Origin of the sequence: Pantoea sp. Cy-640 (assembly GCF_011752635.1) — a bacterium.
In the GTDB taxonomy this organism is placed as follows: domain Bacteria; phylum Pseudomonadota; class Gammaproteobacteria; order Enterobacterales; family Enterobacteriaceae; genus Pantoea; species Pantoea dispersa.
The window spans coordinates 515,234-626,555 of the sequence record NZ_VWXB01000001.1; the positions used below are offsets into that span (position 1 = coordinate 515,234).

At 48.6% G+C, this 111,322-nt stretch carries 137 protein-coding genes (2 of these 137 cut by a window edge); 97 read left to right on the forward strand and 40 right to left on the reverse strand.

Annotated features, from left to right (window positions below; genetic code table 11):
* The 10 genes in view from xopG to F3J36_RS02585 are tightly spaced (at most 60 nt apart) and all read left to right on the forward strand, a layout consistent with a single transcriptional unit that may run on beyond the window.
* Positions 1-192 carry the 3' portion of a XopG/HopH/AvrPtoH family type III secretion system effector gene (gene xopG / locus F3J36_RS02540; protein ID WP_166718785.1) on the forward strand. 438 nt of this gene lie to the left of the window's left edge, so the window shows 192 of its 630 coding nt (coding positions 439-630); its start codon lies beyond the left edge, outside the window; the stop codon is at positions 190-192.
* Between the two features lie 2 nt (positions 193-194).
* On the forward strand, positions 195-872 hold the full coding sequence (locus F3J36_RS02545) for a M91 family zinc metallopeptidase (protein ID WP_166718786.1): 678 nt from the start codon (positions 195-197) through the stop codon (positions 870-872).
* An 11-nt stretch (positions 873-883) separates the two neighbouring features.
* On the forward strand, positions 884-1,558 hold the full coding sequence (locus F3J36_RS02550; protein WP_166718787.1) for a M91 family zinc metallopeptidase: 675 nt from the start codon (positions 884-886) through the stop codon (positions 1,556-1,558).
* A gap of 9 nt (positions 1,559-1,567) precedes the next feature.
* On the forward strand, positions 1,568-2,212 hold the full coding sequence (locus F3J36_RS02555; protein ID WP_166718788.1) for a M91 family zinc metallopeptidase: 645 nt from the start codon (positions 1,568-1,570) through the stop codon (positions 2,210-2,212).
* A gap of 22 nt (positions 2,213-2,234) precedes the next feature.
* On the forward strand, positions 2,235-2,936 hold the full coding sequence (locus tag F3J36_RS02560; protein WP_166718789.1) for a M91 family zinc metallopeptidase: 702 nt from the start codon (positions 2,235-2,237) through the stop codon (positions 2,934-2,936).
* On the forward strand, positions 2,926-3,597 hold the full coding sequence (locus F3J36_RS02565; RefSeq protein WP_166718790.1) for a M91 family zinc metallopeptidase: 672 nt from the start codon (positions 2,926-2,928) through the stop codon (positions 3,595-3,597). The genes F3J36_RS02560 and F3J36_RS02565 overlap by 11 nt, the downstream gene beginning before the upstream one ends.
* Before the next feature lie 9 nt (positions 3,598-3,606).
* Positions 3,607-4,236 (forward strand): M91 family zinc metallopeptidase, encoded by a 630-nt coding sequence (locus F3J36_RS02570; RefSeq protein WP_166718791.1) that lies wholly within the window; start codon positions 3,607-3,609, stop codon positions 4,234-4,236.
* A 10-nt stretch (positions 4,237-4,246) separates the two neighbouring features.
* Positions 4,247-4,894 (forward strand): M91 family zinc metallopeptidase, encoded by a 648-nt coding sequence (locus F3J36_RS02575; protein WP_166718792.1) that lies wholly within the window; start codon positions 4,247-4,249, stop codon positions 4,892-4,894.
* 11 nt (positions 4,895-4,905) lie between these two features.
* A complete protein-coding gene (locus F3J36_RS02580; protein ID WP_166718793.1) occupies positions 4,906-5,577 on the forward strand; it encodes a M91 family zinc metallopeptidase in 672 nt (223 codons plus the stop codon).
* A gap of 60 nt (positions 5,578-5,637) precedes the next feature.
* Positions 5,638-7,170, forward strand: a complete 1,533-nt coding sequence (locus tag F3J36_RS02585; RefSeq protein ID WP_166718794.1) for an HrpF/NolX family T3SS translocon protein — start codon at positions 5,638-5,640, stop codon at positions 7,168-7,170.
* Positions 7,171-7,239: 69 nt separating this feature from the next.
* Here the strand turns inward: F3J36_RS02585 and F3J36_RS02590 are convergent, their stop codons facing one another.
* A complete protein-coding gene (locus tag F3J36_RS02590) occupies positions 7,240-7,776 on the reverse strand; it encodes an RNA polymerase sigma factor (protein WP_166718795.1) in 537 nt (178 codons plus the stop codon).
* Between the two features lie 224 nt (positions 7,777-8,000).
* Between F3J36_RS02590 and sctW the strand changes: the two genes are divergently transcribed.
* From sctW to sctU, 11 genes are read left to right on the forward strand one after another with little or no spacing between them, the layout of a single operon-like run.
* Positions 8,001-9,155 carry a type III secretion system gatekeeper subunit SctW gene (sctW, locus tag F3J36_RS02595; RefSeq protein WP_166718796.1) on the forward strand — a complete coding sequence of 385 codons (1,155 nt, stop codon included), beginning with the start codon at positions 8,001-8,003 and terminating at the stop codon, positions 9,153-9,155.
* A complete protein-coding gene (sctV, locus tag F3J36_RS02600; RefSeq protein WP_166718797.1) occupies positions 9,152-11,275 on the forward strand; it encodes a type III secretion system export apparatus subunit SctV in 2,124 nt (707 codons plus the stop codon). The genes sctW and sctV overlap by 4 nt, the downstream gene beginning before the upstream one ends.
* Complete coding sequence (locus F3J36_RS02605) at positions 11,268-12,155, forward strand: FHA domain-containing protein (RefSeq protein WP_166718798.1); 888 nt, start codon at positions 11,268-11,270, stop codon at positions 12,153-12,155. The genes sctV and F3J36_RS02605 overlap by 8 nt, the downstream gene beginning before the upstream one ends.
* Positions 12,155-13,501 (forward strand): FliI/YscN family ATPase, encoded by a 1,347-nt coding sequence (locus F3J36_RS02610; RefSeq protein ID WP_240154045.1) that lies wholly within the window; start codon positions 12,155-12,157, stop codon positions 13,499-13,501. The genes F3J36_RS02605 and F3J36_RS02610 overlap by 1 nt, the downstream gene beginning before the upstream one ends.
* Positions 13,485-13,934, forward strand: coding sequence for a hypothetical protein (locus F3J36_RS02615; protein WP_166718800.1), 450 nt, complete (start codon positions 13,485-13,487; stop codon positions 13,932-13,934). Before F3J36_RS02610 ends, F3J36_RS02615 begins: the two co-directional genes overlap by 17 nt.
* Positions 13,931-14,464, forward strand: coding sequence for a hypothetical protein (locus F3J36_RS02620; protein WP_166718801.1), 534 nt, complete (start codon positions 13,931-13,933; stop codon positions 14,462-14,464). The genes F3J36_RS02615 and F3J36_RS02620 overlap by 4 nt, the downstream gene beginning before the upstream one ends.
* On the forward strand, positions 14,461-15,471 hold the full coding sequence (locus F3J36_RS02625) for a FliM/FliN family flagellar motor switch protein (protein ID WP_166718802.1): 1,011 nt from the start codon (positions 14,461-14,463) through the stop codon (positions 15,469-15,471). Before F3J36_RS02620 ends, F3J36_RS02625 begins: the two co-directional genes overlap by 4 nt.
* A 6-nt stretch (positions 15,472-15,477) precedes the next feature.
* Positions 15,478-16,143: a type III secretion system export apparatus subunit SctR gene (gene sctR, locus F3J36_RS02630; RefSeq protein ID WP_166718803.1), complete on the forward strand. Its 666-nt coding sequence runs from the start codon at positions 15,478-15,480 to the stop codon at positions 16,141-16,143.
* A 10-nt stretch (positions 16,144-16,153) separates the two neighbouring features.
* On the forward strand, positions 16,154-16,417 hold the full coding sequence (gene sctS, locus F3J36_RS02635; protein ID WP_166718804.1) for a type III secretion system export apparatus subunit SctS: 264 nt from the start codon (positions 16,154-16,156) through the stop codon (positions 16,415-16,417).
* Complete coding sequence (gene sctT / locus F3J36_RS02640; protein WP_166718805.1) at positions 16,417-17,220, forward strand: type III secretion system export apparatus subunit SctT; 804 nt, start codon at positions 16,417-16,419, stop codon at positions 17,218-17,220. Before sctS ends, sctT begins: the two co-directional genes overlap by 1 nt.
* Positions 17,217-18,305, forward strand: a complete 1,089-nt coding sequence (gene sctU / locus F3J36_RS02645; RefSeq protein ID WP_166718806.1) for a type III secretion system export apparatus subunit SctU — start codon at positions 17,217-17,219, stop codon at positions 18,303-18,305. Before sctT ends, sctU begins: the two co-directional genes overlap by 4 nt.
* Before the next feature lie 9 nt (positions 18,306-18,314).
* Here the strand turns inward: sctU and F3J36_RS02650 are convergent, their stop codons facing one another.
* Entirely contained in the window at positions 18,315-18,602 is a 288-nt protein-coding gene (locus F3J36_RS02650) for a hypothetical protein (protein ID WP_166718807.1), read from the reverse strand.
* Between the two features lie 98 nt (positions 18,603-18,700).
* On the opposite strand from F3J36_RS02650, the gene F3J36_RS02655 reads away from it, so the two are divergent.
* From F3J36_RS02655 to F3J36_RS02675, 5 genes are all read left to right on the forward strand, one after another.
* A complete protein-coding gene (locus tag F3J36_RS02655; protein ID WP_166718808.1) occupies positions 18,701-18,976 on the forward strand; it encodes an AbrB/MazE/SpoVT family DNA-binding domain-containing protein in 276 nt (91 codons plus the stop codon).
* Complete coding sequence (locus F3J36_RS02660; RefSeq protein ID WP_166718809.1) at positions 18,970-19,338, forward strand: type II toxin-antitoxin system PemK/MazF family toxin; 369 nt, start codon at positions 18,970-18,972, stop codon at positions 19,336-19,338. Before F3J36_RS02655 ends, F3J36_RS02660 begins: the two co-directional genes overlap by 7 nt.
* Positions 19,339-19,369: 31 nt before the next feature.
* Positions 19,370-19,753 carry a HigA family addiction module antitoxin gene (locus tag F3J36_RS02665; protein ID WP_166718810.1) on the forward strand — a complete coding sequence of 128 codons (384 nt, stop codon included), beginning with the start codon at positions 19,370-19,372 and terminating at the stop codon, positions 19,751-19,753.
* 151 nt (positions 19,754-19,904) lie between these two features.
* A complete protein-coding gene (locus tag F3J36_RS02670; protein ID WP_166718811.1) occupies positions 19,905-20,159 on the forward strand; it encodes a type II toxin-antitoxin system Phd/YefM family antitoxin in 255 nt (84 codons plus the stop codon).
* 10 nt (positions 20,160-20,169) lie between these two features.
* Positions 20,170-20,439: a Txe/YoeB family addiction module toxin gene (locus F3J36_RS02675; RefSeq protein WP_166718812.1), complete on the forward strand. Its 270-nt coding sequence runs from the start codon at positions 20,170-20,172 to the stop codon at positions 20,437-20,439.
* 53 nt (positions 20,440-20,492) lie between these two features.
* Here the strand turns inward: F3J36_RS02675 and F3J36_RS02680 are convergent, their stop codons facing one another.
* The 11 genes from F3J36_RS02680 to F3J36_RS02725 all read right to left on the reverse strand — a co-directional run bounded on the left by F3J36_RS02680 (position 20,493) and on the right by F3J36_RS02725 (position 29,169).
* Positions 20,493-21,449 carry a hypothetical protein gene (locus F3J36_RS02680; protein ID WP_166718813.1) on the reverse strand — a complete coding sequence of 319 codons (957 nt, stop codon included), beginning with the start codon at positions 21,447-21,449 and terminating at the stop codon, positions 20,493-20,495.
* A 144-nt stretch (positions 21,450-21,593) separates the two neighbouring features.
* Positions 21,594-21,776, reverse strand: coding sequence for an HrpT family type III secretion system protein (hrpT, locus tag F3J36_RS24345; protein ID WP_371741990.1), 183 nt, complete (start codon positions 21,774-21,776; stop codon positions 21,594-21,596).
* A gap of 2 nt (positions 21,777-21,778) precedes the next feature.
* On the reverse strand, positions 21,779-23,842 hold the full coding sequence (sctC, locus tag F3J36_RS02685; RefSeq protein WP_166718814.1) for a type III secretion system outer membrane ring subunit SctC: 2,064 nt from the start codon (positions 23,840-23,842) through the stop codon (positions 21,779-21,781).
* Between the two features lie 43 nt (positions 23,843-23,885).
* On the reverse strand, positions 23,886-24,113 hold the full coding sequence (locus F3J36_RS02690; protein WP_166718815.1) for a type III secretion protein HrpF: 228 nt from the start codon (positions 24,111-24,113) through the stop codon (positions 23,886-23,888).
* A 9-nt stretch (positions 24,114-24,122) separates the two neighbouring features.
* A complete protein-coding gene (locus F3J36_RS02695; RefSeq protein ID WP_166718816.1) occupies positions 24,123-24,743 on the reverse strand; it encodes an HrpE/YscL family type III secretion apparatus protein in 621 nt (206 codons plus the stop codon).
* Positions 24,740-25,294, reverse strand: a complete 555-nt coding sequence (locus F3J36_RS02700; RefSeq protein WP_166718817.1) for a hypothetical protein — start codon at positions 25,292-25,294, stop codon at positions 24,740-24,742. Before F3J36_RS02700 ends, F3J36_RS02695 begins: the two co-directional genes overlap by 4 nt.
* Positions 25,287-26,051, reverse strand: a complete 765-nt coding sequence (gene sctJ / locus F3J36_RS02705) for a type III secretion system inner membrane ring lipoprotein SctJ (RefSeq protein ID WP_166718818.1) — start codon at positions 26,049-26,051, stop codon at positions 25,287-25,289. The genes F3J36_RS02700 and sctJ overlap by 8 nt, the downstream gene beginning before the upstream one ends.
* Before the next feature lie 4 nt (positions 26,052-26,055).
* On the reverse strand, positions 26,056-26,412 hold the full coding sequence (locus F3J36_RS02710) for an EscI/YscI/HrpB family type III secretion system inner rod protein (RefSeq protein WP_166718819.1): 357 nt from the start codon (positions 26,410-26,412) through the stop codon (positions 26,056-26,058).
* Positions 26,413-26,453: 41 nt separating this feature from the next.
* Positions 26,454-26,663 carry a hypothetical protein gene (locus F3J36_RS02715; protein WP_166718820.1) on the reverse strand — a complete coding sequence of 70 codons (210 nt, stop codon included), beginning with the start codon at positions 26,661-26,663 and terminating at the stop codon, positions 26,454-26,456.
* 95 nt (positions 26,664-26,758) lie between these two features.
* A complete protein-coding gene (locus F3J36_RS02720; RefSeq protein ID WP_371741991.1) occupies positions 26,759-27,688 on the reverse strand; it encodes a sigma 54-interacting transcriptional regulator in 930 nt (309 codons plus the stop codon).
* Between the two features lie 518 nt (positions 27,689-28,206).
* The gene (locus tag F3J36_RS02725) at positions 28,207-29,169 is read right to left on the reverse strand and encodes a lytic transglycosylase domain-containing protein (protein ID WP_166718821.1); all 963 of its coding nucleotides are present in this window, start codon (positions 29,167-29,169) and stop codon (positions 28,207-28,209) included.
* Between the two features lie 151 nt (positions 29,170-29,320).
* On the opposite strand from F3J36_RS02725, the gene F3J36_RS02730 reads away from it, so the two are divergent.
* Complete coding sequence (locus tag F3J36_RS02730; RefSeq protein ID WP_166718822.1) at positions 29,321-29,797, forward strand: lytic transglycosylase domain-containing protein; 477 nt, start codon at positions 29,321-29,323, stop codon at positions 29,795-29,797.
* Here the strand turns inward: F3J36_RS02730 and F3J36_RS02735 are convergent.
* The 12 genes from F3J36_RS02735 to F3J36_RS02790 all read right to left on the reverse strand — a co-directional run bounded on the left by F3J36_RS02735 (position 29,794) and on the right by F3J36_RS02790 (position 42,760).
* Positions 29,794-34,626 (reverse strand): AvrE-family type 3 secretion system effector, encoded by a 4,833-nt coding sequence (locus F3J36_RS02735; protein WP_166718823.1) that lies wholly within the window; start codon positions 34,624-34,626, stop codon positions 29,794-29,796. The genes F3J36_RS02730 and F3J36_RS02735 overlap by 4 nt on opposite strands.
* Before the next feature lie 158 nt (positions 34,627-34,784).
* Entirely contained in the window at positions 34,785-35,060 is a 276-nt protein-coding gene (locus F3J36_RS02740) for a DNA-binding transcriptional regulator (RefSeq protein ID WP_166718824.1), read from the reverse strand.
* A 15-nt stretch (positions 35,061-35,075) separates the two neighbouring features.
* The gene (locus F3J36_RS02745) at positions 35,076-35,399 is read right to left on the reverse strand and encodes a hypothetical protein (RefSeq protein ID WP_166718825.1); all 324 of its coding nucleotides are present in this window, start codon (positions 35,397-35,399) and stop codon (positions 35,076-35,078) included.
* Positions 35,375-35,722: a hypothetical protein gene (locus F3J36_RS02750; RefSeq protein WP_166718826.1), complete on the reverse strand. Its 348-nt coding sequence runs from the start codon at positions 35,720-35,722 to the stop codon at positions 35,375-35,377. Before F3J36_RS02750 ends, F3J36_RS02745 begins: the two co-directional genes overlap by 25 nt.
* Before the next feature lie 120 nt (positions 35,723-35,842).
* Complete coding sequence (locus F3J36_RS02755) at positions 35,843-36,079, reverse strand: excisionase (protein ID WP_166718827.1); 237 nt, start codon at positions 36,077-36,079, stop codon at positions 35,843-35,845.
* Between the two features lie 203 nt (positions 36,080-36,282).
* Positions 36,283-36,948, reverse strand: coding sequence for an isochorismatase family protein (locus F3J36_RS02760; protein ID WP_166718828.1), 666 nt, complete (start codon positions 36,946-36,948; stop codon positions 36,283-36,285).
* Positions 36,949-37,497: 549 nt separating this feature from the next.
* Positions 37,498-38,403 (reverse strand): LysR family transcriptional regulator, encoded by a 906-nt coding sequence (locus tag F3J36_RS02765; RefSeq protein WP_166718829.1) that lies wholly within the window; start codon positions 38,401-38,403, stop codon positions 37,498-37,500.
* A 134-nt stretch (positions 38,404-38,537) separates the two neighbouring features.
* Positions 38,538-39,395, reverse strand: a complete 858-nt coding sequence (locus F3J36_RS02770) for a RecT family recombinase (protein ID WP_166718830.1) — start codon at positions 39,393-39,395, stop codon at positions 38,538-38,540.
* Positions 39,392-40,210, reverse strand: coding sequence for a PD-(D/E)XK nuclease-like domain-containing protein (locus tag F3J36_RS02775; RefSeq protein ID WP_166718831.1), 819 nt, complete (start codon positions 40,208-40,210; stop codon positions 39,392-39,394). Before F3J36_RS02775 ends, F3J36_RS02770 begins: the two co-directional genes overlap by 4 nt.
* Positions 40,210-40,518: a hypothetical protein gene (locus tag F3J36_RS02780; RefSeq protein ID WP_166718832.1), complete on the reverse strand. Its 309-nt coding sequence runs from the start codon at positions 40,516-40,518 to the stop codon at positions 40,210-40,212. Before F3J36_RS02780 ends, F3J36_RS02775 begins: the two co-directional genes overlap by 1 nt.
* Positions 40,519-40,773: 255 nt before the next feature.
* Entirely contained in the window at positions 40,774-41,511 is a 738-nt protein-coding gene (locus F3J36_RS02785; protein ID WP_166718833.1) for a hypothetical protein, read from the reverse strand.
* Between the two features lie 526 nt (positions 41,512-42,037).
* On the reverse strand, positions 42,038-42,760 hold the full coding sequence (locus F3J36_RS02790) for a helix-turn-helix domain-containing protein (protein WP_166718834.1): 723 nt from the start codon (positions 42,758-42,760) through the stop codon (positions 42,038-42,040).
* Positions 42,761-42,855: 95 nt separating this feature from the next.
* Here F3J36_RS02790 and F3J36_RS02795 point away from each other — a divergent pair, with 95 nt between their 5' ends.
* The 14 genes from F3J36_RS02795 (at position 42,856) to F3J36_RS02860 (ending at position 52,700) form a co-directional block, all read left to right on the forward strand.
* Positions 42,856-43,071 (forward strand): helix-turn-helix domain-containing protein, encoded by a 216-nt coding sequence (locus F3J36_RS02795; RefSeq protein WP_166718835.1) that lies wholly within the window; start codon positions 42,856-42,858, stop codon positions 43,069-43,071.
* A 245-nt stretch (positions 43,072-43,316) separates the two neighbouring features.
* Entirely contained in the window at positions 43,317-43,601 is a 285-nt protein-coding gene (locus F3J36_RS02800; protein WP_166718836.1) for a CII family transcriptional regulator, read from the forward strand.
* A 293-nt stretch (positions 43,602-43,894) separates the two neighbouring features.
* A complete protein-coding gene (locus F3J36_RS02805; RefSeq protein ID WP_166718837.1) occupies positions 43,895-44,926 on the forward strand; it encodes a replication protein in 1,032 nt (343 codons plus the stop codon).
* Positions 44,923-45,612 carry a replication protein P gene (locus F3J36_RS02810; protein WP_166718838.1) on the forward strand — a complete coding sequence of 230 codons (690 nt, stop codon included), beginning with the start codon at positions 44,923-44,925 and terminating at the stop codon, positions 45,610-45,612. Before F3J36_RS02805 ends, F3J36_RS02810 begins: the two co-directional genes overlap by 4 nt.
* Positions 45,613-45,655: 43 nt before the next feature.
* Positions 45,656-46,645, forward strand: coding sequence for a DNA cytosine methyltransferase (locus F3J36_RS02815; RefSeq protein WP_205298838.1), 990 nt, complete (start codon positions 45,656-45,658; stop codon positions 46,643-46,645).
* A gap of 7 nt (positions 46,646-46,652) precedes the next feature.
* The gene (locus F3J36_RS02820; RefSeq protein WP_166718839.1) at positions 46,653-47,855 is read left to right on the forward strand and encodes a DNA methyltransferase; all 1,203 of its coding nucleotides are present in this window, start codon (positions 46,653-46,655) and stop codon (positions 47,853-47,855) included.
* Positions 47,852-48,310: a recombination protein NinB gene (locus F3J36_RS02825; RefSeq protein WP_166718840.1), complete on the forward strand. Its 459-nt coding sequence runs from the start codon at positions 47,852-47,854 to the stop codon at positions 48,308-48,310. The genes F3J36_RS02820 and F3J36_RS02825 overlap by 4 nt, the downstream gene beginning before the upstream one ends.
* Positions 48,311-48,312: 2 nt before the next feature.
* Complete coding sequence (locus tag F3J36_RS02830; protein ID WP_205298837.1) at positions 48,313-48,741, forward strand: hypothetical protein; 429 nt, start codon at positions 48,313-48,315, stop codon at positions 48,739-48,741.
* Positions 48,722-49,093, forward strand: coding sequence for a hypothetical protein (locus tag F3J36_RS02835; RefSeq protein WP_166718842.1), 372 nt, complete (start codon positions 48,722-48,724; stop codon positions 49,091-49,093). The genes F3J36_RS02830 and F3J36_RS02835 overlap by 20 nt, the downstream gene beginning before the upstream one ends.
* A 280-nt stretch (positions 49,094-49,373) precedes the next feature.
* On the forward strand, positions 49,374-49,976 hold the full coding sequence (locus F3J36_RS02840; protein ID WP_166718843.1) for a recombination protein NinG: 603 nt from the start codon (positions 49,374-49,376) through the stop codon (positions 49,974-49,976).
* The gene (locus F3J36_RS02845; RefSeq protein ID WP_166718844.1) at positions 49,973-50,596 is read left to right on the forward strand and encodes an antitermination protein; all 624 of its coding nucleotides are present in this window, start codon (positions 49,973-49,975) and stop codon (positions 50,594-50,596) included. Before F3J36_RS02840 ends, F3J36_RS02845 begins: the two co-directional genes overlap by 4 nt.
* Before the next feature lie 541 nt (positions 50,597-51,137).
* Complete coding sequence (locus F3J36_RS02850) at positions 51,138-51,527, forward strand: hypothetical protein (protein WP_166718845.1); 390 nt, start codon at positions 51,138-51,140, stop codon at positions 51,525-51,527.
* A gap of 149 nt (positions 51,528-51,676) precedes the next feature.
* Positions 51,677-52,084 (forward strand): type II toxin-antitoxin system HicB family antitoxin, encoded by a 408-nt coding sequence (locus tag F3J36_RS02855; protein ID WP_166718846.1) that lies wholly within the window; start codon positions 51,677-51,679, stop codon positions 52,082-52,084.
* A gap of 181 nt (positions 52,085-52,265) precedes the next feature.
* Entirely contained in the window at positions 52,266-52,700 is a 435-nt protein-coding gene (locus F3J36_RS02860; protein WP_166718847.1) for a tellurite resistance TerB family protein, read from the forward strand.
* 154 nt (positions 52,701-52,854) lie between these two features.
* Here the strand turns inward: F3J36_RS02860 and F3J36_RS02865 are convergent, their stop codons facing one another.
* Together F3J36_RS02865 and F3J36_RS02870 are read right to left on the reverse strand one after the other, a co-directional pair.
* Positions 52,855-53,187, reverse strand: a complete 333-nt coding sequence (locus tag F3J36_RS02865) for a type II toxin-antitoxin system PemK/MazF family toxin (protein WP_166718848.1) — start codon at positions 53,185-53,187, stop codon at positions 52,855-52,857.
* Positions 53,184-53,396, reverse strand: coding sequence for an antitoxin MazE family protein (locus tag F3J36_RS02870; protein ID WP_166718849.1), 213 nt, complete (start codon positions 53,394-53,396; stop codon positions 53,184-53,186). Before F3J36_RS02870 ends, F3J36_RS02865 begins: the two co-directional genes overlap by 4 nt.
* A gap of 77 nt (positions 53,397-53,473) precedes the next feature.
* Here F3J36_RS02870 and F3J36_RS02875 point away from each other — a divergent pair, with 77 nt between their 5' ends.
* From F3J36_RS02875 to F3J36_RS02885, 3 genes are all read left to right on the forward strand, one after another.
* Entirely contained in the window at positions 53,474-53,881 is a 408-nt protein-coding gene (locus F3J36_RS02875) for a TerB family tellurite resistance protein (RefSeq protein WP_166718850.1), read from the forward strand.
* Between the two features lie 76 nt (positions 53,882-53,957).
* Entirely contained in the window at positions 53,958-54,350 is a 393-nt protein-coding gene (locus F3J36_RS02880) for a hypothetical protein (RefSeq protein ID WP_166718851.1), read from the forward strand.
* A gap of 12 nt (positions 54,351-54,362) precedes the next feature.
* Positions 54,363-54,548 (forward strand): hypothetical protein, encoded by a 186-nt coding sequence (locus tag F3J36_RS02885; RefSeq protein WP_166718852.1) that lies wholly within the window; start codon positions 54,363-54,365, stop codon positions 54,546-54,548.
* On the opposite strand, the gene F3J36_RS02890 is transcribed toward F3J36_RS02885, so the two are convergent.
* Positions 54,528-54,839, reverse strand: coding sequence for a hypothetical protein (locus F3J36_RS02890; protein ID WP_166718853.1), 312 nt, complete (start codon positions 54,837-54,839; stop codon positions 54,528-54,530). The two genes, F3J36_RS02885 and F3J36_RS02890, sit on opposite strands and share 21 nt — an antisense overlap.
* A 62-nt stretch (positions 54,840-54,901) precedes the next feature.
* On the reverse strand, positions 54,902-55,210 hold the full coding sequence (locus F3J36_RS02895) for a HigA family addiction module antitoxin (RefSeq protein ID WP_166718854.1): 309 nt from the start codon (positions 55,208-55,210) through the stop codon (positions 54,902-54,904).
* A 137-nt stretch (positions 55,211-55,347) separates the two neighbouring features.
* On the opposite strand from F3J36_RS02895, the gene F3J36_RS02900 reads away from it, so the two are divergent.
* Genes F3J36_RS02900 through F3J36_RS02935 form a run of 8 tightly spaced genes read left to right on the forward strand, consistent with a single transcriptional unit; the run spans position 55,348 to position 59,788 of the window.
* Positions 55,348-55,839 carry a hypothetical protein gene (locus F3J36_RS02900; RefSeq protein WP_166718855.1) on the forward strand — a complete coding sequence of 164 codons (492 nt, stop codon included), beginning with the start codon at positions 55,348-55,350 and terminating at the stop codon, positions 55,837-55,839.
* Between the two features lie 14 nt (positions 55,840-55,853).
* On the forward strand, positions 55,854-57,311 hold the full coding sequence (locus tag F3J36_RS02905) for a glycosyltransferase family 2 protein (protein WP_166718856.1): 1,458 nt from the start codon (positions 55,854-55,856) through the stop codon (positions 57,309-57,311).
* Entirely contained in the window at positions 57,293-57,907 is a 615-nt protein-coding gene (locus F3J36_RS02910; RefSeq protein ID WP_166719120.1) for a hypothetical protein, read from the forward strand. Before F3J36_RS02905 ends, F3J36_RS02910 begins: the two co-directional genes overlap by 19 nt.
* Positions 57,908-57,957: 50 nt before the next feature.
* Positions 57,958-58,200, forward strand: a complete 243-nt coding sequence (locus F3J36_RS02915) for an HNH endonuclease (RefSeq protein WP_166718857.1) — start codon at positions 57,958-57,960, stop codon at positions 58,198-58,200.
* Positions 58,197-58,364, forward strand: a complete 168-nt coding sequence (locus F3J36_RS02920) for a hypothetical protein (protein ID WP_166718858.1) — start codon at positions 58,197-58,199, stop codon at positions 58,362-58,364. The genes F3J36_RS02915 and F3J36_RS02920 overlap by 4 nt, the downstream gene beginning before the upstream one ends.
* A gap of 4 nt (positions 58,365-58,368) precedes the next feature.
* On the forward strand, positions 58,369-59,304 hold the full coding sequence (locus tag F3J36_RS02925; protein ID WP_166718859.1) for a hypothetical protein: 936 nt from the start codon (positions 58,369-58,371) through the stop codon (positions 59,302-59,304).
* 7 nt (positions 59,305-59,311) lie between these two features.
* The gene (locus tag F3J36_RS02930; protein WP_166718860.1) at positions 59,312-59,545 is read left to right on the forward strand and encodes a hypothetical protein; all 234 of its coding nucleotides are present in this window, start codon (positions 59,312-59,314) and stop codon (positions 59,543-59,545) included.
* 33 nt (positions 59,546-59,578) lie between these two features.
* A complete protein-coding gene (locus F3J36_RS02935) occupies positions 59,579-59,788 on the forward strand; it encodes a hypothetical protein (RefSeq protein ID WP_166718861.1) in 210 nt (69 codons plus the stop codon).
* Positions 59,789-59,837: 49 nt separating this feature from the next.
* On the opposite strand, the gene F3J36_RS02940 is transcribed toward F3J36_RS02935, so the two are convergent.
* Complete coding sequence (locus F3J36_RS02940; protein ID WP_166718862.1) at positions 59,838-60,260, reverse strand: DUF29 domain-containing protein; 423 nt, start codon at positions 60,258-60,260, stop codon at positions 59,838-59,840.
* Positions 60,260-60,463, reverse strand: a complete 204-nt coding sequence (locus tag F3J36_RS02945) for a type II toxin-antitoxin system VapB family antitoxin (protein WP_166718863.1) — start codon at positions 60,461-60,463, stop codon at positions 60,260-60,262. The genes F3J36_RS02940 and F3J36_RS02945 overlap by 1 nt, the downstream gene beginning before the upstream one ends.
* Before the next feature lie 212 nt (positions 60,464-60,675).
* Here F3J36_RS02945 and F3J36_RS02950 point away from each other — a divergent pair, with 212 nt between their 5' ends.
* From F3J36_RS02950 to F3J36_RS02970, 5 genes are all read left to right on the forward strand, one after another.
* Positions 60,676-60,876 carry a hypothetical protein gene (locus tag F3J36_RS02950; RefSeq protein WP_166718864.1) on the forward strand — a complete coding sequence of 67 codons (201 nt, stop codon included), beginning with the start codon at positions 60,676-60,678 and terminating at the stop codon, positions 60,874-60,876.
* Positions 60,877-60,929: 53 nt separating this feature from the next.
* Positions 60,930-61,166 carry a hypothetical protein gene (locus tag F3J36_RS02955; protein ID WP_166718865.1) on the forward strand — a complete coding sequence of 79 codons (237 nt, stop codon included), beginning with the start codon at positions 60,930-60,932 and terminating at the stop codon, positions 61,164-61,166.
* Between the two features lie 496 nt (positions 61,167-61,662).
* A complete protein-coding gene (locus F3J36_RS02960; RefSeq protein WP_166718866.1) occupies positions 61,663-62,268 on the forward strand; it encodes a Rha family transcriptional regulator in 606 nt (201 codons plus the stop codon).
* Positions 62,265-62,471, forward strand: a complete 207-nt coding sequence (locus F3J36_RS02965) for a hypothetical protein (RefSeq protein ID WP_166718867.1) — start codon at positions 62,265-62,267, stop codon at positions 62,469-62,471. Before F3J36_RS02960 ends, F3J36_RS02965 begins: the two co-directional genes overlap by 4 nt.
* Before the next feature lie 12 nt (positions 62,472-62,483).
* Positions 62,484-62,993, forward strand: a complete 510-nt coding sequence (locus tag F3J36_RS02970; RefSeq protein ID WP_166718868.1) for a terminase small subunit — start codon at positions 62,484-62,486, stop codon at positions 62,991-62,993.
* On the opposite strand, the gene F3J36_RS02975 is transcribed toward F3J36_RS02970, so the two are convergent.
* On the reverse strand, positions 62,983-63,243 hold the full coding sequence (locus tag F3J36_RS02975; protein WP_166718869.1) for a hypothetical protein: 261 nt from the start codon (positions 63,241-63,243) through the stop codon (positions 62,983-62,985). The two genes, F3J36_RS02970 and F3J36_RS02975, sit on opposite strands and share 11 nt — an antisense overlap.
* A gap of 90 nt (positions 63,244-63,333) precedes the next feature.
* On the opposite strand from F3J36_RS02975, the gene F3J36_RS02980 reads away from it, so the two are divergent.
* The 3 genes from F3J36_RS02980 to F3J36_RS02990 all read left to right on the forward strand — a co-directional run bounded on the left by F3J36_RS02980 (position 63,334) and on the right by F3J36_RS02990 (position 65,685).
* Positions 63,334-64,992 carry a terminase large subunit gene (locus tag F3J36_RS02980; protein WP_166718870.1) on the forward strand — a complete coding sequence of 553 codons (1,659 nt, stop codon included), beginning with the start codon at positions 63,334-63,336 and terminating at the stop codon, positions 64,990-64,992.
* 141 nt (positions 64,993-65,133) lie between these two features.
* Positions 65,134-65,355: a superinfection immunity protein gene (locus F3J36_RS02985; RefSeq protein ID WP_166718871.1), complete on the forward strand. Its 222-nt coding sequence runs from the start codon at positions 65,134-65,136 to the stop codon at positions 65,353-65,355.
* Positions 65,356-65,466: 111 nt separating this feature from the next.
* Complete coding sequence (locus tag F3J36_RS02990; RefSeq protein WP_166718872.1) at positions 65,467-65,685, forward strand: hypothetical protein; 219 nt, start codon at positions 65,467-65,469, stop codon at positions 65,683-65,685.
* 30 nt (positions 65,686-65,715) lie between these two features.
* On the opposite strand, the gene F3J36_RS02995 is transcribed toward F3J36_RS02990, so the two are convergent.
* Both F3J36_RS02995 and F3J36_RS03000 read right to left on the reverse strand, forming a co-directional pair.
* Entirely contained in the window at positions 65,716-66,012 is a 297-nt protein-coding gene (locus F3J36_RS02995; protein WP_166718873.1) for a hypothetical protein, read from the reverse strand.
* 63 nt (positions 66,013-66,075) lie between these two features.
* Positions 66,076-66,465 carry a thioesterase family protein gene (locus F3J36_RS03000; protein WP_166718874.1) on the reverse strand — a complete coding sequence of 130 codons (390 nt, stop codon included), beginning with the start codon at positions 66,463-66,465 and terminating at the stop codon, positions 66,076-66,078.
* Between the two features lie 272 nt (positions 66,466-66,737).
* On the opposite strand from F3J36_RS03000, the gene F3J36_RS03005 reads away from it, so the two are divergent.
* The 25 genes from F3J36_RS03005 (at position 66,738) to F3J36_RS03125 (ending at position 88,671) form a co-directional block, all read left to right on the forward strand.
* The gene (locus F3J36_RS03005; protein WP_166718875.1) at positions 66,738-68,708 is read left to right on the forward strand and encodes a phage major capsid protein; all 1,971 of its coding nucleotides are present in this window, start codon (positions 66,738-66,740) and stop codon (positions 68,706-68,708) included.
* 212 nt (positions 68,709-68,920) lie between these two features.
* A complete protein-coding gene (locus F3J36_RS03010) occupies positions 68,921-72,652 on the forward strand; it encodes a phage portal protein (protein ID WP_166718876.1) in 3,732 nt (1,243 codons plus the stop codon).
* Entirely contained in the window at positions 72,649-72,978 is a 330-nt protein-coding gene (locus tag F3J36_RS03015; RefSeq protein WP_166718877.1) for a head-tail connector protein, read from the forward strand. Before F3J36_RS03010 ends, F3J36_RS03015 begins: the two co-directional genes overlap by 4 nt.
* Positions 72,979-73,048: 70 nt before the next feature.
* Positions 73,049-73,222, forward strand: coding sequence for a hypothetical protein (locus F3J36_RS03020; RefSeq protein ID WP_166718878.1), 174 nt, complete (start codon positions 73,049-73,051; stop codon positions 73,220-73,222).
* 3 nt (positions 73,223-73,225) lie between these two features.
* Complete coding sequence (locus tag F3J36_RS03025) at positions 73,226-73,558, forward strand: phage head closure protein (RefSeq protein WP_166718879.1); 333 nt, start codon at positions 73,226-73,228, stop codon at positions 73,556-73,558.
* The gene (locus tag F3J36_RS03030; protein WP_166718880.1) at positions 73,551-74,036 is read left to right on the forward strand and encodes an HK97-gp10 family putative phage morphogenesis protein; all 486 of its coding nucleotides are present in this window, start codon (positions 73,551-73,553) and stop codon (positions 74,034-74,036) included. Before F3J36_RS03025 ends, F3J36_RS03030 begins: the two co-directional genes overlap by 8 nt.
* Positions 74,033-74,404 (forward strand): DUF3168 domain-containing protein, encoded by a 372-nt coding sequence (locus F3J36_RS03035; protein ID WP_166718881.1) that lies wholly within the window; start codon positions 74,033-74,035, stop codon positions 74,402-74,404. The genes F3J36_RS03030 and F3J36_RS03035 overlap by 4 nt, the downstream gene beginning before the upstream one ends.
* A gap of 51 nt (positions 74,405-74,455) precedes the next feature.
* The gene (locus F3J36_RS03040) at positions 74,456-74,956 is read left to right on the forward strand and encodes a phage tail tube protein (protein WP_166718882.1); all 501 of its coding nucleotides are present in this window, start codon (positions 74,456-74,458) and stop codon (positions 74,954-74,956) included.
* A gap of 69 nt (positions 74,957-75,025) precedes the next feature.
* Positions 75,026-75,676: a hypothetical protein gene (locus F3J36_RS03045; protein ID WP_166718883.1), complete on the forward strand. Its 651-nt coding sequence runs from the start codon at positions 75,026-75,028 to the stop codon at positions 75,674-75,676.
* 352 nt (positions 75,677-76,028) lie between these two features.
* Entirely contained in the window at positions 76,029-76,169 is a 141-nt protein-coding gene (locus F3J36_RS03050; RefSeq protein WP_166718884.1) for a hypothetical protein, read from the forward strand.
* Between the two features lie 542 nt (positions 76,170-76,711).
* Entirely contained in the window at positions 76,712-77,092 is a 381-nt protein-coding gene (locus F3J36_RS03055) for a phage tail assembly chaperone family protein, TAC (protein ID WP_166718885.1), read from the forward strand.
* A complete protein-coding gene (locus F3J36_RS03060; protein ID WP_166718886.1) occupies positions 77,092-77,382 on the forward strand; it encodes a phage tail protein in 291 nt (96 codons plus the stop codon). Before F3J36_RS03055 ends, F3J36_RS03060 begins: the two co-directional genes overlap by 1 nt.
* Before the next feature lie 88 nt (positions 77,383-77,470).
* Complete coding sequence (locus F3J36_RS03065; protein WP_166718887.1) at positions 77,471-77,923, forward strand: hypothetical protein; 453 nt, start codon at positions 77,471-77,473, stop codon at positions 77,921-77,923.
* A gap of 85 nt (positions 77,924-78,008) precedes the next feature.
* Positions 78,009-78,260 (forward strand): type II toxin-antitoxin system RelB/DinJ family antitoxin, encoded by a 252-nt coding sequence (locus tag F3J36_RS03070; RefSeq protein ID WP_166718888.1) that lies wholly within the window; start codon positions 78,009-78,011, stop codon positions 78,258-78,260.
* 6 nt (positions 78,261-78,266) lie between these two features.
* Positions 78,267-78,533: a type II toxin-antitoxin system YafQ family toxin gene (locus F3J36_RS03075; RefSeq protein WP_369410637.1), complete on the forward strand. Its 267-nt coding sequence runs from the start codon at positions 78,267-78,269 to the stop codon at positions 78,531-78,533.
* A 42-nt stretch (positions 78,534-78,575) separates the two neighbouring features.
* Entirely contained in the window at positions 78,576-80,858 is a 2,283-nt protein-coding gene (locus tag F3J36_RS03080) for a phage tail tape measure protein (protein ID WP_166718889.1), read from the forward strand.
* A gap of 10 nt (positions 80,859-80,868) precedes the next feature.
* The gene (locus tag F3J36_RS03085) at positions 80,869-81,207 is read left to right on the forward strand and encodes a phage tail protein (protein WP_166718890.1); all 339 of its coding nucleotides are present in this window, start codon (positions 80,869-80,871) and stop codon (positions 81,205-81,207) included.
* The gene (locus F3J36_RS03090) at positions 81,204-81,959 is read left to right on the forward strand and encodes a phage minor tail protein L (RefSeq protein WP_166718891.1); all 756 of its coding nucleotides are present in this window, start codon (positions 81,204-81,206) and stop codon (positions 81,957-81,959) included. The genes F3J36_RS03085 and F3J36_RS03090 overlap by 4 nt, the downstream gene beginning before the upstream one ends.
* 70 nt (positions 81,960-82,029) lie before the next feature.
* On the forward strand, positions 82,030-82,917 hold the full coding sequence (locus F3J36_RS03095; protein WP_166718892.1) for an alpha/beta fold hydrolase: 888 nt from the start codon (positions 82,030-82,032) through the stop codon (positions 82,915-82,917).
* Positions 82,918-82,986: 69 nt separating this feature from the next.
* On the forward strand, positions 82,987-83,874 hold the full coding sequence (locus F3J36_RS03100; protein ID WP_166718893.1) for an alpha/beta fold hydrolase: 888 nt from the start codon (positions 82,987-82,989) through the stop codon (positions 83,872-83,874).
* 10 nt (positions 83,875-83,884) lie between these two features.
* Positions 83,885-84,784, forward strand: coding sequence for an alpha/beta fold hydrolase (locus tag F3J36_RS03105; protein ID WP_166718894.1), 900 nt, complete (start codon positions 83,885-83,887; stop codon positions 84,782-84,784).
* 26 nt (positions 84,785-84,810) lie between these two features.
* Complete coding sequence (locus F3J36_RS03110) at positions 84,811-85,266, forward strand: hypothetical protein (RefSeq protein ID WP_166718895.1); 456 nt, start codon at positions 84,811-84,813, stop codon at positions 85,264-85,266.
* A gap of 41 nt (positions 85,267-85,307) precedes the next feature.
* Complete coding sequence (locus F3J36_RS03115) at positions 85,308-86,018, forward strand: C40 family peptidase (RefSeq protein WP_166718896.1); 711 nt, start codon at positions 85,308-85,310, stop codon at positions 86,016-86,018.
* A gap of 74 nt (positions 86,019-86,092) precedes the next feature.
* The gene (locus F3J36_RS03120; RefSeq protein WP_166718897.1) at positions 86,093-86,434 is read left to right on the forward strand and encodes an energy transducer TonB; all 342 of its coding nucleotides are present in this window, start codon (positions 86,093-86,095) and stop codon (positions 86,432-86,434) included.
* 209 nt (positions 86,435-86,643) lie between these two features.
* A complete protein-coding gene (locus F3J36_RS03125; protein ID WP_166718898.1) occupies positions 86,644-88,671 on the forward strand; it encodes an autotransporter outer membrane beta-barrel domain-containing protein in 2,028 nt (675 codons plus the stop codon).
* A gap of 46 nt (positions 88,672-88,717) precedes the next feature.
* On the opposite strand, the gene F3J36_RS03130 is transcribed toward F3J36_RS03125, so the two are convergent.
* A complete protein-coding gene (locus F3J36_RS03130; RefSeq protein WP_166718899.1) occupies positions 88,718-89,101 on the reverse strand; it encodes a hypothetical protein in 384 nt (127 codons plus the stop codon).
* A 143-nt stretch (positions 89,102-89,244) separates the two neighbouring features.
* Here F3J36_RS03130 and F3J36_RS03135 point away from each other — a divergent pair, with 143 nt between their 5' ends.
* The 9 genes from F3J36_RS03135 (at position 89,245) to F3J36_RS03175 (ending at position 103,091) form a co-directional block, all read left to right on the forward strand.
* Positions 89,245-89,844, forward strand: a complete 600-nt coding sequence (locus F3J36_RS03135; RefSeq protein ID WP_166719122.1) for a tail assembly protein — start codon at positions 89,245-89,247, stop codon at positions 89,842-89,844.
* Between the two features lie 9 nt (positions 89,845-89,853).
* A complete protein-coding gene (locus tag F3J36_RS03140) occupies positions 89,854-90,444 on the forward strand; it encodes a tail assembly protein (RefSeq protein WP_166718900.1) in 591 nt (196 codons plus the stop codon).
* A 50-nt stretch (positions 90,445-90,494) separates the two neighbouring features.
* Complete coding sequence (locus F3J36_RS03145; RefSeq protein WP_166718901.1) at positions 90,495-93,623, forward strand: host specificity protein J; 3,129 nt, start codon at positions 90,495-90,497, stop codon at positions 93,621-93,623.
* Positions 93,620-93,997 (forward strand): hypothetical protein, encoded by a 378-nt coding sequence (locus F3J36_RS03150; RefSeq protein WP_166718902.1) that lies wholly within the window; start codon positions 93,620-93,622, stop codon positions 93,995-93,997. Before F3J36_RS03145 ends, F3J36_RS03150 begins: the two co-directional genes overlap by 4 nt.
* Entirely contained in the window at positions 93,994-94,770 is a 777-nt protein-coding gene (locus tag F3J36_RS03155; RefSeq protein ID WP_166718903.1) for a hypothetical protein, read from the forward strand. Before F3J36_RS03150 ends, F3J36_RS03155 begins: the two co-directional genes overlap by 4 nt.
* A gap of 15 nt (positions 94,771-94,785) precedes the next feature.
* Positions 94,786-98,061, forward strand: coding sequence for a tail fiber domain-containing protein (locus F3J36_RS03160; protein ID WP_166718904.1), 3,276 nt, complete (start codon positions 94,786-94,788; stop codon positions 98,059-98,061).
* Positions 98,062-98,090: 29 nt separating this feature from the next.
* Positions 98,091-101,270, forward strand: a complete 3,180-nt coding sequence (locus tag F3J36_RS03165) for a tail fiber domain-containing protein (RefSeq protein ID WP_166718905.1) — start codon at positions 98,091-98,093, stop codon at positions 101,268-101,270.
* Positions 101,271-101,353: 83 nt separating this feature from the next.
* The gene (locus F3J36_RS03170; RefSeq protein ID WP_166718906.1) at positions 101,354-101,995 is read left to right on the forward strand and encodes a hypothetical protein; all 642 of its coding nucleotides are present in this window, start codon (positions 101,354-101,356) and stop codon (positions 101,993-101,995) included.
* A 466-nt stretch (positions 101,996-102,461) separates the two neighbouring features.
* Entirely contained in the window at positions 102,462-103,091 is a 630-nt protein-coding gene (locus tag F3J36_RS03175; RefSeq protein ID WP_166718907.1) for a hypothetical protein, read from the forward strand.
* Here the strand turns inward: F3J36_RS03175 and F3J36_RS03180 are convergent.
* Positions 103,012-103,509, reverse strand: coding sequence for a hypothetical protein (locus F3J36_RS03180; RefSeq protein ID WP_166718908.1), 498 nt, complete (start codon positions 103,507-103,509; stop codon positions 103,012-103,014). The two genes, F3J36_RS03175 and F3J36_RS03180, sit on opposite strands and share 80 nt — an antisense overlap.
* A 184-nt stretch (positions 103,510-103,693) precedes the next feature.
* On the opposite strand from F3J36_RS03180, the gene F3J36_RS03185 reads away from it, so the two are divergent.
* A complete protein-coding gene (locus tag F3J36_RS03185) occupies positions 103,694-104,188 on the forward strand; it encodes an AraC family transcriptional regulator (protein ID WP_166718909.1) in 495 nt (164 codons plus the stop codon).
* Between the two features lie 69 nt (positions 104,189-104,257).
* Entirely contained in the window at positions 104,258-104,662 is a 405-nt protein-coding gene (locus F3J36_RS03190; protein ID WP_166718910.1) for a hypothetical protein, read from the forward strand.
* A gap of 33 nt (positions 104,663-104,695) precedes the next feature.
* On the opposite strand, the gene F3J36_RS03195 is transcribed toward F3J36_RS03190, so the two are convergent.
* From F3J36_RS03195 to F3J36_RS03210, 4 genes are all read right to left on the reverse strand, one after another.
* Complete coding sequence (locus F3J36_RS03195) at positions 104,696-105,322, reverse strand: glycoside hydrolase family 19 protein (RefSeq protein WP_166718911.1); 627 nt, start codon at positions 105,320-105,322, stop codon at positions 104,696-104,698.
* 197 nt (positions 105,323-105,519) lie between these two features.
* Positions 105,520-108,519, reverse strand: coding sequence for a virulence factor SrfB (locus F3J36_RS03200; protein WP_166718912.1), 3,000 nt, complete (start codon positions 108,517-108,519; stop codon positions 105,520-105,522).
* 2 nt (positions 108,520-108,521) lie between these two features.
* Positions 108,522-109,838 carry an SrfA family protein gene (locus F3J36_RS03205; protein WP_166718913.1) on the reverse strand — a complete coding sequence of 439 codons (1,317 nt, stop codon included), beginning with the start codon at positions 109,836-109,838 and terminating at the stop codon, positions 108,522-108,524.
* 153 nt (positions 109,839-109,991) lie between these two features.
* Positions 109,992-111,170, reverse strand: coding sequence for a benzoate/H(+) symporter BenE family transporter (locus tag F3J36_RS03210; RefSeq protein ID WP_166718914.1), 1,179 nt, complete (start codon positions 111,168-111,170; stop codon positions 109,992-109,994).
* Positions 111,171-111,267: 97 nt separating this feature from the next.
* Here F3J36_RS03210 and F3J36_RS03215 point away from each other — a divergent pair, with 97 nt between their 5' ends.
* Positions 111,268-111,322, forward strand: partial view of a helix-turn-helix domain-containing protein gene (locus tag F3J36_RS03215; protein WP_021506147.1) — the beginning only. The gene runs 491 nt beyond the window's last position; 55 of the gene's 546 nt are visible here — the first part of the coding sequence; its start codon is at positions 111,268-111,270; its stop codon lies beyond the right edge, outside the window.

A 111,322-nucleotide genomic window follows, 5' to 3' on the forward strand; every position in this document is an offset into this window, starting at 1 on the left:
GCGCATGAACTCGTTCATGCTTTGGGGTTTATGAAAGGAACACATTATTTTGATGGTTCGGAACCAGAAGAAGGAACCAGAACTTTCAAAGAGGAGCAAAGAGCGATCGGTATTGGTCCATTTGAAGGCGATAAGATTTCAGAAAATGGAATTCGCGAAGAACACGGTTTGCCTAAGCGTCAGGAATATTAAGAATGATTGGTCATAATTATCGAAGTCCATCAGATGTTTTGTACAATACTCATATTTATTGCAATAATCGAAAAGAATATGAAGAAGTTGAAAAAATGCTCACCCGAATTAAAGAAGGTGGCACAAATGGTTACAACCTCATCTATGAGATATGCCGTTATACAAGTGATTCCAAAGACATTCATATAAAAGTCGTTTTTAATGAACCGACTAGTTCGAAACCTTTCCTTAATGACGAACTGAGAAGACAGTTTCTGATTCCTGATGATGAAAATAACAGAAAATATAAATTGTTGTTAGATTTACGAAGTCGACCAAATGATCGACATAAACGCGGAGACGGCGTCAGTTGTGAAATAAGATGGAATCCTTCAGAGAGTCGAACCGTCGATCCTGATGGAATTGGAACACGAATAGCCGCTTCCGGTTTAGCCTTTATCAGTCTTGCCCATGAATTAATCCATGCTTATCATTATGTGCATGGAACGCATCTTCGTTCGAATCCCAACGATCCCTTTACTGAATTAGAAGAAGATCGGGCAATTGGCATTCTTGATTTCAGAAACAATAATCTCAGTGAAAATGGTATTAGAAGAGATTTCAATTTACCTCAACGCTCAACACGATATGACAGGAATGAGTCACAATCATTATGTGCTCAATATTTACCGAATGAATAAAAGGAGAAGTTATGTACCCTTCTTTTTGTGTGCCTAGTAGTGTTATTCCTCATACAAAAATTCATTTTAATAATAACCAAGAATTCCAGGCAACAGAAACGGCTTTGGAAAAAATAAAATCTCGTTCAAATGGGAGGCAATTGATTGAGGAAATTAACAGATATACCGATAAAACACGAGACATTGATATTATTGTTGTTCGTGATGAACCGACATCATCAAAAGGAACATTGAATCATGAAATCCGAAGGATTTACAGTATTACAAATGATCCAGAAAGAACAAAATATAAAGTTCTTGTCGATATGTTGAACAGTCCTCATGGAGGTCGTAAGCGTGGAGAGGGGATTAGTTGCCAAATTAAATTTAATCCTTCAGAAAGCCGATATGTTGATAAAGATGGCATAGGCTGGCGAGTTAACACAGACTCAACTTTCGCTTTTACAAGCCTTGCTCATGAACTTGTTCATGCTTATCATCATATTCATGGTTCTCATATTAAACCTGATCCTGAAGACCCGTTTACAGATATTGAGGAGGACCGTGCGATCGGTATTCATCCTTACCACGGATATTATTTAAGTGAAAATGGTATTCGTCGAGATCATGGCTTACCTGAACGCTCAACACGATTTGACCGAAACGAAGTTCAGCCGATTATCAATCAATATTTCCCAATGACTTGAGGACTTCATATGTCTCAATATTCTATTCAATCCGCTATCGCGCCATTTATTAGCATTCACCATAACAATTTGGATGTGATGCAAGAGGTAGATACAGCATTATATAAACTTGAGAGATTGCCTGCTGGTAGAGCGCTTTTAGGAAAGTTGAGAAATCTTTCAAATGAAGGCCGATCACTAAAAATTTATGCAAGCACACGATATAAAAATATTGCACGTCCAATATTAACGCATTCACAATTAAATCGTTATGTTGTTGACGCGACGAATAATCATCAAATGCAAGCCTTAGCCTATAATTTATGCAGTAATATGCGACGAGGCAAAGTCAATCGCGGAGAGGGAACAAGTGCTGTCGTCTATTTTAATCCCATGATGTCACGTTCTCCTGATCCGTGGGGAGGGGCGAAACGTGATCCAAACCATTATGGTAATCATTTTACTTTAGGTCATGTTCTTATTCACGCGATGCGAATGATGAAAGGGAATTATCAAGGTGGTAATATGGAAAATTATTCCGGTTTCCGCTCTCATCAACGTCGCGAAGAAGAGCGAGCCTTAGGAATAGGTGAGTTTTACAGAAAAGAAATCAGTGAAAATAAAATGCGACTACAAGAAGGATTAGAAGACTATCGTGAACCTCGCATGAATTAATTATTATTAAAGGAATATTTTAATGCAATTTCCAGGCAATTTTCATAGTAAACTGATTCCTGAAATCAAGATTCATACTGGATCTATCGAAGAGTTGATTCATATTGAATCTTCATTAACAAAAATTAACTCTGGTCCTTGCGGTCATGAGTTATTAAAAAGAATCAAAATGCTTTCAACTCATGGTCGTCATGTACAAATCATGACGCATGATCGCGAAAATGGCGTTGGAGGAATGCTGACTCATTCTCAGATTCAAATTCACAAAGTTAACAGAAATTCTGATAGTGATGAACATTTTAATAAAATGTTAGAGCTTGCGAGAATTAAACCCAATGGCGATAACAATGAAGGTGTTGTCGCCATTGTCAAGATTAACATTAATAAAGGCATTATGCTTGATCAAGACGGATTTCCTACCTATTTGAACAGTGGGAAAGAAATGTGTTTTGTTTCACTTGCTCATGAACTCGTTCATGCATACAACTTAATGAACGGAACCTATCGAGGTGGGTATTCATTTGACCAATTGTTTGATGAAAATTCAGATATGCGTCTTGAAGAAGATCGCGCTGTCGGAGTCGGGATTTATAAAGGAAGCGGAATCTCTGAGAATGGTGTTCGCTATGATCATCATCTTCCTCTTCGCGCCAGTTATCTGACCCGAGAACAAATTTTTATAAGTGAACAACTCAAGCAAGGACATATTCGACGTGCCTCTTAATTTCTTACCATATAAATCAAATAGTATTAATGCTCCTTTTATTACCATTAACTATGAAAATAATAGAGATTTGGATGAAACCGAAAAAGCACTAAAGAAAATTGCATCAACTCATTCAGGTAAGAATTTGTTGCTCAGCCTTAAATATGTTGCTACAGAAGAAAAGAATCTCATTATTGTGGCAAATAATCAATATCCTACTGGGACAGCAGGATATTTATCAAAATCTCAGATTCGAAAATATTATGTTAATCCTGATGTCAATTCAAAGGAACATCAAACCGCGATGCGACTTTTATCGACAGTCGATCGAGACGGGAAACATAGTGAGGGAACGCCTTCAATTATCACTTTTAATCCCAATGAATCGAGTTATATTGACAACGAAGGTTTCCCAGTAAAGGTTTATAGCACAGCTTATAATCCAGCCTCTCTTACACATGAACTGATTCATGCTTTTCATCAGATGAACGGAACATCCCTGACGACTCACCCCGATAAAGTTTGGTTCAATGGAACAGGTCAACGACGCGAAGAGGAGCGGGCTGTAGGTATTGGGGAGTTCGAGAGAGAAGCCTTCAGTGAAAATACGGTTCGTCGAGAACTCAAGATGCCTGTTCGTAAGAGTTATTTTAATAAGTCTATGCCTCCGAAATCATGAGATAAACAAATGCCTAACTCGATCACTCAAGCGAGCAAGATAGTTCCTGTATTAGATATTCAGTTCGAAAATGAAGTGCAATTTAAAACAACCGAATCCGCTTTGAGAAAAATTTGTGCCGGTCCTAATGGTCGTCGTTTGATTCAGTCTATTGAAGACGCAACGACTAATGATAAAAGAATAACAATTATTGTGAATGAATCTGAAGAAGATTCTTCAGGGTTGAGTGGTGCCATGACTGAAGAAATGAAAACTGATTATCATGGAAACAAGGATCCTAATAGTTATGAACATAGACATAAAGTCTATGAGTATTCTTCAAATGGGATTGGTGCTAAACCCCTTGTTTTTTATAATCCTAATCATTCTATATTAGTTGATATTAATGGGATGCCCAGAAGTGCGAATATATCTAATCTCGCCTTCATCGGCTTAGCTCATGAGCTGGTTCATGCCTATTACATGATGATTGGTCGCGGATTTGGCACAGAACCTTCAACCTCAGCCATTAACGACCCAGAACATTACCGCGAGGAAATTCGTGCTGTTGGAATGGGCGAGTTTGAAAACACCAGTCTTTCTGAAAATGGAATTCGGAGAGATCATGGCCTACCTTTACGTAATGCTTACTTTGAATAACGAATAATCAATGGGTGAACTGATGTCTTATAACTGGTCACGTCCCAGCAAAATTGAGCCGAAAGTCACTCTCTATTTTGACACAGAAAAACAATTGATAGCCGGGGAATCCGCACTTGAAAAAATCAAATCCGGTAAAAACGGATCCAATATCCTCAATGAAATTTCTCGGCTTTCTGACCGGGAAAACAAAATCGACATCATGATTTCCGATAACGATGACAATGAAACGGGTGGAGAGCTAACCTATTCTCAAGCTAAAAAATATAATCTTGATTACTTTGAAGATGTCACATCTTATCGAAATAAGGTGATAGAACTCGGTTCTAACGGAACAGGTGTTAAACCTATCATTTATTACAATCCGAATGTTTCTATCATCGTTGATAAAGATGAACGATCCTGGGTGATTAAAGATTCTCGCGATGCTTTTACCTCTCTTGCTCATGAATTGATTCATGCTTATCACCTCATGAAAGGAACATCAAAAGCGAGTGCTTTTAATGATGTCTATAACAATTCGACTTCGCAACTTGAAGAAGAAGATCGCGCTGTTGGAACGGGTGGATATTGGGGTAATAAGTTTTCAGAAAATGGCGTTCGCGAAGATCATGGTTTGCCGATTAGAGCTGAATATTTCACACAAAATGAACTGTAAGGAGTGTCAACATGCCTCAATCTATTCAACATAGTTTAGTCGTGCCACAATTCACCATTTTATCGGCCTCAAAGAAACATCATGAGGTGACTGAAGCCGCTCTGGCAAGAATCAAATCCGGTCAAAATGGTCGAAATTTATTGAGTGCGATTTGTCAAATCCTTAATCATAACCCTGATAAACGACTTTATATCGATTGTGCCAACCATGAACAAGGGAGTTTTGTTCAGGGAAGATTAACCGATTCACAAGTCAGACGCTTCAGAGTCAGCGATAACCCAGATGACCCAAAACATGAACAAGCCATGCTTCATTTAAGAGCGCCAAAACCTGATAACACACCAGGCGAAGGGGTTAATCCTATCGTTCGTTTTCATCCCGATGAAGCGGTTTGGACTGATGCGATGAATATCGGGCATTCTGTATTAGACCCTCGAATCTCCTTCATCACGCTTGCCCATGAACTCGTTCATGCTTTTCATCTGCTTAATGGAACATCATTAGCCACTCTTCGGGATCATATCTGGATTGACGGATCGGGACAAAGGCTCGAAGAAAACCGCGCCGTCGGTTCTGAAGAATTTGCTGGAAATCCGTTTTCTGAAAACGGCGTTCGTGCTGATCATGGTATTCCGTTACGTGCAAGTTACCTTCTCGCGGAACATATCGCTCCATTACATTAAAAATGGATGATTTTTAGAATTCTTTTGTTATTAAGCATTCGGATTTTGTGAGGATCCATCATGAGAATTTCAAACTTATCGGTTTCAGGTTTACCCGATGTGAGTCAGACCTCACCTCAGCAATTGAATCAACAGAATACCTTAGATGGGGGTATTCAATATCAAGACACCTCAACGAAGACATCGACTCAGCCTCCTCAAATTGCCACCACTATCACGAACCCACCAAAAGGGCTGAACGTCATTCCTGAGGATGGCACCGATCAACCCATGTCATATGAAGACGTCGTGAACACGCTGGGTCGAAACGAGGGATTGATCACGAAGGCGATGAACAAAGATGACCTCAAGAAACTCGCCGATGATCCGAAAACACCCCCTGATATGCAACGCGCATTGAACACCTTGCTTTCCGATCCTGATATGTACGACAAAATCGACAACGCCACGCCCGGTAAAGTCGACGGAAAGATTGCCGCTAATGACATTCAGGCCATCAAGAAAACGCCTGATTTTATGGCCTATTCCGATCAACAGGCTGAAACCTACACGCACACCTATGTTCCCTCAGATGCACCACCCGGCACACCTCCACAGGAAATGACGGGCAACGATGCGATTCGGGAACTCTATCTCTATTCGCAAAGTTTGCCGAAGAATCTGAGCCTACAAACCATGAAGGATATCGCAGACGGGAAACAACCCCTTGATAAGTGTCCTCCACAGGTTCAGGCGGCGGCGAAGTACATGACCGATCACCCTGACCAGTGGGCGAAATATACAGGCATGACCGATCCTGACAAAGAGGAATCGCGTGAGGCGTTGTGTGACCAGGCGTCTTATAACGTGAAGCTGAATGTCAACGAAGCGGATGCATTGAACACAGTCAAAAACAACGAGGACATTTTCTTTAAGGATGGCGATATCACGCCGAAAAGCCTTCAGAAGATTGCCGATGATAAAAATCAGCCTCAGGATGTTCGTGATGCGGCAAAGCTTTTGCTTAAGCCAAATTCTATGTTGTTTTCAATGCTAGATAACGGAATGCATCACGCTGGCGGTGATTTCTTTCACAAGTCGAATGATAAGAAAATTGCCAAAGGCGATATTGATGCGTTCATTGCACATGGCACCAATCAAATCGCACCTGCGCCAACGCCTTCTTATATCGATACCCCAGACGAAATGAAAGCCCGTCGCGATATGTACGATGGCCAGAAAACCCAGCCCGATGAAAAGAAAGAAATGGGCGGCGGGTTCTTTAAGATGATCGACATCCTCGGATGGATCACAACAGGTCTTTCGATTCTGATTCCGGGCCTGGGTGAGGCGGCGCTCGGTGCGGGAGTCGGTCGCGCTGCCGTTCAGGCAGGGATTCAGGCAGGTGCCAAAGCCGCCGCTGAAGGAGGACTCAAAGCCGGGGTGAGTGCCGCGAAAGAAGCCGGAATGGATGCGGGTGCAGCGGCAAGCGAGCAAGCCGCCGCCAATGGTGAAAAAGGAATCGGTTACGCTGCCGGACAAACCGCACAGCGCGGCGGGGAAAAAGGCGCGGAAGCCGGGGTTGAACACGCCTCGACTTCCGGTAATAATTAATCGTCAGAAAAACTGGCAGATTTGCGCTAATAACACAAAGGGGAATCGGCTGTTTCCCCTTTTCTCTTTCTAGGCCTCCCATCGCATTTCTTTTTTCAGAAAGGCACGTAAACGGGAAAGTCTGGAACGGACGGTGCCGATAGGAATGGATAGGGTATCGGCCAGCTCCTGATAACCGACGTCATTTTCAATGAGTACCGTCAGTAATTTCTGATATTCCTCCGGCATCTTTTTAAAGTTCTCTATGGCGAGCGACAGGTTCTTTCGCCCCTCAAGAATGATTTCTGGTTCATCTTTCGGATTGTGTTCATTTTCCATCGACTCGACAGGCGCGGTGTTATAAGCGCGAAGGCGCGAATCCTTGTAATAGATTTTCACCAGGTTCATCGCGATCCCAAATATCCAGGTTTCCGGTCGGGCATGACCTTTAAAGCGTCCTTTGTGGATCAACACCTCAAGCCAGGTGGTCTGAACCAGGTCGTCAACATCGGCAAAATTCGATACGCGTTTACGGATGAAATTGTGAAGCCGTTTTTCGGTTTCTTTCATGACCGTTTCCCAGTCAATCAAAACGTGTTCAATCATGTCAGCATATAAGGCAACCATAAGACCTCCTGTGTTGATGATAAGAGTGTGTTGCAGAACTCATGCCAACTTTGATTGTCGTAAGTTATTGAAAATAAATGATTAGGAATAGTCTTAGGCGATGATTATTGCCATTAATGGCAATTTTCAACCGAATTCACTGCCAATTCTGGCAGGTGATAAAGTAGGGAACTGAGAAGGCGATTTTTTCACTCAATTTTAAAATCCCCTCTCAGGTCTCAACTATGAATATGCACGTTCACCACCCACGCCGACCCCATCATCCTCAGCTTGAAGAGAATGAAGCACTGATCGAATCGGTCGTCGAATCGAAAAAGAAACAAGACCATCAACAACCCGTTCACCCTATTCATCAGGCAAAACTTCAGACTGAACAGGCCGAACACGCCGCTGAGGGTTCACTTGCTCAGCAAATCGATCAGAACCGCGCGCGCATCGAGCGTCAGCAACAGCTTAACCGCGCGAAGAAAGGCGGTTTCTTACTGCGCTTTACGCATATCGAACAGCTCAGCGAATTACTCGAAGGCGGTCGTGACGAAGAACAAGCTGAACGCGAAACGCGCATTCGATCGATACTCGAAAAAACGCCTGAACGTGAACAGCTCGATGCACTTTTACAGGAAACCGATAACGATCCGGCCTCAGCGTATGCCTCACTGAGCCTGATGGCGATGAACCTCGAAGAGGGACATCAGCCGCAATTACTGGCGCGCATTCAGGCGATGCTTAATCAGCTGGTGGAACAACACGGCGCTGAGGTCTCAGCAGGAATCAACACCGCACACGCTTTCGCGACATTCTCAACGGATAAGACGCAAAAGAAAACCTTGCGCAAAATGTATTATGAAGGCGTGGTCGGTCAGCAATCGTCAGATTCCATACTCGATATGTTGCTGGCAAAGTTTGGTGTGGATGGCTTTCTTCCTGCGCTTAAAACGCTTCAGCGCGCGCTGGCTGATGATATCGCCTCACTTGCCCCCTCTATCCCTCCGATGGCCTTACGTCGCCTTATGAACGGTCTCAATGATACTCAGCTTTTGAGTAACACCATAAAAGAGGTGACGGATTTTCTCACCCGCATCGGTCAGAGTTTTGGCGGGGTCAAAATGTCAGTGGATACGATGACCCGAACCTTACTCGGGATGTGTAAGAACGGGTTCTATTCGAATCAGCTCTTATCGCTGGGACTCGAAACCATCGGTGACGACTCTCAACGTCATCCGTTTTACTTTAACCATCTGCTTCGGTTAATTGAGCGCTTGCCGGAAAACGTCTGGGGTGACAAAGGCAATCATCGCGACGGCGCGATTAAACTGGTTCGTACCTTAAACGGTGAGCTGGCACAGATGGAGAAGAATCGTCTCGGTCACGCCTTATGAACCAACTGTTTAATTTGCTCAATAAAATCGCTTATCACGCGATGGAACGATCGGAAATCGTAGGGGGTTTTATTGCCCTGGCAGTGGTCTTTATGTTGATCATCCCGCTGCCTTTACCGCTTATCGATGTCCTGATTGCCACGAACATCAGCATGTCGTGTTTGCTGATCATGAACGCGATGTTCTTACCCAAACCCCTCGCGTTTTCTACGTTCCCCTCCGTGTTGTTGCTGACGACGATGTTTCGTCTGGGCTTGTCGATTTCGACAACACGTCAAATCCTGCTTCAGCAAAATGCCGGACACATCGTCACCGCTTTCGGAAACTTCGTCGTAGGCGGCAATCTGGCGGTGGGGCTTGTCGTGTTCTTGATATTGACCGTGGTGAACTTTCTGGTCATCACGAAAGGCTCAGAACGCGTCGCCGAAGTCGCCGCACGTTTCACTCTGGATGCGATGCCTGGGAAACAGATGTCGATTGACTCTGATTTGCGCGCCGGACTGATTAACGTCGCTCAGGCGAAACGCCGACGGGAAGACCTCACCAAAGAAAGCCAGCTCTTCGGCGCGATGGATGGCGCGATGAAATTCGTGAAAGGGGATTCGATGGCCGGGATTGTGATCCTGTCCATTAACCTTATTGGCGGGTTTTGTATTGGGATCCTTCAGCTGGGAATGACGGCGGGGGATGCGATGCACACGTTTTCCATTCTCACCATCGGCGATGGCCTGATTGACCAGATCCCAGCGCTCTTAATTTCGCTCACCAGCGGGATGATGATTACCCGCGTCTCCGCTAACGAGGAAAGTTTCGATCACAATATCGGTAAGGAAATCACCCAACAGTTAACCCAGCAACCGAAAGCCTGGATTATGGCCGGAGTGGGGATGTTCGCCTTCAGCTTATTGCCAGGAATGCCAACGATTGTCTTCATGATTCTCGGGACCGGCGCAATCGGATCGGGTACGTTTCAACTCTGGCGAGACCGACGTCAGGCCGCCACCAGCACGAATGAAAATCAAATCATCCCAGAGGAAAACGGCGAGAACGATTTACGCACCTTTAACCCGGCAAGGTTGTTTCTCTTGAGTTTTCCAGCTGGGCGGGAACGCGATCCGCATGTTATTCAGATCATCGAGGAAATCCGACGCATTCGAAATCGCATCGTAAATCAGTTCGGGTTCACGTTACCTGTGTTTGATATCCAGTTCACCACCTTACAACGCGAGGATGAGTTTCGGTTTCTGGTGTATGAAATCCCCAAAGTCATCGCCACCATCACCCAAAATAAACGCGCGGTGGAACGCATCGGCTATACGCGCCAGCTTGAAGACAAAACCCACGCTGAGGAATCCGACATTGCCCCTGAGGAGGATTTCATCTGGCTTGAGGAGGATGATCCATATCTTACCAGCGGTGAACTCTCCTGGTCAGGGAATGATTTGTTGCTGGCGAAAATGGAAGAAGCGTTGTTTCAGTCTGCGCCGCGCTTTATCGGGATGCAGGAAACCCGCGCGATCGTCTCATGGTTACAAAGTGATTTGCCAGAGGTGGCACAGGAATTCGAGCGTGTGTTTCCCGTCGCGCGCTTATCGAGCGTCCTTCAGAGGCTGGTGGCCGAACGCATTTCCTTAAGAGCCATCCGAACCATCACCGAAAGCTTGCTGATGCATGGGAGCGAGCGCGACACGGGGATGTTAATCGACCAGGTTCGCATCGATATTAAAGAACACCTCTGTTATCAGCACAGCACCGACGGTGAGGGGTTACTTGCCTGGCTCCTGACGCCTGAGACAGAGGAAATCCTTCGCGAGGCCTTGAGGCACACCAACACCGATACCTTCTTTACTCTCGACCAGGAACGGATGAAGCTGTTCATGGATCAGATCCGCTCAGTGTTCCCGCCTTACCGCTCCATTAATCAGGGGGTGATGCTGGTGGCGCAAGACTTACGCTCTCCCTTACGAACGCTCATTCAAAACGAATTCAATCATGTTGCTGTCCTGTCTTTTGCCGAACTCGAATTCAATCTTCCGGTTAACGTGGAAGGGCGCATAGACATTAACGAAAACCTGATTGAGGAACATAACCCGATGGTTGAGGAAATGGAAGATGTTTGAATTGCGCGTGTTAAACGGATTGCATGAGGGGGCAACGTTGCCGTTAAGCGGGGAAAACTGGCAGTTAGGCAATCATGAGGAAAGCGATCTCCAGCTGTGTGACGCGGACATTCTCGCAAAACATGCCACCCTGTCAAAACGTGATGAAACCTGGCATCTTGCACCGAATGAGGGGAATATTTACCTTGCTGAGGGCGGGAGGGTGAACGACACCTTAACGCTTGAACCCAATCAACCCTTCATGTTGTCAGGTGTCTGGCTTGTGGTGAGTGAATCCGATACGCCCTGGACGTCTTCAAGCCTTATCCCCATCAATGCCGATGGTCTCATTGAAACCGCTCAGCCCAAACCTGAACGCGAATCGAGTCGTTTCCCCGCCTGGTTTAAACCCTCTGTGGTGATGCTGATTGTGCTCGGTGTGGTCATTGTGGTTTCCTGGATTTTATCCGCGTCAAAAACCACGAATGAAACCCCTGATAATCGCATCGCGATAACCGATGCGGAATCCTTGCGCGCTGTGCTGGAGAAAAAGCTGGAAGATCGCGACCTCAATAAACTGGTGACTATCACAGGTGATGAACACGGACTCACCCTCAACGGTGAACTGACAGAGAACCAGCTCGAAATCATGTCCCGCCTGATGTCCTCTTTGCATGACGAATACAAAGTTTCGCTTCCTTTGATCAATGCCACCGCCTTAAAAGTGCTGAGATTACCATTCCGCATTGTACAGATAACAGCGGGTAAGGGGGCGAACGTCGTCATTGAAGACGGTCGTCGACTGTTTATCGGGGATAAAGAGCAAGGCTTCACCCTGTCCAAAATCACAAAAGACACCGTTGAATTTACCGGGTCTGAAAACATTTCGGTGAAATGGTAATGAGCAAGCTGGATGAATGGTTCAGGCAAAAAGAATGCCTGTTAATGGAGGCGAAACCCGTTCAGATACATGGTCGCATCACAGGTGTTTCCGGCATTTTGTTAGAGGCGAGTTTGCCGGATGCAAGGATTGGTGATCTGTGTCGGGTTATGGGCAAAGACAATCAAGAGGTGATGGCGGAGGTTGTGGGATTTAACCCGGAAAGTACCTTGCTTTCAGCCCTCGGACAACTCAACGGGATCGCGCAAGGCTCACCCGTGACGCCGCTTTACCAGCCGCACAAGATTTCGGCTTCCGAAAAATTGCTCGGGTCTGTTCTCGACGGATTCGGCTGGCCAATGGATGAAGAATCGGTCTCCGCGTTCGCGATGGATGATGAACACCCTGATGCGACCTCTGTTCTTGGTAACGCGCCTTCCGCGACAGACAGACCTCGCATCAGCGAACCGCTCGCGACAGGGGTTCGCGCAATTGACGGGATGATCACTTTAGGCATCGGTCAACGCATGGGACTTTTCGCGGGAGCCGGATGCGGCAAGACCACGTTACTCGCGGAAATTGCGCGGAATACGCCCTGTGATGTGATTGTGTTTGGCTTGATTGGTGAGCGTGGCCGCGAGCTGGGTGAGTTTTTACAGCATGAACTCGATGACCAGTTACGCGCAAAAACGGTGATGGTCTGTGCCACCTCTGACCGAACCAGCATGGAACGCGCGCGCGCGGCCTTTACGGCCACGGGGATCGCCGAATCATTTCGCGATAAAGGCATGAGCGTTTTACTGATTATCGACTCGCTCACGCGCTTTGCGCGCGCGCAACGTGAAATCGGTCTGGCGTTGGGGGAACCACCAGGGCGCGGCGGCTTACCGCCGTCAGTCTATACCTTGCTTCCCGGACTGCTTGAACGTGCCGGAAAGACCACTAAGGGCGCAATCACAGCGCTTTACTCTGTCCTGATGGAAGCGGATTCCCCTAATGATCCCGTGGCCGATGAGGTGCGATCGCTGATTGACGGACACATTATCTTAAACAGAAAGCTCGCTGAAAAAGGGCATTTCCCGGCGATTGATATCCTTCAGAGCCTATCACGTACCATGCCGAATGTCGTCGAATCCGATCATATGATGCTCGCCCGTCAATTCCGTCAACTGATGGCATCTTATCAACAGGTCGAAATGCTCATTCGTCTTGGGGAATACCAGGAGGGCAACGATCTGATGACCGATGTTGCGGTTCAGGCTCAGCCGTCAATCGCGGCCTTCCTGCAACAGGAAAATCATCATCCCGAACCCTTTATTCATATGCTCAATAAATTAGAGGAAACGATCCGTGCTGCCGGACTATGACGAAGAGAAAGAGCGCGCCGATTATGAGCTGTTAAAAACGGCAACGATGTTGTTACCGCTCCGCGAGCGCAAACTTGCGAAACTCAAAAATGCTTTAACCGCTGAGAATAAGAAACTCAAAAACCTCAAGCACGATTTGAAAATCGGTCAGCGTCGCCTGAATAAATTCCGTGACCAGTACAAAGAAGCGCTCGATGATTTCACCAAACATCACACAGGTGTTGTGATGATGCATGAGAAATTATTTCAGACGCTGGAAAACGAAAAGATGGCGCGCACCAAACTTCTTAAACAGGAAGAGGATAACGCCGGAAAGATGGACGCCATCAGTCAACAGCTTGAGGTCATCGGTTCGGCGCAAACGGATATCGAAAACTGTCAGCGCGAAATCGAAAAGCTTGAATATATTCTGGAACAAAAGGATCTGATGTGAAGCCGGTAATCAAACATCCCGCCACGCATAAACCTGTCACCACGACACCCACAAAATCCCCTGAGCCGATCCGACGTTCATCATCTGCTCAGACTAAATCTTCAAAAAATACTCCCAGCAAAAAGGATGCCCACGATTTCAAACGTCTGATGACTGACCCAAACGATCGCATGGCTGAATTTGAGGCGTTGAATTTTCATTTTGCCGATCTGGCTGAGGAGAAAGCCAGCGAACCTGAAGCCGAACAGCACTCGCCGAATCATCCATTTACCGAACTGACGCCGGATCTGATGTGGGGCATCCAGGAACATGAAACCCTCCCGGCTGAATTCTCGATGTGGTTTCGACAAAGCGGGGATGTGACCGCGCGATTAACGCCAGGCGACAGCGGTGAAACGATGGTGACGCTGGGTTTTCAGGAAGCGGTTTTGCCGAAGATGATCGGCATTGAAAAAGAAGCCGAACGGTTATTGTCAAAGCGAATGGGTAAAGCAATTCGCCTTAAGTTTAAACGGATTGATGCCCTATGATGTTTCCTTTCGTGACGATTAAAGAGGCCACCCTTCGCCGCTGGATTGGGGCAGGGCGCAAGCTCTCCTTTCGCCGTGATTTGAATGACGGTTTTTTTCAGATAAAGATGGTCGAGGGAGTGTCCACCTCTTCCTTTTATCATCTCCATTGTGCGCATGGCCCCATTGAGATTAATGACCCGGCGTCTTTTCTGGCGCTGGTCGCGGATATTCCGACCTTCAGTGAGGCGGCGAACGATCCTCAGCCCTGGTTTATCGAGCTGGTGAACGGGCGAATGAATGAGGATTTCAAAACGTTGTTTCGTTTCTTTACCACCAGCAAAGAAGAGGAAACCGATTTTCTGACCGCTGACATCACCATCATGAAAGGCGATGTCGAAACCCATTTTCTCGCCCGACTTTCTTTTGAATTGCTCGATCTATGGATGTCAGAAAAAATCCTCGATCCGATGGCGATTCCGTTTCCTGTGGCATTGCCGATCAAAATGCCGTTTGTTCTCGGTCAATTTTCCCTTTCCGTTGAGCGCTTACAATCGTTAACGGAGGGCGATCTTCTTTTACCGACCATGCCGTTTATGACGGTTGAGGGGGAGGGAGTAATTCCGCTCAGTGGAACAGAATTTTATTTCGAGTTGGAACCAGAAACGAATAATTCTCACCAATACCTTATAAGGATCACCCGAAAACAGGTCAGGATTATGAACGAAGAACATGATGAAAACGAAGTGGTGGTAGAAGAGGCATTAGATCAGGTGCCAGAGGTTTCACCGCACTCCTTCGGCGGGTTGAAACTCGACCTGACCATTCATTGCGGCAATCTTTCGATGACGCTCGGTGAGCTGCAAAATCTCGATGCCGGGTCGATGTTGCTGGTGGATCATGTCACGCCAGGTGAGGCGCTTTTATGTCATGGAACGCATATTCTCGGGAAAGGCTTGCTCGTTAATGTAAACGGCGCGCTGGGTCTGAAACTTCAGAATGTCTTTCGCGGTACGGGTGAGGCGTAATCCCTGATGCCGGAAAATATCAGCTCGTTTAATCCGCTGGCACTGGCGATATTGCTCGGGGCAATATCGCTGATCCCGTTGTTACTCATGATTACCACCTGCTTTCTGAAAGTCTCAACGGTGATGATGCTCACCCGTAATGCCATCGGCGTTCAACAGGTGCCGCCGAACATGGCACTCTATGGGATTGCCCTTGCGGCCACGCTCTTTGTAATGGCTCCGGTTCTCGATGGAATGCAGACGCGTTTTAAAGAGAAACCGCTCGATACCACCAGCACCGAAAAACTCGAAGCCTCGCTGAATTATGGCATCGAACCGCTGACGCATTTCATGACGCGCAATACCGATCCTGATGTCTTAACACACCTCACCGAAAACGCCCAGAAGATGTGGCCAAAGGATTTAGCCGCTGACGTGGTGACGCATCAGGACAATCTCCTGTTACTCATTCCGGCCTTTGTGCTCTCAGAGCTGCAAAGCGCGTTTAAGATAGCATTCCTGATATTCATTCCCTTCCTGGTGGTGGATCTGGTGGTCTCAAACGTCTTGCTGGCGCTAGGAATGCAAATGGTTTCACCGATGACGATTTCCTTACCCCTGAAAATTCTGTTGTTTGTGATGGTTTCCGGCTGGACGCGTTTACTCGACGGCTTATTTTACAGTTACCAGTAAGGAGAGTGAAATGGATGTCATGTATCTGTTCAAACAATCCATGATTCTTGTCGTGATGTTATCCGCGCCCCCGCTGGTGGTCGCGGTGGTGGTCGGGGTGATTGTGTCATTGCTTCAGTCGGTGATGCAGTTGCAGGATCAGACCTTGCCCTTTGCGATTAAGTTGCTCGCGGTGGGAGGGACGCTTGCCATGTCAGGACGCTGGGTCGGGGTCGAGCTGCTTAACCTGACCGAAACCGCTTTTAACATGATGGCCACTGCCGGGAAAGTCTGATGTTCACTGATATCATCGGCACGTTATTTCAGGGCATGATCGCCGTTGCCTTAGGCATCGCGCGGATCATGCCTTGTTTGCTTCTCTGTCCTATCTTTTCCTTTTCCACACTCAGAGGCATGGTGAGAAATGGCATAGTCGTTTCTCTCGCCTTGTTCGTTGAGCCTGTCATTCAGCCTTCGATTTCCGGGCTTTTGCTCACTCCGTGGGCAATTGTCGGACTTGCACTCAAGGAAATCATTCTCGGGTTGTTGCTCGGGTATCTGCTTGCGCTGCCGTTCTGGTTGTTCAACTCGGTCGGGTCACTTTTTGATTCCCAGCGCGGCGCACTGAATGCCGGAGAGCTGAACCCGGCGCTGGGGCCAGACGCCACGCCGCTCGGGGATATCCTGCTTCGATGGTCGATGGTGTTTCTGGTGATGACCTTTGGTCTGTCGCTTGTCACTCAGGTTATCTGGGATTCTTATCGCCTCTGGCCTGTAAACCAGCTCTTACCAGGATTCACAGAAGAGGGCTTTAAACAATTACTCGATCAGGTCTCAGGCTTTTTTACCGATACCGTGCTTTATGCCGGCCCACTCGTTTTAATGTTGTTGCTGATCGAATTCGCGGTCGGAATCATCAGCATTTATTCGCCTCAGCTTCAGGCAAACGTGCTATCGGTTCCGCTGAAATGTCTTGTCGGTATGTTGTTTTTTATTGTGTATCTGCCGATTCTGGAACACATGGCCGGAGTCCGCTTCTCAGCCCTGCGTGACCTGATACCTCACTTACATGATCTACTCACAAAGGAACCCTCATGAGTGGTGAAAAAACAGAACAGGCAACGGATCATAAGCTTTCTGAAAACCGCAAGAAAGGTCAGGTCAGCCAGAGCCAGGACGTTTCAAAGTTACTGGTGATGCTGGGTGTGATGGAAGTGGTGTTTGCCATGCTCGATGACACCATTGAAAAGCTCAAAGCGCTGATGGTATTGCCGACGCTGCGCCTTAACGTGCCGTTCGAACAGGCGGTGAATGATGTAGCGGGTCAGGCGTTCTTAATCGGTTCGGTGTTAACGCTTTTGACCGCTGGCACCGTGATTATTGTTCGTCCGCTGGCTGGATGGATTCAGATCGGGCCATTGTTTGCGCCAGAGGCGGCGGCACCGAAATTCGATGCGCTTAATCCGCTGCCGAAAATCAAACAAATGTTCGCGGTCAAACAATGGTTGCAAATCTTCATCAGCATTTTTAAAGCCGTAGTGTTAAGCGGCGTGTTTATGCTTTTGCTGCGATCCCATCTTCAGGAAATAACTGAACTCTCAAGCGGCAATCTGGAAGGGTTCATGAAAGCGGGTGTCGAGCTATTAAAAATCATGACTCATACCTCAATCGGCGTTTTGCTGGTGTTCAGTGTTGCTGACTTTGCCATTCAGAAATATTTCTATCTCAAACAGAATCGCATGAGTCATGAGGACATCAAGCAGGAGTACAAACAGCTTGAGGGAGACCCTCACGCGAAGAGTCATCGCAAACAGGTTTCACATGAAATTCTGAACGGACCGGTGCGGCGAATCGCCGCGAAACGCGTTGAGGAGGCTGATGTGGTCATGGTCAACCCGACACATTTCGCGGTGGGTCTGTTTTATAACCCGGATGAAACCGCCTTACCGAAAGTGTTATTCAAGGCTCAGGATGACGAGGCGAAAGAGGTGATTGCGATGGCTCATGCCGCGAATAAACCTGTGGTGCGTTACATCTGGCTCACCCGAAACCTATACCGAACGACAGAGGAGGGAGAGTTCATCCCGCGCGAAACCATCAAATCGGTCGCGGCGATTTACCGTTTGATCCGTTCTATCGAAGAGCTTCAGCCAGGAATGTCGATTGAGTTTCAGGAAGATTAAAATATCAACTCATTTTTTACCGCCTTTAATTAATTTTAGCTTGGGTTTTTTAGGTTTCTTTGGAGGTTTTGGATCGGCAAAACAGATTTCATGATAATCAACTTCTTCTCCCGTATCTTTATAAACAAAATTAACATTAGCTCTCCTCTCTTTGCTCCAAAAATTAAAATAAATAGTGCATCCTTTAATAATAAATTCATCAGGATTTTCTCGATAATAACTAATGCTATTTAATGTGGCTTTAAATGCCTGAGCTAATCTTTCAGGAGTTAATGTGCCTTTGACTTTAATTTTCAAGTTCGTCATTTCCTTTATTTTAAAAATCTAATGGCAGGGCTTGATGTTATCATTGGTTGTGCTACAATTGTTCTACTTTCACTAGGGGAGTAAACACAATGCAGACAATCAAACTGAGACAGCAAGGCGGCGCGATCATCTTTACGATACCCAGCCACACTGTGAAACGATATGGTTTAAGTGTGGGCGATTCGATCGCTCTTGAGGAGCATGATTTGAGTTTTGAGGTGCGTTCTTTGAAATCGAAACACATTCCGCGCGGATCATTCACTGTCTCTGAGCTTTTAAAAACCATTGATCAGGACGAGATTGAACACTTAAATGCATCCGTTAAAGGATTTGGCGAAGATAAGGTGGGCAACGAGGCATGGTAACAAGGAAGTCACCCGCTCGCGGTCAAATCTGGCATGTTGATCCAAACCCAGTCTTCGGGCATGAATTGAAAGACCCTCATTATTTTATTGTCATCACTGATGGTGATTTAAATCGAGCGCTAAAGGTCGCGATGTGTTGTCCGATATCAACGGGCGCTCAATCCGCTCGTTCATTCGGTGTTACAGTTAACGTTCTTCCTCACGATACTGATAATGGAAACCTTCGCGGTGTTGTGTTATGTCATCAACTCAAAGCTATTGATTTGATTTCAAGAGGAGCAACTTATTATACTCAAGCTGATGAAGCGCTTGTGAATGAAGTCATTTCTAAGATTATCAATATTATTGATCCACAAATTTAATTTTCATATTTTTAGATTTCAGAGGTTTTTCATGCGTTCATATGAAAGAATACATCCAGGGAAAATTGTTTCGACGCTTCTTTATGAGCGACGGATAACGTTAACTCAGTTTTCTGAATGGATAAAAGTTGATCCAGGAAAAATCAGCAATTTTTTTGCAGGTAATGTAAATGTCACTCCTGAATTTGCAGAAAAGATTTCTGAAGCGCTGGGAAGTAATGCACAGTTCTGGATGATGCTTCAGGAGCGTTTCGACAACAGGAAAGCTGAGGAACAAAAAATGAAAGAGGCAAAGGGAATTCCTTTTACTTTTGCTTTCTTCACTCGAAAGGATACTCCTGAAATGTATCAATTAACCGATGAAGATCTTGAATGGGATCGTATGAAACCCAGAGGAAGAGAAGTCCTTGACTGACACAAAAGGTTAAACATCATTAAGGAAGGCGAAAGCCTTCCTTTTTTTATTCCGCTCAGTTTGATCCTACTCTTCCACTTTCGCTGATTGTACCTCCCAGACGCGCCCTCTATAGTTTGAGACGAATCACTAGACTAGAGGAGAATTACAAATGCAATTTATTAATTATTCAACAGCACGGCAAAATTTCACTGCAATTATGGATAAGGTTTATGATGATTCAGAGCCGGTTTTTATCAATCGAAAGAACGGTAAGGTGGTTGTTATCATGAGCCTTGCCGAATTCAATTCCCTTAACGAAACCTTTCACATCATGAAAAGTCCGGTGATGCATTCGCGATTACTTAAATCAATAGAAGAGGACAAGAAAGATAATCTTTGTGTTCACGAACTTATTGACGTTTAGGTGATATTTAATGAATAAAATTATTCAGTTTTCTGCGAATGCCTGGGAGGATTATCTTTACTGGCAGGAGCTGGACAAGACCATGTTATCCAAAATTAACATGATGATAAAACAGATTGACACCTCTCCATTTGAGGGGATAGGTAGACCAGAACGCTTAACACTCAATTACCCTGAGTATTGGTCACGGCGTATCGAGGGGGATCATCGTCTGATTTATACCTGTGAGGATAATCAGATCAAAGTGATGGCCTGTCGATATCATTATCGAAGCGAATAAAAAAAGGGAAGGCAAATGCCTTCCCTCGCTTTTGTTATCCACAATATGAAACGTTAAACCGTCATCAGCTGCTGACGTTGATTCTGAGCGATGGCCGCATTGGTCTGACCTGCATCGGCATTCATCATCGCACACGAAACATTGCCATGAGGATGATTGTCACCGACGTTACCGCCCTCAAGATGGGTAATCAGATCCTGACGGGCAATGTTCACCAGCGCGATTGAGTTACCGGAAAGCTTATCCTGATTGGCCAGCGCATCCTTCCAGGAGGTGTCTTTCCCGTCAGTGGTTTCAGGCTTGCTGTAAACGTTGGTGTGCTGATCCATATACTGACCGATCAGTTCACGCGTTTCTTTATCGCCGCCGATGTTGCCAGCGCCGTTTGATGCCTGTACGGGGTTTGAGGTGGCAAGGTTTGACGTGGAATTATCGTCAGACGGAGCGGGATTCGGTGAGGCTAAACGACAATTGTTGATCGCACCTGATGCGAGGTTCACATTCAGGTTCTGGCCAATCGCATTACCGACCTGATTTGCGCTTTTTGCATCATTGCTCATGGTTGGGGTGGGCTGGCTGACCACCTCGCGGTTCTGAAGACCAGAGGTCAGGCCATCGGTCAGCGCGCCCGTAATCGCGGGGTTTGTGTTCGGGTTGAAAACCGAACCGTGCATGTTAATCCCCATCTTACGAAGCACTTCTTCCAGCACCGAATAAAGATGGGATTCAGGTACGGTCGCACCCATACTGGCACCGCCAGGTTCCGCACCTGTGAACACCGGGTTCGAGCTGGAATTGTTCCACATGCTCAAGCCCAGGTTCGCGGCATCCTGACCCGTACCAAAGGCGTTGGAGTTGTTGTCATCAAACAGATTGTTGCGTAACAGCGAACCGCTGAACATTTTCCCGACCATCTCGCCGGGATTTGTCAGACCACCATACACTCCTGTTTCATCCTGTTCGCGAGAAAGCATTTGATTGTTCATGCTCCAGCGCTGGTTATCGGCCATCGAGCGCGCCTGAGAAGGCGCAACGTCAGTCATACCGCCTAAATTTAATCGCATAGCGTGTTTCCTGTAATGTGAATGAACTAATGAATGTGACATCCTTCAACCTATTAAGTTAATTTCTCTCTGAATTGGTTCCCCTTTATATTATCGAACGGGCATTTTCGAATAACTCTGATCGGATTCGCGCATTGACTGTGGCCACCAGATAACAAGATGGTGATTATCTGACTGCGGACGACAGGAAACATCGTCACAGGTCGATTTGGTTTTAGAGGCGCATCCTGATAACACCATGACCGTTATCATGAGGGTTATAAGCTTTGACATTCTCACTCCTGATAGCGGATCACATTTGAATTTGAGGTCAGTAGAGACTGACGCGAACGACGGCTTTCACCTCGGGAACGGAAGGCGACGTAAATTTCAGATTGCTGACCCGGCGCAATCGTCGAACCCGGCCAGACCGCTGCGGCCAACACATCGTCATCTGCACAGCTTGACTCATCAAAACGAATCGGTTGAGTAGTAATGTTCTTCATCACGCCGACACTCAGCTGAACGGTTTTGTTGTTAAACCATTGGGTGCGAGAATTGTCGACCATGAGTCCAGAGGGGAGAGTACAGAGCTGATTGATCGCGACACCCTCACCACCGGATTCAAAGCCTTCCGGCACTTTATTTTCAGCCAAATCACGAAGCGCGTTCTCGATGTTGCCGCGCATCGCGGAATATTCCTGGCGGTTCTGAATGCCTCTTAAGTCGCTCGCCAGCTGCTGACGGTCACGCGCTGAAATATAACGTGTCGGGTCAACCTGATCGCCTATCAGGTGAGGCGTGATGATAAAGAGCCGTTCGCGTTGATTGGTTTCATGACGGGTATAAGAGAAGAGGTGGCCGATATAAGGGATGTCACCTAAGACAGGGATCCGATGACTCATGTCGCCCGTTTCCCGCGAATGAATGCCACCCATTACCAGCGACCCGTTTTCCTGTACAAGCGCCTGCGTCGATATCGTGACTTTCTGATCGCCAGTCGCTTTGTTGTCATCGTCGCGGTCAACTTTCCCATCCTCGATATTGACATCAAGCTGAACGGTTTGATGTTGTCCTGTTCCAATCGCACGCGGCATCACCTGTAAGCTGGTTCCGGCGGTGACTGGCTCAATCTCAGCCACGCGCTCACCGACCTCAGAAATAAACGCCGTGTCACTTAAATCAATCACAGCGGGCTGGTTCTCAAGGGTGAGAATCGAGGGATTCGCCACGATGGAGGCATTGCCCGAACCCTCAAGCGCCTGAATCTGGCTGAAGAACCGCGAATAATCGGTCACGAATAACGAGCTTGCACCCCGAAAGAGGGTTGACCCGGCGGTGATGTTCCCGAATGTGCCGCGAAGGTTTGCGCCAAGTTCATTCATCGATTTCCGGTCGACATCCACAATCATCGCATCGATTTCAACCAGCTTCTGAGGGATGTCAATCTGGGAAACCAGAGACTGATATTCATCGCGTTTGCTCGGGTCATCGCGAATTAACAACGCATTGTTTCGCACGTCTGCGGAGACGTAAGGATGAAGTTCATCCGGGTTATCATCGTCATCAGATTTGGGGCCGGAGGTTTGTGAGTTGACGAGGTCGTTTAGAATCGAATCAGACTGATCCCGAATCTGTTGTTCCATCCGTCCCTTCATACCGCCTGTTGCATCGGAATTTTGCTGAACCCCTGATGCACTCTTCCCGGTTTTCTGTCCTAACAATTCAGCGAGAATGGTCGCGACACCCGGAACCAAAATTGTTTTATCGCGATACTGAATATTGCGGTCAGCCACAGAGGCATATTTCAGGGGAAACACCATCATCTGTTTGCTCGTTTTCTTGTCCTTGTCCTTCGCGCTGAAATCCTGAATCAGTCGGACATACTCTGGAGGGCCGGTCACGATCACAACGCCGTCATCAGGCAGTTCACCGAAGCCGAATTTCGATTCCAGCAAACCGACATCCGTTAAGGCCTGTTTTAAATCAGGCGCGGCATCGGCTGACACTTTGATCCGTCGCGAGATTTGATCGGACTGGCGACTGATATACAGCGTGTCGTTATAGACGAACCATTGAAAGCGATATTGCAGACCTAGCCGATTCAGGAAATCAGAAGGGGAATCCGCGCGAAGCCTCCCGTCGACATTGACATCAAAATCCACAGGGATGTTAAGACTGACACTGTGACTGGTGGCGAAATCCTGTAAGACAGTTTTCAGCGGTGTATTTTGCGCGGCATACGCATAGGCACCCTCCGACCAGCTATGCGGAGTTTGGGCAAAAGCCTGGAAAGTGATTGCTGTGGTAGTCAGGGCAAATAAAGCCGAACGAATTAAGCGCGTTGAACGATTTAACACTGTTATCCCTTAACGCGGTAAAGTTTCCCTTACCGCATATTGTTCAGCTGATAGAATCGATGATGGATTTGCTCAGGTTATGCTTGAGCGTTTGAAGCTGGTTATCTGCGAGGTTCGCGGTGGCCTCTTTCCTCAACGCGTTTTTAAACATGAATAAATCCTGCATGGTGGGGGATTGACCCTCCATGTTTTTCGCCATATCCGAAACCGAATGGTTCGATTTCGACAGCTGGTGATCGAGGCGTTTTTGAATATCAAGCATGTTCGACATCTTCACTCCTTACATTAATCGCGAGACCAAATGTTTCTGAAAACCTGCCCAGGTCAGTGACAGTTCACCTTTGTCGGTGGCAAGAATAAGTTCATCATGCGAAAGCTTGTCATCTGGATTGAGTGCCCACATGGCTAGATGATATTTCGACATCCATTCAGCCAGCTCTTCAGCATGATCGGGATGATGATAAAGCGTCGCCTCGGTGCGGGTATTCGCGCTGCGCTGAATCTGACGAAACACCGCGTGAAGTTTGTCTTCATCCGGGAGCTGATCGAGCATGGCCATAAAGACTTTTTCGACCAGGCCTTTTGCCCTTTCGGTGATTTCATCGCTATCTCGTTCACGTTCCTGATACCATTCGGCAAACAAACCCTCGGATTTATCGAGGAAGTTCTGTTCCATTTCCTCAAGGATTTGCGCGAGACGTTTCTGATGTTCCTCGGTGGCTTTTTTTTTCATTTCTATGATGTCTTTTTCGGTTTGTTCAATCAGCTGCTGACAATGCGCCTCAGTGATTTCCATCAGAGACGCGGCGGCGCTGTCCTCTTCCATCATCTGACGGGTGATCAGCACACCCTCAATCGGGTCGGGTTCAAATTCGAGCGTCACGACGGGCAGACGGATCATTTTCTTTCCATTCTCCACAATGCTGCATCAAAGAGGGCGCGCGCACGGTTGAGCGATCCGGCTGAAATGATTAAACCCCGTTCCTCACATTCGAGCACCTCCTCACGATTGAACCGAAGGCGTAATCGTTGCCAGACCGGATCGACAAACATTTTTTGTGTGAGGGAATAGAGATAAGCCGGACGACGATAATCAATGCCTGTCGGTAAGAAGGTTTCCGGTCGAATGCCTTTGATAATCCGTTCGCACCAGCGCTGATCCTGAATCGACAGATGGGTGTACTGATGATTACAGAGCGAGGAAACCAGTTTTAACATCGCCTTTTCCCTTACAGGAGAGAGATCGATATATTTCAGGGTTCGCGTATCTGGCGCGATCACTTTCGCGACCGGAATCTGACACAGCGCTCTTACCGCTGAAGGGGAATCCTGATAAAGGCGCATCTGTTCGCGCTCACTCAGATCGAACCAGGGCAGACTCTCCCAGCTTTCATGAATGTCGGTGACGAACCCTGAGCGCCACCAGTTCAGCCAGTCGATTTCATCAATCATTTGTCACCGCCAGATCCGTTCCGCTTTGCTTTCGTTTCTTAATCTGCTTCCAGACCGCCGCCCCGATGCCGCCTAACAACGCCATGATCAGCACCACCAGCAAGAGAACCTTAACGCTGTTAAAGGTGGTTTCACGCATATGAATCGGTCCGACAGACACCATGTTGATATGGTCGTGATAAGCGACAGCCGGGAAAAACACGATTGAAATCGCATCATCGGATTTACCGGACAGGCCGGGAATGCTCGCCGCGATCAGCTGGTGGATGCGGGGTCGTATCGCATCGGGATCGAGTTCTGAGGTGTACTTAATAAAAACCGAAGCGCTGGCAGGCTGAACAGGTTCACCCGGTGCCACGCGTTCAGGCAAGACGACAGAGACACGCGCGAGCACCACGCCGTCAATCTGGGAAAGCGTCGATTCCAGCTCCTGCGAAAGGGCATAGATATAGCGAGCGCGTTCCTCAAGCGGACTGGATATAATCCCATTCTTTTGAAACATTTCGCCCAGGTTGGTTCGGGCTTTATGCGGCAGGCCTGCGGCGTTCAGGATACGAACAGATCGATCGATGTCAGACTGATTCACGAGTAAGGTGACACCCGTTTTATCGATTTGCTTATCGGCGGTGATGTCGTAATGTCCCAGCTCGGAAATAATATCGTTCGCATCGGATTCGGAAAGGTCGCTATTCAGCGGCACCTTCGCATCACATCCAAGCAAGAGCAGGATGGAGACGGCGAGCAAAATACGTTTCATGCAGTCACTGTAAATTGGTGATCTTGTCGAGGCTTTGCACAGCCTTCGAAACAATCTTTGTGTTCATCATGCTTTCAAGATAATAGTTTGAGAGCTGACCCTCAGCCTTGTTCATGGCCAGCGGATCGGTACTCTGTGTGGCACGGCGAAGGGTGGTGTCGAGTTGATTTTTCTCGTTGTTCACCTGGTCAAACATCTCGCTGGCCTTATGCAGAATGCCACCATTGGACGCAACATCGGCAGGTTCGTTATCCAGCGAATTAGCGAACAGGCTCGCATCCGACATCGTCGGTTGAGAAGGCGTCAGGGAAATGTCATTTTGATCGGCAAACAACGAAGAGGGATCTTGTGTGATTTTCATATGACCTCGATAAAGGAAGCCCCGAAGGGCTTCCTTACGCGCTAGAACTGGATTTTGTCGGATGCCTGAGAACTGATCATGGTGGTGATCGAGTTCTGATAGCCGGAAACATAGGCATCTTTCACGTCACGTTCTGACTTGTCTAAGGTGTTTTGCATAGACTTCGCTTCGATGGTGTCCATCTGCGCCTGGAACTGGTCAGCATTTTGGTTCGCTGCGCCAGTTGAAACGCCAGTTGATGATACAGGCATAATCAATCTCCTTAAATTTATGAAATGAATATCGAAATATTCATTTATTAAGTTGCCAGAACCGATTTTCAGTTCCAGCGGGGGTTGAAAATATTTTATTTCGCCAGTGAATTCAGGGATTTGAGCTTGTTATAGAGCGTTCTTGCCGGGATCCCCAGCTCGTTCGCCGCATCCATCACCTGATTATCATGGCGCGTCAGACAATCCTCAATTAAACAGGACTCGATTCGGGCCATTCTGTCCTTCAGCGTCCAGCTGATTGACGCGGGTCGTGTGTTCTCCAGCACCTGCATCCCCAGGACAAAGCGCATCGCGGCGGCTTTGAGTTCCCGCATGTTGCCAGGCCATCGATGCATCAATAACGATTCGGTGAGGCACTGATTGAGCGCGGGTAAGGGTGTGTTGTAGCGAATCGCGGCCTCTGCTGCGAAATGCCGGAAATGGGGGATGATGGTTTCCACCTTTTCCCGTAAGCTCGGGAGGGTGATTTTGACGGTCGACAAGCGGAAATAGAGATCGGAACGAAACTCGCCTTTCTCCACCAGCTCATTTAACGGGCGTTGTGCAGCCGCAATCACCCTGAGATTGACAGGATGGGTTTCGGTGTTGCCCAGGCGCATCACGGATCGGGTTTCGAGGACGCGTAAAAACTTTGCCTGAAGCTGTAAGGACATCGAGTCGATTTCATCGAGAAACAACATCCCGTCATGGCTCGATTCGATATGACCGATGCGCGGTTTCATCATCGCCCCGGTATAGGCACCAGGCACCGTGCCAAAGAGTTCAGCCTCCGCCAGTGCGTCAGGTATCGCGGCGCAATTGATGCCGATGAATGGACCGGTCACGTCGCTCATTTCATAAAGCGTTCTCGCGAACGTATCCTTCCCCGTCCCGGTTTCGCCCTCGATCACAAAATCGATATCCAGAGTTGACAGACGTTGAAGCCAGCCCTGATTCTCTTCTGTGAACATTTCTGTTTGTCGTCCCTGAGCTGTGTTTATGGTTATCTCTGAATGGGTATCCACGCGCTCACTCCACAAAACGAAAAACTGAAAGATAATCTCCAGGAGATCACGTTATCAAAAAGAATACAACGATTTCTTTCAGAAGTTTTACCGATGAATAAGGTCACGCTATCACGGCAAATAACATTTGAAGATAGGAAAGCGGCGTGATTTTAGAAAAGGGAATAATGTAAAGAATATTCAGTAACAGGTCAGACAAGCATTTGATTATTTTAATCATCTTATCAATGCATTTTAAATCAATGTTTTAAAGTTCAGGGTTAACAATCACTTAACATCAATTTGCATTTTGATAAGTTTGAATACTCACGGATAGATTTACACCTTTTACGTCTTGTTTAATATTACGGTTTAATGAAACGAATCACCCTTCTATTATTAAGGTTATTCATTCATAAACGCAAGAATATTGCGCGTGCATCTTCGCAAGAATAAGCGCAAGACTCAATGATATATCGCTCAGATTGAGAAGCGAAATATTCAGGCGTAAAAAAGGCGATCCGAAGATCGCCTGAATCTTACTTGAATTTGGCGGCGTATTTGTTCACCTCATTCACATAATTCGGATCGCCGATAGTCACATTCGACAGATTGTTTTTATCGACCTGGTCATCGCCGGAATTGTATGAGCGAAGGGCGGCGTCATAGGTGCCGAATTTCTGTTTGCCATGCTGCAACAGAAGCGCGGTACACATGATCTGATTGCTCGGATCATTCATATTGCTTCCCAGCTTATCAGGATGTTCAGCCCTGACCGCTGCATACGTATCCGGGTTAATCTGGTTCATGCCGGAATCGGTTTTCCCGTTTCCGGGGTTCGTCGATGTCGCGTTCACATCGCCGCCAGATTCCTGCATGGTGACAGCGACAAGCAGTTTCGCCGGAACGCCAGTTTCTTTCGACGCGGCCTGATAATCAGAGCCGTATTTGTCGACCAGCTTTTTCAAATCGGGATCGTCAGTATTGAGCGAGGTATCACCTGTGGTCATTTTCGGTGAAGCGGTTGAGCTGGCATCGGTGCCGCTGGCAGACGGTGTGGCCAGACGAACATTCGAAATATCCTGTGGGCCTGGCGCGCTTAATCCGGTGTTGCCTGCCATCAGCTGAGGCTGTGACGCAATGGCAGACGAGGGAGGCGGTGGCGCGCCCTGATCGGTATTCCCGGCGACCATTTTCAACAGGTTTTGCAGTTTCTGAAGGAATTCCTGAAGCATTTGTTCAATCGTTCCAATCAGACCTCCCGACAGATTCTGGTTCTGAAGCGGTTGTTGGGGCTGAAGGCCACCTTTCGAGCCAGGAGGCTGAAGCTGTGGGTTCATGCTTACCGGATTCTGTGGCGTCATGCCGCCGTCATAGACCGGACCGGATCCGGGCTGACGAGGCGGTTCAGGGGTGTTAAAAGGCTGGTTTGCGCCGCCATATTCCGGTTCAGGTTGTGGCGTATTCGGGTAAGCGCCATTGGTATCAGTTACGTTCATCATGATTCCTTATAAGGTTTCGACTCAAGCCTGAAAAAAGTTCTGGCTTTTTTTAGGTGAGATTTTCCTGAGTCTGGTTCCCTGATTCAGGTCGAGGGGAACTGAATTCCCGTTTTTTTTACTCAGGAAATAACGCAAATACAGAGAAACAAAAGTGCAAGTGAATTTTTTAAGAAAGACAATCGCTTGTCTTTTTTTGGTTTCCGGTGCGGCTCATGCCGATCCGTTCAATGAGGTGGCCAGTCGATTTCATCTTGACCCATTATTGCTGAAAGCCATCGCCGCGAAAGAATCCAAAAATGAAAACAGCGCTGTCAACACCAACACCAATCAGACCGAAGATGTGTGCATGATGGGCATCAATTCGAGCCATTACGCTCAGCTCAGACGATTTGGCATTACCCGCACACGCTTACTCTCGGAGCCAAAAGTCTGCATCGCGACGGGTGCCTATATCCTCAATAATTTTTTTGAGCATTATGGGCGCTCATGGGATTCGCTCGGTATGTATAACACTGGTCCGAATCCCAAACTCAAATCCCTTCGCGCGAGCTATGCCGCCTCGGTACGTGAGATTTATCTGAGGCTCACAAAGGAAAGCGGCACTGAGCCACATCCCTTCAGTGATTAAACAGGCGTTCTCAGCACAAATCCGGCCTCTTTGGCGGCATCAAGCGCGGCATTAAAGCCGTTGTCGCGCGTTAACATGCGCCCTTTGATGGTATAGGAGGCGGGATACTGGTCATTATTATCGGAATAGGCAAATTGAATCGACCCCAGTTGTTCAGTAATCGATACCGTCGCGGAATTCGACCCGCCCAGCATGAAATTCGGTGACGCGTACCCGTCGGTTTTCTTGACGGTATGAGAAAAGTTGAGTGATTTGATCCGAAGATTCTGACGGTCTTTGAGCATGTCAGATATCTGATCCTGAGTCAGCGTCTTTGCCGCCCACTGGTGTTCAAGTTGCTCGCGCACGTCCTGGTTAAACTCAAACGTCAGCGTGGCGATGGCCCGCGGGTTTTCGCGAATGGCATCAATAAACGATTTCAGCTGGTGGTCGTTTTCCATCATCTCCTTTAATCGGTCGGAATGAACGCCCTGATGCGTAAAGTTGGTGAGGGAGGCCAGATACTGGCATAACGTTTTATGTTCGAGCTGATTGGCATTCTTAAAGCTTGACTGATATTCCGCTCTCGTAATGAGTTGAGATTTTTCCTCATAGGCTTTCTGATTTCTCACCAGAGACTGAAGGGCGAGGAGCGCGGTTTTCTGACCGTGTCCTGTCAACTCATGATGGCGGCTCGGTATGCTGCTTTCATACCAGCTGGAAAAATGCCTGTCGAGGATGGTTAGTCGTTCATCAGGGGATAAGGCATTCTCCTTTTTGCGATTGACCTGGGCGAGCAATTGCGACGAGGCATTATCTGTGAAAAACCGATCGAGACGGTTCACGATGGTATCAATCTGACGCGAGGTGATTTCAGGTGCGTCATTCAGATCGATTTTAAGTTTGTGTTCGGTGCGATTATCAATGGAAACACTCATATCCGCACTGGGCGAAACATACGCGGTTAAGTTTTCCTTGCTGCCATTAGAAAACCAGCGAGGCCCGAAGGGCGCGGAAAGACCCGCATTAATCGCCGCGCGATCGGCGAAGGAAAAGGAATTGTCGCTTTGTGCCGAACTCTCTCCGACACTGGTCACGCTGCGTGAACGTTCACGGCGATAGTTGACCGCTGAGACATTCGCGGAACCCGCTACGCGAAAGCGACCGATTCCGGTTGTGGTCGGGACGTCATCTGACACAAAAGGAAGAGAGACATAGAGACTCGCGTTCACGTTAAGCGAAAGATTCACATCCTGCCTGTTTGTGTTCGTCACCTGCGGACTGGTGCCACGGTTCATGATCTCAATCGGGTTGAGGTCTCCGGCAATGAGCTGTTCGATAAAATTATTCAGCTCATGTTCAGCGATATCCAGCGACAAGGTTGAGGCGTTCGCATTCCTGGCGGTTAACGATGCGCCTCCTCCTAATAGCAACGTTTTCGACATCGGCAAATGATGGGATTCATCAAGGTAAACCGGATGCGCGGGGTCGAACTGCGAAAAGAGATTGTTCACAGCGGCCATGTTCAGGTTTGCGGTGTGCGCCATTGAACGACCGAAGGAGACGTTAAACCCTTTCTCGGTGCGCGTCAGGTTCATGCTATAACCCCGATCGGCTCGCGCGGCGGCACCCGCACCCACAAATAACGCCCGGGAAAAGTAAGAGGTCACTGAGGCGTTCACACCATACCCGCGCGAGAACGACACGCTTTCACCTGTCTCCATGCCGCGAAGCGTATCGAGTAAGTTTTGCTGAAGGGCTGCTTGATCAGATGCCTGCAATACAGAACGCGTGGTGATATTGACACCGTGGTTTTCTTTGCTGAAGGCTTTGACCATCTGGCGAATCGCGTCATAGCTTCCCTCAAGCGTGCCGTGATTCTCGAAGCCCTGATCAGTGGCGGCTTTAATCGGATTCTGATCCCATAAGCCATAGCGAAGCGCGGAAAGCTTTTCCCCGGTTTCCGCTAACCATTCTGGCTTTTCTTTTTCAAGTGTAAAGGATTTCTCGATATCATCCATCAACTCATGAAAATGGCGCATCACTAAGACATCATGAATAAGCCTTGATTTGACCAGCCCGATTTCATCATACGCATCCCGGTTTAATCCGGCAGGCACCGCCTCTTTTTGCTGATTTAAAATCACGTTTCGGTCAAAGAGCTGCGTCATGATTTGCACGGACTCATTATCCAGATCCAGCGGATAGGCGTTCATCATGTTTTTTAAATGCTCAGTGAGATTCGAGCTGCGAGAGCTGGCGATATTAAACAGACCCGATTTGGTGCGTTTCATTTTCGGTCTGATGGTGGAACGAAGATTGTTATCAAGCAGCCCGTAATGTTTCCCAATGAGCTTACTGTAATGCGTGGCACTCTGGGCGAGAATGTCTTTGAAATCCTGCAACTCACGAATCAGGTTGCGTTGTTCTGGGGTTTGCGCGTGTTGATAAAGGGCATGAATGCGTGAGTGCATTGTCTGGGAGGGTGAATCGGGATAGCGGTCTTGCAGGATCCGAATCTGCATCGCTAAATCGCCCTGCATATCATATAGCGGTTTTAAGCCCTCGCGACCATGAAAGGAGTGCTGTACGCCATAGGCGGCATTCTTAAGCGGTCGTGGCCATTCCATTGTCGGGCGAAAAATAAAGGCGTCCATCCGATCCCGAAAGTTTGTTTTCACTTTCCGCTGACGGTGAAGACCGCCGATCGTATAATTTGATTTGACGTTGACGACACCCATTCGGCGAACTTTGTCATCAGCCTTGAGTGTTTCAAAGCTGTTGGTTAAGACGTCTGGCGAATTCGGCGTCGAGGGTTCCTTTTCATCCTGAAGATAAGGGGTCCAGTTGCGACCGCTGCGGATCCATAAATCCCGGTTCCCATCCTCAAACGCAATCACGCCCGGTTTTACGGTGTGCAGGTCGATGAATTTGATATTTGCAATAAATTCATTGCGCGGCGGTGTGATCACCTGAAGCGGTTGCGTCTGGCCAGCGCGCCACTGCGATTCATTCAGGGATAAGACCTCGCCTTTACTGGATAACATCAGGAGCTGACGTTCAGCGGTCATTCCTAGACTCTGTATTTTGAGGTCTGGCTTGCCGCTCGTTTTGGCAAGCTGTGAAGCATTGACCGTTTTCGAACTGCCTGAGGTGCGAAACGTCAGATCACCATAACGATTGACTGTCACCACATTCGCCGCATCGAGGACGGCAAAATCAGTAATAAAATGGTCGTGGTCGAGTGAGGGAATTTGCTGATCGAGAGAAAGCGTTTTTTTTACCTGAGGCAGCGCGAACACCGCCCCTGATTCTGGCTGGCGCTGACTGAACTCACGCACTTTGAGTTTTTTGATGGCGTCATCTTTGAGTATCCACGGCGCGCCGTCGAGACCTGCGCGAAGACGGGTCATCTTCATGCGATCGGATTTTTCCTCGCTGGTCATTTCCCACTGACCCGTTTTCTCGTTAAGGAAATAAGGACGGTGGTCATATTCCGTGACCTTTCCAAAGCGATCGAGGTCGATAACGTTTTTCGGATTCGGCACAAACGGATCGAGGCCTTGCTGATGGTCAAGCGTCATCGCGTCGGTGATGTTCCAGGCGCTTTCAATGCTGACGTTGTGGCTGTCGATGTTGACGCCGATGAAATGTTTTTGCTCTAACTTGTCTTTGACTAAAAAATATATCCGGTCACGCGTGACGTTGCGGATATCCTCAAGCTTAAACCCCTCACCGATGGTCGATGAAATCGCCTCGTTGATTTTTTTTGCCCGAACGTTCATCGCGCCTGAATCAAAATGCAGCGTTGAATCATGAATGCTGGGCAAAGGGGCGCATTGAAGCGCACCGCGATAATCGATGGCGAAAATCGTCTTGTCAAAGATAGCGGTTTTCTGACAGCTGGCACCGTGTGGCAAATTCAACGAAAGGCGAGAGTTCGGATCGTTCACATCCTCATACCAGACCAGTTTTTGCACCTTATCATCATCGTTCCTGAGCTGGAGGAGTGCGTGACCTTCACGACTTACGGAAAAATGTTCAATCTTTTTATCGACGGTAATCCCAGGTGTCTTCTTTGTCTGCGCGCGGTCAGGGAAAAGATGCGGTGACATCGCCTCAGTGAGGGATTCTTTTTTCAAGGTTTCATGATTGACGGCCACCAGCTGGCGATCGTTATTCACGCTATAAACGTTGCCATCAGCCTGAGTGCTTAACAGCGAACGCCGATCGGTCTGAGAACGGTAAGGCTCCCAGGCTTTCGACGCCTCATTAAACCGGAACAACTGCTTCATATGCACCCGAAATCTTCCGGTTTCATCAGAGGTCGATTCCGTGAGGAATTCATTCAGCGCCTTTCCTGGCAAGGCAATTTTTTTACCGTCGACCATCGCGAAATCGTTAATCAGTTCCAGCTGATGCGATTGTGTCGGACGATTGCGGTTAAGCATGGAGGGTTTGGGCGGTGGGAGCCAGTCTTTTTTTTGCTGGCTGTGGGTGATACCAATGAACCCTTCATCCGTCATGGCCAGCGACATCAGGCGACCTTTGGTGTCGAGCAGAACATGACGGTTTCGGTCATCGCTGTAAGCCAGCGACTGATAACTGAGTGCCGGATGGCCGATGGTTTTTGACAGCAACGGCTCAAGGACCGGCGCACCTTCGGGCACCTGAACCGCGAGTTTCCCTTTCTTATTCAGCGACAGCTGACATTTCATGAAAGGAGAGGTCGGTAATTTTTCGGTAATGACTGAAAGCTTTGGAGCCTCCGCCTTGTTCGTGTTGTTATTATTATTTTGTTTCTGAACAGGTCGGGAAAGAAACTTATTCTTCAGATTTGAAATATTCATTCTTATACCCTGGTAATCAGAGATTTCCTAAGGTGAGTGAGGATAAGCGGAATTTTGTTCCACACTTTAGAATAAAATTATCAATATGGAGGGAACTTCAAAGGAAGGAAAATAAAAAGCAGACAAAAAAGGATTTTTCGTCTGCGTTGTTGTACGCATTACAGATCTTTTAATTCATCTGCGAGAGAGGGATGTCGTTCAAGTAAGCATAATAACTTACGTGATGGCCCAAGAGGTTTACGGGTGTTATTGATCCAGCCGTTCGCCAGCGACGGCGAAACGCCGATAATACTGGCGAGCTGTTCCGAATTGACGTTCAGTGACTGCCTCAGTCGACTGACGTCGGGGCGGGTGAACAGAGTGGAAACGCTGCATCGCTCGCGTTCAGGAAACAAGGTGGTCGGATCGCATTGTAATGCGGTTAGTGAGTGCATAACGATTTCTCCAGTTTAAAGGTGCAGGAAAACATCTTCCTTAATCGCCGCCACAATCAGTTCAAGACCGCCTCCGGTTTCAATGATGGTAAAACCATCGCTATGAATTGTGGTGGTTCCTTTAAATTGATAACTGTCCAGGTCATCAAGAACTGAGCGCTTCACATTTGCCTTTGTGGATTTCATGATGTAGATCTCAGAATTGTAATAATTTACTGACCCAGACAAAGAAAAGTTTGCATTCCATGCGGTTAATTCTCCTTGTGTTAACGACCCAGGGAGTCTGTCCATTAAACCCATCTTGTTTGTAATGATTAGTCGATAAATTCCGTCGAGCATGGTTCACCTGTTTTCGATGATAATTTGGTAAAGGAAATGTTCGCCTCCAGATCCTGATCCAGATCCTGTTCAAGGTAATACCCGCCGGTAATATCAATGAGCTTGCCGGAAAAGGTGTAGGCCTGGTATTCGTTCAGGATGGGAGACATTTCAGAGATGGTGTTTTTTGCGACGTTCAGTAAGAGGTAACGATGATGAAAAGAGCCGTAAAATGATAAGCTCAAACCTTGTCCTAACAATTGGTTTTCTTTTACGTAAATCTGGGCTGAAGTGCCGAATCCATTCGAGCTGACGATCGTAACAAGATAGTGACCTTCATCCATTTTTAGCGTCCTCTTTTGTTTTGACATTGAACAAATCATGCCATCAGGAAGCAAAAAGATGTCACTAAGTGAGCGATTAAAAGAAAGTTCTCAGCAATTCATGCTTTCCGTGAGAAAAAGTTATGCGCGTCTGTGTTGCCTGATCCTTTCGCGGAGGATCAACTTGTTGTTGTCTGAGGCAAATTGTTTCGGATTGGCAGGATTAATTTTAATCGCGGTTTCCTGAATCAGGTATTCGCGACCATCGAGAAAGGGCGGGGGGTAGAGCTTGCCCGACCTGACCCAGCGTAAAACGGTTTCAATCGAGCGAGGGCGAATCTGTCGCTGGTTCCACTCGCGCAAAGTAATAAAACGCATGATGTAAACTCCATGACAAAACGCGCCGAACGTCAGAGACGGGCGCTGGAAAGAGAGAGAGCGAGGAATCACGGAAAGGAAAAAACCCCGGCCATTGGGAGCCGGGGGAAAACCAGATAAACCCGTGTTGTATTATCGGTTTTATTTTTCCCCTGGTGAGGAATCGTTGTCAGAAAGAGGTGGCACTTAAAGAGGTATCGCGCTTATTCGATGCCGCGATTACCGTGAACCATGTCATACGCGTACTGAATACCGATGCCGAACGCGCCGGAATGCGCCTGAGAGATTTCCATCGTTGCCGGATAGGTCTCTTTACGCTCCCAGTCACGCTGAAGCTCAAGCAGGTAAGCGGTGGCCGTAATCGGACGCGCGCCAGATTGGATCATGCGGTGCATCGCCATTACATGCGCTTCATGGCTCATGTCGCCTGAGGCATCAGCCACGACATACACCTCGAAGCCTTGCTCAAGCAGACCCTGAACCGGGCCGTTCAGGCAAACGGATGTCCACAGACCCGCGATGACGATGCGGTTTTTGCCAGTCGCGTTAATCGCGTTCACAAAGTTCTGATCTTCAATCGCGTCAGAGGTTGTGCGGTTGATGTACGCTTTGGTGTCTGGGAAGACTTTAGACACCTCAGGGAACACCGGACCGGCAAAGTCGCTGCGGCTGATGGTCGAAACAATGGTCGGGATCTTGAACGCCTTTCCGGTTTCAGCAAGGATTGCTGTGTTAGAACGAAGAGAACCGATATCGATTGACTTCACATTGAAGGCCATCTGGGACTGATGATCCAGCAGAACTAATGCGTGGTTATGTGGATTGAGCAGGTTTTTTGGTTCAACCGCAACAGCTTTAATATCAGTCATGTAACATCCTTTCAATGAATATGTATTTATTAAGAGTGTCGTCTAAGAGTCTTTAACGGAGGTCATCTTGTCGACGAGAAAGACTATAAACAAATTCATTCAAAGGTGTACTTTCGATTTTGCAAAGCTGGAATATAAATCAATGAAAGCGATCCGCTCAGATTAATACGCCTGAACAAAATCAAAAGCGAATGGCCTATTCAAAAGCTGAACGGAAACAACGCGATAGATGTGTGAAATAGAAATGAAATAAAAGTGTAATAATTAGGAGGGGGAGCTGAACGACAGGCAAAAAAAAGCCGTGAATGGATAGAATCACGGCATGAAAGCTAACACGACACAACCTGTTATTATTATAACGAACGACCATAAGAGAACATCAACAGGACAGAACCTGTGTTGCGCACAGGGGTTCAATAAGAGCGTTTAAAAAGACGCCTGACGGTTCAGGCGTATAAGTGGCATATTTCAAACGTTGTTATTGTCATCAGGTTCCGCCCTGAGACTTCACATTAACGGATTAAAAAGGAAAAACGGATCAATCCAGGCCTATTCTTTAAAAATTTCATTCTGGTGTTCTGCGATGTATTGCGCACAGTGGTTGATGAACTCGCGCACTTTGGCCGATTTCCTGACCTCAGGGTGAGCCAGGAACCACAGCTCCTCCTGAATGTCACTGAACACCGGACTTAGGCGAACGAGGTCGTCATAGTGTCGGGAGTGCATCAGCGGTAACAGGCCGATCCCCATCCGATTATGAATAGCGTTAGCAATGCTCAGCACCGAATCCCCGCGAAACACAATCTTGTCAGAGGCGACGTTTGATTCGACCCATTTATGCGCCCGGAGACGCGAAAGGGAAGGGGTGAAGCCTAACCAGCGATTGTTCTTGAGCTGGTCAACGGTAAAGGTTGACCCTTCCCATTCATCGCGATGACCGAATATTGCCCATTTTGCGATCCCGACCTGACGTCCTGATAAATGATGCGGAACGTTGTTAGTTGCCCGGAACGCGATATCGGTTCCACCCGTTTCAAGGCTCACTTCCTCATTTCCCACAGACACAAAGAAGCTGATCTTCGGGTTCTGTAAAGAGAAAGAGGCAATCAGCGGATTGAGATAGTCTTGCAAGAGCGCGTCATTCGTCGTGATACGGATTTCCCCGATAAACCCGCGCACCTCCTCTGTGATGTTGCTGAGGGTGCATTTCATTTCCTCTTTCATCTTTGCCGCGAGCGTGATCAGCTCCTGTCCCGCTGCGGTAGGGAAATATTGTGTTCGCGTTCTCAGAAACAGCGTGAGTCCCAGCAAATCCTCCAGCGCTCCTAAGCGGCGAAAGAGGGTCGAATGGTTGATATCCAGAAACGCTGATGCCCTCGACAGGTTCCCATACTCACTGACAGCCAGAATGATTTTCATGTCATCCCACGAAAATCGGTTGAGTAACTTGTTCATGTTTTGGCCTCTAAAAATAGCTCCACCTGATAAATCGAACATCATGTTCCACAAAACGAACAAGAAAAATTCTCTATCTGGGCGGTTCTCAAAAAAAATGACCGCATTTGCGGTCACAGAATGGAAAATGGCGATCAGGTGAACGTTTTTCGACGATTTTCATACACCTCGGATGCGTCTTTCATCAGCTCAGGATCCTCCTTCACAAAAAGAATGCAGTAGGCATAACACTGATCGAGTTCATCGACGGTTTTCGTATTGCTCGCGGCGATCCGAAAGCGTTCGAGAATCTCCTCAGGTGATCGGGTTTCTTTCTCATGCGTCTCAGCCTGAACCGTCACCGTCTTACCGATCACCTGATTGAGTTCGGTGACGGTCTGAGGTGCAGGAACGGGAGTGACGTCGCGCTCAATGGGTTGAGTCATTTCATCAGGGGTGTAAACGCCCAGGATCACATCAGGCGTATAAAGACGCGCCCAGTATTTTACCGCCAGATAACCGAACTGTTGTTTGGGTGCCGTCGTCCAGAGTGGGGAGTTTCTGACCTTGATGAATTCAAGGTAAAGCCATTCACCCCAGGTCACCTCCTTATCGCCTGTGAGGACGGCACCGACCCGCACACACAGACCTTTTTCGGCGTTGTCGCTCTTATCCCCTGGGCGATATTTATCCCATTCACCGCCGTATTCATATTTAAACCGGGACTGGACAGCGTGAGAGCTTGTCACAACCGCGTTCACCAGCTGCGCCTCGTAACACAATCCTCCGTTCACGACGCTGGTCTTTTGCGCCACCGCATAAGGATTCATGTTCCATTGCACCGCCTGTAAGGCCACCGCGAGACAGTCAGCAGGTTTGCCCACCAGATGATTCGGGATCGTGACCCGACTCAGCGCCATCTGTTCCGCGAAAATCTGAAGCTTTTCAAGGCTGGTGGGATTGAAAATCGCTGAGCGGGTTTGAGACGGATCATGTTGCACAATATCATTCATAGATAGTCGTTCCTTTTATCCCATTCGGGGCGCGTGATTTCCTCGACGCCGCCGAACTCGTTTAACGCGCGCGCCCTGGCATAGGTCTGAAGGTCTTGACGGAAAAGATGGGTGCCAACCTCGACATCGTAAGCGGTCAGGGAATAGACACGCACTGGATACCGACCACAGTCAATCGTCTCGCTCACGGCAATGAACACAAACATCGGGTTCTCACCGTAAGACTGACGAAACCCTTCCCGATAAAATGCATCCTGTACGTGATAACGGAACTCCGCGACGTGTCTCGGAAAGCGACTCATGTCAGCGACCTTTTTCACGTCAATAATCAGTGGCATTCGGATCAGGAATTTATCGGGACGAATGCGGCACAGGAGCTGAGTCGCGTCATCGTTCCAGTACATCGAGGCCTCACAGTGGCCATCCTGTTCAAGCAGCCACCTCGCGGAGGGGTGCGCAAACGTGGAATCGCGCATGAGTGAAAGCTTTCGCCAGCTCTCAGCCGTCAATATCGTTTTCCCGCTCGCTTGTGTCTCTTCCCGAAACGCTTTTTCATCTGCCTTTCCGGCGTTGGTGCGGCGATTGAAATCCGGCAGACAGATAAACCGTTCGTCAAACTGATCCGGTTCGAGTAACGCACAATGAAGGGCGGTGCCCATATTGAGCGCATCCTTTTTCTCTTCATCCTCAGGTGCATCTTTTCGCCATTGATACACCGCCGGACTGAGGGCGATGTCATCGAGCTGAGATTTACTGATTCCCTCTCCCTGATGGTAATCCGCATTACTCAGGGAAAAATACACGCCAGGTTGCATCACGCCTCCTGAGGCCAGGAATTGACGTATCGGGCGATCGCAAACTCGCGGGTCACGCGAAACATCAGCAAATCCCAGAAACATTCAGAGACGTAAACCTGATAATCAACATCAGAGAGCGAAAGATATTCATCAACTAACGCGGTGAACTCGGTAGGGTGGTAAGCGGCAATGGCGTTATAAATCGGGATTTGGGATTTCAGGTTGTGCAGTCGTTCAACTTCGTTTCGGATTTCCTCCCAGTCTTCATTGGTAAAGTCGGTAATGAGATCGGTGATGCGTCGATTGTCGGAGATGGAAAGTCGCATGTAATGCCTTGTGATTGAAGCCAGTCGAGCATGTCTGAAATGAACTCGAAATCGGCAAGGCTCTCTGTTTGTGTTTGACTGGCGGGGCCACCAGCTTTTTTAGTACACACTCGGATCACCTTTCTCTTTCAAAAAGGCGATCAGGTTGTGCGCACAGCGATGAACGAATTTAGACACGGCGCGTAAGCGCGAACGAGACAAGCGCATGAACGTTTCTCCATAAATGATAAAGCCCCGAATCGGGGCTTTGGGTTTTCAGAGGTTTTCACAGTAGTTCTTAAATTCCATCGATATCTTATCGACCTCCCCCAGCTGGTCATAAAGGGTGTCGAGCGTACTTTGTACGTTATCGTTTGCTTTATTCAGCCTATCGATAAACTCAGTAATCTTCGGCTTGATATCCGTCAGCACCTGAGAAAGGCGAGACTGATCGGCTTTGTCCGCTTGCATGAGCATTTCAAGGGCGCGTTTACGGAGGTCTTCGGCCTGATTCCCGTCAGGGCTGGAAGCCATTTGCATTTCGGATTTGACCTCCCTGATTTCAGAATTGGGTAATTTTTCAAAAAGCTCATTTTTGAGGTCGTCTACCTGGGATGTTTCCTCGACATCTTCCGCGTCATCCTCTTCAGTCACCTCGGGTTCGGCGGGAGAGGGGATGTCTGCTTTCGTGGCTTCCTCAACGGGCATGGTGATTTTTGGCTTGATACCGTCCCAGTCGAAGCCGTCTATTCTGTCAGGCAAGCCATGCTTCTGATGAAAAAAGAACGTGGTCAGGTTGCCGCCAGCGGTGGGCCTGGCCTGGATCACGTTGATGCAATCTCTTTCGTTGAGGTAGCGGATCAGGATGTCTTTATCTTTTCGGCTGAGTTCGGCAAAGCTCTTCACTTTCTGGCTCATTTGAGGAAGGCGAACGCCGTGAGGCATTCTTTCTACAAAGTTTTTTACCTCAGCGAGTGGACGCCAAAACTTATTGGGCAGGTTGATTAAGGCCATGGTCTCTCCTGTGTCTTAAGGGTATCAGAACCGATTTTAATGGGTTCAGGTCAGCGTCCAGGCTCTTAAGATTTCACAGGGATTAGCAGAACTTACCTAAATTCGCACGATCTGAAACAGACGATTTGACCCGCGATCAGCGGAAAGCCTGAGCCTGATGAAATGCTGGACTGAGGCAATAAAAGACCACAAGTTATTAACAAAAAAATCATAATCTGTGTGATTTCATCGCGTTGTTTGACCTAAGTATTCATTCGGACGGTTTCAGCGATCAAAAAAACAGCCGGAATGAATACCCAAGTTCGCACCATTGCCAATCATCCTGATCACGCCGGGCGACCGACGAACTGTGTTGCGCCGTTCAACGCCCTGATTAAATACTAAGAGATTTAAATGGTCAACTACTTAAGTTTTAGGTGGGAGTGTCAAAATGTGACGAGGGTCGAGAAATGTGAATTTTAAATCTCTAAGTTGTTAATCTTGCCCGAACTGTGGGTTCGGGCGATAAGTGTCTGATTGGAAGGGGTTACATGCCGCGCTGAGAGAAAACAATACGACCTAAAATCTGAAGGTCGTCCATGCCGATTTTTTCTTCGGGGTAAAGCGCCTGGTTATAGGTTCGCATGGTCAGTTCACTTGAACCGGATCGATAGAGTGCCCGAATTTTTTTCCAGTTTCCTTGATCTATCGCATAAAATTTACCATCTATGATTTGCTTGTCGTTCAGGTCGACAACGACACGCGTTCCGATGGGCATCACTGGGGCCATGCTGTCATCTTTGACAGAAAAGCCGATGAAATCGCCTTTGTCGACATCAACACCAAACGTTTTAAGATCTGCTTCAGAAAGCGTCATTTTCAGTCCAGAATAAGCGGTGAACGGAAACGGCGAGTTCGCAAAAGCACTTTCAATATCAGGAAGTAACGGTATTGCGATCTCCCCCGCCAGGGTCAGTGAAACGCCTCCGTGTAATTCCAGCGTTTCAGGTGTCAGGCCGGATTCGTTTCGGCCAGCAGTATGGTTAAGTTCCGTGCTTTGTTCAACATACTGGAACCCGTTTCCTGTTAACAGCCAGTGGGCATTGACGTTTAACGCCTCCGCGATTTCGACAAGTCGCTTACTCGATTTTGCCTGGCCTGACACCAGTTTGTACACAGTTCCCTGAGTGACACCGACCCGACGGGCTAATTCACCTTGCGAGTAACCTCTCTCTTCTAACATCGCTTTCAGGCGGTCAGCTAATGTCATTTCTCTCTTTGAACCTCTTCATGTCTGGGAGTTGAAAATCCAATACTTAAGGCGTTATGATTTGCATTCCGGCAATTACTGAGGTAATTAAACCTGTGAACGAAATCGTTCGGTTCGCCATTGCGCAATACGGCAGCCAGAAAAAACTGGCGGATGCGTGCGGCGTCACACAGGGGGCTGTCTGGAAGTGGCTTCACGGTCAAAATGAGATTTCTCCGCAATATGTTTACGCGATTTCTCGCGCCACCGATGGCCACTTTAAGCCCCATCAAATTCGTCCTGATTTACCTGAATTGTTTCCTCAACCTTAAGTGAAACACTTCAACGCTCTTTAACAATCTGTCTTTTTATGACGACGACGACTTTCACTTTAGCGCGAAATTTTCGTGGGCGCTCCACGGCTCTCTCTATTGTTCCCACTAGTGAAAGCTATGGATATGAGTCATCAGATTGAACTTTTTATGACAATTGTATGACACAGTTATCACGCGTTGTTACTTAAAGATGATTCTCCGCTCGCACCCATACCAATGACAAACACCCAGGAGTTTACCGAATGCGGTCTACACGGAATTACACGGCCTTAAAGATTGAATCCACACTACTTAACGCCATCAATATTCACGGCACTGAAAACATTGCGAAAGCGATAGGCCTGGATAGGTCTCAGATTTCGCGATGGAAAAAATCCCACATCCCGAAGTTTGCGCGGTTTCTCGCATACATCGGTTATGGCATTGAGGATGACGATTTGAGAAGGCTGGCCTCAGAGGTCGCGAAGCTCTTGATAAAGGAGATGCGCGCCGATCCTGACTATCCCGCGCGCAAGAGAGAGGAATAAAAGCGTCGTCGAGTTCAGACAATCTGTTAAACGTCAAGACCACAAAGCCGCTTTACATACTGAACCGCTCCCTTTGTTCATTTCAGGGAGTGATCTGAATCAATATAAAAAAAGGATCTCTGTGGGGCAGAGATCCTTCAACGCTGATTTTCAGAGGTGGAAAGCATGAATCCTGAATCTTTTCACGGTTATTCTAACATCGACTTTGCAATCGAAAAAAGAAAAAATCGCGCATTAAAAAACATTACAGTTTCTAAGGTTATTCCCGCATTCATATGTCTGGAGGTGGCGCTTTGAAACCGCGTTTCACTCTCCATGATTTCACCCAGGATGCCCTCGCTCGGGGTAAAAAAATGCAAAATCAGAAACAGGGCCATTTTTCACTGTTTCGAAGTGTTTTGTCTGCAAGCTGGAGCCTCGACCCGTTGAAGCTCTCTCTCTGGATTCGATTATTGTCCGATGCGAGTTTCAAAAAACGTACCGTCGACTTTATCGGTCGGAAATGGGATCTGAATCCTGGCGAGCTGGTGACAACCGCCGCCATGCTGGGGAGTAAAATCAAGCCGGAAGGCATACCGTTAGATAAACGTCATGTCCTGAGGATCCTGAAATTCTTCGAACGTGAAAAAATGATCTCAATCCGATCCAATCACCAGGCAAGCGTGATCGCGATCACAAATTATTGTCTATATCAGGATATTTTGCCTTTTTCAGACGGTTCTGAAGACGGTACACCCCACGGTACACCCCACGGTACACCCCACGGTACACCTAAACCCAGTCCTGACGCGGGTTTGAGGCTGGTGGTCGGTACACCCCTCGGTACACCCCTCGGTACACCCGACGGTACACAGAACAATACTGGATCTAATAATGATCTTTTAAAAGATCCTTCGTCACGACTGAAAAAGTCTCGACGCTTTACGGCATCCCAGGCTAAGCTCCCTCCCGATGTCGCCATCCAGTCAATCAGCGGCAAACACTGGGGCACCACGGAAGATCTACGGCTCGCTAATTGGATCTACTCGCTCGTTTTAGCCGTGAATCCCGCGACGAAAGAGCCGAACTGGTCTTCCTGGTCAAACGATCTTCGACTGATCCGTTATGCAAAAGAGGTCGATCATCGATCCATCGCGATTGTTTTCCGTTATGCGAATTCCGATGGCTTCTGGCAAACTAATGTGTTAAGTCCTTCTAAGCTTCGTAAGCACTGGGATAATTTATTTATCCAGAGTCAGCAAGCGAGAAATACACGAACCCCGAATCAGCGAAATCATCATCTTGATTTCGATAATGATGACTGGGCAGAAGGATTAGAAATATGAAGCAAATCGCGGAAGCCATTAAACAACGCGATGCCGTTCAACTTTCATTGATTGCGCAATCGCACCCAGAAAAGAAAACTGACAGTATTCCTCCACAAGCGATAGAGATATTTAACGACATTTTCAAACAACTCAGAGCCATATTCCCGGCCATGATGGCGACAATTAAAGACCAGGAACAGTTAAACGAACTCCGTCGACAATGGGTCAAAGCCATCGCGGAAAATCATATTTATTGTTCTGCCCAGATCGAAGCCGGAATGCGACGCGCCCGACAACATGAAAAACCGTTTTTACCCTCGCCGGGTGAATTCGTTTCATGGTGTAAAGAAGGTGAATCTCAGCTTTATGGTTTACCGAAACCTGAAGAGCTTTATGACACCGTGATGAATTTCAGGGCAAGGCGGTTTCAATATCCTTGCCCTGAAAAATATCCCTGGTCGTCTCATGCGGAATATTGGTTAGTGACAGCGGTGAGTTCGAAAATGACCGCGCTTGCACTGACCGTTTCCGCAACAATGAAAGTCTGTGAGTCCGAAATAAAAAGACTGGGAGAAAAAATCCGAAACGGATTTATTCCTCCTGAACCTGTTCCCCAGGTTGAAAAAAAAGTGATTGTGACCTCTCCCGACGTCGCTTTGTCTTATCTCGCCAATATGCGAGCCATGATCAAAGCCAGTCATTAAGAAAAGGGCGCTTGCGCCCTTATTTTCCCTCAATGAGATCTTCATGTCCGCGTATTACAACGAATGGGACAAAAAATCCGCTGCCTGGCTTCGTGTGCTTATCGACAGGAAATTGATCGCCCCTGGTGAGGTGGATGAACGCAGTATCACCGCCGTCACCGCTGACGATCTGAAAGGCTTTCGCCAGTGTCATTTCTTTGCCGGAATTGGTGGCTGGAGTCTTGCCTTGCGCTTATCCGGCATTCCTGACGATCAGCCCATCTGGACCGGCTCACCGCCTTGTCAGCCGTTTAGTGTGGCAGGGCACCAGAAAGGAAAGCTCGATGACCGACATCTTTCCCCCGCGTTCCTCGCCCTTATCGAACAGTGTCATCCTCCAGTCGTGTTTGGCGAACAGGTTAACGCAGCGATTTCGAAAGGGTGGCTCGATGATTTATTCACTGAGCTGGAAAAACAAGGTTACGGGTGTGCATCGTCCGTTCTGCCAGCTGCAAGCGTTGGCGCGCCGCACCAGCGATATCGATTGTTCTTTGGTGCGCACCAACTGGCCAACGCCACAAGCACACGATACCTCTGGGGCGCGAATGCCACGATTCAAACGCGATACAACCCGCAATCCGAATATTACAGAGAGTTATCGTCACGATTTAGCGGATATCCCTTACCTGATCTTCAGCCAGCCTCCGAACTGGTCGGGCTGGTCGACACCGACCACCAGCGACTTCAAAGGCAGTGGCCCGACGGTTATCCGCAAGGATGGCAAGAACCGGATGTTCGACAGGCTGGATTACGCGACAGAACAAGGTTTACTGACGCCGCTTATTCGAATTTCTCATACTGGTCAGATGCTGACTGGCTCGGATGTCGCGACGGTAAGTTCAGGCCAATTGAACCCGGCGCATTCCCGCTGGCTGATGGGATTCCCGCCAGAGTGGGACGACTGCGCGGTTATGGCAATGCCATAGTTCCTCCTCTCGCCTCAGAATTTATTAACGCGTTCTTTGAGGCGATTCTCGATTCATTCGACTGCTGAGAACCCAATGAACATAAATCTCCTTCATGGTGATTGTCTTGAACTCTTAGATTCCCTTCCTGAAAATTCCGTTGACAGCATTATCACCGATCCCCCTTACGGGTTAAGCAAGGCACCGGATATGACGGAGGTGTTAACCCATTGGCTTAACGGAGATGACTATGAACATCGCGGGTCAGGGTTCATGGGGAAAACCTGGGATAGTTTTGTGCCGGGGCCATCGGTCTGGCGACGGTGTTTAGCGGTATTAAAACCGGGCGGTCATTTGCTCTCGTTTTTTGGTTCGCGCACCTATGACCTCGGCACTACGGCGATCCGTCTGGCTGGATTTGAAATCCGCGATCAGATTATGTGGGTTTATGGCTCAGGCTTTCCCAAATCCCATAATTTAGGACGTGCGATTGATAAAGCATTAGGCATTAAGCCTACAGTGATCCCTTACGCGGAGGGTGACTTGCACGTTCCGACCTCTCAGGATGCAAAGAACTGGGATGGCTGGGGAACGGCGCTGAAACCCGCTCACGAACCGATTTGTGTGGCACGTAAGCCGTTCACAGGGTCAGTGGTTCAGAACGTCTTAAAACACGGCACAGGCGCAATGAATATCAATGCGACCCGTGTCGGAACGGAAACACGTTACAACCCGCGTTCTCACAATAAACCCGGTGGCCTCAGCCTGAATATGTCGGTGTGTGGAATGCCGGAGGACGGTGTCGGATCTCTTGTGTCGGGTCGGTGGCCAGCAAATTTCTGTCATGATGGGTCAGAGGAGGTTTTAAACCTGTTTCCTCACTCGACCTCGAACGGCAATCGCAGTGAGGCCAGCCGACAGGCAAGCGTTAAAGGGACGTCATGGCTCATGGATAATCACATGAGTCAGGAATATTCTGATTCAGGATCGGTTGCCCGATATTTCTATTGTGCCAAAGCCAGCAAACAAGACCGCGACGAGGGGTTACACATGATGTCGGAAACCCAGACCCGCAATCCTCACCCGACCGTTAAACCGACCTCCCTGATGGCCTGGCTTTGCCGTCTGGTGACACCCACAGGCGGCGTCATCCTCGATCCGTTTATGGGAAGTGGGTCAACTGGCAAGGCGGCGGTCATCGAGGACTTTGATTTTATTGGCATGGAATCCGACAGCGATTATTTTGATATTGCGCGACAGCGCATCGCCTTTAAACAAAATCAGTTGCATCCATCATGATCCATATACCCAGAGAGGGGATTTGTGTTCACCCCGATAATTGTGAGGCTGTCAAAAAGCTGCTTGACCGCGAAATCAATTCCGGTCAGCGCTTGTTGATAAAAGTTGAACCCTGGCATGAGAAGCGGACGCTCAATCAGAATGCGATGTTTCATGCCTGGATGGGTGAACTCAGTCGGTTTCTGATTAACAGAGGGCGACCGTTTTGTTCCCCTGAGTGGTGCAAAGACGCCATGAAGTTCACCTTTCTGGGGTTTGAGGAAATTTGTTATACCGATGTAAAAACAGGCGCTCAGATCGTGAAGGAAACCTTGCGCCAAACCTCTAAGCTCAGGACGGGCGAAATGTTCCAGTTCATGACGCAAGTTGAGGCCTGGTGTCTCAATATCGGCTGTTTCTTACGGGTGCCGACGACGTCAGAATTTTTCGCCCTGAAACGCAAACAGGAGGAGTGATTTTGACGAGTGATTCTGACAACGTCATCAGCCTCTGGGATCGGTCTGATCCGAATGCTGATATCAACGAAATGAAAAATTTCGTTGAGGAAGAGCGAAGGGAGACGGCGCGTTATTGCCCTCATACGAATATCCTTGTGTCTGAGTATGAGCGTTCAATCAGCTGTCGTTTGTGTGGTGCGGCCCTCGATACGTTCGATTATGTGCTCTCCATCGCCAAACGTGAAACGCGTCTCGACTGGGATCTTCGTCACCTGCGTTCAGAAATAAAACGCCGCACGGAAAGCCTTGAAAATCTCAAGCGGGAAGAGGTGAATACGCGCGCCCGAATTAAAACGGCGCAATTCAAATTACACGATGTTTCACTTGCGCTCGAAGAGGCGGGTGAAAAACTGTTGAAGGTCAAAAATCATGGAAAACGTGGATCCTGAGCAGATTAAAGAGGTCGAAGCCCTCATTATGGATTTTCTGACAAAGTTTGATAAAGGCTCAATCGAGGACGTTTATCAGGTCTGTCGGAGTTACATTCCGTATTATTTATTGAAAGATGTCTTTTTCCGCTTGTTCAAAATCGGCACGTTGCGCCGCCAGCTGGTACGCAATTTCCCGACGGAATACCGTATCGCGGCACTTCATCCGAAATTTGGTTCTCACTATATTCCGCGCAAACCTCAGGTTCGAACGAAGGAACACAAACGTCAGTATGATGACATAGTGAATTCATGCCGTGAGCAATCCAAAGTTTTCACCTTCGATCAACTTATCCGAACTGTGAGGGACTAACGTGAAAAAATCCTGGTTTGAACATTATCCGATGAATGAGGTGGAGGCGAACAGCCTGATACGCGATTACGCAAAGCGCGGGGTGACGACAGAAAAACACCTGACATCGGATCCGCGATTTTTTATCGTGAGCGCTTTTTTGCCTGTGTCAAAATTCGTGCCACGATCGAACCGCGCTTATATTAATAATCTCTGGAATTAAGTTTTCACTTTTAGCCAGCTCAGGCTGGCTTTTCTCCGATCATCCGCGACATTCTGATTTCTGAAACGAGGAATCTTGATGATCGCTTACGCTAAAGAAAAAATTTGTCCGATTTGCAATGCATCCTTTGTGCCCTGGATGACAACACAGCACGTTTGCGGCAACTACCGTTGTGCGCTTGCCTGGAACCGTCTTCAGGATGAACGGCATAAAGCGCGCGCGGAACGCCGTCTTTCACGCGCTCAATCCCACACCCAACAAAAGACCTGGTCTGAATATAACAAAGCCGCTCAGAATGCGTTTAATCGCTATATACGCATTCGGGATCAGGGTCGGGCTTGTCACGCTTGCGGCTGTCAACTCAACGATAACAATCCCAACAAATCGGGAGCCTTTGTGGATGCCAGTCATTACCGCTCTCGCGGTTCGGCCTCTCACCTGCGATTCAATGTCTTTAATTGTGTTACCTGCTGCTGGCACTGCAACAGAGAGTTATCCGGGAACATTCCTCAGCTCAGAAAAGGGCTGATTAAGCGCTTCGGTCTCTCTATCGTTATCCGGTTAGAGGTGGATAATGTGTTTCACCGACATTCCATCCCGGATCTGATTCGCATTGCGGATGTCTTTAAACGGCGCGGCGATCACCTTTTATCACTACGGAAAGGAAAACAGTTCATATGAATCTCGAAAAAACCCTTCGGTTTCATTATCCCAAATCCTTAAGGATTACCGATGACGTTCCCTCAACGAGTAATGACGCTTTACGTGCGCCGGAGGTGCTCGCCGCGATCGGACTGGCACAGGCTCAAGAAGGATTTGGTATGGCGGCGTTCTTTGGCAAAATGGGTGTCAGCCAGAACGAAAAAAACAAAGCCGTCGGTTTTCTGATGAAAATCGCACGTAAACGGCTGATGGGCTGGCGCACGTTTAACGCGCTGCCGGGTCGAAAGCGTCAACAGCTTTCCTATCTGATTTCCCTCTTTGCGTTCGAAACTTATTGCCGCACCGCTGAGGATGCCGGGTCACGGTGTCCGTATTGTCACGGTCGCGGCATGGTGCGCGATGTGAAAGCCAGCAAAGCGCTGAATATGCCTGTCGATAAACCCTGTTCCAAATGTGAGGGGAAAGGGTACAAGAAAGTGAAAGTGACGCAATTGATGGCCGGGGTGATGAAAATCAATCCTGAGTTTTCGCGTCGCACGTTTTTTCGTCGCGTGAAGCCGATTATCGATGAACTGGTGTCGGAATGTCATAAAGCGGAATCGGTGGCGAATTCCCTGTTTAAGGCAATTACGCAATAACGTATCAATTCGAGCGGTTTATTCATTGTACGTCTTGCGGTTTTGGCACAAACGGCATAATCTGAATACAGAAAGTGAGAACTCCGCCGTTAGCCCGGTTGATATGCAAACTTTCGACTCTTCTCTCTCCTCATTCTTTCGTTGTGGTATCCATCATGTTGTTCTGCCGAACCGACTGTCAGGGATTCCTTCCTCGTGTGTGTGGGAATGGGTGAGAGAGAACCCATCTTTTGACGGGCAAAAAAATGGCCGTCATCCTGACGGCCTAAATGTTTCACATTGTGGATAACGATAGCGACGATCTCACGACCATCGAGATCCAGTTTACTGACGCCATTTTTTAAAACGTATTAAATTGAGCGGTTTATTTTTTATTATTCGGTACGGGATAATAAGTTCATTTTGAAGTGGTTATTTTTTGATCTTCAGTTAATTGCAAAATTGCACAGGTCGCCATAACACGACAAAGATAGAATTGCGCAACAAATCGCAGTTCTGTTAATAATAACCAATGTGTGAGAGTGAGTTTATGGAACCCTTATTGAATCATGATCAAAAGTTCGCTTTTGCTGCCGTCGCGTCTATGAGTCTTGTCAGCATGATTAACGGCAAACCCACTGAAAATGAACTTGAAGAAATTTACATTCAGATCCACCAGTCCGAACGGATGTATGACCAAACCGATTTTTCTCTTGAAGCACTTGATGAATTGAAAGCACAGTTAGAGAACAATCCTGAACATGCCGAAGAGGCATTGTTAACCGAACTGACACGACTCGACCTGGAACATGAAGAGGCCACCGAAATCGTTAACATGGCGCTTGATGTCGTGAAATCCAATAAAGAAATCCCTCCAGAGAAAATCGATATTCTTTCAGGGCTTTGCAAAGCGTTAAATTTGTATTCTGATGAATTTAACTTTGTGACCTGATGGATGTTCGAAAAAGTGAAAACCTACCGTAGCATTTGCAGACTTTGCACCCCTGAGGATTCAGGGGTTTTTTTTGCTCAAATTGTGTGGTTTTCGAGAAGATTTTCTGCTTACAATCCCGGCTTCATAACTGATTCGGTGATTAAGCAATGCGTTATCCTGTTGATGTGATGGCCACCAGCTGTGGGTTTATCGTGTTCTGTCGTGACTTGCAGGAAGCGCAAGGATACGGCATCACGAAAACGGAAGCCTTGACCAGCTGTCAAGATGCATTGATCGCCGTCTTCGATGAATTTTTCTGTCATCGAGTCCCGATCCCATTACCCTCAAACGGCGGAGACGAGACGATCGAAATCCCCTGTTCCATCGCCGCGAAAGTGATGTTGCTCAACGAGGTAATAGAACAGAACGTTTCCCAGACCGACCTCGCCAAAATGCTCAATCTTCCGCGACAGGAAATTACCCGCATATTCAATTTGAGTCACACCACAAAAATTGACACAATACAAAAAGCGCTCACAGCTCTCGGTAAAACCTTACTGATACGCGTGGTGTGATTCCTCAGTATATTTGTAGACCTATCGACAGGCCTGAACGTTTTGTTCAGGCTTTTTTTTTACCCTCGCTTTGCCCAAGCGAACCATTCAGAGAGCCTTTTCGGGGTGAGTCAGGTGGGTTCGCCTGTCTCTCTCTGTGGGTGTTCTCCTGGGCACTGACTCACCCCTAAAAGGAAAACCCATGTTCGGATTTTTGAAAAAGCGCGCAAAGCGCATGACCACTGACATCACCAAATTTGACAAGCGCGATCTCGCTCAGGCGGTCGTCAATGCCGCCTGGCTGGTGGCCTATGCTGACGGCAATTGCGATGCGCTGGAACGTGCCAAAATCGACCAGGTTCTGAAAACGAATCCCGTTCTCTACAATTTCACCTCTGAGCTGGCTGAGATCTCCAGTCGAATCGTGAATTTGCTGGAGACGGATTTCAAAATCGGTCGTCGCGCTGCTTTGCGTGAAATTGAGGACGTGAAGGGCGATCAGCGTGAGGCTGAAGATGTGCTCGATGTCGCCGTCGCGATTGCGGAGGCAGATGGCGAGATTGAAAAATCAGAAATGAAAGTGCTGGAACAAATCGCACTGGTGTTAGGTCTGCGACTGGAAAACCATCTTGAATAAATATCCTGATAAAGTGTATTTCGTGGGTTTTCTGGCGTTTTTCATCATCTTTCATTTTCTGGGTAATATCGCCTCTGGCGTCTCTGATGCGGTTTTGCTCGGAGTTCTTTATGTTCTGATGCAGACAAAAAAGCCCCGATAAACGGGGCAAAACTTAACCGATACCTAACATCACAGTTAATGAGCGCTCAACCTCAATCATTTTAGCGTGGTCAATTTGACCAAATACTTCACCAAGATGATGTTTGTGAACAGTGTTGATTTTATCAATCATTACCCACGATTTTTTTCGAAGGTTGTTCACTTCATCGGGTGCCAGCTCAACACGGAAAATATCACTGTCTTTAAATTCCGTGCCAGTTATGGGCAAAATGACCACCGAATTAAATGGATTAAAGTTGTCAGACTGAATGATTAGTGCTGGTCTAGGTTTATTGATAAATTCGCCATCGTTAGAGGCGACAGAAACGATATCTCCTCTTTTCACCAGTCCCAACCCTCAATTTCATTCAGGCTTCTCTCTAAAAGACTGTCTAACTCAGGATCGTTTTCAGCTTTAGCTATATTCAATGCCTGACGACGACAGGTTTCGACAAAATCAGCTCGACGTGTATCAGGAACCCAGATTTGGATCGGCCTCATTCCGGCTTTCCGCATCGCATCGCGATGTTTCTGAACGCGACTTGTAGATTGCATGTTTCATTCTCCTTTCGTGTAACATGAAACATGATTACATCATAATTCTTTGTTTCATGCAACACTAGGAGTTGAACGTGGACATTCCGGCTGAACTGACCCTTAACGAGCTGATCGCTTCCTTAAAAGTCATGTATCTTGCTGTGTTTGCCAATGGCGAATACAACGAGAATCAGAAAGAAATGCTGAATGACATTTTTGAGGCCATGGGGTTAGAAGGTGATGCGCGGTTTGTGTCTCGCAAGCTTGCTGAACGCCAGAAAGCGGAACTCGAACGCGATTATCACAGTGCGCTCGACAATATCTTTTACTCGCTTGAGCAACTTCCTGATGATAAAGAACGATCACATCGTCTGATGACGCTTTATTTCGATATCGCGGAATCAGACAGCGATATGACTGAATCTGAAGAGATTATTGCTCAGGAACTGGCGGATTGTCTCGATCTGGACATCGATTATTATCTTCGCAATCGCACAGACTAGGAATCGTTTTTCAAAAACTGCTTTATCTTTCAGGGTAAATCGTTAAGTCAATGACCAACTACCTGAAGGAGCAAGTATGTATGATTCGCCTGGAAATGTAACCCGCGATGAACAAGATATCATTTTCGGTATTATCCTGATCGATGCCATCTATCTGATCGGGTTTGCTGAACATGCCCCGACCACCGCACAGATTCGCCTGATTCAGAACATTCGACGCCTCGAACCCATTCTTCAGAATCACCGATTCATCAACGATATTATTGCTGTCACCCTTGAGGAAAAGCTCGCGAACGATTTCAAGCGAACCGCAAACCGGATTTTGTTGAATATTTCCCGAATTATAACCAGCAAAGATCGGTGTGAAAAAATCCTCGATTATGCGCAACAGGTGGCGCTGGCCGGAAAGACAATCTCTCCGACTGTGCAAACGCTGCTTGATCGGTTAAATGATGCGTTGGGATTCTGAAAGGAGAGTGTGATGCGTGAATCTGAAAAGAAAAAGCTCGCGATGGTCAGAAACGAGCTTTTACAGGCAAAAGCGTTGCTTGAGGAAGGAAACGCTCAGGTCGGGTTGTTATCGGTGATTTCCGCTATCGCGTTTGTCGATATGATTTACACCATTCAGCGCCCGGAACACCCTTACTCATCCAAATCGATCCGGTAAGGGTGATTGCATGGGATCGATTTCGATGTCTTTGGGATAACTGGTTTCGTAGGCCACCAGACTCAGTTCATAGTTGATCTGAAGCTTTATCCAGAAACTGAGTTCATCGCCGAAAAATCGTGAGAGCTTTTCACAAAGCAACAGACACATTGGCCTTTTCATGTCGATGACGTCCTTGAGTTTGTTTTCATCGAAATCGACCCTTTCGCCCAGGTCAAAAAAGGGGATCCCTTTTTCCCTTAAACGGCATTTAAGAATCAATCCCGGATGTGGATGAAGGTTTTCAGGCATAAAAAAAGTCACTCCCTAATAATACCGGAAGTGACTTTACCTGAACTCAGGTTAGGAATTGCTCATTCTGAGCGATCGTCTTCGCTTTTCGGCAGCGGGTAGATCGGCACAGATTCAGCGTTTTCATGCCGACGCGCGCGTGAGATATCGTGTCTGGCCTGCATTTCCATTAATGCCTCTGGTGTAGTGCTGATTGCTTTGGCGATCTTGATGGCAAGATTCGGCGTCAGTTGGGTTTTACGCCGGATCAGGCGGTCAATCAGAACGCTCGATTCACCGATGTCATTCGCGAGCCTGTTGTGATTCACATTCAGCAATCTCAACATTCGCTTTATCTCTTCGCCTGGGTGAGGAGTTAAGATGACTGGCATTTCAAATCCTTAAGTGGTTATTCGGAGTGCAAAGAGTAGTTTCTCAATCTGTAAAGTCGTGTCAAACCGTGCGAAATAATACTCAAGTCATTGAGACTCTTTTTTATCTTTGATATCCCTTAAAGCTCACTACCTTAATGAGTAAAACCCTGATGCCCGACACATTAAAATACGACTTAGAAATTGAATTCAGCCCTGACGGGTACACACGTTTAAATACTCCGTTACATTGGGCTGTTTATAACGAAAATGGTGAGATCACCGACGCCGGGATCAACGGCTTTACCGAATTCCCGATTCCGCTTCCAGCACGCATCAATGTGAAAGGGCGTCAAAAGAAAACGGTAGGCAAAGACGGCCTGAAATCGATTCTTCGCACCAATCACGAACGCTTTCATGTCGAAATGTTCGATGCCGATGGCCCGATCAGCGACGAACACAACGAGCTGTTCAACAAGCTCAAAGACGTGTTAACTGAAATGGCACCGAAAGACGGCCATTATTTTCTGAATCTTCGTTATGTGCCGCATGACGAGGATGAAAAAGAAAATGAGCTGACTGAACCGATGGATATCGATCTGGCCACTTTTATCGTGTTCCTCGATTACCTTGCCAATAATCACGCCTAATGTCAGGAAAGAGAATGGAAGTCGTCATTAATGGCGTTCGGTTCACGCCTAACGTTCGGGAGGTGTCAAAAATCGGTGTGGCCATCACGACCCATAACCGACCTGACACCCTTCAAAAGGCGCTGGAATACCACCTTAAATTTTTGCCATCTGGTGCGAAGCTGGTGGTGGTTGATGACGGCTCCACGATTCCGGCAGTGGTGCCGGATTCAGTTGAGCTGATTCGCTTTGAGCAGTCTCGCGGGATTGTTGCCGCCAAAAATGCGAGTCTGGTGTCTTTGCTCGATGCAGGGTGTGAACAGCTGTTTTTATTTGATGACGACGCATGGCCAATCTCTCACGACTGGGAAAAGCCTTACATTGAATCGCCAGAGGTGCATCTGTCTTATCAGTTTCTGGATCTGGCGATTAACATCAAATTACGTGACTTATCCGTTCTCTATCAGGATGAAAAACACATCGCCTATACAGGCCAGCGCGGCGTGATGTTGTATTACCATCGTTCCGCGATTGAGGCGGTCGGTGGGTTTGACCCGGTTTATCAGCGTGGTATGTATGAACATGCGGATTTAGCCCTTCGCATTTATCACGCTGGATTAACCAGTTGGGCCTTTGCGGATATTGTGGGTTCAAGTCGACTGATTTATTCGCTCGATGAACACATGAGCATTAAGCGTTCACTTAATCGTGCTGAACGCGATCAACAGGTTCGGCGTAATGTCGGTATTTATAATCATCGTCGTGATAATGAATATGCCGGATTTGTGCCACTGCGCGATAAACATCATGTGGTTATCACCAGTTATCTGACGGCCTATCCAGATCCACAGCGAAATAAACGCTTAGAGTCGAATCCTGATGCCTTGAGCGCCTGGGCAAGCTCGATTTCAGGCGCGAAAGCGGTGGTGATGGCTGACCAGCTGTTAGAGGCACCGAAAGGCGCTGAACTGGTTCGCGTCAGTGAATCGAGCATGAACATTTATTTCCTGCGTTGGTTTCACGTCTGGCAATACCTTCGCGTCCACCCTGAGATTGATAAAGTCTGGTGTACAGATGGAACCGATGTCGAAATGCTTCGTGAACCCTGGGATGTCATGATCGAGGGGAAAATCTATGTCGGGAGCGAGCCGAAAACTTACGCCGATAACTGGGCGATTCATCACCACCCTGAGCCGCAATATCAGGCGTTTATTGCCAGTCATACGAATGATGTGATGCTGAACGCCGGATTGCTAGGCGGTTCGCGTGAGGATGTCATGATGTTTGCGCATTCTATCCTCCGCATTTATTCAAATGTGGAATCGCATAACTTCTGGGATAAGCGCAAAAAGCCGTTTTCTGTGGGCGATATGATTGCGTTCGGCATGGTGGGTTATCGTCATGAGGATCGGCTGATTACCGGTCCTTCTGTTCACACGGTGTTTAAATCAAACGGAATTGGAAGGGAATACGCATTTTGGCAGCACAAATAAACTTTTGTGTCGTGGGGCATCATTCCCGACGTGATAGCGCCAATGCGCTCGGTGAACGATTGAATGCCCGTCTCTTTATTGATGAAGAGCGTCATGGCAGCAACTGGAATCACCGTCGCGCGTTAGAATGGGCAGCGACCCAATCGAAACGCGTGATCGTGCTCGAAGATGATGCTTTGCCTGTTAATGGCTTTGAACATCTGGCTGAAAGCTGGTTAGACCGATTCCCTGACAATGTGGTTTCGTTTTATCTGGGCACCGGAAGACCGCCGCACCGTCAGTTAGAAATCGCGATGCGGCTGATTGATACCGATAAGTTTCGAACCGATTACATCTGGATGAATCGTCTGATTCACGGTGTCTGTTATTCGATTCCACCCGCTTTCCTGAAACGGATGTTGCTGAACTGGAATCCGAATAAAGGCGCGGATTATGCGATAAGTGATGTCAATAAGGGCAAGGTGATCTATCCGGCGTTTTCGCTGGTGGAACATGCCGATCTCGATGTGGTTGAACGTCATCCTGATGGACATAAACGCACAGAACGAAGAAAAGCGTGGCGCTTACATGAGGGCATCGAACGGTGGCCAGACTGACAACATTGAAACCCCGATTGTCGAATCTCAATCCACATCGCCTGAAAACGATGACGATTGCCGATAATCGGATAACGGGCGTGACCTTACAAAAACGCCGTTTCAAAGTCTGGCAACGCGATCCCCGCTGTGTGATGTGTGGTCGGTTAACCGATTATCCGTCCGGGTTCGAACTGGATCATATTATTCCGCTTTATCAGGGCGGTGAGGACGTCATTTCAAACACACAGATTCTTTGCTGTGGTGAGGACGGGTGTCACAAGAAAAAAACCAAACAGGATATGAAAGCATGAAAACCATTACTGAACCCGTTTTTCTCGATGACGTTGAAACCTATCTCGATCACGCTGAGGCTGAACCCGTTGAGGTGTTTCGTGATGACGGGACTTCGGTTGTCCTTGTTTCGCGCGATTTGTATGACGAAATGATCCTCAATCACGCCCCTTTTATTCGGTGATGCTATGCCAATTTCCCCACAAGCTTATATTGTTGGCGGTCAGATGGTGCGTTCAGGTGTCAATCCCGGCAATATGGGTAATGAAGCCATCAGTGACAGTGATTCCGTCACCACAACGCCTGAGGTTCCAGATCCGACGCCGATTAATATGCTGGCTGAAACGCTCGATTCTCGCGTGACCTATATCGGACCGGCGCACACCGTTTATGATTTGGGCGGCAATCTCTTAACCAGCAATGAGAACGAGTGGCCACTCGAATATCAGAACGGAATCGCGGTCGGTCGTCATGAACCTGAAGACGAATCAACGAATTACGCCCTCGATTCAGCGGCGACGAATATCAACGAGCCAGGTGTCGACGGAAACTGGATGTATTCCCAGGGAACCACCGTGACTGTCGCCGCCTCAAACGTGAGTCAGTTTCCGACGATTTCCGTTGAACTGCGTAAGATTAACGTCGCGGTATATAACGAAACCGATGCCGCGTTCTTAGTCCCAGATAATGACCCTGGCACAACAACTGATTGGGTGAGGGTCGTTCAGCCCTTTACCAATGACACCGAATCTCAGCTTCGCTGGTATACCCAGCGCGAAAACTCTTCGAGCTATCTTTATGAGAAAGCGCCAGCGGTGCCAGCGGGTGTCTGTGTTGCCTCTGTCTTCCGTCGTCTGACGAATGCAAACATGCAATCAACCGCTCCCCAGCTCGAACAAGGCACGATTGCGACCTCACCGATATTCAATAACGCGGATGAACAAAACACCCGGCCATCGGCATCTGCCTTTGTGACGAATACCGACAATGCCACCAGGATCGTGATTCATTACTCTGATAACTCAACGGTCACGGTTGATTTTGTGAATGACCAGGCAGCGATTCCATTAGCCTCCCTGGACTGGTCAGCCCGTTACATTACTCAAATCACCTTTATTACGTGAGGTTATCATGTCCGATCTTCGCGATCTCACATCAGATGCTATTCAAATCACCGATGGATCAACAGGTGCGCATGTCACCGCCGTATATGGTGCGGTTCTCTATGCCGATTCCGCTGATAGCACAGTCTGGCATACGATGTTCGGTCTCGTTCTTGAGATCCGGCCTCCTGTCGTGATTTATATGAAAGCCAAATCGCCAGGTGGTGCGCAAGTGATTGTCACCAGCTGGTCAGAATCGTAATTGCCCAATACAGCTAAACCAAAGGAGAGAAAGATGGAAGAGTTCCCGTTAACCGATATCAACGATCAGATGAAAAAGATTGTTGACGCCGCGCAAAGCGCACCTGTTAAGTTCACAACCGACATAGAATCGTTCGTGCTCATCAAAGCGGTTGATTTCAATCAGTTCTTACAATCGCTACATTCCTCTACAGCGGATATCACTAAACGCTATGGTATCCCGATGCAGATTGAGAACTTCTAAAAGAAAGCCCGGATTTTCCGGGCTTTTTGATTTCAGAGAAAAAGAAAGATTATTCAGGCCAGAATTCTGGATCCATGAATTCCCAGAAATCCCACGGGCAAATTTCAGGAAAACTGTCAACTCCAGTCATTTTTATCGCCAATATAGAACTATAACGATAAGCGCGAGGGATGATGTCATTTACTTGAGATCGCAAGCTAGGATTGTCATCGAGAACGTCATTCACTCTCATTCTTTGTTCTCTAATGAGTAACCTCAACATAGCGTAACGATCATTCTTTCTGACTTTCCACTTCAGCAAAAGACCTAATAAAACCCGAATGGATGATTCGAGCGCTTTTCTTTCTCTGTTTGCCAGACCTTCAATCTCTTCGACTAAATGAAAGATATCTATCGCCTCATTTTGACGATCTTTTATTAGTTGAGATTGTTCCATTGCCCAGGCGTAAAAATCGGATGAATATAATGACATTAATCGTTATCCTCTGGCCTTCGTCTTGGGACATCTTTTAGGTTAGGCATTGTTCCTCCTAATGCGGCCATTCGTTTCCCAGCTTCAACGCGAACAAACGTTTTCATGGCCTCTTGAAAAATCTCATTCTTATTGATTAACGGATCAAGATAAGCAATCGCCTTCTGATACAGATCATCATCAATTTCTATGGTGACTATCATCTGTTCCTCTTTATTTAGAATGACAAACGCTCAACCTTATCGCCTCACTCTTAAGAAACAAACTCAATGAAGTGTCAAAGTGTGCGGTCGTTAGCAAGTTCAGATTCACACAATTGCAATAACTTAAGTAAGTGGTCAGTGCTATCTTTATAGCGTCTCCTCAATACCTGAGTGAGATACACCTTTTCATTAATGTGCTAAGGCCAATACTTATGCTTTCTGATGATCTGTTTACTCGCCCTGAAGACCTTGTTAAAGCCATGGTCAACGCAGGTAAAGACGAAACGTTGAAAGTGGCAAATCCTAAAGATGCCAATGACAACATTCTTCTGATCCCTGAAGCCACGCTTGAGCAGAAGACCCGCGAGTTTATGAACGCGGTCAAACATCTGAACAATCCTATCAAGCTCTAACTGAGCCAGTCTTAATTAGCCTTTATTAAGGCTCATTGAAAAAGGTTTTTGCTATGGACAACATTGAAACAAAAACGATACGCAATGCTGATGATATGAATGCGGCGATCAAAGCTTTTGATGCGGCGACGCCTGTTCGTCTTGCGACCGATTCGGGCAACTTCATCATGACAACTGAAAAAGCTGTGAACGGTGAGATCAAGAAGATTGGTGATCAGCTGGCTGGCTTTGGTCGTGCGCATGGCATCGGCATATCTTTCGATGACATTGCTAAGGCACACGGTAAGTAATCAGACGAAAGTTCGATCGTTTTGTTGAAGCGTTTTGCTCCCGCTGGAGCATTTGTTGTCAGAAATGTTCGCTGGTTGTCATTCTCTGGCAATAATAATGAGTCTCATCCTCCCTCTAACGATGTGATGTAAGCAAAGCAGGACAGCTGTCCTGCTTTTTTTATGCCCTGATTCCCGGTCATCAATAACCTTGCATGTTCAATCACGAATGAGATTCAACGCGATTGGAGCAATTCGTGTTGTGATCACCGTGATCAACCATTCAAAATTCTTTCGAAACATCACGTAAGTCATTGATATTCAACGACTTACAGAACCCAGGGGGATGGGTGTTCAAAAACATGACGGGGGGGGTATGAAAAAGTTCGTGCAGTCAAGCTTTTTTAAACCTCGCCCCCAATCACGTAAATTTTTTTTTCGTCCTGAGAGACGATCTACGACAGCACGCCTTTCGTAGACTGTTTTTCACAAAGTGCAACCCCTTCACGGAAAAAATATGAGCATGAATCCTCTTTTTCTTCCTGCTGAAAATGTACCCACGATGACAAGTCTTGAGGTCGTGGATTTCATCAATCAGGTTCGGGAGCAAAAAGCTTCAGACGAAGCAATTAAGTATCCTTGTTCTAAGTACCCAAAGCTTTTGCATAAGAATTTTTTGCAAAAAGTGCCGAAAGTGCTCGGTTTATCATCGGCTAAATTTTTAGCCGATGATAATTTCGCCACTGGTAAGGGAGCTGTTAGCTCGCGTCAGATATACAAATTCCCCAAGCGTGAGGCCTGTTTGATGGCCATGTCATACGATTATGACGCTCAGGCGAGGGTTTTTGACCGGATGATCGAGCTGGAAGAACGCCTGAAAAGCGAAGAAATACAGATTTCTGTCAGCGATCAGGACTTTCACGCGTCAGCGATGGAGGAATATCAACATCGTTTGGTATTACTCGAACAACGATCTTTCCGTGAGCACGGTCAGAAGGGAAGCGGGTTAATGCAGCTCCGCAAAAAAGAGAAAAAAGAGCTTGAGGCTTTTTCAGAGAAAGTGAAGAAGCTTTCTCAGTTAACCCTCCCTGGGATCGACGATGAAAACAGGACGATCCAATGACACACATCGAATTTATTGAAGACCATCTGATAAAAGAATTATCCAAACTGGGATTTGATTCGACGGCGTGTCATATTGGCGCAAGAGAAGGCGTGAGTTATTTTCGTCGCGCTTCTCAATCCAGCCGGAAAGGTAAAATCTTCGACGACTGCTTGTTTCATGCAAAATTATTCGCAAAAAAACACGCATCAACAAAAAAATAAGCGAGAAAAACCATGTTAACGACTAAAAAACGGACTTTTGCGGAAGTCTTGATGACCGGAGAACACCGGACAAAGGCGGCGATTAAGGCCGGATACAGTGCGGCGAGCGCAAAATATAAAGGCTATGAACTCTCTAAAAATAAAGAGGTGTTAGCCTACATTGAACGTCTCAAAGCCTTAAATCCTCAGCCCGTTGAACCCGATCCTGAACCTGTTCCCTCCATTGAACCTGTTCAGAAGGCGAAGACCCCTCCGAAAGTCGATATCGTCAGCGAGACCATCCCTGAGGGCATTCTTGAGAAAGCCGCGATTGATGATCCGCTGGTGGTCATGCGTCGCATCATGAACGATAACCTTTACACCGATCCTAAGTTGTCATTGGATGCCGCCGCGAAGCTTGCGCCGTATGTGTCAGCCAAAATCGGTGAGGGTGGTAAGAAAGAACAGAAATCCAGCGCGGCGAAACTGGCGATCAATGCGTTTGCCTCGATGCAGCCGCCGAAGCTGGTGGTTAACAATTAGGTTTCTGGCCTAAAACGACCTCAGGCGCGTCTTTTTCCTGCTTAAACTGGCGTAAATAATCGGCCATTTCCTTAAAATCGCCGCCCAGGCGTTCAAATGTGCCGATCATTTCCATCTGATAAGGCAGCGGAAGAGGTGCGAAGAATAACCCTAAGGTGAATTTCACCAGCTCAAGCTGGCGGGTGACTTCTTCCATCGACTGATATTCCGTCTTTAGCTTGAAATCAGTAATGATTCGTTTCGAACGCATAATGTTTCTCTCATTCAGAAATGTCAGAAATTAACATGGCATCGACTTAAAGATTCTCAATCTGAGCGGTCTCTTTACTGGGGTCTTCATATGGAATGGCGTACAGATTGCCCGGACTGGGCTGAAAGGCTCATTAACAAGCAATCGATTATTCCCCCTCCTATTTATCCAGAGATAGCGAATCAGGGATTGGGGATCTTTAAACAGCTTCGGGTTTCTGACTTACCCGGCAAGCCGACATTCGGCGAATGTTCCGATCAGTTTGTGTTTGATTTCGTTCTGGCTATCTTTGGTGGGTATGATACAGAGACGGGCAATCAGAAAATCCGTGAATACGGGCTGTTAATCAGTAAGAAAAACACGAAATCCACCATTGCAGCCGGAATTATGCTCACGGCGCTGATCTTATGCTGGCGCGAGGACGAAGAACATCTGATTCTGGCTCCGACGAAAGAGGTCGCCGACAACAGTTTTAAACCCGCAGCGGCGATGATTCGATCGGATGATGTGCTGACCGACATTTTCCACGTTCAGGATCACACGCGCACGATTACCCATCGCGTCAACCGCAATTCACTGAAGGTGGTGGCAGCCGATACCGACACCGTATCGGGTAAAAAGTCAGGTCGCATCCTGGTTGATGAACTCTGGATTTTCGGTAAGCGCGCGAAAGCCGAATCGATGTTTATGGAAGCGTTAGGCGGTCAGGTCTCGCGTAATGAAGGCTGGGTCATCTTTCTGACAACGCAAAGCGACGAACCCCCCTCAGGTATCTTTAAACAAAAGCTCGATTACTGGCGCGATGTGCGTGATGGAAAAATCGAGGATAAAAAAACGCTCGGCATTCTTTATGAGTTCCCTCAGAACATGATCGAAAGCAAGGCGTATGAGAATCCCGATAATTTTTACATCACCAATCCGAATATCGGGCGTTCTGTCAGTCGTGAATGGCTCGAAGGCGAGTTTAAAAAGTACCGTCATAAGACGGATGGCACTTATCAGCAATTTCTCGCCAAACACCTGAACATTGAAATCGGTCTTAACCTGCGAAATGACCGCTGGGCTGGTGCCGATTACTGGCAAGGTCAGGAAGATAGCTCGATTTCATTCCAGTCTATCCTCAAACGTTCAGAGGTGATCTGTGTGGGCATCGATGGCGGCGGTCTCGATGACTTGCTGGGCTTAACGGTTGTCGGTCGATGTAAAGAAACCCGTCTCTGGCTCACCTGGTCATATGGCTGGGCAACGCGCAAAGCGATCGAGCGTCGCAAAAGCGAGGAGAGCCGCCTGAACGACTTTGTGACGGATGGTGATTTCACCATCATTGACGAGGTCGGTGAAGATTTTGAACAGATCAGTCAAATGGTCTTACAAATTTACCAGGCTGGATTACTCGATAAGGTTGGCATGGATCCGGCGGGTGTCGGAATGTTACTCGATGCGATGGTCGAAGCCGGAATTCCTCAGGAGTCGATTATTGGGATCAGTCAGGGCTGGCGATTAGGTGGGGCCATCAAAACCGCCGAACGCAAGCTTGCTGAGGGTGCCATGATCCACGCGAAACAGCCGCTGATGAACTGGTGTGTTTCAAATGCGAAGGTTGTGACGTCCAGTAATGCCATGCTGATCACCAAACAGGCGAGTGGGGTGGGTAAAATCGATCCGCTCATGGCCTTGTTTGATGCTGTGTCGCTCATGGCGCTCAATCCGGGACCGGTCAAAAAAGATTACGGGATTTTTTACGTGTAACCGCTCGAATGGATCCGTTTTTCTTTCTGTAAAGAGCACAATCCGCGCTTTAAACGCATTAAAAACACTTGAGTAGTATATACATAATATATACCATGAACATAAAGATTCATCAGGTGTTTTTTTGTATGAGGAAAAGTGATGACTTCGCTCTTTTTAACCTTGATTTTATTACCTCTGTATTTTCTGCCGACTTTCGTCGGTATCTTGCGCTTTCGCCTGAATATCTGGGCAATTATGTTGACCAATATTTTCTTAGGGTGGACTGTTATCGGCTGGATGATCGCTTTAATCTGGGCGATGTCTTACGACCATCATCAACAGGATGATAATGTTATCAATGCGTTAGAAAGAAGAAAATAAAGATTAAAATAACCTTAAGGCAATTGTCACAAATAATAAATCGCATGGATTATGAATTTTTAGGTTCGTTATTCGCTGACAATCGCCGTGTTCACACAGTAGGAGATGACAATGAATAAGACAGATTTAATTATTGACCTCGATATTATGCGCAAACACGGCGAATTTCACACGGAAACCCTGTTAGATAACATCGGGGTAAAACGCGGTCGCTCTATCCATATGCCGAACGTCAATTGCGCGGTGTATCTCGACTGCGAGTATGTGCCGGAATCCTTACCCTCTTATGTCCATCCGTATCGCTACGACTCAGAACGGTTTTGGGGATAAACGAAAGGGAGCCAACTGGCTCCCTTTTTTTTATGTCTCTTTCTGTTGTTTGTACGGATCCAGATTGTTGTTCTTACAGTGAGCCAGGTAGCTCCGAAGGGCGTCTAATCCTGCTGAGTGAATATCTGATTCGTAGTAAACGTAAAAACACGTCATGGCGCGCATGTTCTCAAATACCCCGACGAACATTCCCAGTTCTTCATCGAATTCGATTCGGGCAAGATGGTTATTAATCTTGTAATAACGCTTGCCGTCGATTTCTGTGTATTTTTTCAGTCTGGGAAGAGGAATGGATTTCAGTTTGTTGACGATTTTATGAATATTCATTCGATAAATAGCGTGTCCTGTCGTCAGATGGAAAGAAAAGGGCGAGGTTATCGCCCTTGAGGGTTATTTAAAATTTAACATATTCAGTAATTCAAACGGCACGTTCGGGCGGCCCCGCTCAATACAGGTACAAACGAACGTCGCTTCGGCGGCAATCTGACCGTTCACCGTCATCTGTTGAATCACGTTAATCCGGGTGGATTTTTCATGCTTCTCCAGATCGCAAGTGATGTCGACCTGATCGCCTCGCTTCACGCTGTGTTTGAATTTCAGTTGGTACTCCAGCACTACATACATCTTGCCTTGCTCAAAAAGCTGTTCGATGTCGATCCCCAGCGCTTCATACAAAAACGCATGACGCGCCCATTCGAAATAGAAGGGGTAATACAGACCATCCATGACCCCTTGAAAATCGATATGTTTCGGATCAACGGCATAACTCTTTGAGAACATGATACTTCCTTACGTCTTCAGAAGGGCGAATAAGACAAGAACAATCGCAAATCCGATCATCCCAAACGAAAGACGTCTGACGAGATCTCGTTTGTGGAAACGAGGCCGGATGATCCGCATCCGATAAGCTTTGTTTTTTCTTCTCAAAGGTCAGTCTCCAGGTCAAAACCGACACTCTCATAAAGAGAGATCGGCACCATAACAGAGACACACCCCAAAAAATTCACAATCTAAGCCCGCGATCGGGCTTTTTCTCAACAGGAAGACTCGCCATGAACCATCAGCGCGCGGTCAGTCTGTTGCAGTTAAAGGCGGTGAATGAAAACACGCGCACGATCACCGGAATCGCGACCACGCCGACACCTGACAGGTACGGCGATATCGTGATGCCGGACGGCGCTCAGTTCAATTTGCCTATCCCGCTGCTGTGGCAGCATGACCACCTTTCGCCGATCGGCCAGGTCACTTCCGCGCGCGTCACCGATGCCGGAATTGAAATCAAAGCGCAGCTCGCGCAAGCCGATGCACCCAGCCAGCTCGCCGCCCGTCTCGATGAGGCGTGGCAGTCGATTCGACTGGGTCTGGTGAAGGGTCTCTCAATCGGTTTTCGTCCGATCGAGTATTCGTATCTCGATGACGACGGGATCCGGTTCTCTTCATGGGAATGGTACGAGCTTTCTGTGGTGACGGTTCCCGCCAACGCAGAAGGCTCGATCAGTAACGTGAAGACCATCGACCAGGAATTGCGCGCCGCGTCTGGCAAACCGCCAATTCCCGCTTTACCGACTCACAGAGTCGTTCATTTGAATTCCCCGGCTGGCGCTTCAGCATTCATGACCAAATCCATTACTCAGAATAAGGAAAAACCAATGAATATTGGTGAACAAATTAAATCGTTTGAGGCGAAACGTGCTTCGCTTGATGCTGAACGCGCCGATGTGATGCAAAAGGCCTTCGATGAAGGTCGCACCCTCGATCTTGAGGAAACCGACAAATACGACGAACTGACAGGTGAGGTCAAAAGTCTTGACTCACACCTGAACCGTTTGCGCGATCTGGAACAACAGAAAGCAACCACCGCCAAACCCGTTCAACCCGCAGCGGGTGGAGACACCGTCACCACCACCAAAGCCGTGACCCCGCCGAATATCATTCACGTTGAAAAACCGCTTGAAAAAGGCATCGGCTTTGCGCGCATGGCGAAACTGCTTGCGGCATCCAAAGGCCTGAAGTCTGAGGCGGCGACGCTGGCGAAATACCAGTATCCCGACGACATCAAGCTTCAGTCTGTGATGAAAGACCTGATCAGCGCGGGTTCCACCTCCGATCCGAACTGGGCCGGCAATCTTGTGACCGTGCAGGATTACACCGCCGACTTCATTGATTTCCTGCGACCTCAGACCATCATCGGACGTTTCGGCGCGGGTGGCATTCCCGGCCTGACCCGTATTCCGTTCAACGTCCGCATTAAGGGTCAGACGTCTGGCGGTGCGGCGAACTGGGTCGGTGAAGGTAAAGCGAAACCGCTGACCAGCTTCGATTTCTCTCAGATCACCCTCGGCTTCACCAAAGTTGCCGCGATTGCTGTATTGACTGACGAGGTGATTCGTCTTTCCACTCCATCCGCTGATTCTCTGGTGCGTCAGTCGCTGGCCGATGCGGTCATTGAACGTCTGGATGAAGATTTCATCGACCCGGATAAAACCGCTGTCGACGGCGTGTCTCCGGCGTCTATCACCAATGGTGCCGCGTCTTCTGCGTCAACAGGTGTCCCGGATCAGGATGCGAACACCGCGCTTTCTGTGTTCATCGACGCGAACCTGTCACCAACAGGTGCCGTGTGGCTGATGTCATCCACTACCGCCCTGACCCTGTCACAGCGTAAAAACGCGCTGGGTCAGCGTGAATATCCGGATATGACCATGTTCGGCGGTACGTTCAACGGTCTACCTGTGATCGTGTCTCAGTACATCGATAACTCGCTGATCCTGGTGGATGCGCCAAACATCTATCTGGCTGACGACGGCGCGGTGGCCATCGACATTTCGACTGAGGCGTCTCTGGAAATGCAGAGCACTCCAACGCACGATTCCATCACCCCGACCCCGATCGAGCTGGTGAGCATGTTCCAGACAAACAGCGTCGCTGTTCGTGCGGAACGCTGGATCAACTGGCAGCGCCGCCGCGATGCAGCGGTTTCGGTTATCACCGATGTTGATTACAGCGTCACCGCTGGCAGTTAAGGAGACTGGCGGGGTTCGCCCCGCCTTATAACACCCATGACTGAAGTCCGTTATCTGAAAACGACCCACGACAGTTTCGCGGGTGAGAAGAAATTTATCCGGGGTGATCATGCCTTAATTCTTCAAATGGCCGGGTATGTCGAAATTCTTCACACCGTTCAAAAAAAACGCAAAGGCCGTCCTCCTAAACGTATTGAATAAGAGGTTTAAGAATGTTTAATTTTCTTCGGCGCAAGCCAAAAGAAGAAAACAAGGCGCTTCACTCGTTGCCCTCTGGCGCGTGGAGTCGGATTCTTGAACCGTATGCAGGAGCCTGGCAAGAAAACGTCGAGGTCAGATTAGACAGTGTTTTAGCGTATCCGGCGATTTTCAGTTGTATCTCGCTGATTTCGTCTGATATCGCCAAAATGCCGATTTCAGTCAGACGCCGTCAGTCAAATGGCGTATGGGTAAAGGGCAATAACCCTGACTTAAGTCCCTTACTGATTAAGCCAAACTTTTATCAAACCCCGATGCAGTTCTTTGAACTGTGGATGATTTCAAAACTCGCGCACGGCAACGCCTATATTTTAAAACTCAGGGACGGTGGCGGTCGCGTCACCCAGCTTCGCGTGTTAGATCCGCGACGCGTGATCCCCTATATCGCCGATGATGGCGAAATCTTTTATTCCGTGCTGACCGATGAACTGAACGGCTTGCAAGGTGGGTTGTTTGTGCCCTCCCGCGAGCTGATTCACGATCGGTTTAATACGCTCTTTCATCCGCTGTGTGGTCTCTCCCCGATTTATGCCTCTGGTCTTGCCGCCATCGGCGGTGAGGCGATGCTGAGAAATTCAGCCCATACGTTTAAGAACGGTGGCAAGCCTGGCGGGATCATCACCGTGCCGGGTTCTGTGGATGCCGATAAAGCGAAAGAAATTAAAGACAACTGGAACACAGGTTATTCGGGTGCCAACGCCGGAAAGACCGCGTTACTCGCTGACGGTGCCGCCTTTGTGGCCGTCGCGCAAACCGCGACCGATTCCCAGCTCGTTGAACAACTCAATTTGTCGAACCAGCTGGTGGCCGCAACGTTCCGTGTTCCCTTATACAAAATCGATTCCGGTCAGACCCCGTCTTATAACAATATCGAAGCTCTTGAACAGGCGTATTACTCACAATGCCTTCAGGTGCATATGACCGCGATTGAAACCCTCATTGCGGACACCTTCGATCTGAACGAACAAACCTGTGTCGAGTTCGACCACAGCCGACTGTTACGCATGGATACCGCCGCCCGTTACAAATCTTACGGTGACGGCATCGGTGCGGGATTCCTTGCACCTAATGAGGCGAGAGTCAAAGAGAATATGCAGCCTGTAGAGGGTGGGGATTTACCTTACCTTCAGCAACAGAACTATTCGCTGGAAGCCCTGGCGAAACGTGACGCACAGGATGATCCGTTCTCAACATCATCAGGTTCTTCACCTGACACCACACCCGATCCGAATGCCGATCCGAACGCTGACACGACGCCAACACCCGCAGCGGATCAGAACGACCCAAATCAACCTCCTTCGACTGATGACACCCGTGAGTTAAACGACTTGCTGACAAGGCCGGTCCCCTTTTTGGAAACCCCTATGATTACAGAAAGAGAACGCGGGTTCGCGGAAATCATCCGACAAGTTATCGATAAGAAAATCGATGAATCCCGCGAATTGTTTCAGCGTGAACTGAACGATTTGGTCACTGAGAAAGATAATATTATCGATGCTCAGGAAGAGGTGATTCGTGAGGACGAAGAGAAAGTCGCGGCGTTAAATAAAAAGGTCGATGACCTCTCCGACATCATTAAACAGCAAATGGAACGCATCACCGATCTTGAAAAAGACGCGGTCGACGAATCCGCGATTGCCGCGATGGTGTATGCACAAATCGAGGTGCCTGATGCACCTGTGTTACCGGATATCACGCAGATGGTAAAAGACGCCATCAGTCAGATCCCGATTCCACAGCCTGAACCCTTACCCGATATTTATGAAATGGTGTTAAAAGCGGTTCGGCTGGCACGCGAGGACGATCTGACCCCGACGGATATCGCGGAGATCGTGAAAAAGGCGGTCGATGAAATTGAACTGCCAGAACCTGAACCTTTTATTCCACCTGATATCAACGCCATCATCGATGAGGTGGTCGCGAATATCGTGATGCCTGAGGCTCCTGTGTTACCGGATATCGACGAAATGGTGAAAAATGCGGTCGCGTCGATTCGCCTTCCAGTGCCAGAACCAATGCCTGACGTGAAGCAGCTGGTGGAACGAGCGTTATCTGAAATGCCGCTCATTGAACCGGAACCGTTACCGGATATCGAACAGATGGTGAAAACGGCGGTCAGTCAGATTTCGCTTCCTCAACCTGAGCCGTTGCCTGACATTGAACGCCTGATTGCGCTTGCGCTTTCTGATATTGAGATCCCGCAACCTGAACCGCTTCCTGATATTGCCTCAATGGTCAGTGAGGCTGTGAGTCAGATCACCCTTCCACAACCGGAACCCTTACCGGATATCGAACGGATGGTCGAAATTGCGGTCAGTCACATTGAATTACCTGATCCCGAACCGTTACCTGATATAAAGGCGATGGTGTCAGAGGCCATCAGCATGATTCCGATCCCAGAGGCTGAACCATTACCTGATATTCAGAAAATGGTCAAAGACGCCATCAGTCAGATCGAGATTCCTGAACAGGAACCACTACCGGATATTGACTCTATGGTGAAAGAGGCGGTGAGTTTGATTCCATTACCTCAGCCGGAACCGTTGCCAGATATCCAGCGCATGATCGACGAGGTGGTGAGTCAAATCCGGCTCCCGGAACCGGAACCGTTACCGGATATTCAGGCGATGGTGAGTGAAACGATCGAATCGATGCCGGATCCGATGCCGGAACTCAAACAATTCCTGGCTGAGGCCGTCAAACAGATCGAGGTTCCACAACCCGAACCGTTGCCCGACATTCAGAAAATGATCGAAGAGGTCGTGTCAAACATTGAGATCCCGAAACAGGATGTCACTGCTGATGTCGAACGCATCGCCGCTGAGGTGGTCAAAGTCGCGGTCAGGTCTATCAAGGTGCCAAAACCGGAACCCCTGCCGGATATTGACAAGATGGTGAAAGACGCCGTCGCGGCGATTGAGTTGCCGCAGCCGAAAGAGCCTGAGCCGTTACCCGATTTTGGTTTTCTGATTGAACGTGCCGTTGCGGAATATCCGTTGCCGGAGCCTGAACCTTTACCGGATATTGAAAAAATGGTCAAAGATGCCGTTGCTGCCATTGAGATCCCGCAACCGAAAGAACCTGAGCCTTTGCCAGACATTCAGGCGATGATTGCGGGTGCCGTGGCCGGAATAGAATTCCCGTCACCGGAGCCGATTTCGCTTCCTGATTTCGACAAAATGATTTCTGAGGCGGTGACGAATGCCGTTAAATCAATTTCCTTACCTGAACCCGGAAAGGGAGAGGATGGGAAAGACGGCAAAGACGGGCTTCAGATTGAGGTGATCCCTGCCATCGACACCAACAAACGCTATCCTCGCGGGACATACGCCATTCATAACGGCGGGTTATGGCGCGCCTACCAGAACACATCGGGATTAAGCGGCTTTGAATGTGTGGTGAACGGACTAAATGACATTGATATCGATGTTTCTGATGACCGTCACTTTACCGTTCGCATGACTAAATCAAACGGTGAGACCGAAGAACGCGCCTTTGATATCCCGGTCATGATTTACCGCGATGTGTTCAAACCTGAGAAAACCTATTACCCCGGCGATTGTGTGACGTTCGCGGGTTCTATTTGGCATTGCTATGAAGAAACCTCAGACCGTCCGAACGATGTAGGTTCTAAGGGCTGGCGTCTGGCGGTGAAACGCGGTCGGGATGGGAGGAGTCGTGAATGATAGCCTTCGTGACGCTCGATGAGGCGAAAGCCCATCTCCGCATTGATACCGATGATGGCGATGATGATCTTCAGCAAAAAATCTATTCAGCCAGCGCATCAATTCTGGATTACATCCAGAGTTCACGCGATGTGCTGGTAGATGATGACGGGGAGGTGATCGAGGGCACTAACGAACTCGACAGGGTCAAGATGGCCACGCTGTTACTGGTGGGGATTCTGGATGCGTTTCGGAACGCAGAGGATGACACGATGTTTCAGCAAGGCTATCTCCCGTTCACCGTGACCAGCCTGATTTATTCATTGCGATCACCGACCATCATTTAAGGAGGAACTATGGCCTGTTCCGGTTGTGCCGCGCGTCGCGCGTGGATTAAGAAGATGGCCAGACTTGCCTATGAACGAACCTTCGGAAAACGAACTCATTCAGGTACTGATAAAACACACAGCGGCGATGGATAGACTAACCAAAGTCGTCGAAGGGTTGATCGGTATCATTTATACTGAATTCATTGAACCCGAAGATGATGATGTCGCTCAGACTTATCTGAATGGCAAGCCGCGAGGATAATCCATGTTTGCACGGATCTTGAAACATCGGCTTGAACTTCAACAGCCCCAAGAAGTTCAGGATCCAGTTACGGGCGATATTACTCTCGCATGGACAACGATAGCTTATGTGTGGGGCGAAGTCGCACCGTTATCGGGTCGTGAATTTATCGCCGCGCAAGCCGTGCAAACTGAAATTTCTGTCAGGATTACGATTCGTTACCGCAGTGATATTACAAACGACTGGCGAATTCTTTTTCGAAACCAAATTTATAATATCGCTGCTGTCTTGCCTGATCTTTTATCTGGCCTCGATTACATTACTTTACCGTGTACGGAGGGGCTGAACGATGGCTGATACCCTTGAATTCTCAATCACAGGTGTCGACGAGCTGTTAGGCAAACTCTTTACCGTCAGTGATGATGTACGTCGCAAAGGCGGTCGCGCGGCATTGCGTAAAGCAGGGAATATTATTGTTGAACGTGCCAAACGCAACGCCGAACGCGTCGACGATCCTCACACGGGGCGAAGTATCACCGCGAACATTGCGCTGAGGTGGAACGGTCGCGAGTTCAAACAGAACGGCAACATTGCTTTTCGAATCGGTGTCCTTCATGGTGCCGTGCTGGTTGATCATCCAGACCTGGGCGTGAATGCGCCCACGCCGCATTGGCGATTACTGGAATTTGGCACTGAAAAAATGCGCGCGCGACCGATTATGCGTCCAGCAATGGAATCCAGCCTGAACGATGTGATCCATACTTTCACCACCGAATATGAAAAATCGCTCGATAGAGCGATCAAACGTGCGCAAAAGAGGTCGACCCCCTCATGACGACGAGCGCTCCTGTCTTTGAAACGCTGTTTAAGAGCGCTGATTTGCTTGCGCTGCTCGGGCCAACTGTTATGCGTCTTTATGAGTTTGGTAATAAACCAGTTGTTCCGACTTATCCTTACGCGACTTACCAGAACTACGCCGGAGACGCTCAGCAATTTCTCGGTAACTTGCCTGACGTCGATTCATACTCAATTCAATTCGATATTTATTCGAAAGATGCCAGCTCGTTAAGAAGTATTGCGCTGGCCATGCGTGATGCCATCGAACCCCATGCTTATATCACCCGTTGGGGTATGCAGGGGATAGACGACGACTCAAAATGTTATCGCTATTCGTTTGATGTTGACTGGATGGTTCTTCGCTAACCCATCCGATAAACGCCGCCGCAAGGCGGTTTTTTTTCGTCTGGAGAAATTATGTCAGTCTTAACTCAAGGTACTCAGTTATACGTGTACAATAATGTGACGGTGGGCGAAATCGAATGTATCACCGCCTTTAACCCCGGTTCCTCTCCTGCCGACCAGATTGAAGACACCTGCCTGAGTGAAAAGAGCACCCGAACTTATAAGAAAGGCCTTCGCACCCCTGCCCAGGCCTCTCTCACACTTAATGCTGATCCGAACAACGCCAGTCACTTACTCCTGAGTAACCTGGCGGAGACGGCTGACCAGTCAGATCTGACCTTTGCGATTGGGTGGAGCGACGGCGAATCGGAACCGACCATTGATGACGCGGATTCTGATGATGCGGTTGACGGGCTGATCCTGCCTGCCGACCGCACCTGGTATGTGTTCAAGGGCTATGTGTCAGATTTCCCGTTTGATTTCCAGGCGAACACGGTGGTTCAATCAACCGGAACCATTCAGCGTTCAGGCGCGGGTGTATGGGTGCCGAAGACTGACGACGCCGGATCTTAAGCACAATTGGCCACTCCTCCTAAGTATATACAATGTATCATCTCTTTCATGAAATTGAAGGGGATGACAATGAAACACGTAAGACTGATCGGTTCTGTTGTGGCTTGTGCGTTGGTGGTCGGTGTGCAGATTTATTATAAGACTCATGATTATCATGAGTCGGTCACAACGACATCACAGGTCACAACCTTAACGGAAAGGGTCAGTGCGTTACCTGCAAGCTTGCCGATGAAGAGAGTTGAGAAAAGTGTTCAGCAAACTATTAGCTGGAACTATCACTTTGAGACTGACAAGCTTCGTCACGAAACCAAAGAGTACGGTTCGAACGCCTCACTGAATCAGCATAAGTTCGCATTTCCGTATAACAGAGGCGCTTGGCTGAACATTCAGACGGTGAGTTATCCGATCAAGTCGCTGAAAACCAAAGATCACGCACCTGTTAAGAATGTCTTCTTAACCACAACTGACGGTCAGTTTGATTGTGGTTATGATGGTTGTTCAGCGGTGGTGAGCTTTGACGGCGGTAAGGTTGAGACATTCCATCTGGAAATGGTGAACGGCAACCCGAACAACGTCATGCTGATCACAGACGGCAAACGTTTTATGAAAGAACTGAAACAGCATAAAATGGCGATCATCGAGGTCGATTATTACATGAATGGAAGCCAGCAATTTACGTTTCATCTGAACGACGAGAAGGATGTGTCGTATCGGGCGTAAGTGATGGGATAAAAAGAAACCTGCCTAGTGCAGGTTTTTTTATGTCTGTCGTTCAGGATGCCCCAGCGAATTCGGAGTTCGACTGGGGCGGGGGGTTTTCTTCATGCCTGAAGAGATCTCACCTTACCGATTGAAAAATCGAAAAGCAAACATTGCGGATTGGGAGTTGTTGATTTGGCTCAATCTGATAACATCATTGATGCTGTGCTTTCGGCTGTTTGTCGAGAGCAAATGTGATCGACAGGCAAAAGAAAGCCCCAGCGAATTTTTCAATTCAACCGGGGCGCTCTCATGCATCGACAACATGATAGTAGCCCCTTACAGGCCGAAAGGCAATGTCTGAGGGTTTAATATGCGCAACAAGCTTTTCATCATCACCCTGTTCATGGTTCTTGCTTTGCTCGCTCTTGAGCAAGACAAAGTGTGTTCTGTGACGTTGAAAGCAGGAGGGATCAAGGTTTCTGCCATGTTGAACTACGAACTCAGCAAGTAAGGGACTGAACACGGCGGTTCGCCGCCGTGTATCTGTCTTTGTATGCCGATAAGCACAGCATTCCTTTCTAAGCAAATACTTGGCCTTTTAAACTTAAATGACAGATTGGGAGTTGTTGAATCGCCTCAATCTGATAACATTCCTGATGCTGTGCTTTCGGCTGTTTGTCGAGAGCAAGCGCGATCGACAGGCAAAAGAAAGCCCCAGCAACTAACGTTAACTGGGGCGCTCTCAAACCTAGACAATTTGATAGTAGCCCCGCTGATGCTGAAAAGCAAATCGGAGGCTCTATGCGTAGTAAATCTGTCCTGATCGTTCTTGTGATTTGCCTGACCTTCCTGTTTTCCATTTGGGAAGAAGGCACCAGGTTAGAGAAGGTTCACCTTCAGATCGGAGGTGTGATTTATGATGCAACTCTGAGCCGCTAACTCAGGCGAGGTCAAAGGCGACGGTTCGCCGTCGCCATTTTAACTGTCTCGATTGCCGAAAAGCACAGCGTTCCCTACAACCCGCCTTCGTGCGGGTTTTTTTATGGAACGAATATGAAGCTCACACTTGATAATCTCAAAACCGTTGGCGCGTTTACGGGTCGACCTGTCGAACGTGAAATCGAATGGACACAGGGCGAGGATACGTTTAAGGCGACGGTGTTTATTCGTCCGCTAGGCTATCAGACCGCTACCTCCGATATCATGGCGATCGGAGGCAAGATTGACGGCATCGCCGGACGTATCGCCGCCTCCATCTGTGATGAAGACGGAAAGCCTGTGTTTACCGTTGAGGACATCACAGGCGAGGCTGATCCTGATCGCGGTCCGCTTGATGGCGCGCTGACGATTTCCCTGTTGCTTGCGATTCAGGAGGTCAACGATCTGGGGAAGGATACCAGCTCACTGAAGAAGACGAGTTCTGGTGTGAGCTAGTGTTAAACGGGATCGGCGGTCGAACGATTGGTGAGGCAAAAGAAAACCTCTCCCGACCTGAGTTTCAGCTGTGGGCGATTTACCGAAACAAATATGGTTCGCTCAATCCCGGCCTTCGAACCGAATGGGCGGGTGGTGTGGTGTCAAGCGTTATCGCGAACACGAACCGCGACAGTAAAACCCCACCGTTTCAACCCACCGATTTCACCCAGCATTTCAATGAACCCGAAGCGGAACCGGATGATGACGCGCCCATCACGCTCGAAACCGCCATGAATACATGGCATTAAAGGCAAATCCACTTCGCTTGGTTTGATCCGTCTTCCTGACCTCATTCATTAAAATCATTATGTGGTTTCTTAATAATAATGAGGTCATATGAAAAAGACGGTTGTTAAGGGTTATATTCTGTTATTTGTCGGTTCATTAGTCACATTGCTCATGCTTAACCATCTGGCCAAACACGATCGGTTTTTTCAACAAATACATGGATCGTATGTGTTATTGGCTATCGGCTTTTTCATGGCGCTTTTTGGCGTCTATTACATCAATAAGCGGCATTACCTGCGTTATGATGCAATAGACCGCGCCAGAATCCTCAGAAGTGGTCGACCTTATATTCTGGAATGGAAACGCAATCAGCCTTATCTTAATTATGAGGCGATATTGATTCAGGCTTTAGAGTTTATCCACAAAGACCCGAATAAAACCGCACAGGAACTGTTTGAAGATAATTATGCTGAAGTATCGGAACTGATATCGACGATGCCCGATCACCTCTGGCAGGATTACGTCAAAGAGTTAAAAATGTGCTTACGCTCCTACCTTTAAGAGTCAACTTGTGCCACAAAGTGACTAGAAAGGATCGCTAAAAAATGACACAATGTGATCTCGATTGGTTAACTGAGGTCACATTATGTCTGTTCTTATCCGTTCTCGCATCGATGAAGTCGAAGCTCAAAGTGCTGAGCTTATTTTGTCTCAGCTTGGTCTCAATATGTCTGAATATCTTCGGTTTGCGGTGAGGTCACTGAACAACCGGAAGGGCATTCCCTTTGATATGACAATCACGAATCCTGAAACACTCAAGGCTATCGACGACATGAACAATCGTCGCGGCGTTATCGTTTCCTCTCTTGAGGAATTCGAAGCTAAGTATCAGGAATAATGGATTGTGAAAAAAGTTGTTGAAACTAAGAAATTCGAAAAAGAATTCAAAAAGATGATCAAGAGAGGAAAGGATCCAAAGAAACTCTTTACTTTTGTTCGGCTCCTCGCCAACGAAAGTTATCCTTTGCCGGAACATTATCGGGATCATCCGCTCAAACAATTCAAAGATGTGCGTGATGCTCATATTGAACCCGACTGGGTTCTCTTCTATCGAGTCACGACAAAAGAGGTTGAACTCATTCGAACAGGGACGCATTCCGATTTGTTCTAATCACCACTAACCCGCTTCGGCGGGTTTTTTTATGGGGCAGATATGGCAGCGCGATCGCTTGGAACATTAACCATTGACCTGATCGCCAAAGTAGGCGGCTTTGTCAGTGGACTCAATCAGTCAGAACGCGCCGCCGATAAATGGCGACGAAACGTCAAAGCCGCCGCCGCTGACGTGGGCGCAGCGCTTGCAGGGGTCGGAGTGGTCGCGGCAACCGCCGCCGCCGGGATTGCCACGGCCTCAATTGGTTTGGTCAGAAACACCGCCGATCAGATAACCGAAACGGATCGCTGGGCAAAATCCCTTAAAATTTCGACCCAAACCCTCCTTCAGTGGCAGTATGCCGCGAAACAAGCGGGTATTGCAGGCGACCAGATATCCGACATCTTCAAGGATATTAACGACAAGGTCGGGGATGCAGTATTAAATCAGTCAGGTGATGCAGCTCAGGCGCTGGATACATTAGGGTTATCCGCGCAAAAGCTTCAGAAACTGTCGCCGGACAAAATCCTGACCCAAATCGGTGACGCCTTAAACAACTCAAACATTTCTCAGGCAGGGAAAACCAACATTCTCGAAAGCCTGGTGAATGACGGTTCACGCCTGTTGCCTCTCCTTGAGGACAACAACAAACAGCTGAACCAGTTTAAAGATGCGGCGAAAGATTACGGGCTGGCACCCTCTGACGATCAGATTCAGGGGCTGGTTAAAGTATCAAACTTTTTCCGTGATCTGGATGCCCAGGTCGAAGGATTAAAAACCCAAATCGCGACAGGCCTCGCTCAGGTTGATTTGAGTCCGCTTCAGCGGGGTCTCGATCAGATTCGTCGCGTCTTCACCGATCCGCAAATTCTGCAAGGCTTAACAACGCTGGTCGGTGGTGTGGCGAAGCTGGTTGCTGACTTTGGCGCAATCGCAAGCCGCGCGGCGCAGTTTGCAACCTTGCTTTCAGAGGTGGGTGACAGGTTTAAAGCGGGTGGTTATGCGCTTTATAACCAGCAACAGGCTAATCAGAACAAATCGATTTCTGATATTAACTTGCCTACCCAGCAAGCGACGTTCCCAGGTCAGTTCAAACTCGATCCCGGTCAGACCAATCAGGCGAATCAGGCCGCGAAGCAGCTCGCCAGCGCATACAGTGCCGCAACGCTGCAATATCAGCGCATGATCGCCACGATTAACACCAGTGCGCAACGCGGACAGCAGGTCACAGAGCTTCAGAAGCTGAATTTCAACCTGACCAGCGGCAACCTGAAAAATCTGAACGAGGCGCAAAAGACGCGGTTAAGGGATCTGGCCACAGAGGTGGACCGGCTGAACGCGGTCAAGAAAGCCAATCAGGATAATCTCGCGGTTCAGCAGTTCATTACCAACCTCCAGAACCAGAATCAGAATGCGAACGCCTCGAACAATGTGAACACACAAGGCTTTGGCCTGAGCGACACAGAGAAGCAGCGTTTACAGGACATCATCAGTATTCGTCAGGATTATCTCCAGCAACAGCAAGCTCTCAATGATCAGCAGACCAGAGGCGATATCGATGCGGACGTGTACAAGCGGGAAACCGCCGCATTGTCTCAGGCGTTGCAAACTCGCATCAGCGATCAGCAGGATTATTACAAGAAAATTGACGCGCTTCAGTCTGACTGGCTGAACGGCGCGCAAACCGGGTTTGCAAACTGGGTCGATTCCACCAAAGACATCTCCTCAACGGTTGAAGATGACGTGTCCAGCGCCATGAGTTCCGCACTCGATAATGTGAATTCAGCGCTTGAGGGAAACACAGTGAGCTGGAAACAGTGGAGTGTCTCTGTACTGGAGATGATCGAGAAAGTCGCCGTCCAGGCGGCAGCGTCAAACCTGTTCAGCGGATCGAGTGGCTTATTCAGCTCGGCTATCAGCGGGATTTCGAATTTCTTCGGCGCGTCTACCACCGCGAACGCGAAAGGCGGCGTTTACGGTGCGGGGTTAAGCGCTTACAGCAATTCGATCGTGTCGACACCGACCATGTTCCGGTTTGCCAGCGGTGCAGGACTCATGGGCGAGGATGGTCCAGAGGCGATTATCCCGCTTCAGCGCGCCGCTGATGGTTCGCTGGGCGTGAAAGCCAGTGGCTTCGGTCAGAACAATACGTCACCGACAGGCGGCGTTCAGGTCAACATTACCATTTCCGATTCAGGATCTAATTCCACCACCAACAGCGCGGACTGGCGTCAGTTCGGTAATGAGATCGGACGCTTTGTCGATGAACGCTATAAACGAAATCTCGCCCGTGATTTGCGTGATGACGGGGATATCGGTCGCGTGGTGCGCGGCAAACGATAGAGGGTGAACGATGGCAGTCGAAACCTTCACCTGGTGTGCGCGAATAAACGCCTCAGGTGACATGACGTTCAATGTCCGATCCATTCAGTTCGGGGATGGATATACGCAAGTGGCCGGAAACGGCATCAACAACCGAAGCCAGAACTGGAACCTCACCTTTACGGGAACCGAAGACTTTATTGAGGAAATTAAAACGTTCCTCGATGACAAGGCAGGTTATCAGGCGTTTGCCTGGGAGCCGCCAGGCGAAGATCTCGGTCTTTACCGATGCAGCTCTTATAACCCGACCGCACTCGGCGGGGGTCTCTTCGAAATGACCGCAACCTTTACCCAGGCGTTTGCACCATGAGCTTAACCAGCGATTATCAGAAACTGGAACCGGGTTCAGAAATCCGGTTGTACGAGGTGGATGGATCCGCGTTCGGTGTCGATGAGATTTTACGGTTTCATTCTCACAATATTCCTCACACAGAGGCTGAAATTCTCGCGGCTAACGGTGATGAAACCCAGCTTCCCGCCAAATCGATTATCTGGCAGGGCGAGGAATATTCCGCATGGCCGTGCAAGATTGAAGGGTTAGAGATTTCCACCACAGGCAGCGCACCCAGCCCACGTTTAACGGTCGCGAACCTGAACGGATCCATTACCGCACTCTGTTTGCAGTTTCAGGACATGCTTCAGGCGAAAGTCTCGATTCATGACACGCTGGCGAGCTATCTCGATGCGGCGAATTTTGATGACGGGAATCTGAACGCCGATCCGACACAGGAAAAGCTCAGGGTGTTTTATATCGACAGCAAGACATCCGAAACGAAAGTTCAGGTCGAATTCCAGTTGTCGAGTCCGATGGACTTACAAGGTTTGCAAATTCCGACCCGTCAGCTTCATGCGGTGTGTTCCTGGTGTATGCGTGGGAAATACCGATCCGGCGACGGTTGTGATTACGCCGGAACGAATTATTTCGACAAGTTCAATAATCCCGTTGATGATCCCAGTCAGGATGTCTGCTCGGGCACGATCACCGGATGCAAGCTCCGGTTCGGGCAGGATAACCCATTATCTTTCGGAGGTTTCCCAGGAACCTCGCTATTGCGAACCTGATCGCTCAGATTGTGATGTTTATTAAATCGGCACTTCTATTATCAGGATTGCCAACAGGTAAGAGGTCAACATGTTCGCAACGGTAAATACGGTGAAACTTTTCTTTGACGTGATCGGATCGGGTGTGGATATGTCCGACACGTTACTGAAAACGAAACCTGTGATCATCGCGCTCAATGGTGGGTATGGTTACGACCATACTTATCTTCGTTTAGGCCTGGATGCGTTGAGCAAAGATTATCAAATTGTCTATGTCGACATGCGGGGTCATGGCAAATCTGAAGCCGTGAAACGTTCAACGATTCAGTTTGAAACAATGGCTGACGATGTCGCGAAATTGGTGGAAGCGCTCGGTCTGGAATCGGCGATCATCTTTGGTCATGCCTCAGGGAGCTTCGTCGCGCAAAAAATGGCGATCCGGCATCCTGACAAAGTCAAAGGGCTGATTCTGGTCTCAAGCACAATGGGAATGTCGGTTATTCCTGGGAAAGCGGAAGAAGGTTATCCACAGTTTTTCCTCAAAGATCGCGTTCAGGGTGAGTTGCTTGACGTCGGACATAATTTTTTCTTCCAACCGACCGCACTCACCGATCAGGATTTCCAGTATTACTGTCACAACATCGGTCCTTATTATTTCGCCACGCAAAATATGGGACTGTGTGAAAAAGTTATCAGCTATGTGACCTATAACATCGACCTTGTGAACCATTATCGGCGATTGATGCCGTTTTATAACTCACAGGGTCAGGTCTCGAATATTAAACAACCGACTTTGCTGATGGCCGGGATGTATGACTGGGCAACACCTCCCGTCGGTTCCTATATGCTCGCCAACAAGTTACCTGACTGTGATTATGTCGAGTTCGATCAATCGGGCCATTATCCGTTTATCGAAGAACCTGAGAAATTTCAGGATTCCGTCTGGAGCTTTATTGATAAAAATTCCTTCGCCGTGTGATGTGGTGTTGATCGGTTACAGGGATGTAAAAATACCTCTGTTATTTTCAAATCACTTAAAGAGGTTTCTATGTTTGCGAATGTTAACGGTAAAAAGATTTTCTTTGATGTTGTCGGTGAGGGGTTGTCTACCGCCACACCTGAACTTAAACCCCGTCCGACGTTTGTCGTGCTGCATTGCGCCTCAGGCTTCGATCATGGGTATCTTCGCAACAGCTTACATCAGCTGAGCCTGTTCGGTCAGATCGTTTATATCGATTTGCCGGGTTCCGGTCGTTCAAAGCATGTTGATGTCAAAACCATCACGTTTGAATCGATGGCAGATGATGTGAAAGGCATGATTGATTATCTGGGCATTCAATCGCCTTACATCTTCGCGCATTGTGCAGGCGGTTTTGTGGCGCAACATTTCGCGATCCGTCATCCCGGCGTCGCGAAAGGCTTAATTCTGGTGAATACCGCGCCTTCTTACACCAAATCTCATGACCAGGTCGCGCCGAACCCGATGCTGAATGAGCGCGCCACCGAAGATATCGTTAACACCTGTCTTCGAGTTTATGCGCCAGGCGTGGTGTCTGAGGAAACGCTCACACAAGAGCTGGTCGACAAGATGTTGAAAGAGGTCGGGCCATACTTCTTCGCGGAGGATTACATGGATATGTATGATTCTGTGTTCTCCTTCACCGGAATGAACGTGGAAATGCTCGACCATTTTGTGACTGAGATTTATCCGAAGTTTGATGTGCGGGAAGAAATCAAACAGATCGACATCCCGACGCTGATTGTGGCGGGTTCTCAGGACTGGTTGACGCCTCCCAGCGGCGCGCGCCTGATGCATAAGAACATCAAAAACTCTATCTATCGTGAGTTTGCCGAATCCTGTCATCTGAGCTTTGCGGAAAAACCGCAATCGTTTATCGGATGCGTGGAAGGCTTCCTTGACTTGCAAAAAGCATAGGTAAAGAACGATGTTTGCTCGCATTAACGATACGCGGATTTTCTTTGATGTTGTCGGTGAAGAACTCAACTCTGTCACCGCGCAACTCAAACCAAAGCCGACGCTAATCCTGATTCATGGCGGTCTGGGGTTCGATCATGGGTATCTTCGCCCCGCGTTCGATATGCTCGCCATCGATTTTCACCTCATTTACCTCGACTTGCGCGGTCAGGGACGGTCAGACGCCGTCCCGATCGAGAGCATTACACTTGAGCAATGCGCGGATGATGTGAAAGGGCTGTGTGATTATCTCGGGATTGAGAAAGCGTTTTTCCTCGGCCATTCGGCCGGGGGATATATTGCGCAAATTCTCGCGCTCGAATATCCGAAACTCATTCAGGGCTTAATCCTGGTGAATACCGGATCCGGGCATAAGTTCACCTACAGCGAGAAGATGGGTGAGGTCGAACCTGAGCTGAAATCCAGAGCGCCAGAAAGCGTGATGAACGTGATGGCCAGACTGTTTAATCCTGAGCAATATTCAGAGGGTACGACCGAAGGTCGTCGTCGTATGCATACCGAATACCTGAGCAAGGTGGGGCCGTACTATTGCGCACCCGATAACATGCCGATGTTCGGTCGCATTATGGCTTACACACGTCCGACGTTCCGCGTGATGGATCATTTCGTGGGTCATTTGATGCCGTATTATGATGTCGGGGATAAGATTAAGGCGATTAAAGCGCCGACGCTTGTCACCTCTGGCGCGTATGACTGGGTGATCACCCCTCTGAAATCACGCTGGATTGCGGAACATATCCCGAAAGCGCGCTTTGTGCTTTTCAGGCACAGTGGCCATTTCCCTTTCATTGAGGAACAGGAGCATTTCGAACAGATTGTTCACGATTTTATTACGGAGCATGCTCAGTGATCCATTTCAGCAAAAGAGAGAATGCTATGAGCGATAAAAAAATTCTGACGATTGACGGTAAGGTAAATTTTGAAAATGCCATTGCGGCGATTCAAAATCCTCTCCTGAAAAACGTCCTGAAAGAACGGGAAGAACTCCTGAAAAATAAAATGTGGTTTGGTTTGCTTTATCTCACCATGTTTTATGAAAATTACTATTATCATCTTTACAACACAGAGTTCGTGAACATTCGCGACGCGTCGAAAATGGCGGGGGTGGAGTTACCCGATACCCCGACAAAAGAAGTCGCGTTCAGCCGCGCTGAATATTATACGGATGCGTTTCATTTCGAAATGAAGTTCTTCATTGATGCGAATGAGAAGATCTTCATGCAACGCATCGTGAACGACGTCGCTGAATATCTGGCTCACAAAAATCCTGAGTCGACTCATTTTGTCGAGTTCAATCGAGATCCGAACATTCTCAGGAGTATCTTAAAGTAAAATGAACCCCGCGAAAGCGGGGTTTTTTTTGGGGGTAAGACATGGATCTGACCTTACAAAAGGAGATCTTCGGTCATGCTGAGCGCGTTTATCCCAATGAGTGTTGTGGCGTTATTGTCCAGACAGGCGAATCAAAGTATTACATACCGTGTCATAACCTGTCCGAAGACCCCACAGAGCAATTTATCCTCTGCCCAAGAGATTTTGCCAGAGCCGAAGACCTCGGCACCATTACCGCCATCGTGCATAGTCATCCAGATGCAACCCCACAGCCCAGCCATCTTGATCGGGCGATGTGCGATGACAGCGCGGTGCCCTGGATTATCGTTAGCTGGCCTGAGGGCGATCTCAACACCATTTACCCCAGAGGTGAACTCCCCTTAATCGAACGGCCTTTTGTCCTCGGTCATTCGGATTGCTGGGGATTGGTCATGAGCTATTTCAACCAGGTTCATCACATCACGCTCAATGATTACCGCGTCGATTTCCCCTGGTGGGAGGATGGACACAGTGAAGACCTCTATCGGGATAACTGGTTTGAATGTGGCTTTCGCGAGTTTGTTGGTCAACCTCAGCCGTCAGATGTCATCCTGATGCAGATTCGAAGCAAGAAATGGAACCACGCCGGAATTTTACTCGACGGGAACATGATGCTTCATCATCTTTATGGCAGACCCAGCAACCGGATCCCTTATGGGGGTTACTGGCGTGAGCGAACGATTAAAATCGTCAGGCATAAAGATTTGATGTGATAGGAATCAGCACAAACGGAGAAGTTTTAGCACTCCTTGCGTATACACTTTGTATCTCCGCAAGGAGTGTTAACTTGTCACAATTAAGGTTTATCGTGTTTAAAAAAATAATGCTGATTCTGGTCTTGATGATGTCGGGATGTTCCTCGATGTATTCTCACAAGAAGCCTGGAACCTATACCTATCCTTCAAGAGCCTGGGCGCTGAATGTTGATGGCGATGTCAGTGTTTCATTCGATGTCGATAGTCGAGGGAAAACCGAAAACATTCATATCCTTTCTGAACATCCTGAATATTTGTTTTCTAGAGGCGTGATCAACGATGTCAGTGAATGGAAATTCCCAGCCGGACATCCTCAACATCATTTGATTTATCATGCCTCATTCAGAAAACCTGGCATCAAATACACCAACTGATTCAGAACCCGCCGAACGGCGGGTTTTTGTTTTTGTGAATAGGTAAAGATTTGATGCGACACCTGATCACATTCAAAGTTTAACCTAAGTAGTGATTTCGCTTAGATTGTGAATTAAAAGCGAAGATATCCCACAAAATGACCTCTGGAATGAGAGATTCCAAAAAAGTGAGTCAAATCACAGGTTAATTAATATTTGTGGAGATATGAATGAGCAAGGTTTCAACGCTTTCTTTGTTAAGCCTGATTGTATCAGTGTCTTTCAGTTCACACGCGCTCGCGCAAAACTTTGATTCCGTCACAGCGTTTGGCGACAGCTTGAGTGACGGAGGCAATGTAGGACGTTTCATCTTCGATGGCGCTCAACATCCGATGTATGACGAACTTTTCGCTCAGCACTTTGGCTTAAATCTGACACCGTCAAGCCAGGGAGGTTCAAATTTCGCTGAGGGTGGCGCGGTCAGTGATGGTTCACTGGACTCGATTTCATCGCCTCCCGCTCCAGAAGGATTTGATACGCAAACGCAGATCAACAATTATCTTCAGGCGAACGGCGGTAAAGCGGATCCTCACGGTCTCTATATCCATTGGATCGGGGCGAACGATATCGCGACAGCCGCCTTAACGCCTTCAACAGCAATTCAAACAGTGGCGAAAAGTGCAAATCTGTCGGTGAATCAGGTCAAGCAGCTCCTGAACGCAGGTGCGGGAACGGTCATCGTGCCGAACATTCCGAACCTCGGAAATACGCCGTTCATGTTACAAACAGCAATCGGGGCTTTCGGAGGTCAAGCTGGATTGACTCAAGACCAGATCGCAGCCGCAGCAGAGCAGGCGATCAAGTTTGCCAATACACAAGAAACCCCTGATAAAGCAACACGCGAGAAAGCCCTTCAGGCTTCATTGCAAAGTGCAGCACAGTTATTAGGGGGAGGCGATGCAGATCAAACCGCTCAAATCTATCAAGGGTTATTACAAGCTTATGACGAGGTCAGCGGTTCGGTTTCAGCTTTAACCGCAGCGTATAACCAGCAGGAAGAAGCCGGATTAGACCAACTCAAAGGAAACATTGTTCGTCCTGACTTTGCCGGACTCTTTAACGAGATTATCAATGACCCGAAAAAATTTGGTTTTACGAATACCATCGGGCAAGCTTGCGGATTTGGCGTCGCGGCGAATACGTGTACCTCCGATCAGGATACGTTCAGCAAAGACCAGACCGATCTCTTCTCTGATGATTTCCACCCAAACCCAGCGCTGGAAAAAATCCTGAGTGATTACCTGGTGTCGGTCATGAAAGCGCCTCAACAGGTCGGTTCGCTTTCACAGGGGCCATCAATTTTTTTGGGAGGAATGGAAACCACCCTTGATGGCAACCTTCAGCAACAGCGTGAATCAGGAACAGGTCAGCAAGGCGATGTCACCACCTATGCAGGCTATACAGGCTCACACGTCAACTATAAAGATGACGATGGGAGTAACGGAAACGGTAACACAACCGATCTTTCGTTAGGTGTTGGTTATAACCTGCTTGATAACTGGCAAGTTGGGGTTATGTATGCTCACAGTGACGACCGTCAAAAACCACTGGGGGATTTTAACTACAAGTTGCGCGGAAACATGGTCGGTTTGTTCAGTCAGCTGAAGCTGTTCGATCACTGGTGGATTAATGGCGATCTGCATTTTGCCGACCTGAGCTTTGACAGCATTAACCGCTCAATGAATCTGGGGCCAGATCGCCGTACTGAGCAAGGCAGCACGAACGGTAAGATGTTCGGGCTTCGCGCTCAGACAGGCTGGGACATTCCGATCACCGATTACCTCTCAACCTCTCCTGTTGTCGGTTATGCCTGGGATTATGTCCATGTTGGCGGTTATCAGGAAGAGGGGAATGATTCTACCGCGATGCGCTTTGGTGCTCAGGAAGATCACACCCAAACCGGAACGCTCGGATGGCGCATCGACACTAAAAACTTACCTGTCAATCCGTGGGTAGAGGTGGATTACAATCACTTGTGGGGTGATGAGAATTCCAGAATCAATTCAGGGCTGAAAACCTCACCGACCTCGTTTGTCACCACCGTTCCAGAGGGTGATAAAAATTATATGAATGTTGCTGTCGGGGCAAACATCCCGATTGATAACGTGCTGAATGCCTATGCAGGTGTTTCGACGGTTGTCGGTAACAGTGAATATAATGATATTGCGTGGAATGTGGGAATGTCTGCGACATTCTAAAAGATTGACGTTCTGAAATAAGAAACCCGCCTTTCGGCGGGTTTTGTTATTTGCTTGCGAGAAGTTCGGTTTCAGGCATTCGGTTTTCACAGCCAGGTAAGTTCTTATCAATAATAAGATTACCTTTCACGTTGAATCCGTCGAATCCAAAAAGAAGATAAAACCCGTTTTCATCAACAACAACATCAGTCAGACCCACGGCACACTTATCTGTTTCAATGGCTCTATCAGTAGCTTCTTTAACATTAGGATAGCCAATCGGTAAAATAATGATAGGAACACGATCGATACCTGTCACACGCTTTCCAATAATAAATCCATTGCTATTCAGGTTCATGTTTTTGGTACTGGCGACGGTCAGATCGGCAACGCGCATAGAACATCCTGATAAAGCAACCATCGACAATAAAAGCATTACTAATTTTTTCACTTCGTTATCCTCATTAAAAAGCGCGAGGATAATAAACTTCTATTCTGTCAAAGCTTATCAAAGTGAGCGGTTTATTTTTAATGAAATGTATTCGTTTTGTTAAAAATAAATCACTCAAATCTCTCTTTCCAAATGGATTAACGATGAATGAAGTCATGACCCGCATTGAACTCGGCGGCGTTCTCGGTCGCACCTTTGGGAAAGTTCATTACCGTTCGATTACCCGCACTCAGGAGGCGTGTCGATCGCTTGCCGCTACGGTGAAAGGGTTTGAATCCTTCATGATTACCAGCAAACGGCGAGGGCTGACCTATAGCGTTTTTCGTGGCAAAGCCAATATCGGATTCGAAGAGCTGAGTTATCCGGTGACGGGCGAGACGATCAAAATCATGCCTGTTTATATCGGCAGTAAACGAAGTGGACTCTTTCAGACGATTATCGGTGCGGTTCTGGTGGTCGTTGGCGTAGCTATCAGCTACTTCACAGGCGGTACGGCGTCAGCGGTCGGAGCAGGTATCGCAAAATTCGGCGGTGCGATGCTTATCGGTGGTGTCATCCAGATGTTATCACCTCAGCCGCCAGGACTGGCTCACAAAGACGATTCTGATAATGCCCCCTCCTATGCCTTTGGACCGGCGGTCAATACGGCGGCACAAGGTTATCCGGTGCCGTTGCTCTATGGCCAGCGTCGAATCGGTGGCGCGGTCATCAGCGCCGGAATCTATATCGAAGACCAGCAATAAGGATCATCTATGAACGAAGTGATGACGCGCATTGAACTCGGAGGCGTGCTGGGAAAAACATTCGGTAAAGTGCATTACAGGTCGATTCGCAAAACCCAGGAAGCCGCTCACGCGCTCGCCGCCACACTCAAAGGGTTTGAGAAATACATGATATCGAGCCGAAAGCGCGGACTGACATTCTCTGTGTTTACAGGCAAAACCAATATTGGCTTTGACGATCTGAAAAAACCCGCATCGGGTGAGGTGATCCGCATCGTTCCGGTGATTATGGGCAGCAAGCGCGCCGGACTCTTACAAACGATTGTGGGTGTCGCCCTGATTGCGATCGCGATTTTTGCTCCATGGGGTGCGGCGATTGCAGGAAGTAACTTTGCTTTTCAGGCAGGCGTCGCGGTCACGCTCGGTGGCGTGGTGCAAATGCTTTCGCCTCAGGCACAGGGTTTATCCTACAAAGATGATTCAGACAACCAGCCTTCCTATGCATTCGGGCAACCAACGAACACCGCATCACAGGGTTATCCAGTTCCGTTACTGTACGGACAAAGGCGAATCGGCGGGGCGATCGTCTCAGCCGGGATGTATGTCGAAGATCAGCAATAACGACGTTGTGAAGACGGGTCGCGCAAGCGGCCTTTTTTTATAGGCGCGATATGGCAAACAAAAAGATTTCAGGCAGGAAGGGCGGTTCCACATCATCCAGAACACCTGTTGAACAACCCGATGATCTCCAGTCGGTCGCGAAAGAAAAGATACTGATTGCGCTCGGTGAGGGTGAGTTTGCGGGAGAATTGACAGGACAGAATATTTATCTCGACGGAACACCGTTACTGAATGCGGATGGGTCGAGTAATTTCAGCGGTGTCTCATGGGAATTTCGGGCAGGCACACAGGATCAGACTTATATCCAGGGTTTGCCAGGAACCGAAAATGAAATTGCCGTCGGAACCACGATTACTGAAACCACGGGGTTCACTCGGACTTTCACCGATACCACCCTTTCCGCAATCCGGCTTCGTATTCAATGGCCATCGTTATTCTCTCAGGACAGCAACGGTGACTTAAACGGTTACTCGATAGCCTATAACATTCAGGTTTCAACCGATGGAGGCACGTTCAACACCGTCATTGATACCGCTGTGACAGGTAAAACGACCACAGGTTATGAGCGTTCACATCGCGTGGATTTGCCTCAGGGCGGTTCAACATGGACAGTGCGTTTAAATCGCACTACAGCGGTTCAGAACTCGGCGCTCATTGGCGATACGATGACCCTTGAGAGTTATACAGAGGTCATTGACGCGAAACTGCGTTATCCCTTAACCGCTTTACTTTATATGGAGTTCGACTCCAGTCAGTTCTCAGGCAACGTGCCACAAATCACCTGTGAACCGAAGGGTCGAATTATTCGTGTGCCGGATAACTACGATCCTGACACGCGAACCTATACCGGAACATGGGACGGCACCTTTAAACTCGCCTGGACAGATAATCCGGCCTGGGTGTTTTATGATTTGGTGGTCACAGACAGGTTTGGCCTGGGAGACCGACTGACCTCAGACAACATCGATAAGTGGACGCTTTACACCGTCGCGCAATATTGTGATGAACTGGTGCCGGACGGGTTAGGAGGCAGTGGAACGGAACCGCGCTTTAAATGTGATGTGTATGTTCAGAACCGATCTGATGCTTATACCGTGTTTCGGGACTTTGCAGCCATTTTCAGAGGGATGACGTATTGGGCCGGTGATCAGATTGTCGCGCTGGCTGATATGCCGCGCGATGTCGATTACAACTACACAAACGCCAATGTCATTGACGGTCAGTTCGCTTATTCCAGTTCAAACACCAAAACCCGTTATACCTCAGCCCTCGTTTCATATTCCGATCCGGCGAATGGGTATGCCAACGCCGTTCAGCCTGTCTTTGAACCTGACTTAGTCACACGATATAAGACGTTTAACCAGCTGGAACTCACAGCCATTGCCTGTACTCGACAGAGCGAGGCAGACAGGCGAGGGCGCTGGGGGATTTTAACCAACATTCAGGACAGGGTGATCACGTTTCAGGTCGGTCTCGACGGGGATATTCCGTTACCCGGTTATATTATTGCTGTGGCCGATGAGTATTTATCGGGTCGGGTAGCAGGTGGACGCATTCGATCGGTTGATGGTCGGATTATTACGCTCGACAGAACGCCGGATGCAAATGAGGGAGACCGACTACAGCTTAACTTACCCTCAGGCACTTCAGAGGCAAGAACCATTGAGTCGATCGCCGAAAACATCGTGACGGTCTCGGTGGCCTATACTGAAACACCAGAGACAGAATCAGTGTGGATCGTCGAATCAACGGAGGTGCTAGCCCAGCTCTATCGCGTCTCGATGGTCAGTATGGATGATGACGGGAATTTCAGTATCACCGGGAGCACTTACGATTCCTCGAAATACGATGCGATCGATAATGGCGCGCAGCTCGATACCCGACCTGTCAGCGTAATACCCGCTGGCACACAGAACGCGCCTTCGAATATTGTCATCGATGAATATTCGGTGGTGAATCAGGGTATCAGTCTCCAGACAATGCGCGTTCAGTGGGATCCGACGGATAACGCATTGGCCTATGAAGCGCAGTGGCGACGCAATTCCTCGAACTGGATCAATGTTCCCCGCACCTCGACCATCTCCTTTGAGGTTCCGGCAATCTACACAGGCACCTATCAGGCGCGGGTCAGAGCGATTAACGCCGCTGAGATATCATCAGGATGGGCGAATTCGGATCTGGTGGATTTAACAGGTAAGGTGGGTAATCCTCCCTTGCCTGTTGGCTTTAACGCATCAACAGATGTTGTCTGGGGGATTACGTTAACCTGGGGCTTTCCTGATAACACAGAGGATACACTCAAGACGACCATCCAGACCGCGACGAATGCTGAGGGAACCGATGCGACCTTGCTCGCCGATGTCGCTTATCCCAGTCATGTTTACGTAATGCAGGGTTTAGTCTCGGGTCAGGGATTCTGGTTCCGCGCGCAGCTGGTGGACAAAACCGGGAATGAGTCAGGTTATACCGACTGGATCCATGGTGAGGCATCAGAGAATATCCCGGACATTATCGGCGACATCAGTAAAGAGATTGAGGCGTCACCTGCATTCCAGGCGATTAATCAGAATATCGCCGATAATGCAGCCGCGATTCTTGAGAATGCGCTCGCGAACAATGCCACTGTAGAGCGTCAATATCAGCAATATGGAGAGGTTCACGCCGAAATTCTTACTATCAGTACGACGGTCGCGGACCAGAATCAGGCCTTAGCCGATCTGGAAACGCGGCTAGATGCGGAAATCGATGATACCGCCGCGCTGATTGATGAAAAGCTGACGGCAAACGTCACGGATGACGGCACGGCCACCGCGACATTCTCGCTTGAGGTCGGTGTCACACGTAGTGGAACCTTCTATTCAGGCGGGATGGCCGTCGGTATCGCTCCTGCAACAAATGGCGGGTATGAATCGACCATCGTGTTCAGTGCGGATCAGTTCGGTATCTATAACGGTTCAGACCCCACAAACTATCAGCTGGCGTTTTCTGTTGTGAATTCTCAAACCTATATAAATTCCGCATTCATCGAAGATGCGACCATTACCAGCGCCAAAATTCAGGACGTTATTCAGTCATCTTCTTACGGAAACGGCGGAGGCTGGCGGCTGAGTAAGAATGACAACAACCTTATTTTTACGGATGCGAATAATGTGGTTCGTTTTAAGGTGGGACGCCTATGAGTGATTTTGGTTTTCAGGGATTTAACGCAAGTGCCGGACTTCAGTTTGATACGAGCGTGATGTTTTCCAGACTTAAGGGTTCGTTTCAGATTCCGATTTCGCAATATACGTTTCAGGCTCCATATTCGGTAAGCTTTGCAGCTGACTTTTCAGGTGGCACACCCTTTACGTTTTTTGTCCCGATTGCCGGGATAACGGTGCCGAATACGGAAACCTTCGCTTATCTCACCCCCAACATCACCATCGGTTCGGGTTCAATCACGCTTTCGTACAACAATAACATCGCCTCATTCCCTGACGATTTGGCAACAGGATTATGGATAGGCGGGTTAATGGTGTATTGGGGTGTTTATTACGGGCCACATGATTTATGACTGACTTTGTATTAGAGGTTATCAATTCACATGACCTGGCAATACAGACAACAACGGATGTGAATTTTGTTTTACGGTCATCCGGTCAATTCTCAGACGCAAACTTTAATACGACCAGCCAATATTATAATCACGCGTATATGGATATCAGCGCGATGAACGCGCCATTGGTTTTCTTTCGACCCATGACATCGAGTTCGCGCATTGCTTATATCCCAGGCATTCAGGAACACATTGCAGGGGCGAATGGTGCTACCCAAAAACGAGGAACCGTTTTGAAATGGTACAACCTCACAATAGGCACGATGCAATATTACATTTTCGATCAATGGGTTCCTCCTGAGCGATCAGATTATGGCATCCAGGCCTTCGACGGTTCAGGGAATATCATCTTTGATGCCGGATGGAATTTCATGAAGGTCGTGAATATCAAATGGCTCGACCCGGGTTTCCCGAATCATGCCAGCGATCCGGGTGGTTCAAACTGGACAAGCGTCGGAACGATGGGTGCCGGAACACTCGCTGGATCGATGCCCAATCCGCGAGGCTGGATTTATCAGGGTCTGGGCACCTTTGGTATCGTGTTATATGAATCCTTTCACTTTGATGGAGCAAGTAACGAGGTGATGATCTCGCTAGTGCCAAGAGGTGAATTTCTCGATGAAGCTCCGGCGACGGGCTGGATGCATGATGCAAGCCTTTCACACGTCATGGCTGTTGACGTCTCTTCTCTCCCCACAAACTACAACTCGATTAGTGTATCCGCTTCCTAATCTGAGGGTTTATTTATGCCATCGGGAACGATTACCGTTACTAACGCCTCAACCACCATCACTGGAGATGGCACCACTTTTACAACTGATGTGAATGCGGGTGATTATATTTCCTTTGCGATTGGCGGCGTCCAATATACCTATCCTGTTGCCACCGTTGACAGTGATTCAAGCTTAACAATTGCGATGGGATTCAATGGCACAACGACATCCAGCCTCACATATGAGGTCGTGCCAATCACTCAGTTGATTCCAATCCCTGCATCACTGGTGAATCAAACCACTCAAGCACTAAGAGGAAACCAAACCGATCGGGATAACTGGAATCAGCTTTTAACTGTTGATGATGATGTCACAATCACAAATCCAGATGGTACGACCTTTACCGGTCCCAGCTGGTTGAAAGTGGCAGAAGGAATCAATCTCACTGACCTGGATCAAGTCACCGCGATTGCCTCACAAATTCAGGCTAACGCCGATGCGGCTTCCACCAGCGAAACGAACGCAGCCAACAGCGCAAGTGCCGCCGCGACCAGTGAATCTAACGCCGCAACAAGTGAACAAAACGCCGCAACAAGCGAAACCAATGCGGCACAAAGTGCAACTGATGCCCAAACCAGCCTTGATTCAATAGGTGATTCTGTTACGCAAGCGGCTGAAAGCGCTTCAGCCGCATCGGATTCAGCAAGTGCAGCCGCAACATCAGAAAATAATGCCGCTAATTCCGCTTCCGCAGCCAGTACAAGCGAACAAAATGCGGCAACTAGCGAACAGAACGCATCGACAAGCGAAAGTAACGCCGCAAGTTCAGAATCCAATGCCAGCGATTCGGCTGACGCATCGGCACAAAGTGCATCAGATGCCGCAGACAGTGCAACCTCAGCAGCGACAAGCGAAACCAACGCATCGAATTCAGCCATTGGTTTGAGTGCCGCTGTCAGCAGTGCGGCACAAAGTGCATCAGATGCGAGTGATAGCGCCGATCGGGCTGAAGCCGCAGCGGCAGATCTGGAAAATAACAATGCGTTAGCCGCAACCATTGATCATATCGATACGGATACTAATGACGTTTATTTTAAAGGTTCTTTGATTTCAGGATATACCTCAACGGATCCATCAGAAATGAATGCCGCTTTTGTCCTGGCGAATGAACCTGTGACGGGCGATGTTGTTAATGGCGGAGTAATAAAAACATCGATCATCGTTGGTGATGACGAATATTTGTCCGCAACCATTCAAACGAATGTGACAGTTGGCAATGATCCGACAGTCGATATTGTGCTGACGGATTCAACCGGAGACGAAACGTCAACGAAATCATGGTCGATGCCTAATACTGAAGGGCAATTACTTAACCTCGATGCCGCTGGAATGAGTTCAGCAAGCGATACCGTTGTTAATTTTAAAGGTTCCGTCGGGGTCACAGTTGATGCCTCTCGCGATACAGAGTTAGTGACATTACGGCAACTCAATACAGCTTTAGCTGGTGTGGGAGGCGATAATGGTGCGACTTTAAACGGGGTTATGAATAATCTTATTGGAGGGGTTGTTTGGGTGAATGGCGCGCGAGGAGTTGATCGAGCTGGCCATCTCCCGGCTGATGGACAGGAATTAACTCGAACAGATTACCCTGACCTTTGGGCAGCGGTTGAAGCTGGATTATATGCCAGTATAGATGAAATAACATGGCAATCATCAGCAAGTAATCGAGGTTATTATTCTACTGGCGACGGCTCTACAACGTTCAGATTACCCGATCTTAATGGTCGTCAAAGTGGGTCAACTCAAGGAATTTTCCTTCGAGGTGATGAAGATGGCATGTTGCCTGGTGAGGTTAGAACGAGTGCTATTCCTAACATTTCAGGATCCCTGGGAAATCTAGGATCTAATTTAAGTGGTGGTGCAACATCAAGCAATCAAGGATCTGGCGTTTTAATGTGGTCAGGGATTACAGCTCCAACATACGCAGGGACAGGAACATCTCCGTCTTCGAGCGGGTTATTTGATCTGAATTTCAATGCCAGTCGCGGGAGCAGTATATATAAAGATAATCTTTCAGAAGTTAGACCGCCTTCTGTTTCTGGTATGTGGTTGATACGTGTAAACGGATCGTTCGTTTCATCAGATACGAATTTCAATGTTATCAACGCAATCGATGCACTTCCTGATTCAGGAGTTGTTGTAAACGGAGGAGATTTACAATCAGTTTATCAGGTTGATGGATCAGATTATGTTGTTGCTCGATTACGTTCCCAATTAACCGTCGGTACTATTCCTTCAGCGATGATTGAAATCATCGATTCCTCAGGCGATACCGTCACAACAGATCAGATCCAGTTTGATAAAACAGGGATGGTCTATCGCGAGGCAAGTGGTGCCGGGTCGGATAATAATCGAACGGGTGGACATTACCGATCTGAGACGACTCAAAGTTTTGGTCAGATGTATGCTTACCGAAATTCAGCTGATGGCGGTTTGGTCTTCCAGGTCTCTCAGGATTCAGAGGCCGTTCAGAGCTTTTTCATGACAGGTGAAGGTCACTTTGTCACACCAGGACAAATTGACGCTTTAACAGGTCCTATTCAAGCGGTCAATGGGGAAGTAGTTACTGCGACAACCGCTCCCAGCTCTCCGACAAATGGAAATTATCTTAACACCCCAGCAGTCAAAGCTTTATTGATAGGAAGAGGAGCACGAGGTGATACTAGAGGTGGCTTTTTTGGGATGTATCATCAGGAAGAAGTCGGAGTGATGGCAAGAGGGATATTTAACTTAAATGGATATGGTACAGACTGGAGTTGGTCATTTAATCAAGACGAAACAACATCTTCACCTTTAGGTCAATTAACAGCCGGAGGTTCTGACCGAAGGATGAAAACGAACATCCAGCCGACGACACCTGGCGCTGGAGAAAGAATTGATCAGATAGAGGTCATCGAATTTGAATGGATCCGGTCAGGAATAAAAGAGCGGGGATGTATTGCGCAACAAGTTCAGGAGATAGATGAACTTTATACTCACTTAAACGGCGAGAATATCGACAGCGAAGGGAATAAGTTTACTGTCCTGAATGTCAGAGATCGGGCGATTCTTGCTGATGTTGTTGTTTGCGTTCAAGAGTTAAGAACTCAGGTAAAAGATTTAAATTCCTCAATATCATCAATTTCAGATGAACTGAAGGCTGAAAAAGAAAAAACAAAGTCTTTAATTGCGGCGTTGGGTTATCTGGCTGACGGAGATAACGAGAGCTTTAAAGAAAATTTAAATGAACTCAGAGGCGTTCACATTTAAATCCAATCTTAATTAATCTAGGGCTTATTATGGCTTCAGGAACTATTTCTGTTGAGAATGGTTCGAGTGATGTCGTCGGTATGGATACCGCGTTCACATCCGAACTGAGCGTTGGCGATTATATCTTGTTTACGATTGGAGGAACCCTTTACACCTATCCTATATTGACGATTACAAGCGATACCGCTTTAACGTTTGCTGATGATTTCGATGGCCCGACAACAGCAAGTGTTTCGTTCAATTCAGTGCCACAAAACCAAATGGTTTCAATCCCGATGGATCTCGTTTATCAGACGACACGCGCCATACGCGGATTGAATCTTGATAAGGATAACTGGCAGCAAGTATTCAGTGTTGATGATGACATTACCGTTACCTTACCTGATGGAACTCAGTATTCAGGTGTTAGCTGGTTAGAGGCATCAAAGGGGATTGACCTCACCAATCTCGATACGATCAATGCGATTGCTGATCAGGTGAATTCAGATGCGACAACCGCCAGCGATGCAGCAACAGCGGCAAGCACATCTGAAACCAACGCAGCAACAAGCGCCAGTAATGCCGCGACAAGCGAACAGAATGCATCGAATAGCGCAACCGCCGCCGATCAAAGCGCAACCGATGCGCAAGCCTCAGCGGACTCTATCGGCGATGCTGTCGCTCAGGCAGCCGCAAGCGCTTCAGCGGCGTCAGATTCTGCAAGCGCCGCCGCAACATCAGAAAGTAATGCAGCCGATTCTGCCTCAGCCGCCAGTACAAGCGAAACCAATGCCGCGACAAGCGAAGCGAATGCTTTAACCTCTGAAAACAATGCTGCAACCTCTGAAAGTAATGCCAGCCGTTCAGCAGATGAAGCAGCGCAAAGCGCGTCAGATGCGAGTGATAGCGCAGCAGCAGCAGCAACCAGCGAAACAAATGCATCGAATTCAGCTGAAGGGATACAGGATGCGATGACCAATGCCGCACAAAGCGCGTCTGATGCGAGCGATAGCGCTGACCGTGCGGAAGCAGCCGCCGCCGATCTTGAGAATAATAATGCTCTCGCGGCTACGATTGATCATGTAGATTCAGATACAAATGATGTTTATTTTAAAGGCTCGTTAATAGCAGGTGAGAACGCAACAGAACCACAATCTTTCAATTCTATCTATTCTGATAGTGAATTAGGATCAACAGGTGATGTTGCTCAAGGTGGAGATTTAACCTCAACGTATCAGGTCAATCAAACTGATATCTCAGCAATCAGTTTGCATTCCACCTTTAATGACGGCTTAACAGCAGGAGGTGAAATCGTTCTTGTGGATTCAAGCGGTTCAGAGGATGTTACGACATCCTGGGTTTTACCGAATTTAGCAGGAACATTAATCACAAGTGAAGGATTAAACATCGATACCGTAAACGGTAATGATGTGACCTTTGAGGGTGCATTAGGTGTCGGTCGAGATGCCTCAGCAGATAATGAATTAGTCACTTTACGTCAATTACGCGCGGCTGTTGCTGGTGGTTCAAGCGATGGTTCAACCCTTAACGGGGTGATGAACAATTTTGTCGGTGCTGTAGAATGGTTTGTCGGAACGCGCGCGGCTTTACCCGCAGCACATTTGGCCGCAGATGGGCAACTTCTTAATCGCGCTGATTATCCTGACTTATGGGAAGCGATTTCTTCTGACATATTCCAAAGTATTGATGATGACACCTGGCAAGGAACGCGGACTTCTCGCGGGTCATATAGCACAGGGGACGGATCAACAACATTTCGAATGCCTGATTTGAATGGTCTCTTTGTACATCCCACTGATTCAACTTTGAATGCTATTGAGGGATTGTTCTTAAGGGGGGACGGTGGTAGCGAAGGGGGTGGAGTAGGAACAATTCGACCTTCAGCCGCACCGAATATTACTGGTTCATTTCAGCTTCATGCTGAGGGTGCAGCTAATATTATTGCAGGTTATACGGGATTCTGTGTAGGAGCTGAAGGTGACACCTCCAACTATAGAACTCCAGCAGATCTGACTACTCATGCTTCAGTTCGGTCATACGGAACCATGAGGTTTGACGCGTCAAATTCTAATTCAGCATATGGTAATACCTCAACGACTGAGGTTCGTCCGAATTCTGTTAAGGGCATTTGGCTGATTCGTGTGAGTGGGGTGTTTGAATCGGCAAGTACTGTTTTTAATGTCATCAATGCTGATGAAGATGAGCCTGGTTCTGGCGCTGTTGTATATGGAGGTTCAGTCACTAGCGAATATGATGTTGCGGGTGCGATAGAAACAACCTCCACATTTCGAGCAAGAACAACATTTGGAACCACCACCGCACGTTCATCGATCATTGAATCATCCGATGGAACGAATACGAATGTTTTAGCTATAAACTCTGGAGCGTCTGGTTCTGGGGGTGTTGGAACAGATATCATTGCCGAATCAGGTGAACTAGGGCTTTACAGTCGCGGTGGGGCGGTGATTCGTGCTCTCGATGATGGCTCCGTTCGCTTTCAGGATAGTGCGGGTGTAGGAAGAATGCACCTTTATAATGTCGGAATCGATATTGCTGGAAGAATAAACAGCGCAGATGTTATTATTTCCAGTAATCTTGCCACTGAATCAACAGGAAATGTCAGCAATAATGCTTTGATAATGACCGCAGCTGATACAAATTATAACTGTTACTTAGGTTATTATTTGGTTGCAGGAGAATATCATAGCTGGCGAACAATAATGAACGGAACAACGACGTTTCAGGTTCGCGGAGGAGCGCAAGGTTGTTATGCGGCATCATTTAATCAAACGTCAGATTCAAGATTAAAGTTTAATAAGAAATTCATAGAGAATAGTTTAGAGAAAACCGTCGGAATGAGGGGGATGACTTATGATAAAAATGGTCACGACTCGGCGGGTGTCATTGCTCAGGACATTGTTAAAGAATTTCCTCAAAGCTGTACTGAAGTTCCCCAACCAATTCAATTTTCTGATGGTTCAGTTCTTGAATCTTATCTAGCGCTCGACTATGGATGCATAACAGCACTTCATACCGAATCGATAAAAGAAATGCTTTTGATGATAAAAGACATTTTTGATGATCCGAATGGTGCCGGAAGAGATAAATTAAATGATTTATGCTCTAAAATTAACACCTCCTTAGATGACGAAATGATAAATAAGGGCGATACCTCCTATCATGATCTTCAGCCTGAAGAGACAAGCTGATTAATTCGCATAGAATGAGAGTTAATCAATTCCATCATTCTTAAAATGCTGTGAAAGAACCTACAAAAAAGAGGATCATTCACATGCATAGCTCACAGATCACCGTACTATTAAACGAGGACGATCAGAATCGGGACACGACTCATACCTTCATGACCTATGCGGGTGAGGCGTGTTCCATTCCTGGGTTCTTCATCCCAAAGCCGTTCAGGCTCTTCAAAGCCATTCACTGTAATGAGTACAGAATCATTTCAGATGAACCCAGACCAAAGACGTTGTTTTATATTAAGCTCTTTGATTTGGATCCTACCAAAGAGTTTATGCTTAAACGCATTTCCTCCCTGTCAAAAAAAATCACGCAATGCCTTGTCTGGAGTTCTCTTGTGCCGGGACATCGTGACGCCTTTCATTTCCTTGCCACCCGTTTCTTTGAGCATTTCCTTGATTCATTCAATATCGCCATCACACCAGGCCCGATGACATTATGCGGCGCGCATTTCTGGGAAGGTCGTTTACTGACCTCTTTCACACAATCTGATGTCTCAGTTTTCAGCTTGAAAGATACTGAGGGCGAATCCTCTATTGAAGAGATCCCGAACTGGATTGATTTTCAGATCGAATGGAGCGAATTCATCTATAAATCCTGTGAGGGCATCAATGATGATTCGGTGATCCTGATAAGCAAGGCTCGCCCTGATTACAGTGAACGTTTTTTGATTGGATAGAGTTAAAGCTTAAGGGAAGCTTAAATCATGAGCACCAGCAACATCATAATAATCACCATCGTTTTATATTTTTTGCCTTTGTGGCTCGCCTGGTACAACCTCAACCGCTTCAATTGCTGGTTCGATCGTCTGGCAGTCTGTGGACATTGGATCTGGACAGGATGGGTCGTCTTGCTGATAGATTACTGTTTTATGGGCTAAAAAAAACCGGCTTGGAGGATGATCCCTAAGCCGGAAGAGTCCAAAACGGTGATAGAAGTAACTCTTGATTTAATGAGGTTGTACTGTCGAGCTGGACAGAGAAGGCATTATTCACGAACATTTTCTTTGATGCGTATCAATCTGAGCTTAAACCGTCCTCTTTCTAACCCTTCCTCTCAATCACCTTGTAAACAAAAATGTTTACAACGAAAGCCCCTCCAACTAGTATGGCCTTAATGCAACAAAAATGTTTACAAGGCCGATCATGAACAAATCAGAGTTCTTTTCCCTGCTTGAGGATAACCAATCCGAAATCATCATGACGAACACGCGCATTCGATCCATCCAGCGCGGTTCAGTCGTGGAGGTGGTATTGTCGATTCAGGGTTATGGCGTCATCACCCTTTCGCGTCACAAACCAGGCAGTCAAAAACTCACTGAGAATGAAGTAAAGTTCGATCGCTGGTTTGCTGAATGGACAGAAACGGAATCCGAACCGATGTCGGTTTCGACACTCACCATTGAGCCTGTCGAAGTATCAGCTACAAACATTCATCACGATCTGTTCTTAGATGTTGAGTTCATATCGATGAAGGTTGTTCGTGAACGCGAGACGAAAAAAAAGCCGGGAGTCACCCCGGCGAAAGTCACACAGCAAAAGAAAATTGATAAGGATCATCCGCAGACGTCAACGCAATATCTTAACGCTTTGCGTTCAGTCTTTGCGAATTCAGATTATTACTTACTGAAAATCAGAGGAATACACAATCTGAGCGAAATCATCACCTATGTATTCATGTTGCGTCGAGGTGATGTCAGTTTTCTGTGTTTGTTTCATCAAACTGTCTCAGTTTTTCCTTTAGTAGTGGCTCAAAATACTCGCGCACCTCCGTAGGTAAGAGTTCGGTGATCGCTGCTATCTCTAATGCTTTAAGCAAGATGATGTCATTCACGCTTCTGTGTGGACATTCTGTCTGATAGGACATTGCCAGTTCTTCGACGGACGACTCATCCAGTTCAAATGAACCGGAGGATGTCTCTCGCACCAAATCAGACACAATAAGTTCGGTCATCAAATGTGATCGTTTAAGGACAGATTCGACGACTTTCTTTTCTTTGATATTGCCAGCGTATAGGATTAATCCGAACGTAATAACGAAACATTCAGTAATGACTGTTATCAGGTTATTAATATCTTCGTGAATCGTGCTGATATTTACATCAGGAGCGAAAGATTCGCTCGCCATCAAAAAATGTTCAGCAAGAAGTACCGCGCCAGCAATTGAAATTAATAAGCCAAATAGTCTAATCATAATGAGCGAATTCCTTAAGTGATTGAGTTTGTTAAGAATATGTTTTACCACGTCTAAAGAATTGCAAAATCACAAGCAATGCGATTTTTGATCTTTCGTATATTCAAATCACTTTCAGATCTGGCTGTTTGCTATTTTTGCCGGATGTTCCAGGGATAATCACTGAATTAATGAGGTTAAACGTATGGCCAATTTTAATTATAACGTCCGTGTATTAACTGTCATAGAAATGACATATTGGATTAATGACCACATCAAAACTGAAATTCAGGCCTCCGATGTTACAGTCGTAAGCGGTTATACCCACTGGCATTTTCAACGCTTATTCCGTGAGATTACAGGCTATACGCTTTCAGAGTATATCCGTATGTCCCGCGTGTTGAATGTCGCGACCGCCCTCGCGAACACTCACAAACGCATTACTCATATTTGTTATGACAATGGTTTCTCCAGTCAACAATCACTGGCGCGACTTTTCCGGCGTTATTGCGGATGCACTCCTTCTGAGTTCCGCGCTCGGGTCTCTCACGATCCTGATTACCTGGGTAATAAAATGTCTGAAATCATGAAAGCGAACACGATCGCGGCAACCTGCCAGTGTCCGACTTCAAACAAAAAATCGAAACGCTGGAGTCATGCGCTACCTCATACACCTGATTTAGCTCGCCTGACTGCTTAACACCTCAAGCGCTCTCTGAGCGCTTTTTATCTCCGCTATTCCTTTTCCCATTGTTAGACGATGACCATCATGAAAAAAGAACCAAACCCGCAAGAATTCGCCTACGCGACCACAGCGATCCTTTCCCTTATCGACTCAGTCGGTGCGCCCCTCAGAATCAAAGAGGTGAGGGCGGCGAAGAGTCTGATCCTGTCGAACACCGATCTCATTTTCAATTATGAATATGTTTTCAATCTGCGAGGGGAGTTTGAGGACAGGCTCAAGGAAGACCCTGAGCGCGCCACAAAGCAGATTTTGAGCGAGATAGGGTTCATGCGCCTCTCTCCTGATCAAGCCGCCTTAGCGATTGATATAGGCATCAAATATTTGAAGAAGAACCTTCGCATCACAAAAGAGAAGATAGAGATACTAGAACGAGCAGCGAAAAAGCTGAACGTCACATTCGAAAAGAATCTCTCGTTCTGGATTCGATAACAAAAAGGCGCTCATTGAGCGCCTTTTTATTATCTAGCAAAATACAGATTTCGATAATGCGAGTTTTTGTTTACGTCCCTCAATCCCGTTCTGACCACCATTAATGATTTGAGTGATATTTTGCACGTCATCCTTATCAGCATAATAATTAAGTCGATATGCGCCCCAATATGCAGCAGCAGAACGTGTGGCCATATCATGACGACACAGCAAGTCAGGGAAAGAGAGAACGTCAAAAGAAAGGTAATCCAGCAAGGCTGAATAGTTTCCTTTCCCGCTGGTTTGAATAAGTCCACGGCCACGATAATTATAACCGTCACCAGAATCGATATCGCCATTGCCGTTCATTTTCGAATAAACGATATTCCCTATCATTTTTTGATTCGCTGGATGGGCGTCAGTGCGGCCATATGCGCTTGCTTGTTCAGGAGTAATGCGACCGTGAAAGGTTGAGAGAAGACTAGCCTCAGAGTAATTCAGGGACTCTTCCACCTGAGAGAAACCAACAGACTCATAACCGATCTGAGCGATGAAATGCGCAATCCGAAGCGGGGTGATGATGTCAAAATTAATGAGGTTTTCCAGCAAAGAATCAAACCAGAAGTCGCGCAGGTAATCAGAGATCCCCGCTGCTTTTTGAAACTCGTTCGGGGTAAACATCGTGTTTGCTTTCCTCGACGTGACAAGAAAAAAGGAGGACATTTCGTCCTCCATTATGGCACATTGAGCAGCCCCGAAAGCTGGATTTCACGATTTTAGCGTTCGAAATGATACTGTAAGTTATTGATTTATTTGTAGTGGATCATCATGTTTTGTCATGAAAAGTCGTCTATTTATTAATCAGTGTTGTGAGTTATCTAATTGATTTTAAAGTGAAAACTTGCGGATGGAGCCACTATCAATCCAGTATCGATCCAGTATTGCGCATTGGCGTTGCCGGTGGCCGACAGCGTATTCAGTTTCAGACTCAGTTGCTCCAGCGGCACGCGCGTGCCATCGTCCATGCGCGCCTCGCTCAGCACCAGCCGCTCCGGGCCGAGGTTATCCGGCCCCGGTTGTACCGCCAGCCTGATGCGCAGCACGCTTTCGCCCGCTACCTGGCGCGCCAGCTGCGGATCGGTAATGCTCAGGCTGTAGAGCGGTGTCGCCGGCCAGCGGTCGTTCTCCAGCTGGCGGAAACCGAGGCAGACGTTACCGCGAATGCGGAAGCTGCTTTTACGGTCCAGCGCGAAGCTGTGGCTGTCGAGATCAATCTCGCTGTAGCACAGATTGTCATCGCTCAGCGTGGCGTTTTCATCCAGTACGCCAAGATAACGAATGGTCGAGTAGGGTTCAAAATCGCCGGCGCGGAACCAGAAGCTGCTGAGACGCAGATCGAGTGCCAGCAGACACAGCATGGCACCGACCGCCGCGGTGGATTTCGGGTTATCAATGCGCCCCTGTTTGTTGAACGGATACCAGTCGCTGGTGTGATACCCCTCCAGCGACAAAATGCGGCTGCCCGGCAGCGGCTGCAAATGACGCACCAGCGCCTGAATGCCCGGGAAGCGCGACGGGCGACCGGTCAGCAGCAGCACATCGCACTGATAGAGGGAAACCACTTCGCACATGGCGCGCAGCGCCGGGATGATCGCCATCCGGTGCTGCAGGAACTCAGCATGCAACTGCGCCATGCTCACCACCAGCGGCACGTCAAGCAGATCGAAACGGCTGTCGCCGCCGAGCGTGCGCTGAATCTCTCCGTTGACAAACGCCAGCACGCTGCTGGCTGGCTTCTGCGGCACCAGCTCGCCAAACAGCGCGTTAATTTCGCTGTGGCTGTCGAGCGGATTCCAGTTTTCATAGCGCTCCAGCACCGCCTGCGCCAGCGGAATAAACAGCTGCAGGGTGACCTGCTGGCGCAGCGTGGCCTGGCCGTCCATGCGGCTGTCGTGTCCAAACAGCTTGTTCATTAGCGGTTCCGCCAGCGCCAGGCCGGCTTTTTGCAGACTCTGCTGTAGCGCGGGCAGGATCCACAGCTGAATCACGTCCAGCAGAATGTCATCGCCGGCCACTTTAAACCCTTCCCGGAACAGCAGGCGCGGGGTGATTTTCACGTTGTTGCCCTGACCATCATCCAGACGATACTGGGTGATGGCGAGATCGGTGGTGCCGCCGCCGATATCAATCGAGGCGATGCGCAGGCTTTTGCCCGGCAGCTCATCCGCTTCGCGCGGGCGATCCGGACGCGCCATGCTGCTGAAGAAATCTTCCGCGCGACCGGCAAAGTTCACCTGGGTTTCGTTGAACAGCCACACCATCTGTCCGCAGGTGGCTTCATCCCACTCCATCTGCACATCCGGCACCGGCCGCAGGCTGTGTGCCTGGCTGGCGGCGTCAAACGCGGCGTCGGCCGGATGCCAGCCTTCGGCTTTCCACACCAGAGCGATGGCTTCCTGCATGCGGCGACGAAAAATTTCCCGCTCCGGCTTCGGCATGGCCGACGGCAGCGTGAGGATCACATGACGCAGCTGGCGCGGCGCCTGGCTTTGTGGCATACGCTGGCGCTGGGCCACGCTATTCATCTGCATCATGGCCTGCGCCAGCAGCTCACACAGCATAAAGGTCATCAGCGAGCTGCGGCTGTAGCTGGCAGAAAACACCGGCAGGCGGTCATCTTCCGGCAGGGCATGCAGCGGCTGCCCCTCATCGTTGAGCAACAGAGTAAACGGCAGCGCGGTGGCCTGCGGCTCGTCGCTGCCGCCGCTGGCGTTGAAGCGCCAGCCGGGCTGATAACGCGCTTCGTCCCATAAGTAGCGGCGCGGGCTGGAGAGGCCGGTGCTGCCCTCGGTGCCGGCGCGCTGCAGCGCCAGGCGGCTGGCTTCGCGACCGACGCGGGTTAGCGAGGGCCACATAAACGCGTTTTCGCGGCCGCTCTCCAGCGAGAAGTTGGCTTTGCCAAAGTGCGTTTCGGCAAACTCCAGTCGGCTATCGAACAGCTCGTTGTAGACCTGGTGCGGCTGCGACAGATCGCGCAGCTGCAGCTCATAAGTCTGGCGCAGGCCGTTGCTCTCTTCGGGGTGATCTTCCACCAGAATGCCGCAGGTGTGCGAGTTGCCGACGTCGAGAATGATATCCACGTTGACCGCCGGCGTTTGCGGTGAGGCCGCCTGGATGGTGATTTCTGCCAGATCGAGCTGTTCGCCCAGCAGTTCCAGCACGTTGAGATAGTGCGCCTGATATTCAAATTCGCGCAGCGCCTGGTTCACTTCCTGCTCGCGGCGTGATTCCAGCGCATACACCTGCTGGCTGAACGTCTCGCGCAGCCAGCCGTCAACCCAGGTGAGGTCGAGGAACTCGCCCAGTTCATAGTTGTGCCACGCCAGCGCAAAGCTGACGCCGTTCTGCGCATCGGCTTTGCTCAACCCCAGCTGCTCACCGCCGTCCGCGTCGGCCACCAGGCGCGTATCAAAGGCGAGGGTGATGCGATGGGTATTACCCGCCGCGTCGGGCTGGCTGAGCGGCGCAAGGCGCAGACGCGCCCAGTTATCCGGGCCACCGATAAAACGACGGCCGCTGGAACAGCGCAGCACCGGCAGCGGCAGCCACTGCCCGGCCAGCAGCGTCAGGGAATCGGCCAGCGCGATATCGGTCTCCGGGCGCACTACCTCAGCGGCACCGCCATCCTGCGGATAGAGCAGAAACTTGCCGCTGTTGCCATCAACGTTGAGGCGCAGCAGCGGGCCGTTGGCGGTCTGGCGCACAAACTGCCGCCGCGCCTGTAACGCGGGCAGGCGCAGACCAAAATCAAGAAACTGCACACCGCTGTCTTCGATCAGCGTGATTTTCTGTTTGTCATCAATCAGGGGAGCCAACATGGTTACTTACTCTCACGCTTAATCGTCAACGGGAACACCTGATCGGCGCCATACTGCGCCGTACAGCTGGCAATGCCATCACCGGCTTTGCACACCAGCTCCGGCATGCGATAGCGTGATTTATCGCTGCAGCTGGCAGTATAGCGGCTGCGCACTACCATGGTGCCGGCGCTGGTCATGGCAGCGGTGACATCGGCTTTACAGCGAATATTGTCGCCCTGGGTAATCACTGCGCTGCCTTTACCGTTGCGGATCTGATAGCGCAGGCTCGGCGGCTTGCCGGTCGGCAGATTGGTCTGACGCAGCGTCACGCGCCAGGTACCATTGATAAATTTCACCGAGCCAAGGCGCGCGTCATCGGCCGTCATCACCAGATCGTCCGCTTTGGCCGGTTCGGTATGTTCCGCTACGACCTCCGGCGGTGCCGGTGGGGCAGCCGGTGCCGGCGCAGGCGTCACCGTCGCACTGCTGTGCGGCAGCGTGGCGGCCAGCGTCTGTGCTTTCGCCAGCATCGCCGGGGCCAGCGCGGGCGCGGCGCTGACCACAGGCACGGTTTCGGTTTCTGCCGGCTGGACCGGCGCGTCGTGTAACCAGAAGGCCACACCCGCTGCGGCGGCAGCGGCCAGAGGCAGCACCAGCAGCAGCGGGCGCAGTGCGGATTTCTTCCGCGCGGGCGCGTCGGCGACAACGCTCAGCGGTGCGGGTTCGGGCTGTGGTTCGGGTTCCGCCAGCAGTTCCGGCTCGGGCTCCGCCACAACGGGGGCCGCAACCGGTTCAGGCGCAGCAGCCCTTTCTGGCTCCGGCGCGGGCACCACCAGCGGCGGCAGCTCTTCATCAAGGCTGTCGCGCAGGCAGGCCAGCGCATCATCACGCGTGCGCGCCTGCGGGTCGACAAAGCCCCAGAAGGTGATCACCGGCTTGCCATCCACCAGATAGACGTATTGCTGATCGGGAAACTGCAGCGTCTTTGCCAGCAGCGCCCCAAACAGGCGCATCGCCGGATTGTCGGCATCCCGGGCGCGCAGGCTGAGCGCCTGCAAATCCTGCTGATTAAGGGTGAGCTGATCCAGCGCCTGACGCTTTTCGCGATCGCTGGCCGCCAGCCAGGATTTCACTTTGCCGCTGAATGGCGCGTACCAGTCAAGGCGGTCACCGCGCTCGTTGGCCTGCGGGATCGCGAGGCAGTTGGCCAGAGTCGTCTGGCGGCGCAAACGTAATGTTTCGCGAATTTGCAGGGCAGAAGCCCAGACCGGCTGGCCGTTCTCCCCCAGTGCCAGTAACGCGTCGAGATTGCCGCTGCGCAGAAAAGTTTTTGCCACTCGTTGGGCCCTTATCGGTGGTTATCTGAAGCCAAACATCGGGTGTGATGGGCGATGGTAGTGATCTTAAGCCAAATGCGCCGCAATCAAACGGGGGAAAAAGGGGGGGAAACAGGGCGTTATTCCCCCCACGGTACGCGGGGTGGTGAAATGTTAACCGTTCCGGCGCGGGCTGAGCAGCAAATGGGTGAGGACGCCCCCGATCAGGCCCCAGAACGCCGAGCCGACGCCGAGCAGGGAGATGCCGCTGGCGGTGATCAGGAATGCCACGATGGCGCTGTCACGTTGCGCGGGTTCCGCCAGCGCGCGCTGCAGACTGCCGGCCAGCGTGGCCAGCAGTGCCAGACCGGCCAGCGTGGCGATCAGCACCGGCGGCAATGCGCTGAGCATCACGGCGATCAGCGCGCCGGTAAAGCCGGTCAGCAGATAGAACACGCCCGCCAGCGCGGAAGCCACCCAGCGGCGCGCCGGGTCCGGATCGACATCATCGCCCATGCAGATCGCGGCGGTGATCGCCGCAATACACACCGAAAAGCCACCGAACGGCGACAGCAGTAGCGCGATCAGGCCGGTCCAGCCGGTGAGCGCGGAGACCGGCGGCCGGTAACCATGCGCCTGCAGCGTGGCAATACCGGGCGCATTCTGCGACGCCATGGTCACCAGGAAGTAGGGCAAGCCGACGCCAATCAGCGCGGCAGGATTAAAGTGCGGCATGATAAATTCCGGCACGCTCAGCGTTAGCGCATGAGGCGGAAAGTGGATGGTGCGCTGACCCAGCGCCACCAGCACGCCCGTCACCAGCGCCAGCAGAATGGCATAACGCGGCAGCCAGCGGCGGCCCAGCAGCCACACCAGACACATGCTGCCGCACAGGGCAAAATGATCCTGTAAGCCGCTGAAGGTGCCGATGCCAAATCGCAGCAGAATCCCCGCCAGCATCGCGGCCGCCAGCGACTGGGGAATATGGTTCATCAGCCGGGCAAACAGGCCGGTCACGCCGCTCAGCACAATCAGCAGATTGGTCGCGACAAACACCCCGACCACTTCATTGAGCGTCAGGCCGTGCACGCTGGTGGCCAGCAGCGCGGCACCCGGCGTCGACCAGGCGGCGAGCACCGGCATCCGCGTCCACAGCGACAGGCCGAGTGACGCCAGTCCCATGCCCACGCCCAGCATCGACAGCCAGCCGCCAATCTGCGCCGGTGAGGCGCCTGCGGCCTGTGCCGCCTGGAAGATCAGCGCCGCGGTGCTGCTGTAGCCGACCAGCACGGCGATCAGGCCGGAAATCAGCATCGGAAAGGAAAAAGCCGGACGAACAGTCGCAGTGGTCATGGAATCACATCCTGTTGTGCGTTATAACGCACATTGTGGCACGCACGGTATGGCGCGCACAAGTGGTACACTGCGCGCCCGCTTTTCAGGAGAATTCATGGAAAATCTGCATCAACATCTCAGCCAGGCGCTGAAGCAGCTGCGTCAGGCCA

Excerpts from the sequence above, each read along its gene's own strand:
- F3J36_RS02755 (WP_166718827.1), bottom strand. The coding sequence starts at position 36,079 with ATGCGTTTTATTACTTTGCGCGAGTGGAACCAGCGACAGATTCGCCCT.
- F3J36_RS02800 (WP_166718836.1), top strand. The coding sequence starts at position 43,317 with ATGCGGTCTACACGGAATTACACGGCCTTAAAGATTGAATCCACACTA.
- F3J36_RS02905 (WP_166718856.1), top strand. The coding sequence starts at position 55,854 with ATGGAAGTCGTCATTAATGGCGTTCGGTTCACGCCTAACGTTCGGGAG.
- F3J36_RS03090 (WP_166718891.1), top strand. The coding sequence starts at position 81,204 with ATGAGCTTAACCAGCGATTATCAGAAACTGGAACCGGGTTCAGAAATC.
- F3J36_RS02860 (WP_166718847.1), top strand. The coding sequence starts at position 52,266 with ATGTTCGGATTTTTGAAAAAGCGCGCAAAGCGCATGACCACTGACATC.
- F3J36_RS02740 (WP_166718824.1), bottom strand. The coding sequence starts at position 35,060 with ATGCACTCACTAACCGCATTACAATGCGATCCGACCACCTTGTTTCCT.
- F3J36_RS02655 (WP_166718808.1), top strand. The coding sequence starts at position 18,701 with ATGCAGACAATCAAACTGAGACAGCAAGGCGGCGCGATCATCTTTACG.
- F3J36_RS02985 (WP_166718871.1), top strand. The coding sequence starts at position 65,134 with ATGACTTCGCTCTTTTTAACCTTGATTTTATTACCTCTGTATTTTCTG.
- F3J36_RS03125 (WP_166718898.1), top strand. The coding sequence starts at position 86,644 with ATGAGCAAGGTTTCAACGCTTTCTTTGTTAAGCCTGATTGTATCAGTG.
- F3J36_RS02585 (WP_166718794.1), top strand. The coding sequence starts at position 5,638 with ATGAGAATTTCAAACTTATCGGTTTCAGGTTTACCCGATGTGAGTCAG.
- F3J36_RS03170 (WP_166718906.1), top strand. The coding sequence starts at position 101,354 with ATGCATAGCTCACAGATCACCGTACTATTAAACGAGGACGATCAGAAT.
- F3J36_RS02710 (WP_166718819.1), bottom strand. The coding sequence starts at position 26,412 with ATGAAAATCACACAAGATCCCTCTTCGTTGTTTGCCGATCAAAATGAC.
- F3J36_RS02780 (WP_166718832.1), bottom strand. The coding sequence starts at position 40,518 with ATGCGACTTTCCATCTCCGACAATCGACGCATCACCGATCTCATTACC.
- F3J36_RS02785 (WP_166718833.1), bottom strand. The coding sequence starts at position 41,511 with ATGGCCTTAATCAACCTGCCCAATAAGTTTTGGCGTCCACTCGCTGAG.
- F3J36_RS02840 (WP_166718843.1), top strand. The coding sequence starts at position 49,374 with ATGATCGCTTACGCTAAAGAAAAAATTTGTCCGATTTGCAATGCATCC.
- F3J36_RS02700 (WP_166718817.1), bottom strand. The coding sequence starts at position 25,294 with ATGATTGATGAAATCGACTGGCTGAACTGGTGGCGCTCAGGGTTCGTC.
- F3J36_RS02935 (WP_166718861.1), top strand. The coding sequence starts at position 59,579 with ATGGAAGAGTTCCCGTTAACCGATATCAACGATCAGATGAAAAAGATT.
- F3J36_RS02545 (WP_166718786.1), top strand. The coding sequence starts at position 195 with ATGATTGGTCATAATTATCGAAGTCCATCAGATGTTTTGTACAATACT.
- F3J36_RS02550 (WP_166718787.1), top strand. The coding sequence starts at position 884 with ATGTACCCTTCTTTTTGTGTGCCTAGTAGTGTTATTCCTCATACAAAA.
- F3J36_RS03085 (WP_166718890.1), top strand. The coding sequence starts at position 80,869 with ATGGCAGTCGAAACCTTCACCTGGTGTGCGCGAATAAACGCCTCAGGT.
- F3J36_RS02950 (WP_166718864.1), top strand. The coding sequence starts at position 60,676 with ATGCTTTCTGATGATCTGTTTACTCGCCCTGAAGACCTTGTTAAAGCC.
- F3J36_RS02895 (WP_166718854.1), bottom strand. The coding sequence starts at position 55,210 with ATGCCAGTCATCTTAACTCCTCACCCAGGCGAAGAGATAAAGCGAATG.
- F3J36_RS03050 (WP_166718884.1), top strand. The coding sequence starts at position 76,029 with ATGCGCAACAAGCTTTTCATCATCACCCTGTTCATGGTTCTTGCTTTG.
- F3J36_RS03150 (WP_166718902.1), top strand. The coding sequence starts at position 93,620 with ATGAGTGATTTTGGTTTTCAGGGATTTAACGCAAGTGCCGGACTTCAG.
- F3J36_RS03100 (WP_166718893.1), top strand. The coding sequence starts at position 82,987 with ATGTTTGCGAATGTTAACGGTAAAAAGATTTTCTTTGATGTTGTCGGT.
- F3J36_RS03000 (WP_166718874.1), bottom strand. The coding sequence starts at position 66,465 with ATGTTCTCAAAGAGTTATGCCGTTGATCCGAAACATATCGATTTTCAA.
- F3J36_RS02625 (WP_166718802.1), top strand. The coding sequence starts at position 14,461 with ATGATGTTTCCTTTCGTGACGATTAAAGAGGCCACCCTTCGCCGCTGG.
- F3J36_RS02915 (WP_166718857.1), top strand. The coding sequence starts at position 57,958 with ATGACGATTGCCGATAATCGGATAACGGGCGTGACCTTACAAAAACGC.
- F3J36_RS02870 (WP_166718849.1), bottom strand. The coding sequence starts at position 53,396 with ATGCAATCTACAAGTCGCGTTCAGAAACATCGCGATGCGATGCGGAAA.
- F3J36_RS02990 (WP_166718872.1), top strand. The coding sequence starts at position 65,467 with ATGAATAAGACAGATTTAATTATTGACCTCGATATTATGCGCAAACAC.
- F3J36_RS02965 (WP_166718867.1), top strand. The coding sequence starts at position 62,265 with ATGACACACATCGAATTTATTGAAGACCATCTGATAAAAGAATTATCC.
- F3J36_RS02715 (WP_166718820.1), bottom strand. The coding sequence starts at position 26,663 with ATGCCTGTATCATCAACTGGCGTTTCAACTGGCGCAGCGAACCAAAAT.
- F3J36_RS03095 (WP_166718892.1), top strand. The coding sequence starts at position 82,030 with ATGTTCGCAACGGTAAATACGGTGAAACTTTTCTTTGACGTGATCGGA.
- F3J36_RS03040 (WP_166718882.1), top strand. The coding sequence starts at position 74,456 with ATGTCAGTCTTAACTCAAGGTACTCAGTTATACGTGTACAATAATGTG.
- F3J36_RS02560 (WP_166718789.1), top strand. The coding sequence starts at position 2,235 with ATGCAATTTCCAGGCAATTTTCATAGTAAACTGATTCCTGAAATCAAG.
- F3J36_RS02555 (WP_166718788.1), top strand. The coding sequence starts at position 1,568 with ATGTCTCAATATTCTATTCAATCCGCTATCGCGCCATTTATTAGCATT.
- F3J36_RS03115 (WP_166718896.1), top strand. The coding sequence starts at position 85,308 with ATGGATCTGACCTTACAAAAGGAGATCTTCGGTCATGCTGAGCGCGTT.
- F3J36_RS03135 (WP_166719122.1), top strand. The coding sequence starts at position 89,245 with ATGAATGAAGTCATGACCCGCATTGAACTCGGCGGCGTTCTCGGTCGC.
- F3J36_RS02770 (WP_166718830.1), bottom strand. The coding sequence starts at position 39,395 with ATGAATGATATTGTGCAACATGATCCGTCTCAAACCCGCTCAGCGATT.
- F3J36_RS03010 (WP_166718876.1), top strand. The coding sequence starts at position 68,921 with ATGTTTAATTTTCTTCGGCGCAAGCCAAAAGAAGAAAACAAGGCGCTT.
- F3J36_RS03190 (WP_166718910.1), top strand. The coding sequence starts at position 104,258 with ATGAAAAAAGAACCAAACCCGCAAGAATTCGCCTACGCGACCACAGCG.
- F3J36_RS03195 (WP_166718911.1), bottom strand. The coding sequence starts at position 105,322 with ATGTTTACCCCGAACGAGTTTCAAAAAGCAGCGGGGATCTCTGATTAC.
- F3J36_RS02690 (WP_166718815.1), bottom strand. The coding sequence starts at position 24,113 with ATGTCGAACATGCTTGATATTCAAAAACGCCTCGATCACCAGCTGTCG.
- F3J36_RS02735 (WP_166718823.1), bottom strand. The coding sequence starts at position 34,626 with ATGAATATTTCAAATCTGAAGAATAAGTTTCTTTCCCGACCTGTTCAG.
- F3J36_RS02695 (WP_166718816.1), bottom strand. The coding sequence starts at position 24,743 with ATGATCCGTCTGCCCGTCGTGACGCTCGAATTTGAACCCGACCCGATT.
- F3J36_RS02820 (WP_166718839.1), top strand. The coding sequence starts at position 46,653 with ATGAACATAAATCTCCTTCATGGTGATTGTCTTGAACTCTTAGATTCC.
- F3J36_RS03105 (WP_166718894.1), top strand. The coding sequence starts at position 83,885 with ATGTTTGCTCGCATTAACGATACGCGGATTTTCTTTGATGTTGTCGGT.
- F3J36_RS03140 (WP_166718900.1), top strand. The coding sequence starts at position 89,854 with ATGAACGAAGTGATGACGCGCATTGAACTCGGAGGCGTGCTGGGAAAA.
- F3J36_RS03155 (WP_166718903.1), top strand. The coding sequence starts at position 93,994 with ATGACTGACTTTGTATTAGAGGTTATCAATTCACATGACCTGGCAATA.
- F3J36_RS02845 (WP_166718844.1), top strand. The coding sequence starts at position 49,973 with ATGAATCTCGAAAAAACCCTTCGGTTTCATTATCCCAAATCCTTAAGG.
- F3J36_RS02995 (WP_166718873.1), bottom strand. The coding sequence starts at position 66,012 with ATGAATATTCATAAAATCGTCAACAAACTGAAATCCATTCCTCTTCCC.
- F3J36_RS02930 (WP_166718860.1), top strand. The coding sequence starts at position 59,312 with ATGTCCGATCTTCGCGATCTCACATCAGATGCTATTCAAATCACCGAT.
- F3J36_RS02940 (WP_166718862.1), bottom strand. The coding sequence starts at position 60,260 with ATGTCATTATATTCATCCGATTTTTACGCCTGGGCAATGGAACAATCT.
- F3J36_RS02815 (WP_205298838.1), top strand. The coding sequence starts at position 45,656 with ATGTCCGCGTATTACAACGAATGGGACAAAAAATCCGCTGCCTGGCTT.
- F3J36_RS02765 (WP_166718829.1), bottom strand. The coding sequence starts at position 38,403 with ATGAACAAGTTACTCAACCGATTTTCGTGGGATGACATGAAAATCATT.
- F3J36_RS02945 (WP_166718863.1), bottom strand. The coding sequence starts at position 60,463 with ATGATAGTCACCATAGAAATTGATGATGATCTGTATCAGAAGGCGATT.
- F3J36_RS02825 (WP_166718840.1), top strand. The coding sequence starts at position 47,852 with ATGATCCATATACCCAGAGAGGGGATTTGTGTTCACCCCGATAATTGT.
- F3J36_RS02680 (WP_166718813.1), bottom strand. The coding sequence starts at position 21,449 with ATGGCCGATAACCAGCGCTGGAGCATGAACAATCAAATGCTTTCTCGC.
- F3J36_RS03020 (WP_166718878.1), top strand. The coding sequence starts at position 73,049 with ATGAACGAACCTTCGGAAAACGAACTCATTCAGGTACTGATAAAACAC.
- F3J36_RS03110 (WP_166718895.1), top strand. The coding sequence starts at position 84,811 with ATGAGCGATAAAAAAATTCTGACGATTGACGGTAAGGTAAATTTTGAA.
- F3J36_RS03175 (WP_166718907.1), top strand. The coding sequence starts at position 102,462 with ATGAACAAATCAGAGTTCTTTTCCCTGCTTGAGGATAACCAATCCGAA.
- F3J36_RS02890 (WP_166718853.1), bottom strand. The coding sequence starts at position 54,839 with ATGCCTGAAAACCTTCATCCACATCCGGGATTGATTCTTAAATGCCGT.
- F3J36_RS03080 (WP_166718889.1), top strand. The coding sequence starts at position 78,576 with ATGGCAGCGCGATCGCTTGGAACATTAACCATTGACCTGATCGCCAAA.
- F3J36_RS03200 (WP_166718912.1), bottom strand. The coding sequence starts at position 108,519 with ATGTTGGCTCCCCTGATTGATGACAAACAGAAAATCACGCTGATCGAA.
- F3J36_RS03180 (WP_166718908.1), bottom strand. The coding sequence starts at position 103,509 with ATGATTAGACTATTTGGCTTATTAATTTCAATTGCTGGCGCGGTACTT.
- F3J36_RS02960 (WP_166718866.1), top strand. The coding sequence starts at position 61,663 with ATGAGCATGAATCCTCTTTTTCTTCCTGCTGAAAATGTACCCACGATG.
- F3J36_RS02725 (WP_166718821.1), bottom strand. The coding sequence starts at position 29,169 with ATGATGAACGTAACTGATACCAATGGCGCTTACCCGAATACGCCACAA.
- F3J36_RS02665 (WP_166718810.1), top strand. The coding sequence starts at position 19,370 with ATGCGTTCATATGAAAGAATACATCCAGGGAAAATTGTTTCGACGCTT.
- F3J36_RS02575 (WP_166718792.1), top strand. The coding sequence starts at position 4,247 with ATGGGTGAACTGATGTCTTATAACTGGTCACGTCCCAGCAAAATTGAG.
- hrpT (WP_371741990.1), bottom strand. The coding sequence starts at position 21,776 with ATGTCAAAGCTTATAACCCTCATGATAACGGTCATGGTGTTATCAGGA.
- F3J36_RS02660 (WP_166718809.1), top strand. The coding sequence starts at position 18,970 with ATGGTAACAAGGAAGTCACCCGCTCGCGGTCAAATCTGGCATGTTGAT.
- F3J36_RS03035 (WP_166718881.1), top strand. The coding sequence starts at position 74,033 with ATGACGACGAGCGCTCCTGTCTTTGAAACGCTGTTTAAGAGCGCTGAT.
- F3J36_RS02975 (WP_166718869.1), bottom strand. The coding sequence starts at position 63,243 with ATGCGTTCGAAACGAATCATTACTGATTTCAAGCTAAAGACGGAATAT.
- sctV (WP_166718797.1), top strand. The coding sequence starts at position 9,152 with ATGAACCAACTGTTTAATTTGCTCAATAAAATCGCTTATCACGCGATG.
- sctU (WP_166718806.1), top strand. The coding sequence starts at position 17,217 with ATGAGTGGTGAAAAAACAGAACAGGCAACGGATCATAAGCTTTCTGAA.
- F3J36_RS02580 (WP_166718793.1), top strand. The coding sequence starts at position 4,906 with ATGCCTCAATCTATTCAACATAGTTTAGTCGTGCCACAATTCACCATT.
- F3J36_RS02835 (WP_166718842.1), top strand. The coding sequence starts at position 48,722 with ATGGAAAACGTGGATCCTGAGCAGATTAAAGAGGTCGAAGCCCTCATT.
- F3J36_RS02750 (WP_166718826.1), bottom strand. The coding sequence starts at position 35,722 with ATGGATGAAGGTCACTATCTTGTTACGATCGTCAGCTCGAATGGATTC.
- F3J36_RS02590 (WP_166718795.1), bottom strand. The coding sequence starts at position 7,776 with ATGGTTGCCTTATATGCTGACATGATTGAACACGTTTTGATTGACTGG.
- F3J36_RS03185 (WP_166718909.1), top strand. The coding sequence starts at position 103,694 with ATGGCCAATTTTAATTATAACGTCCGTGTATTAACTGTCATAGAAATG.
- F3J36_RS02745 (WP_166718825.1), bottom strand. The coding sequence starts at position 35,399 with ATGCTCGACGGAATTTATCGACTAATCATTACAAACAAGATGGGTTTA.
- sctS (WP_166718804.1), top strand. The coding sequence starts at position 16,154 with ATGGATGTCATGTATCTGTTCAAACAATCCATGATTCTTGTCGTGATG.
- sctT (WP_166718805.1), top strand. The coding sequence starts at position 16,417 with ATGTTCACTGATATCATCGGCACGTTATTTCAGGGCATGATCGCCGTT.
- F3J36_RS03065 (WP_166718887.1), top strand. The coding sequence starts at position 77,471 with ATGAAAAAGACGGTTGTTAAGGGTTATATTCTGTTATTTGTCGGTTCA.
- F3J36_RS02760 (WP_166718828.1), bottom strand. The coding sequence starts at position 36,948 with ATGACTGATATTAAAGCTGTTGCGGTTGAACCAAAAAACCTGCTCAAT.
- F3J36_RS02885 (WP_166718852.1), top strand. The coding sequence starts at position 54,363 with ATGCGTGAATCTGAAAAGAAAAAGCTCGCGATGGTCAGAAACGAGCTT.
- F3J36_RS03015 (WP_166718877.1), top strand. The coding sequence starts at position 72,649 with ATGATAGCCTTCGTGACGCTCGATGAGGCGAAAGCCCATCTCCGCATT.
- F3J36_RS02610 (WP_240154045.1), top strand. The coding sequence starts at position 12,155 with ATGAGCAAGCTGGATGAATGGTTCAGGCAAAAAGAATGCCTGTTAATG.
- F3J36_RS02810 (WP_166718838.1), top strand. The coding sequence starts at position 44,923 with ATGAAGCAAATCGCGGAAGCCATTAAACAACGCGATGCCGTTCAACTT.
- F3J36_RS02855 (WP_166718846.1), top strand. The coding sequence starts at position 51,677 with ATGCGTTATCCTGTTGATGTGATGGCCACCAGCTGTGGGTTTATCGTG.
- sctJ (WP_166718818.1), bottom strand. The coding sequence starts at position 26,051 with ATGAAACGTATTTTGCTCGCCGTCTCCATCCTGCTCTTGCTTGGATGT.
- F3J36_RS02675 (WP_166718812.1), top strand. The coding sequence starts at position 20,170 with ATGAATAAAATTATTCAGTTTTCTGCGAATGCCTGGGAGGATTATCTT.
- F3J36_RS03145 (WP_166718901.1), top strand. The coding sequence starts at position 90,495 with ATGGCAAACAAAAAGATTTCAGGCAGGAAGGGCGGTTCCACATCATCC.
- sctR (WP_166718803.1), top strand. The coding sequence starts at position 15,478 with ATGCCGGAAAATATCAGCTCGTTTAATCCGCTGGCACTGGCGATATTG.
- F3J36_RS02955 (WP_166718865.1), top strand. The coding sequence starts at position 60,930 with ATGGACAACATTGAAACAAAAACGATACGCAATGCTGATGATATGAAT.
- F3J36_RS02920 (WP_166718858.1), top strand. The coding sequence starts at position 58,197 with ATGAAAACCATTACTGAACCCGTTTTTCTCGATGACGTTGAAACCTAT.
- F3J36_RS02790 (WP_166718834.1), bottom strand. The coding sequence starts at position 42,760 with ATGACATTAGCTGACCGCCTGAAAGCGATGTTAGAAGAGAGAGGTTAC.
- F3J36_RS03030 (WP_166718880.1), top strand. The coding sequence starts at position 73,551 with ATGGCTGATACCCTTGAATTCTCAATCACAGGTGTCGACGAGCTGTTA.
- F3J36_RS03165 (WP_166718905.1), top strand. The coding sequence starts at position 98,091 with ATGGCTTCAGGAACTATTTCTGTTGAGAATGGTTCGAGTGATGTCGTC.
- F3J36_RS02970 (WP_166718868.1), top strand. The coding sequence starts at position 62,484 with ATGTTAACGACTAAAAAACGGACTTTTGCGGAAGTCTTGATGACCGGA.
- F3J36_RS02570 (WP_166718791.1), top strand. The coding sequence starts at position 3,607 with ATGCCTAACTCGATCACTCAAGCGAGCAAGATAGTTCCTGTATTAGAT.
- F3J36_RS03055 (WP_166718885.1), top strand. The coding sequence starts at position 76,712 with ATGAAGCTCACACTTGATAATCTCAAAACCGTTGGCGCGTTTACGGGT.
- F3J36_RS02900 (WP_166718855.1), top strand. The coding sequence starts at position 55,348 with ATGAGTAAAACCCTGATGCCCGACACATTAAAATACGACTTAGAAATT.
- F3J36_RS02925 (WP_166718859.1), top strand. The coding sequence starts at position 58,369 with ATGCCAATTTCCCCACAAGCTTATATTGTTGGCGGTCAGATGGTGCGT.
- F3J36_RS02775 (WP_166718831.1), bottom strand. The coding sequence starts at position 40,210 with ATGCAACCTGGCGTGTATTTTTCCCTGAGTAATGCGGATTACCATCAG.
- F3J36_RS03070 (WP_166718888.1), top strand. The coding sequence starts at position 78,009 with ATGTCTGTTCTTATCCGTTCTCGCATCGATGAAGTCGAAGCTCAAAGT.
- F3J36_RS03160 (WP_166718904.1), top strand. The coding sequence starts at position 94,786 with ATGCCATCGGGAACGATTACCGTTACTAACGCCTCAACCACCATCACT.
- F3J36_RS02670 (WP_166718811.1), top strand. The coding sequence starts at position 19,905 with ATGCAATTTATTAATTATTCAACAGCACGGCAAAATTTCACTGCAATT.
- F3J36_RS02605 (WP_166718798.1), top strand. The coding sequence starts at position 11,268 with ATGTTTGAATTGCGCGTGTTAAACGGATTGCATGAGGGGGCAACGTTG.
- F3J36_RS03025 (WP_166718879.1), top strand. The coding sequence starts at position 73,226 with ATGTTTGCACGGATCTTGAAACATCGGCTTGAACTTCAACAGCCCCAA.
- sctW (WP_166718796.1), top strand. The coding sequence starts at position 8,001 with ATGAATATGCACGTTCACCACCCACGCCGACCCCATCATCCTCAGCTT.
- F3J36_RS02880 (WP_166718851.1), top strand. The coding sequence starts at position 53,958 with ATGTATGATTCGCCTGGAAATGTAACCCGCGATGAACAAGATATCATT.
- F3J36_RS02980 (WP_166718870.1), top strand. The coding sequence starts at position 63,334 with ATGGAATGGCGTACAGATTGCCCGGACTGGGCTGAAAGGCTCATTAAC.
- F3J36_RS03210 (WP_166718914.1), bottom strand. The coding sequence starts at position 111,170 with ATGACCACTGCGACTGTTCGTCCGGCTTTTTCCTTTCCGATGCTGATT.
- F3J36_RS03005 (WP_166718875.1), top strand. The coding sequence starts at position 66,738 with ATGAACCATCAGCGCGCGGTCAGTCTGTTGCAGTTAAAGGCGGTGAAT.
- F3J36_RS03045 (WP_166718883.1), top strand. The coding sequence starts at position 75,026 with ATGAAACACGTAAGACTGATCGGTTCTGTTGTGGCTTGTGCGTTGGTG.